This window comes from Gulosibacter hominis (assembly GCF_904842695.1).
Taxonomy (GTDB): domain Bacteria; phylum Actinomycetota; class Actinomycetes; order Actinomycetales; family Microbacteriaceae; genus Gulosibacter; species Gulosibacter hominis.
The window spans coordinates 1-87,424 of sequence record NZ_CAJGWQ010000009.1 but is presented as its reverse complement, the minus strand read 5'-3'; the positions used below and the strand labels follow the sequence as shown (position 1 = coordinate 87,424).

81 protein-coding genes, 7 tRNA genes and 1 pseudogene are annotated in these 87,424 nt (G+C 62.9%); 35 read left to right on the top strand and 54 right to left on the bottom strand.

Annotated features, from left to right (window positions below; genetic code table 11):
* Positions 1–590: 590 nt before the first annotated feature.
* Positions 591–1,064: a hypothetical protein gene (locus tag JMV54_RS07455; RefSeq protein WP_201518279.1), complete on the bottom strand. Its 474-nt coding sequence runs from the start codon at positions 1,062–1,064 to the stop codon at positions 591–593.
* A gap of 151 nt (positions 1,065–1,215) precedes the next feature.
* Here JMV54_RS07455 and JMV54_RS07450 point away from each other — a divergent pair, with 151 nt between their 5' ends.
* The 3 genes from JMV54_RS07450 to JMV54_RS07440 all read left to right on the top strand — a co-directional run bounded on the left by JMV54_RS07450 (position 1,216) and on the right by JMV54_RS07440 (position 4,213).
* The gene (locus JMV54_RS07450) at positions 1,216–1,587 is read left to right on the top strand and encodes a hypothetical protein (RefSeq protein WP_201518278.1); all 372 of its coding nucleotides are present in this window, start codon (positions 1,216–1,218) and stop codon (positions 1,585–1,587) included.
* A 133-nt stretch (positions 1,588–1,720) separates the two neighbouring features.
* Positions 1,721–3,217 (top strand): FtsK/SpoIIIE domain-containing protein, encoded by a 1,497-nt coding sequence (locus JMV54_RS07445; RefSeq protein ID WP_201518277.1) that lies wholly within the window; start codon positions 1,721–1,723, stop codon positions 3,215–3,217.
* A gap of 72 nt (positions 3,218–3,289) precedes the next feature.
* Complete coding sequence (locus JMV54_RS07440) at positions 3,290–4,213, top strand: tyrosine-type recombinase/integrase (protein WP_201518276.1); 924 nt, start codon at positions 3,290–3,292, stop codon at positions 4,211–4,213.
* A 55-nt stretch (positions 4,214–4,268) separates the two neighbouring features.
* On the opposite strand, the gene JMV54_RS07435 is transcribed toward JMV54_RS07440, so the two are convergent.
* The 4 genes from JMV54_RS07435 to JMV54_RS07420 form a co-directional block, all read right to left on the bottom strand.
* Positions 4,269–4,345 (bottom strand) — tRNA-Met (locus tag JMV54_RS07435).
* A gap of 33 nt (positions 4,346–4,378) precedes the next feature.
* Positions 4,379–4,450 (bottom strand) — tRNA-Thr (locus JMV54_RS07430).
* 89 nt (positions 4,451–4,539) lie between these two features.
* Positions 4,540–6,042: a M23 family metallopeptidase gene (locus JMV54_RS07425; RefSeq protein WP_201518275.1), complete on the bottom strand. Its 1,503-nt coding sequence runs from the start codon at positions 6,040–6,042 to the stop codon at positions 4,540–4,542.
* A gap of 91 nt (positions 6,043–6,133) precedes the next feature.
* On the bottom strand, positions 6,134–6,958 hold the full coding sequence (locus JMV54_RS07420) for an inositol monophosphatase family protein (protein WP_201518274.1): 825 nt from the start codon (positions 6,956–6,958) through the stop codon (positions 6,134–6,136).
* Between the two features lie 78 nt (positions 6,959–7,036).
* Here JMV54_RS07420 and JMV54_RS07415 point away from each other — a divergent pair.
* Positions 7,037–7,121, top strand: a tRNA-Tyr gene (locus JMV54_RS07415).
* Between the two features lie 66 nt (positions 7,122–7,187).
* Here the strand turns inward: JMV54_RS07415 and zupT are convergent.
* The gene (zupT, locus tag JMV54_RS07410; RefSeq protein ID WP_201518273.1) at positions 7,188–7,973 is read right to left on the bottom strand and encodes a zinc transporter ZupT; all 786 of its coding nucleotides are present in this window, start codon (positions 7,971–7,973) and stop codon (positions 7,188–7,190) included.
* 94 nt (positions 7,974–8,067) lie between these two features.
* On the opposite strand from zupT, the gene JMV54_RS07405 reads away from it, so the two are divergent.
* Positions 8,068–8,556, top strand: coding sequence for a YajQ family cyclic di-GMP-binding protein (locus tag JMV54_RS07405; protein WP_201518272.1), 489 nt, complete (start codon positions 8,068–8,070; stop codon positions 8,554–8,556).
* Between the two features lie 8 nt (positions 8,557–8,564).
* A complete protein-coding gene (cls, locus tag JMV54_RS07400; protein WP_201518271.1) occupies positions 8,565–10,070 on the top strand; it encodes a cardiolipin synthase in 1,506 nt (501 codons plus the stop codon).
* Positions 10,071–10,095: 25 nt separating this feature from the next.
* Here cls and JMV54_RS07395 read toward each other — a convergent pair whose 3' ends face one another.
* The 3 genes from JMV54_RS07395 to JMV54_RS07385 all read right to left on the bottom strand — a co-directional run bounded on the left by JMV54_RS07395 (position 10,096) and on the right by JMV54_RS07385 (position 13,367).
* Positions 10,096–11,460: an FAD-dependent oxidoreductase gene (locus tag JMV54_RS07395; protein ID WP_201518270.1), complete on the bottom strand. Its 1,365-nt coding sequence runs from the start codon at positions 11,458–11,460 to the stop codon at positions 10,096–10,098.
* A 66-nt stretch (positions 11,461–11,526) separates the two neighbouring features.
* Positions 11,527–12,642 (bottom strand): polyprenyl synthetase family protein, encoded by a 1,116-nt coding sequence (locus tag JMV54_RS07390; RefSeq protein ID WP_201518269.1) that lies wholly within the window; start codon positions 12,640–12,642, stop codon positions 11,527–11,529.
* The gene (locus JMV54_RS07385; protein WP_201518268.1) at positions 12,639–13,367 is read right to left on the bottom strand and encodes a class I SAM-dependent methyltransferase; all 729 of its coding nucleotides are present in this window, start codon (positions 13,365–13,367) and stop codon (positions 12,639–12,641) included. The genes JMV54_RS07390 and JMV54_RS07385 overlap by 4 nt, the downstream gene beginning before the upstream one ends.
* A gap of 104 nt (positions 13,368–13,471) precedes the next feature.
* Here JMV54_RS07385 and JMV54_RS07380 point away from each other — a divergent pair, with 104 nt between their 5' ends.
* Positions 13,472–14,734: an isochorismate synthase gene (locus tag JMV54_RS07380; protein ID WP_201518267.1), complete on the top strand. Its 1,263-nt coding sequence runs from the start codon at positions 13,472–13,474 to the stop codon at positions 14,732–14,734.
* A gap of 23 nt (positions 14,735–14,757) precedes the next feature.
* Here the strand turns inward: JMV54_RS07380 and JMV54_RS07375 are convergent, their stop codons facing one another.
* Together JMV54_RS07375 and JMV54_RS07370 are read right to left on the bottom strand one after the other, a co-directional pair.
* A complete protein-coding gene (locus JMV54_RS07375) occupies positions 14,758–15,618 on the bottom strand; it encodes a PPK2 family polyphosphate kinase (protein WP_201518289.1) in 861 nt (286 codons plus the stop codon).
* A gap of 70 nt (positions 15,619–15,688) precedes the next feature.
* Positions 15,689–16,657 carry an IS481 family transposase gene (locus JMV54_RS07370; RefSeq protein WP_201518266.1) on the bottom strand — a complete coding sequence of 323 codons (969 nt, stop codon included), beginning with the start codon at positions 16,655–16,657 and terminating at the stop codon, positions 15,689–15,691.
* Positions 16,658–16,691: 34 nt separating this feature from the next.
* On the opposite strand from JMV54_RS07370, the gene JMV54_RS07365 reads away from it, so the two are divergent.
* Positions 16,692–17,297 carry a helix-turn-helix domain-containing protein gene (locus JMV54_RS07365; RefSeq protein ID WP_201518288.1) on the top strand — a complete coding sequence of 202 codons (606 nt, stop codon included), beginning with the start codon at positions 16,692–16,694 and terminating at the stop codon, positions 17,295–17,297.
* Here JMV54_RS07365 and JMV54_RS07360 read toward each other — a convergent pair.
* The 3 genes from JMV54_RS07360 to JMV54_RS07350 all read right to left on the bottom strand — a co-directional run bounded on the left by JMV54_RS07360 (position 17,256) and on the right by JMV54_RS07350 (position 20,188).
* On the bottom strand, positions 17,256–17,762 hold the full coding sequence (locus JMV54_RS07360; RefSeq protein WP_201518265.1) for a DUF2938 domain-containing protein: 507 nt from the start codon (positions 17,760–17,762) through the stop codon (positions 17,256–17,258). The two genes, JMV54_RS07365 and JMV54_RS07360, sit on opposite strands and share 42 nt — an antisense overlap.
* Positions 17,763–17,867: 105 nt before the next feature.
* Positions 17,868–19,766 (bottom strand): thiamine pyrophosphate-binding protein, encoded by a 1,899-nt coding sequence (locus JMV54_RS07355; RefSeq protein WP_201518264.1) that lies wholly within the window; start codon positions 19,764–19,766, stop codon positions 17,868–17,870.
* Complete coding sequence (locus JMV54_RS07350) at positions 19,763–20,188, bottom strand: PLD nuclease N-terminal domain-containing protein (protein WP_201518263.1); 426 nt, start codon at positions 20,186–20,188, stop codon at positions 19,763–19,765. The genes JMV54_RS07355 and JMV54_RS07350 overlap by 4 nt, the downstream gene beginning before the upstream one ends.
* A gap of 124 nt (positions 20,189–20,312) precedes the next feature.
* Between JMV54_RS07350 and JMV54_RS07345 the strand changes: the two genes are divergently transcribed.
* Positions 20,313–20,720 carry a DUF4229 domain-containing protein gene (locus JMV54_RS07345; RefSeq protein ID WP_201518262.1) on the top strand — a complete coding sequence of 136 codons (408 nt, stop codon included), beginning with the start codon at positions 20,313–20,315 and terminating at the stop codon, positions 20,718–20,720.
* Here the strand turns inward: JMV54_RS07345 and JMV54_RS07340 are convergent.
* Genes JMV54_RS07340 through JMV54_RS07325 form a run of 4 tightly spaced genes read right to left on the bottom strand, consistent with a single transcriptional unit; the run spans position 20,717 to position 24,352 of the window.
* A complete protein-coding gene (locus tag JMV54_RS07340) occupies positions 20,717–21,700 on the bottom strand; it encodes a 1,4-dihydroxy-2-naphthoate polyprenyltransferase (protein WP_201518261.1) in 984 nt (327 codons plus the stop codon). The genes JMV54_RS07345 and JMV54_RS07340 overlap by 4 nt on opposite strands.
* A 17-nt stretch (positions 21,701–21,717) precedes the next feature.
* On the bottom strand, positions 21,718–22,983 hold the full coding sequence (locus JMV54_RS07335) for an AMP-binding protein (protein WP_230972859.1): 1,266 nt from the start codon (positions 22,981–22,983) through the stop codon (positions 21,718–21,720).
* A complete protein-coding gene (locus JMV54_RS07330) occupies positions 22,983–23,891 on the bottom strand; it encodes a 1,4-dihydroxy-2-naphthoyl-CoA synthase (protein ID WP_201518260.1) in 909 nt (302 codons plus the stop codon). The genes JMV54_RS07335 and JMV54_RS07330 overlap by 1 nt, the downstream gene beginning before the upstream one ends.
* Before the next feature lie 35 nt (positions 23,892–23,926).
* Entirely contained in the window at positions 23,927–24,352 is a 426-nt protein-coding gene (locus JMV54_RS07325; protein ID WP_201518259.1) for a hypothetical protein, read from the bottom strand.
* Between the two features lie 19 nt (positions 24,353–24,371).
* Between JMV54_RS07325 and JMV54_RS07320 the strand changes: the two genes are divergently transcribed.
* Positions 24,372–25,388, top strand: a complete 1,017-nt coding sequence (locus JMV54_RS07320; RefSeq protein ID WP_201518258.1) for an o-succinylbenzoate synthase — start codon at positions 24,372–24,374, stop codon at positions 25,386–25,388.
* Between the two features lie 16 nt (positions 25,389–25,404).
* On the opposite strand, the gene ccsB is transcribed toward JMV54_RS07320, so the two are convergent.
* The 5 genes from ccsB to JMV54_RS07295 are packed head-to-tail and all read right to left on the bottom strand — an operon-like array spanning position 25,405 to position 30,157.
* On the bottom strand, positions 25,405–26,460 hold the full coding sequence (gene ccsB, locus JMV54_RS07315; RefSeq protein WP_420842085.1) for a c-type cytochrome biogenesis protein CcsB: 1,056 nt from the start codon (positions 26,458–26,460) through the stop codon (positions 25,405–25,407).
* On the bottom strand, positions 26,457–28,100 hold the full coding sequence (gene resB / locus JMV54_RS07310) for a cytochrome c biogenesis protein ResB (RefSeq protein ID WP_201518257.1): 1,644 nt from the start codon (positions 28,098–28,100) through the stop codon (positions 26,457–26,459). The genes ccsB and resB overlap by 4 nt, the downstream gene beginning before the upstream one ends.
* Complete coding sequence (locus tag JMV54_RS07305; RefSeq protein WP_201518256.1) at positions 28,084–28,920, bottom strand: cytochrome c biogenesis CcdA family protein; 837 nt, start codon at positions 28,918–28,920, stop codon at positions 28,084–28,086. Before JMV54_RS07305 ends, resB begins: the two co-directional genes overlap by 17 nt.
* A complete protein-coding gene (locus JMV54_RS07300) occupies positions 28,920–29,525 on the bottom strand; it encodes a TlpA family protein disulfide reductase (protein WP_230972858.1) in 606 nt (201 codons plus the stop codon). The genes JMV54_RS07305 and JMV54_RS07300 overlap by 1 nt, the downstream gene beginning before the upstream one ends.
* Positions 29,522–30,157 (bottom strand): histidine phosphatase family protein, encoded by a 636-nt coding sequence (locus JMV54_RS07295; protein WP_201518255.1) that lies wholly within the window; start codon positions 30,155–30,157, stop codon positions 29,522–29,524. Before JMV54_RS07295 ends, JMV54_RS07300 begins: the two co-directional genes overlap by 4 nt.
* Positions 30,158–30,318: 161 nt before the next feature.
* Here JMV54_RS07295 and JMV54_RS07290 point away from each other — a divergent pair, with 161 nt between their 5' ends.
* From JMV54_RS07290 to JMV54_RS07270, 5 genes are all read left to right on the top strand, one after another.
* On the top strand, positions 30,319–32,418 hold the full coding sequence (locus JMV54_RS07290; protein WP_201518254.1) for a pyruvate formate lyase family protein: 2,100 nt from the start codon (positions 30,319–30,321) through the stop codon (positions 32,416–32,418).
* Positions 32,419–32,429: 11 nt separating this feature from the next.
* Positions 32,430–32,681: an autonomous glycyl radical cofactor GrcA2 gene (gene grcA2, locus JMV54_RS07285; protein WP_201518253.1), complete on the top strand. Its 252-nt coding sequence runs from the start codon at positions 32,430–32,432 to the stop codon at positions 32,679–32,681.
* An 11-nt stretch (positions 32,682–32,692) separates the two neighbouring features.
* Positions 32,693–33,535, top strand: coding sequence for a pyruvate formate-lyase-activating protein (gene pflA, locus JMV54_RS07280; protein ID WP_201518252.1), 843 nt, complete (start codon positions 32,693–32,695; stop codon positions 33,533–33,535).
* Between the two features lie 415 nt (positions 33,536–33,950).
* Positions 33,951–35,258, top strand: a complete 1,308-nt coding sequence (gene aspS, locus JMV54_RS07275; protein WP_201518251.1) for an aspartate--tRNA(Asn) ligase — start codon at positions 33,951–33,953, stop codon at positions 35,256–35,258.
* Between the two features lie 26 nt (positions 35,259–35,284).
* Positions 35,285–36,094 (top strand): DUF1345 domain-containing protein, encoded by an 810-nt coding sequence (locus JMV54_RS07270; RefSeq protein ID WP_201518250.1) that lies wholly within the window; start codon positions 35,285–35,287, stop codon positions 36,092–36,094.
* A gap of 5 nt (positions 36,095–36,099) precedes the next feature.
* Here the strand turns inward: JMV54_RS07270 and JMV54_RS07265 are convergent, their stop codons facing one another.
* From JMV54_RS07265 to JMV54_RS07255, 3 genes and pseudogenes are all read right to left on the bottom strand, one after another.
* On the bottom strand, positions 36,100–37,509 hold the full coding sequence (locus tag JMV54_RS07265) for a dihydrolipoamide acetyltransferase family protein (protein WP_201518249.1): 1,410 nt from the start codon (positions 37,507–37,509) through the stop codon (positions 36,100–36,102).
* Between the two features lie 2 nt (positions 37,510–37,511).
* The gene (locus tag JMV54_RS07260) at positions 37,512–38,465 is read right to left on the bottom strand and encodes an alpha-ketoacid dehydrogenase subunit beta (RefSeq protein ID WP_230972860.1); all 954 of its coding nucleotides are present in this window, start codon (positions 38,463–38,465) and stop codon (positions 37,512–37,514) included.
* A gap of 219 nt (positions 38,466–38,684) precedes the next feature.
* Positions 38,685–39,527: pseudogene (locus JMV54_RS07255) on the bottom strand (thiamine pyrophosphate-dependent enzyme); the annotation flags it as partial.
* Positions 39,528–39,737: 210 nt separating this feature from the next.
* On the opposite strand from JMV54_RS07255, the gene JMV54_RS07250 reads away from it, so the two are divergent.
* Entirely contained in the window at positions 39,738–40,907 is a 1,170-nt protein-coding gene (locus tag JMV54_RS07250; RefSeq protein ID WP_201518248.1) for a type IV toxin-antitoxin system AbiEi family antitoxin domain-containing protein, read from the top strand.
* Positions 40,908–40,998: 91 nt separating this feature from the next.
* A complete protein-coding gene (locus JMV54_RS07245) occupies positions 40,999–41,469 on the top strand; it encodes an Lrp/AsnC family transcriptional regulator (RefSeq protein ID WP_201518247.1) in 471 nt (156 codons plus the stop codon).
* On the opposite strand, the gene JMV54_RS07240 is transcribed toward JMV54_RS07245, so the two are convergent.
* From JMV54_RS07240 to JMV54_RS10715, 4 genes are all read right to left on the bottom strand, one after another.
* The gene (locus tag JMV54_RS07240; protein WP_201518246.1) at positions 41,466–41,702 is read right to left on the bottom strand and encodes a glutaredoxin family protein; all 237 of its coding nucleotides are present in this window, start codon (positions 41,700–41,702) and stop codon (positions 41,466–41,468) included. The genes JMV54_RS07245 and JMV54_RS07240 overlap by 4 nt on opposite strands.
* Positions 41,699–42,943, bottom strand: coding sequence for a Na+/H+ antiporter NhaA (gene nhaA / locus JMV54_RS07235; protein ID WP_201518245.1), 1,245 nt, complete (start codon positions 42,941–42,943; stop codon positions 41,699–41,701). The genes JMV54_RS07240 and nhaA overlap by 4 nt, the downstream gene beginning before the upstream one ends.
* 80 nt (positions 42,944–43,023) lie before the next feature.
* Positions 43,024–43,122, bottom strand: a complete 99-nt coding sequence (locus tag JMV54_RS07230; protein WP_005504750.1) for a 30S ribosomal protein bS22 — start codon at positions 43,120–43,122, stop codon at positions 43,024–43,026.
* Between the two features lie 81 nt (positions 43,123–43,203).
* The gene (locus JMV54_RS10715; RefSeq protein ID WP_230972581.1) at positions 43,204–43,419 is read right to left on the bottom strand and encodes a helix-turn-helix domain-containing protein; all 216 of its coding nucleotides are present in this window, start codon (positions 43,417–43,419) and stop codon (positions 43,204–43,206) included.
* Between the two features lie 157 nt (positions 43,420–43,576).
* Between JMV54_RS10715 and JMV54_RS07220 the strand changes: the two genes are divergently transcribed.
* Both JMV54_RS07220 and JMV54_RS07215 read left to right on the top strand, forming a co-directional pair.
* Entirely contained in the window at positions 43,577–44,986 is a 1,410-nt protein-coding gene (locus JMV54_RS07220; protein WP_201518243.1) for a TrkH family potassium uptake protein, read from the top strand.
* On the top strand, positions 44,979–45,647 hold the full coding sequence (locus tag JMV54_RS07215) for a potassium channel family protein (RefSeq protein ID WP_201518242.1): 669 nt from the start codon (positions 44,979–44,981) through the stop codon (positions 45,645–45,647). Before JMV54_RS07220 ends, JMV54_RS07215 begins: the two co-directional genes overlap by 8 nt.
* A 9-nt stretch (positions 45,648–45,656) precedes the next feature.
* Here JMV54_RS07215 and JMV54_RS07210 read toward each other — a convergent pair whose 3' ends face one another.
* Genes JMV54_RS07210 through ftsH form a run of 5 tightly spaced genes read right to left on the bottom strand, consistent with a single transcriptional unit; the run spans position 45,657 to position 50,604 of the window.
* Entirely contained in the window at positions 45,657–46,220 is a 564-nt protein-coding gene (locus JMV54_RS07210) for a DUF3180 domain-containing protein (protein WP_201518241.1), read from the bottom strand.
* Positions 46,217–47,188 (bottom strand): 2-amino-4-hydroxy-6-hydroxymethyldihydropteridine diphosphokinase, encoded by a 972-nt coding sequence (folK, locus tag JMV54_RS07205; RefSeq protein ID WP_230972857.1) that lies wholly within the window; start codon positions 47,186–47,188, stop codon positions 46,217–46,219. Before folK ends, JMV54_RS07210 begins: the two co-directional genes overlap by 4 nt.
* Positions 47,185–48,006, bottom strand: coding sequence for a dihydropteroate synthase (gene folP / locus JMV54_RS07200; RefSeq protein ID WP_230972856.1), 822 nt, complete (start codon positions 48,004–48,006; stop codon positions 47,185–47,187). Before folP ends, folK begins: the two co-directional genes overlap by 4 nt.
* A complete protein-coding gene (gene folE, locus JMV54_RS07195) occupies positions 48,003–48,617 on the bottom strand; it encodes a GTP cyclohydrolase I (RefSeq protein ID WP_201518240.1) in 615 nt (204 codons plus the stop codon). Before folE ends, folP begins: the two co-directional genes overlap by 4 nt.
* Before the next feature lie 7 nt (positions 48,618–48,624).
* Positions 48,625–50,604 (bottom strand): ATP-dependent zinc metalloprotease FtsH, encoded by a 1,980-nt coding sequence (gene ftsH, locus JMV54_RS07190; RefSeq protein ID WP_201518239.1) that lies wholly within the window; start codon positions 50,602–50,604, stop codon positions 48,625–48,627.
* Between the two features lie 461 nt (positions 50,605–51,065).
* Here ftsH and JMV54_RS07185 point away from each other — a divergent pair, with 461 nt between their 5' ends.
* Positions 51,066–51,794 carry a hypothetical protein gene (locus JMV54_RS07185; protein WP_201518238.1) on the top strand — a complete coding sequence of 243 codons (729 nt, stop codon included), beginning with the start codon at positions 51,066–51,068 and terminating at the stop codon, positions 51,792–51,794.
* Between the two features lie 76 nt (positions 51,795–51,870).
* On the opposite strand, the gene hpt is transcribed toward JMV54_RS07185, so the two are convergent.
* Complete coding sequence (hpt, locus tag JMV54_RS07180; RefSeq protein WP_201518237.1) at positions 51,871–52,488, bottom strand: hypoxanthine phosphoribosyltransferase; 618 nt, start codon at positions 52,486–52,488, stop codon at positions 51,871–51,873.
* A 35-nt stretch (positions 52,489–52,523) separates the two neighbouring features.
* Positions 52,524–53,558: a tRNA lysidine(34) synthetase TilS gene (gene tilS / locus JMV54_RS07175; RefSeq protein WP_201518236.1), complete on the bottom strand. Its 1,035-nt coding sequence runs from the start codon at positions 53,556–53,558 to the stop codon at positions 52,524–52,526.
* A 153-nt stretch (positions 53,559–53,711) separates the two neighbouring features.
* Here tilS and ppa point away from each other — a divergent pair, with 153 nt between their 5' ends.
* Positions 53,712–54,200 (top strand): inorganic diphosphatase, encoded by a 489-nt coding sequence (gene ppa, locus JMV54_RS07170; RefSeq protein WP_201518235.1) that lies wholly within the window; start codon positions 53,712–53,714, stop codon positions 54,198–54,200.
* A 169-nt stretch (positions 54,201–54,369) separates the two neighbouring features.
* Here ppa and JMV54_RS07165 read toward each other — a convergent pair whose 3' ends face one another.
* Complete coding sequence (locus JMV54_RS07165) at positions 54,370–55,752, bottom strand: M23 family metallopeptidase (protein ID WP_201518234.1); 1,383 nt, start codon at positions 55,750–55,752, stop codon at positions 54,370–54,372.
* 266 nt (positions 55,753–56,018) lie between these two features.
* Between JMV54_RS07165 and JMV54_RS07160 the strand changes: the two genes are divergently transcribed.
* The 3 genes from JMV54_RS07160 (at position 56,019) to JMV54_RS07150 (ending at position 56,345) form a co-directional block, all read left to right on the top strand.
* A tRNA-Glu gene (locus JMV54_RS07160) sits at positions 56,019–56,091 on the top strand.
* A gap of 56 nt (positions 56,092–56,147) precedes the next feature.
* Positions 56,148–56,221: transfer RNA gene (locus JMV54_RS07155), tRNA-Asp, on the top strand.
* A gap of 51 nt (positions 56,222–56,272) precedes the next feature.
* Positions 56,273–56,345 (top strand) — tRNA-Phe (locus JMV54_RS07150).
* Positions 56,346–56,514: 169 nt separating this feature from the next.
* Here the strand turns inward: JMV54_RS07150 and JMV54_RS07145 are convergent.
* The 4 genes from JMV54_RS07145 to JMV54_RS07130 are packed head-to-tail and all read right to left on the bottom strand — an operon-like array spanning position 56,515 to position 59,977.
* Complete coding sequence (locus JMV54_RS07145; RefSeq protein WP_201518233.1) at positions 56,515–57,714, bottom strand: ABC transporter permease; 1,200 nt, start codon at positions 57,712–57,714, stop codon at positions 56,515–56,517.
* Positions 57,711–58,415, bottom strand: a complete 705-nt coding sequence (locus JMV54_RS07140; protein ID WP_201518232.1) for an ABC transporter ATP-binding protein — start codon at positions 58,413–58,415, stop codon at positions 57,711–57,713. Before JMV54_RS07140 ends, JMV54_RS07145 begins: the two co-directional genes overlap by 4 nt.
* Positions 58,412–59,467, bottom strand: a complete 1,056-nt coding sequence (locus JMV54_RS07135) for a peptidoglycan-binding protein (protein WP_201518231.1) — start codon at positions 59,465–59,467, stop codon at positions 58,412–58,414. Before JMV54_RS07135 ends, JMV54_RS07140 begins: the two co-directional genes overlap by 4 nt.
* A gap of 9 nt (positions 59,468–59,476) precedes the next feature.
* Complete coding sequence (locus tag JMV54_RS07130; RefSeq protein ID WP_201518230.1) at positions 59,477–59,977, bottom strand: hypothetical protein; 501 nt, start codon at positions 59,975–59,977, stop codon at positions 59,477–59,479.
* A 224-nt stretch (positions 59,978–60,201) separates the two neighbouring features.
* On the opposite strand from JMV54_RS07130, the gene JMV54_RS07125 reads away from it, so the two are divergent.
* Positions 60,202–60,873 (top strand): response regulator transcription factor, encoded by a 672-nt coding sequence (locus JMV54_RS07125; RefSeq protein ID WP_201518281.1) that lies wholly within the window; start codon positions 60,202–60,204, stop codon positions 60,871–60,873.
* Positions 60,866–62,041, top strand: a complete 1,176-nt coding sequence (locus tag JMV54_RS07120; protein WP_201518229.1) for a sensor histidine kinase — start codon at positions 60,866–60,868, stop codon at positions 62,039–62,041. The genes JMV54_RS07125 and JMV54_RS07120 overlap by 8 nt, the downstream gene beginning before the upstream one ends.
* Positions 62,042–62,083: 42 nt before the next feature.
* On the opposite strand, the gene JMV54_RS07115 is transcribed toward JMV54_RS07120, so the two are convergent.
* The 7 genes from JMV54_RS07115 to JMV54_RS07085 form a co-directional block, all read right to left on the bottom strand.
* Positions 62,084–62,563, bottom strand: a complete 480-nt coding sequence (locus JMV54_RS07115; RefSeq protein WP_201518228.1) for a hypothetical protein — start codon at positions 62,561–62,563, stop codon at positions 62,084–62,086.
* A gap of 3 nt (positions 62,564–62,566) precedes the next feature.
* A complete protein-coding gene (locus tag JMV54_RS07110) occupies positions 62,567–64,198 on the bottom strand; it encodes an alpha/beta hydrolase (RefSeq protein ID WP_201518227.1) in 1,632 nt (543 codons plus the stop codon).
* A 29-nt stretch (positions 64,199–64,227) separates the two neighbouring features.
* Complete coding sequence (locus JMV54_RS07105) at positions 64,228–64,545, bottom strand: hypothetical protein (RefSeq protein WP_201518226.1); 318 nt, start codon at positions 64,543–64,545, stop codon at positions 64,228–64,230.
* A gap of 58 nt (positions 64,546–64,603) precedes the next feature.
* The gene (locus tag JMV54_RS07100) at positions 64,604–65,668 is read right to left on the bottom strand and encodes an FUSC family protein (protein ID WP_201518225.1); all 1,065 of its coding nucleotides are present in this window, start codon (positions 65,666–65,668) and stop codon (positions 64,604–64,606) included.
* A gap of 87 nt (positions 65,669–65,755) precedes the next feature.
* Complete coding sequence (locus JMV54_RS07095) at positions 65,756–68,347, bottom strand: DUF7937 domain-containing protein (RefSeq protein WP_201518224.1); 2,592 nt, start codon at positions 68,345–68,347, stop codon at positions 65,756–65,758.
* A 117-nt stretch (positions 68,348–68,464) separates the two neighbouring features.
* On the bottom strand, positions 68,465–70,057 hold the full coding sequence (locus JMV54_RS07090; protein ID WP_230972855.1) for a DUF7059 domain-containing protein: 1,593 nt from the start codon (positions 70,055–70,057) through the stop codon (positions 68,465–68,467).
* A 426-nt stretch (positions 70,058–70,483) separates the two neighbouring features.
* Entirely contained in the window at positions 70,484–71,542 is a 1,059-nt protein-coding gene (locus JMV54_RS07085) for an LLM class flavin-dependent oxidoreductase (RefSeq protein ID WP_230972854.1), read from the bottom strand.
* Between the two features lie 67 nt (positions 71,543–71,609).
* On the opposite strand from JMV54_RS07085, the gene JMV54_RS07080 reads away from it, so the two are divergent.
* The 3 genes from JMV54_RS07080 to JMV54_RS07070 are packed head-to-tail and all read left to right on the top strand — an operon-like array spanning position 71,610 to position 74,217.
* A complete protein-coding gene (locus JMV54_RS07080) occupies positions 71,610–72,680 on the top strand; it encodes a trypsin-like serine peptidase (protein WP_201518222.1) in 1,071 nt (356 codons plus the stop codon).
* Entirely contained in the window at positions 72,677–73,606 is a 930-nt protein-coding gene (locus JMV54_RS07075; RefSeq protein WP_201518221.1) for a hypothetical protein, read from the top strand. The genes JMV54_RS07080 and JMV54_RS07075 overlap by 4 nt, the downstream gene beginning before the upstream one ends.
* A 20-nt stretch (positions 73,607–73,626) precedes the next feature.
* Positions 73,627–74,217: a DUF4333 domain-containing protein gene (locus JMV54_RS07070; RefSeq protein WP_201518220.1), complete on the top strand. Its 591-nt coding sequence runs from the start codon at positions 73,627–73,629 to the stop codon at positions 74,215–74,217.
* A gap of 58 nt (positions 74,218–74,275) precedes the next feature.
* Here the strand turns inward: JMV54_RS07070 and JMV54_RS07065 are convergent, their stop codons facing one another.
* The 4 genes from JMV54_RS07065 to JMV54_RS07050 form a co-directional block, all read right to left on the bottom strand.
* Positions 74,276–75,349: a VIT1/CCC1 transporter family protein gene (locus JMV54_RS07065; protein ID WP_201518219.1), complete on the bottom strand. Its 1,074-nt coding sequence runs from the start codon at positions 75,347–75,349 to the stop codon at positions 74,276–74,278.
* 33 nt (positions 75,350–75,382) lie between these two features.
* Complete coding sequence (locus JMV54_RS07060; protein ID WP_201518218.1) at positions 75,383–76,036, bottom strand: NUDIX hydrolase; 654 nt, start codon at positions 76,034–76,036, stop codon at positions 75,383–75,385.
* A 12-nt stretch (positions 76,037–76,048) separates the two neighbouring features.
* Complete coding sequence (gene dcd / locus JMV54_RS07055) at positions 76,049–76,654, bottom strand: dCTP deaminase (RefSeq protein ID WP_201518217.1); 606 nt, start codon at positions 76,652–76,654, stop codon at positions 76,049–76,051.
* Positions 76,655–76,723: 69 nt separating this feature from the next.
* Entirely contained in the window at positions 76,724–77,242 is a 519-nt protein-coding gene (locus JMV54_RS07050) for a ferritin (protein WP_201518216.1), read from the bottom strand.
* Between the two features lie 330 nt (positions 77,243–77,572).
* On the opposite strand from JMV54_RS07050, the gene JMV54_RS07045 reads away from it, so the two are divergent.
* The 4 genes from JMV54_RS07045 (at position 77,573) to JMV54_RS07030 (ending at position 79,823) form a co-directional block, all read left to right on the top strand.
* Positions 77,573–78,109 carry a hypothetical protein gene (locus JMV54_RS07045; RefSeq protein WP_201518215.1) on the top strand — a complete coding sequence of 179 codons (537 nt, stop codon included), beginning with the start codon at positions 77,573–77,575 and terminating at the stop codon, positions 78,107–78,109.
* A 167-nt stretch (positions 78,110–78,276) separates the two neighbouring features.
* Positions 78,277–78,350: transfer RNA gene (locus JMV54_RS07040), tRNA-Gly, on the top strand.
* 270 nt (positions 78,351–78,620) lie between these two features.
* On the top strand, positions 78,621–79,007 hold the full coding sequence (locus tag JMV54_RS07035) for a BlaI/MecI/CopY family transcriptional regulator (protein ID WP_201518214.1): 387 nt from the start codon (positions 78,621–78,623) through the stop codon (positions 79,005–79,007).
* 3 nt (positions 79,008–79,010) lie between these two features.
* On the top strand, positions 79,011–79,823 hold the full coding sequence (locus JMV54_RS07030; RefSeq protein WP_201518213.1) for a M56 family metallopeptidase: 813 nt from the start codon (positions 79,011–79,013) through the stop codon (positions 79,821–79,823).
* A gap of 300 nt (positions 79,824–80,123) precedes the next feature.
* Here the strand turns inward: JMV54_RS07030 and eccCa are convergent, their stop codons facing one another.
* On the bottom strand, positions 80,124–84,143 hold the full coding sequence (gene eccCa, locus JMV54_RS07025) for a type VII secretion protein EccCa (RefSeq protein ID WP_230972853.1): 4,020 nt from the start codon (positions 84,141–84,143) through the stop codon (positions 80,124–80,126).
* Positions 84,144–84,305: 162 nt separating this feature from the next.
* On the opposite strand from eccCa, the gene JMV54_RS07020 reads away from it, so the two are divergent.
* Entirely contained in the window at positions 84,306–85,613 is a 1,308-nt protein-coding gene (locus JMV54_RS07020; protein WP_201518212.1) for a ubiquitin family protein, read from the top strand.
* Between the two features lie 57 nt (positions 85,614–85,670).
* A complete protein-coding gene (locus tag JMV54_RS07015; RefSeq protein WP_201518211.1) occupies positions 85,671–86,918 on the top strand; it encodes an FHA domain-containing protein in 1,248 nt (415 codons plus the stop codon).
* Positions 86,919–87,424: the final 506 nt, after the last annotated feature.

Sequence of the window (87,424 nt, the reverse complement as noted above, 5' to 3'; positions counted from 1 at the left end):
CCCCCACTCCGCCCGGCCACCGTCGGGCCCTTTCGCGTACCCAAAACCACCCCAGCCACCCCGAAAAGCGGCCACGAACACCGAACCCCGCCGGCTTCGAGCACGGCCCGAAGGGCCGCGCGCAGAAACGGACGGGGCCAGGCCGCGCGCAGCGCGGCCCTTGATGGGGTAAAGCAATCCTCAACAACGTGAGGTGTGGGTATGAGGTACCCACCCAGGAAACCGACCACCCCCAGGGAAGGAACGTTGAGTAACTGTTGAGGCCACGGGCAGTGCGGGCAGTGCCGGGGGTGCTACGGTCACGGGCGCACAGGAGGGGCGTAGGAATGGAAGCCCCGGCACGGGTTCCCTGCCGCCGGCACCCGGAACCGGTATGCGCCCGCATCGGTCAACGGAACTTCACGCCCCGCACTGGCCGGAGGCAGGGGCCGGGGCTGGAATGACAGCCGGGCCGCATCGGGCACCGAACCTTCACGTAGTCGCATCACGCGAAGGCCTCGCCCAGCACCGCAGCCCGGCGGTAGCCTCTCCTGTTCGCCCCGCGCCCGGAGTACGCCCGCCACCGGGCACACCGGGCATGGCCTTGGCAGTTACTTGGCGTTCCGCGGTTCCCCAGCATCATCGGGCCGGTAGGTGTCCACGGTAATCGACAACCGGCGACCAGCCACCGGCTCCGGACGATAAGCAGGGTCATTCCGGTTCTCCCACGCCGCAGTGCTGGCCGCAGCAACTTCCGGCAACCCGGGCCATCGACTAATTCGGGAATCTCGGGCTTGTCCTGCTGCGGTAGCAATCTGCCCACCGGAATAGTCGAACGACTGTGCAATACCTCCCTCCCACGATCGCAAGTCGTAGGTTGCATCAATCAGTGCCGCAGCAAGCATCACCCGAACCAGTGGCCGGAAGGCCGGGTCATCAGTTAACGCTTCTGCTTCTGCATGAATAGCAGCCCGCAGACCATTGGCCGTATCCAGCAGCCACGAGTCAATCGCTTCACGGTGGGCAGCTTCCCAAGCACGAATTCTGGTCGGGGTTGGGGGGCGAGTGTCGGGGTAATCAGTCATGCCACCAGCCTATGCGCTGGTGCACCAAAACCCCGGTATCTGAGAAAAACCTGAGAACACCAAAAAGTCGTGCATTCAAACCCCGCTTTTGTGTTAGATTCAAAACGTACACAAAAACCCCGGTGTACTAACCATGGAAAAGGAATTCAAAATGAACTCGCTCACCTTCCCCCTCCCGACCAGCACCCCGACGCAGATCATCCCCGCCACCACCGAAGCCCGCCCCGTAATGAAGTATGTCGATGGTAAGCGCACCGACACCCCCGAAACCAACAGCAAGGGGGAACCGCTCTACGCATTTGATGCGATGCTGCACCACGCCTCACTGCCAGAAGCCATCCCCACCGTCCGCATCAAGACTCCGACCCAGCACCTCCCCAAGGTCGAATTCGGGGGCGTGCTCACGCTCAAGGATGCCGTGCTGACCGTGCGCAACAACAACGGCGGATTCAACCTCGCCGTTTCCGTAGAAGCGACGGCCGTTGTTGGCGGGGCACCGCTCCCCACCCCCAAGAACGACTAACTCACAAATACTTACCAGGCCCCGCGCAGGCGTTCATCCCGCCGGGGGTGGGGCGTTCCTGCGCGGCGGAATGGGTGCCACGCCCCACCCCCACCCCAAATCAAATTCAAATTGAACCGACAAGGAACCCAAAATGCAGTACTACGACACCCCCGCAATCCAACGGGAACAACTTCACGCCCACCACCGGCAACGCCGCAACGAATCATTCGGCATCTGGCTGGCACTACTCCCCGTCAAACTCCTGTGGGCGCTGCGCATCACCGTCGCCTGGTACGCGGTGCTCCTCATTCCTGCCTCCGTGGTTATTTCGTTTACCACGCAAGAAAACAAGGCCGACTTCCTCCCCCACACCCTCGCGGTGGCCCTCGCCTTCCTCATTCCCGTTGCCATCATCGGCATTCACCCGCCACTCGTACGACTCCCCGCCACCTTCTCCAACTGGGCACCGGTCACCGGCGACGTACTCCGCTGGGTAGGTCGCACCCGCGGCGACCGCCTCAACAACTGGCTCCGCGAAATTGGCCTCGTCGCCCCGAACGACCCCACCCGCTACAAGGGCACCCTTAAGACGCTGCGTGGTATCGGCACCGACATTGTGTTCCAATCTCCGCGTTCCCTCTCGCCCGAGCAGGTCGCGGAGATCGTTGAAAACTCCAAGCATCACCTGCGCTGTGAATGGGTCTCTACTGAACCGCTCCCCGGTGGCAAATACCGCGTGCAATACCGCGCCCTCGCCCCCGTTGACCCCCTTGCAGATGGCCGGAACGCCACTCCCGAATCCCTCGCCCACGCTGTCACCGGACGGCGAAGTGATGGCGAAAACCTCACCTTCGATTTCATCGGAGATTCCTGGCACACCGCTATCCAGGGGCAAACTCGCTCTGGCAAGTCAGTAGCGATGTACGCGATTCTCGGTGCCCTCGCCCCGCTCAGCAAACAGGGCCTCGCCATTATCGGCGGAGTTGACCCCACCGGAATTCTCCTCGCCCCCTGGAGTAATCACCCCGGCCAGCAGTACCGCGCCCTCGGCCTCGCCGACAAAGACGCGATTCTCGGAGCCCTTGATAACGCCGTTGCCGAAATGGACCATCGCATTCAGCAGATGATGCATCGCGGCATCGACAAAATCACCCCCTCCGAAGAACTCCCCGCCCTAATCATGGTGATGGAGGAGTACCCCGGCCTGATCGCTGCCCTCGACACCGATGACAAGGCACTCAAGCCCGCCGAACGCCGCCTTCCCCGCGTGAAAAGTGCGGTCCAGCGCCTTATCCAAGAGGGGGCAAAAGCGGGCATCCGCGTCATCCTTATGGCCCAACGGATGGATGCGTCCATCGTTGGCGGCTCCGAGCGCGCGAACCTCGGCACCCGCATTACCCTGCGCGTGGATAACGCCGATGCAGTGCGGATGCTCCATCCGGACTCGACCCCCGAAATTGTCGAGCAAATTCACGCTTTCCCCGCCGGCTACGGCTATTTGGAATGCCCCGCCGAAGCCCCCGTCACCATCCGTTTCGATTATCTCGACTATCCCGACTACCGCGCCCGAGTCATCGCGTTTGGAGGAGGTGAACCCGATGACCACAACCCCCACCCCGCCGCCACAGCCACCGAACCCGTGGGATGACCCTGACCTTTGGGAATCCCCGCCACCAGTGCCCCCGCGTCCCTACGCCCCTTGAAAGGAGGTGAACCCGAAGTGTCCACCCTCGCCGACCTCTACGCTGAGTACCAGGCGCTCCTCTTCGACGGCCTCGCCCTCAACTCACGCGCCGCCTACCAACGAGCGTGGGCACTTCGGGTAGCCCCCACCCTCGGTGATCGGGAAATCACCACCATTACCCCGCTCGACATCATGGCAGCCGCCGCCGAATGGTCAGGCAGCCGCTCCACCCGGCAAGATGCGCTTGCTCTCGTCTCGAAACTCTGCAACCTCGGGGTGCTCTCCGGCCAAATCCCCCACAATCCCGTGCGATCCATGCCACCCCGCCGCACCCCACAAGTCACCGATGTCGCCTCCCGAGCACTGAGCGACGCTGAAGCCGTCCACATGCTTGCGCTCACGGCGCATCATCCCCACGCTCACCGCATCCTTGCAGCGTTGCTCTATACCGGGTGCCGACTTGGGGAAGTAATGGGCCTCGAACGCGGTGACATTGACGGGAACGTGTTGCGCATCCGCCGTTCCCTCTCCCCACAAAACGGGGTAATGACTGTAGGCCCCACCAAAGGCCGGCAAGCACGCGCCGTGCCCATCATCCCCGCCATGCGTGAAGTACTCACCGAAGCGCTCGACAACCCCGCCCATGAGTCCCGCCTGTTCACCGGCGCAAAAGGCGGCCCCATGTCATCCAGCAACCTCACCCGAGCAGTGAACTGGCACCACATCCGCGACCAGATCAAAACGTTTCCCGCTGACCAGCCTGCGCTGCGGTTTCACGACCTCCGGCACACCGCCGCAGTTAACTTCTTCCGCGTCGGCCTCTCAGCACCCGACGTGCAGCGCATCCTTGGGCACAGCTCGCTACAAGTGACCGAACAATACGCCCGATCAACCGATGCCGCCGCCCTCAGAGCCGTAGCAGCGTTTTCCGCTGAGCTCACACCAGGGGTGTCGGCATGAACCGAAACAACCAGAAAACTCCCGATAAAAAGGGCTTGACATTTCGATACATGTGTGGTAGCAGGAGCGGGGCTCGAACCCGCGACCTCACGATTATGAGTCGTGCGCTCTCACCAACTGAGCTACCCTGCCAGGGTTCACAGTCACCGGTCGAGCAACTGAGAGAGCCCCGAGCCAGGATTGAACTGGCGACCCCTTCCTTACCATGGAAGTGCTCTACCACTGAGCTATCGGGGCAAGTCCGCTGCGATTTCTCGCTTGGGCACCAGGAGAGCTTATCACACACTCCCCCGCCGCGCGCAAATCGCAATGTGTTGGATTTTTAATTAGTTACCGAAGGTCTCATCAACGAGCTTGTGGCTCTCTTCAACGCCTCGGCGTTCAGCACCAAGAGCAACACCACCGGTCGGCACTTCTTCTGGAACCTTCACGTCGACACCGGCGACGTTGAGCTTTTTCAAGAAGTACATCGGGTCGACAGTGCCGCCATCGATGAGGGTTTCGAGGTGCAGGTGCGGTCCGGTTGATGCGCCGGTGTTTCCAACCTTTGCAATCTGGTCACCAACCTGCACAACATCTCCGACCTTCACCGAAATCGAGCCCGGCTGCAGGTGCGCGTACTGCGAGGTCACTCGCTCACCATTGATGACGTGCTCCACCTCGACATAAATCCCGTAGGTGGTGCCGCTCTCGCTGATGTAGCTGACGCGGCCATCCGCGATCGATCCGATCGGTGTGCCTTCTCCGGGGGTGAAATCAACGCCACCGTGCCAGCTCGAACCGCCACCAAAGGGCGACACTCGCGGGCCGTAGGGGTCGGTGATCTGAACGCCCTGAGGGAACGGCCACTGCACATTGGCGGTGATGTCATTCGTGTAGGCGTTCGAGTCAGGCAATTTGACCCCAGCCGCAAGGTTGGCGGCGTGCGCGGTACCGATCGAAGTGACTGCGGTCACCTCAGAGCGGCGAGTCGCAGCAACCGAAACCGTCTCTTCTTGCGACACCTTCAGCGTCTGCGGCGCCGGCTGATCGGCATTGGGCTCGCCAACTTCGGCTGCACCCTCATCGGCCGCGGCCGCCGCGCTGATCGCTGCAGCCGAACCGGTACCGAGCGCCACGGTGCCAGCAATGAGCCCGAATGCCACCATCGAACCGCCCACTCGGCTGGCACGTCGGCCGCCATCACTGTGACGCACGCGGCGGGTTGCCTTCAGACTGCCACCAGAAGCGAATGCGGCGGCAAACTCGATCTTCGGTTCGTCAGCCGGGGCGACCGGAATACCTGCCGGTGCCGCCGTGTTGGTGGCAACTACTGCAGCCGGCTGTGCCGACGTTTCAGTAGCGGCCTCGTCAGCGGCGGCGAAAACTGGTGCTGTCGCCGGACGGCTTGCGACGTTCGGGATGGGATTGATCGCGACCCGGTGAATCTGCACCTGGGCGGCAACCGAAGACTTAGTTTTTGCAGCACGATCCGCGAAAAGCTCGGGCGATTGCGTCGCTACCTGCTGGGCAGCAATCTGTGCCTGTTCGGCACGCTGGTTGAACTCAGCGAGTGCTGCGGCCCGCTCTGCTTCGCGACGTTCGCGGCGCGAAGTGAACTGCTGGCCCTGAGCCTTTGCAGCGGCCTGGGTCCTTGCATCGACACTGGCTGTTTCAGCATCCTGAGCAGCCGGCGCTACCGAAGCACTTTCGACCGGGGTTGCACTGTCAGCGGCTGCTGCAGCTCGAGCCGCCTGCTCGGCGGCGATTCGCTGCTGTTCAGCTCGCCGCTCCTGCTCGCGAAGTTCGCGGCGCGTGAGCGGGCGCTGAACGTTTACGCCTTCCGACATGTACACCTCCTCAAAAACTCGAACGGATTCGAGTGTAACGAAGAGATCACGAATTAGCTAGCAAAAATCACAGTTTTATAAATTTCCCTGATCAGAGCAGATGTGCCGGCAGTGATTCCAGCAGCAAATCGTGCAGTTGAGGCATGATCCGGGGATGGCCAGCAACCAGCATAGCCCTACTTTCACGCGAATCGCGTGACACACCCACAACTTCAGCACCCGCCTCACTGGCAATGAGCGCACCGGCAGCCCAATCCCAGGGTTTAAGACCAAATTCGTAATAAACATCCACCTGCCCGGCCGCCACCGCACACAAATCGAGCGAGGCCGCCCCGTTACGGCGCATGTCCCGCACCCGGTCAGCAAGCGCCAGCCACACCTGAGCCTGCAGTTTGCGGCGCTCGGCCCGATATGAGAAGCCGGTAGCAACCAGCGTGCGCGCGATATCTTCCGGACCCGAACCAACCACTATCGGTGCATCATTTCGGGTGGCACCACCACCGCGCATCGCCGCGTACATTTCGCCGAGCGCCGGTGCGAACACCGCACCGGCAAGCATCGTGAACTCCGTCGGGTCGGCAGCCGGGTCACCCTCAACCGCAGCAATTGAAACGGCGTAGTGCGGCAAACCGTACAAATAGTTCACGGTGCCGTCGATGGGGTCAACCACCCAGGTAATCCCCGAACGCGAACGACTCGGATCGCTCTCTTCGCCATAAAAACCGTCATCCGGACGAAGTTCACGGATGCGGTCACGCAGCAATTGCTCACACTCGCGGTCGGCTGCGGTCACCACATCGACCGTGCTCGTTTTTGTGTCGGCGACAGCAACTCCCTGTCGCCGCCGCTCAAAAATCAGTTCGCCAGCTTCGCGTGCCAGTTCAGTAGCCAGGTGCAAGAGTTGCTCATTGCTCATACCGGTGACGCTAGCAGTGCCACATAACGAGCGAATCTGGTGTAAGCTTTGCTGGTGCGCTTTTTAGCGCGCCTGCTCGGCGAGATACCCAAGCGGCCAAAGGGAGCTGACTGTAAATCAGCCTGCATTGCATTCGGGGGTTCGAATCCCTCTCTCGCCACCAGCCGAAGTCCCGGACACTGTCCGGGACTTCTCTCGTTTCCAAGCATCCGAAGCACCGGATGCATCCCTACAGCAACACCAGCGAAATCCCCATCACTGCCATCCCGGCAACCAGACCGTAGATCGCCCAGTGGTGTTCGCCATATTCCTCGGCCGTGGGCAATAGTTCATCGAGCGAGATGAACACCATTACGCCGGCAATCGCCGCAAACACCACGCCGAACAGGCCATCCGAAATAAACGGCATCAACAGCAAATAGCCGACGATCGCGCCAGCGGGCTCGGCAAGACCCGACACGGTCGCCCAGCGCAGCGCCTTGCGCCGCGAACCGGTGGCCTGATACACCGGCACCGCCACTGCCAGTCCCTCGGGAATATTGTGAATGGCGATCGCAACTGCCACCGCCACCCCGATCTCCGGATTTTGTATCGCCGCGATAAAGGTCGCGAACCCCTCCGGGAAGTTGTGCACCCCGAGCGCTATGGCAGTGAGTATCCCGGTTCGCATCAGCGCCCGCTGCCGCGCCCGATCGTCGACCGTACCCGGCTCGTGCGGGTTGATTTCTTCGGGAACCAGCCGGTCGATCAACGCAATTACCGCGATCCCACCAAAAAACGCGAGCAGCACCAGCCACTCGCCGGCCGCATCCCCAAACTCAGAGATAAGTGCCTCGCGCCCCTTCGGCAAAATTTCTACCAGCGAGACATAGATCATCACACCGGCAGAAAAGCCAAGACCCATCGACATCAACCGCCGCGAATCACCGCGACCGGCCACGCCAATCATCCCGCCGATCGAAGTGGCGAGCCCTGCCAGCACAGTCAGCACCAGTGGCACCCAAATATCTGTCATCGCAGCCTTTCTCACCCACCCACGTGGCACTAACAGTAGTCGCATGCTGCGGCTCGCTCGCCGCTGTCAGCCGTTGTCGCCTACGCTTATCACCATGGCTGATTCTTCATTTGACGTGGTAAGCAAGGTCGATCCGATGGAGATCGACAACGCGGTCAACCAGGCCGCGAAAGAAATTTCGCAGCGCTACGACTTCCGAGACACCGGTGCCTCGGTTGAGTTCGCTAACGATCGGTTCATGCTGAAAGCAGTGAGTGAAGATCGCGTCCTCGCGGTGCTCGATGTGCTGCAGTCAAAACTCATCAAGCGCGGCATCTCACTCAAATCAATCGAGACTGGCGACCCGTATGTTTCGGGCAAAGAAACCCGCCTCGAAATCGCCCTGAAGCAGGGCATCGACCAGGCAAACGCCAAGAAGATCTCAAAACTCATCCGCGACGAGGCCCCCAAGTCAGTCAAATCGCAGATTCAGGGCGACGAGCTGCGCGTCAGCTCGAAAAGCCGCGACGATCTACAGGCCACGATCCAGCTGCTCAAGGCGGCTGACTTGGATGTAGACCTGCAGTTCGTCAACTTCCGCTAGTCGCGGAAATGCTCGACATCTTTGGTGAGGGCTGGCTGTACGTCACGGCCGCCGCAATACACGTCATCATCGTCGTTATCGCGGCGTTCACGCTCGGCCACAACCGCCGCCCCACCACCGCCGTCGCCTGGCTGCTCACCATCGGCCTCATCCCCTATATCGGGCTGCTGCTGTTTTGGATGTTCGGCTCAACCCGACTGCCCGAGCATCGCCGCCGCAAACAGGCACAGTTCAATCAACTGCTGCACGAATCCACCGTGCAGCTCGAGCAGCGGGTGGGGTTCACCAAGCTCCCCACCCGCTTCCAACATCTCTCGCAGCTGGCGCGTGAGCTGACGGCCATCCCGCACCTGCCGGGCAACCGCATCCGTATCACCACCAGCTACGACGCGACCATTCGCGAAATGGCCGACGAAATCGACACGGCACAAAACTATGTGCACCTGCTGTTCTACGCGCTGGCTGCCGACGAGGTGACCGAGCCGGTATTCGTTGCCATCGAACGGGCCCTGCAGCGCGGCGTGAAGGTGCGCGTCGCCTACGACCAGTTCGGTTCGATGCGCTACCGCGGTTATCGACACATGAAACGGCGCCTGCAGGCTGCCGGATGCGATTGGCACCAGCTGTATTCGATCTGGCCCTGGCGCAACGGCTGGCAGCGCATCGACCTGCGCAATCACCGCAAGCTGCTCGTGGTTGACGGCCGAGTGGCATGGCTGGGGTCGCAAAACATTATCGAGCGCGGCTACCACCAAAAAGCCGACCGTGACGGCACACGACTGCTGTGGAAAGACCTGATGCTGCGGCTCGAGGGGCCGATGGCGGTGGGTGTCGACGCGGTGTTCCGCAACGACTGGTTCGACGAGACCGGCTACATTCCCCGCGACGGTGGCGACCCATCCGCCGCGCAATTTGAGGCCGAACTCAATGAGGCGCAGCGACTCGCGGTCGATTCGGTACCCACCTACGACTGCCAGCTCGTTCCATCCGGCCCCGGCTACGAACACGAAAACAACCTGCGGCTATTCGTGCAGCTGCTCTATCAGGCTCGCGAGCGCGTGGTGATTTCGTCGCCCTATTTCGCGCCCGACGACTCTATGCTCTACGCCCTCACCACTGCGGCGCAGCGCGGTATCGAGGTGGTGCTGTTTGTCTCCGAACGCGGCAACCATTTCTTTACCCAGCACGCCCAGCAGTCGTACTACGAGGCGCTGCTGCGCTCGGGGGTGCAGATCTGGCTGTACGAACAGCCGTATGTGCTGCACTCGAAATACCTCACCGTCGACGGTGAGGTATCGATGGTGGGGTCGTCAAATATGGACATGCGTTCGTTCACACTGAACGCCGAACTCATGCTGATCGTCTACGGCAAACAATTCGCTAGCGAACTATCGGCGGTCGAGCGGGAATATTTTGCCAAGTCGCGCCAGCTCACCCTCGATGAGTGGCTCACCCGCGGGCGGATGCAGGTGGCGATTGACGATCTGTGCCGGCTCACTTCGGTGGTGCAGTAAGCACCATTCGCCGTAGCGTCCGGCGCTATTCGCCGCGTGAAATGCGGGTCATCTCGTCGCGATCAACCACCTTGATGCGCTCGCGGCCCGCCGCTTCACCGAGCTGACGTTCGTGTGCATCTAGCCGGTGCCAACCGTCGAGATCGGTCACCGGCACATTGCGTTCGGCAAGCAGTTTGACGATCGATTCGGTATCGGTGTCGGCCGGCTGCCACCAGTGTTCGGGGCCACCGAGCAGGTTCGCGATCGTTTCTTTTGCATCCGATTTGGTGTGGCCGATAAGCCCCACCGGGCCGCGCTTGATCCAGCCAGTTGCGTACAGCCCCGGCACTTTTTCGCCGGCCGCGTCGATGACAACGCCGCCCTCGTTGGGGATCACACCGCGGGTCTCGTCGAAGGGAACTTCATCCAGCGGCGAACCAAAGTAGCCGACCGCGCGGTAGATCTGCCCCACGGGCACTTCGGTGAACTCTCCCGAGCCCATGACACCGCCGTCACCGTTGGGGTTGTTGCGCTCTACGCGCAGTGCGCGCACGCGACCGTTTTCATCGGTGAGCACCTCACTGGGTTTGGCCCAAAAATGCAGGTGCAGTCGGCGCGATGCCGTGCGCGGTTCGTTCGCTCGCTCACGCCACTGCCCGAAGATGCGGTTGATCACCAGGCGCTGCTTGTTTTTGAGCGATTCGGCGTCGGCTTCGGGGTCGCGATCAAAATCGGCCTCGTCAATAATCACGTCAACATCGGGCACTTCGCCGAGTTCACGCAGCTCAAGCGGCGTGAACTTCACCTGCAGCGGTCCGCGGCGACCAAAAACGTGCACATCGGTGACCTTGGATGCGCGCAGGCCCGCCTCAACGTTTGCGGGAATTTCGGTGGGCATGAGGTCGTCAGGATGCTTGGCAAGCATGCGAGCCACGTCGAGCGCCACATTGCCGTTACCGATCACGGCCACCGATTCACTGTCGAGCGGCCAATCGCGCGGGTGGTCGGGGTGTGCGTCATACCAGTGCACAAAATCGGCGGCGCCGAATGAACCCTCGGCTTCAATTCCGGGAATATCGAGGTGCGCGTCGCGGCTGGCGCCGGTGGCAAAAATCACCGCGTGGTAGCGGCTGCGCAGATCATCGAGGGTGAGGTCGGTACCAAAATCGACGTTGCCAAAAATCCGGATGCGACCGGTGTCGAGCACCTCGCGCAGCCCGTTCACCACGCCCTTGATACGCGGATGGTCGGGGGCGACACCGTAGCGAACCAGGCCGTAGGGTGCGGGGAGACGGTCGAACAGGTCGATCGATACCTCGTGCTTGCCTTCGGCCTCCTTCAGCAGGATGTCGCTGGCATAAATCCCAGCGGGGCCGGCACCAACTACAGCTACTCGAAGCGTTGCCACTGTCTTTCCCTTTCAGTGCGTTTGTAATTCATGTGGGTCGCATCCCGGGTCTACCGGGGCGACACCCTAAAAGTCTCGTTCGACCAGGCGCCGGGCGAATTCCCGCAGCGCCTCGCGCACCACACCGTCTGGCAGCTGGTCGAGTGCGTCGACCGCGCGGCGCACATATTCGTGTGCGGCCTCGATGGTTTCGGCGGTGACGGCGTGATTGCGCAGTTCGGCGACGATCGCATCCACCTCTGCGGGGTCTGATTCGACGGCGTCGCAGCGCGAGAGCGTCGGGTCGGCGCTTCCGGGCGCGGTGCCGGCGACGCGGGTGCGGATGCGGTGCAGCAGATCGGTTGCCGCTGCATCCCCCGCTTCACTGTATTTTTCAAGCAGCAGTACGGGCAGCGTTTCAACCCCGGCGCGCAGGTCGGTGCCGGCGAGTTTGCCGGTTTTGTCGCTCTCTGGTGACAGGTCGATGACATCATCGACCAGTTGGAAGGCGATGCCCACGCTCTCACCGAAGCTGTGCATCGCTGCCTCGTATTCGCGTGGTGCTCCCGAGAGCATGACGCCCAGGCGTGCCGCCGCCGAGATGAGCGAGCCGGTCTTGTCGGCGAGCACCTGCAGGTAGTGGGCGATGCGATCTTCACCCTCACGCGGACCGATAGTTTCGCGCATCTGCCCGAGCACGAGGCGTTCAAACACCTCTGCCTGCAACTGGACTGCCTCGGTGCCAAGTGTCGAAAAAATTTGTGATGAGCGGGCGAAGAGCAGATCACCGGCGAGAATCGCGGTGGAGTTCGACCAGCGCAGATGCGCGGCGGTCACTCCGCGACGCAGGGTCGCCTCATCCATGACATCGTCGTGATAGAGCGATGCCAGATGCGTGATTTCGATCGCTGCAGCGGCCCGGTCGATTTCCGGGGTGGCCGGTTCTGGCCCCAGTTGTGCGGTAAGCAGTAGCAGCATCGGCCGCAGTCGTTTACCGCCCGCGTTGAGCAAATAGGTGGCGGTTACCTGCGCCACCTCGTCGGCGAACCGCACCTCTTCTTTCAAAACCTGTTCGACGCGTTCCAGCCCGGCATCGAGCGTCGCTTTGAGTCGCCGTTCGGCAGGTTTTGCGAAAAGCTGCTTGGCAAACCCTGCCCCTACGGTGCTGTGTGCGGGACGGCGTGCCGCTGAAGTGTGAGTCACTCGGTGGGCTCCTCGCTGCGGTTGGTGGGCTTCACGCCGCGGTGCAGTGCGGCAATTCCGTAGGCGAGGTTGCGGTGGGCAACTTTTTGGTAGCCAGCTGCTCGCAACCAGCCTGCAAGTTCACGCTGATCGGGCCACGCCTTGATCGAGTCAAAAAGATATTCGTAGGCTTCCGGATCGCTCGAAACGAGGTTCACGACGACGGGGCGCACGGTGGTCATATACCAGTCGTAGAGATTTCCAAAGACCGGATTCGTGGGGGTCGAAAACTCGCAGATGACGATCTTGCCGCCGGGCTTGGTGACCCGGTGCATCTCGGCCAGCGCGCGTTTTGGTTCTTGCACATTGCGCAGCCCGAAGCTCACCGTGGTGGTGTCGAAAGTGTTGTTGTCGAAGGGCAGCTGTGTGGCGTCACCCTGCAAAAATTCAATTAGCGGGTGGCCGCCGTGCCGACGACGTGCCTCGTGGATCATGCCGGCCGAAAAGTCGAGCGCAACCACCGAGGCACCAAAATCGGCGAGGATGCGCGACACAGTGCCCGTTCCCGCGGCAACGTCGAGGATGAGGTCGCCCGGTTTCGGGTCGATCGCTTCGCGGGTGCGGCGCCGCCAATAGGGGGTGACGCCGAGACTGAGCACGTCATTGGTGAGGTCGTATCGAGTCGAGACGCGGTCAAACATCGCCGAGACTTCGTCCGGCCGTTTCTCAAGATCGACGTGATGCATGCTGTCTATCCTACGTGTCCGCGCGGGCGCTTGCCCGGCGTGCAGCTAAGCCGCTTGCGAACCGGGTGCTGAGTGACGGTCGTCCGCCGATACTCTAGAAGGCGATGGATGAGCTACCGCAGCTGCGCGTTGTGTCGCGGCCAATTGATTCGCCGGCCGAGCTCCTGCAATTTGCGGATGCACGGCACCCACTGGTGATGGTGCGGCGCGGCGAGGGGCTGGTGGGCCGCGGCGTTGCGGTGCGCGCCGAGTTTTCATCGAATGGCCAGGTGTCGCAGGCCCGGCAGTGGTTTGCGAAACTCACCGCAGCCGCGAGCGTTGATGATTCGGTGCGGCTGCCCGGTAGCGGCATGGTGGCGTTCGGTTCGTTCAACTTTGACGACCGCGATGCCGCACCATCGCATGTGGTGGTGCCCGAAACCATTGTTGGTCTGCGCGGTGGCCGCGCTTTTATCACGCGGATCAGCACCGCGGGTGCTCCAGCGCACACGATCGCGGCGCCGGCACAGCCGCTCGGCCCCGATCCGCGCTGTGATCTCGTAGCTCCGAGCGGTGAACGCGAACGGCACTACGCCGCGGTTGCCGATGCCATCGCCCGCATCCGCCGCGGCCAGCTGCAAAAGGTGGTGGTGGCACGCCGAGCAACCGGGCGCATCCGCCCCGATGCCGATCTGCGCCACCTGCTCTATCGGCTCGAAAAAAACTACGGCGACACCTGGATTTACGCGGTCGCCGGGATGATTGGCGCCAGCCCCGAAATGCTCGTGCGGGTGCTCGATGGCGAGGTGGCCGCGCGGGTGCTCGCCGGCACCACACCGCGCGGTAGTGACGCGGGTTCGGATGCGGCGGCTCGTGAAGCCCTGCGAGTATCGGCAAAAAACCGTGCCGAACACCGCTTTGCGGTCGAATCGGCACTCGCCTCGCTCGGCCGGCTCGACTCGCATGACGACCCCGCGGGCGGGCTCACCGCATCCCCCGAACCGTTCCTTTTGCAGCTGCCAAATGTGTGGCATCTGGCGAGCGATCTGCGCGGCCGGATGCCCGCGGGCGCGAGCCCGCTCGACCTGGTTGAGGCACTGCATCCCACCGCCGCCGTGGGTGGTACGCCCACCGCCGCGGCCATGGACGCCATCCGGGAACTTGAAGGATGCGACCGCGGCCGCTACGCCGGGCCCACCGGTTGGGTGTCGGCCGCTGGTGACGGCGAGTGGGTGGTGGCGCTACGCGGTGCACAATTTGCCGACGATGGCGAAGTGGTTGCTTTCGCGGGTGGCGGGATTATGGCCGCATCCCAACCCGATGACGAGTGGCTCGAAACCGAGGTAAAACTCGCACCGGTTCGGACTGCGCTCGAAACTGAACGCTAACGCCGGTCACTAGCGGCCGCGGGCTACGACTGCGCCAGCCGCTGCCGCTCAGTTTCTTGGTCGAAGCTCGCTGCGGGCCACTGCGGATCGATTCGGCGCAGCTCGTGCTGCACGATGCTTTTTACCGCCAGGCGCGCGTACCACTTTTTATTGGCCGGAATCACGAACCAGGGCGCAACCGGTGTTGAGGTGCGCTCAAGCGCGATCTGATAGGCCTCGGCGTATTCATCCCAGCGGGCGCGCTCATCAATATCACCCGGGTTGTACTTCCAGTGCTTATCTGGGCGGTCGATACGCTCGAGCATCCGCTCGGCTTGCTCATCCCGGTCGATGTGCAGCATGAATTTGAGCACCCGGGTGCCCGAGTCGACCAGCTCGCGCTCAAATTTCACGATGGCGCCGTAGCGGCGATCGATTTCCTCAGCGGGCGCATACTGGTGCACCCGCTGCACCAGCACATCCTCGTAGTGCGAGCGGTCAAACACCCCGATGCGACCGGGCTTCGGGAGCTGTTTACGGATGCGCCAAAGAAAATCGTGCTGCAGTTCTTCCTCAGTGGGAGCCTTGAACGAGGCGATCTGCAGCCCCTGCGGATCAACCGATCCGAACACGTGCCGCACAATGCCGCCCTTGCCGGCCGCATCCATACCCTGCAACACCACGAGCAGGCTCGGGGCATCGTCAAGCCCCGCACGGGCGCGCGCATACATGCGTTCCTGCAGGTCAGCCATCTCGGCATCCCGGGCGCTGAACAATTGCTGCCCCTCGAGCTTGGCATCGGCCCCGGTGAACCCCGGAGTCGAGTTCGGGTCGATATCGGCCAGACGGAAGCCGGCTCCCACCTCGAGCTCGCGCAGCTGCGAAAGATCGACGGGAACATCCATACCTTTTTTCTTAGCCACCCTGCGATTCTAAATCGCCGGTCACCGGCCAGCCTGGCGACGAAAAGGGTCGCTAGCTGTACTGGCCGGGGACGTTGGTTAATCGTGAGAAGGGCGGCTGGTTGCCGCAGGCTGTGTGTGGCCGGTGGTGGTCGTAGTAGTGCAGCCAGCCGTCGAGTTCTCCGCGGCGTTCGGCCTCGGAGGTGTAGCAGCGGGCATAGGCCCAGCCGTCGGCCAAGGTCCGGTGGAATCTCTCGATCTTGCCGTTGGTCTGCGGCCGATACGGACGGGTGCGCTTGTGCTTGATCCCGAGCTCGGCACAGGTGTCTCGCCACAGGTGTGAGCGGTAGGCGCCACCGTTGTCGGACAGGACGCGCTCGACGGTGATGCCGCGGGCGTTGAACCACTCGACAGCCCGCACCAGGACCGCTGTGGCGGTGATCGAGATTTCGTCGTCGTGGATCTCGGCGTAGGCCACGCGGGAGTGGTCGTCGATGACAGTGTGGACAAAGGCCTTGCCCATCAACGGGTCCCGGTACTTGTTTCTGGGTTTGTCGGGGGTGGCGGCTCGGTTCTTCTCGCCTTGTCGTCGGCCGACGTAGCGCCAGCCTCCGCCGTCGGGGATGTTGCCGAGCTTCTTCACGTCGACATGGAGCATCGCGCCGGGATGGTCGTGCTCGTAGCGACGGACCGGCTCACCGGTGGCGCGATCAACATGGGACAGCCGGTTCAGGTGGGCGTCGGTCAGGATCCGATGAACCGTCGACGGCGCGATCCCCAGCCGACAGGCCAACTGCACGGGACCTTCCCTCAAGCGGAGCCGCAGCTGGATGCAGCGCTTCGTCGTCTTCGTATCGGTCTTGTTGGGCGAGTGGTGTGGGCGCGAGGAACGGTCCTGCATGGACTCGCCGGTGCGGTAGCGCTCTGCCCAGCGCTTCACGGTCGGCCAGGAGACCTCGCTGATGGGCCAGCCCTCGTCGACGACGAGGCGACCGACGATCAGTCGATGCCGTAGGGTGAGTGCGGCGTTGGCGTGTGACACGGTGTCCTCGGGGGAATGAGTAGGAGGTCTGGTGATGGATGAAGTCCTCAAAGGAGTCGGTCCTCGGCTGCGGAGCATCCGCCTGTCGCGTGACCTGACGTTGGGCGACGTGGCCGAGGCAACAGGCTTGTCGGCCTCGACATTGTCACGACTGGAATCAGGGGGCCGGAGACCCACACTGGAGCTGCTGCTCGCGTTGTCCGCCCTGTATGACCTACCCCTGGACGATCTGGTGGGAGCCCCGCCAGTGGGAGATCCACGGGTCTATCCGCGTCCTCTACGGCGCAACGGCATGACGGTGGTGCCTCTGACGCACTTCCCGGGCCCGCAGCAAGCGCTGAAGATGGTGATTCCCAGCACGAAGTCGACGCCCGCCCTTCGCCGACACGATGGCTACGAATGGCTTTACGTTCTGTCTGGCGAACTACGGCTCATAGTCGGGGACCATGACGTGTTACTCACGGTGGGACAGGCAGCTGAGTTCGACACCACCACACCGCACTGGTTCGGTAGCACTGGGACATCGGCCGTGGAGGTCCTCAGCCTGCTGGGACTCCAAGGGCAGAGAATCCACCTCGCTGGCTCGGTGGAGGCCAACTCAGGCACGGCGATGCACAACCGCGTGGACGAGCTGCCCTGACAGCCAGATGCCCACTCCGTAGGAAGTGTGGGCGCGCAGGCTGCCGAGCCGTGCTTGCTTGGGATTGGGGGTCTTGGCCGCCGCCACGCCCATCCCGAAACAAGGCTGCATGAGCAGCCAAGGCGCCCCCAGCGTGGCCAGTCCCCATGCTACCGCGGGTATGAAACGCGGCCGCTCGAGCCAGCCTGGATCAGCGGCGGCCAGCGCAACGGCGAAGCCCGTCCCGATGGCGTAATGGGCCGCCCAGCCCAACTCCTTCTCGTGAGGGACGGGCTCGGCTGCCATGATCGGATCGTGCCGGAAGACACCGGCGGGCATGTGCCCAAGCCATCGACCAACCATCGCGTAGTCCAATGACCTGGAGCCACGAGTACGGCGCAGCATCTCCGCCACCCCGTCCATCACGATGGTTGCTCCCACGCCGACAGCAGCAGCTTGGACAAGTTCTCCGACACCGATACGCATGACCTGCACCTCTCGTAGACAGTTCCATTACCGCACACGACCAAAAGAACCAGCAACTGTTCTTGCTGATTCAGCAAACTTGATCAACGTGCCCGGTCAGTACAGCTAGCGCGGCAGCGGCACGGCGATAATTTTGCGGGCGGAGCGCTGATCGGTCAACGCTGCTTCGAGCGTGCCGCGGGTATCGGCGAATTCGTATTCCCAGCCGTAGGCCCTGGCAACTGCCTCAATATCAAGAGTGAGCGGCGTGAATTGCACCCGCTCGTAGGCCGCGGCCTCGGCAGTTTTATGCACCTCGAGACTGTCGAACAGGCTACCGCCGCCATCAACGCCGACGATGATCTGAATCCGCGGCGCAGGCTCGCCACCCTGACCTATGAGCAGCGACGAAGCGTCGTGGGCAAAGGCGATATCGCCGATCAGCAGCCGAGTGGTGCCGGTCGCAGCGCGTTCGTCGCCACCGAATTGGCTAGCCGTCGCCACCCCGAGCGCGGTGGCAATCGTGCCGTCGATACCGGCGAGCCCGCGATTGGCGTGCACTCGGATGCGCTTACCCGGCACCTGAGCGTCGAGATCGCGAATCAGCCGCGAGGCCGCCACCACCAACCGGTCGTGCGGCCAGGTGACCCGCCACACCGCATCCGCCAGCATCCGGCGGTGCACCGGTTCGCGAGACACCGCGAGCTCGGCACGGCCAAAGCGCGCCCGCTCGCGCGAATCGCTGCTGCGCGAAGCGGCAATATCCGGCGCTTCGGGGTCGGTGTCGCGGGCGAGTTCGAGTTCGCGGGATGCGTGCAGCCAGCCCTGCAGCCACTCATCGGCCTCGGCCCGCAGCTCCATCGCCTCGCCGCGCGAAAGCAACCGGGTTGCCGCGAAGGCGGTTACCCGCAGCAGGTCAATATGTTCTTCACCGCCCGGTCGCAGTGGTGGCACCGCCGGGTCGTCTACCACCACCACGCGCACGCCGGGGCGCTGTACGAGCGCATTGGTTTCGCGGCTGAGAGTGGGATGCCCATAAACGATCACCAGGTCGATGCTGTCGCGCAGCCCCGGAATCGGGCTGTTGGCGCCGAGCAGATCACGGTAGGCAACCACCACGTTGCGACCAAATCGGGCACCGCTCGACACCTCAGCGATGAGCGGCCAGCCGCCCTTGCGGGCAGCCTGTTCGGCTTCGGCACCGGCCCGGTCGCCGGCGATTACGATTGCGCGCGGGTAGTCAACCGGATCAATTTCGAGGATGCGTTCGGGGTCGGGCTGACGTTCAGAGACAGGCTGAGTTTCGGAGGCAGTCGCTGGCGAGCGGTTTGCAGAGCCGTGCGCCAGCTCACGGGTGATGGCAGCGGCCAGTTTGTTGCTGAGCCCGCGCGGCCCGGTGCCAAAGTGGATGCGGCGGTCACCGTCTTCGGGAAGATCGTGCGCGGCCGGTTCGGCGGTGCCACGGAACCGGTTGGGGGTCGACAGCTCGGGAATTGCCCCCGAGAGCGGTTCGCGCATCGCGAGATTGCAGTGCAACGGGATGCGGGTGCTGGCGATTTGTTCGCCCAGCACCCGCCAGTCGGCAAAGTCGTCGGCTGCGTCAGCTTCGCTCGGTGCCGCGAGCGATCGCGTGGGGAGCAGCGGACCAAAAATACCGGGCTGGGTGGTTGTCTGGTTGGCTCCCGTACCGACGAGTTCGGCGGGCCGGTCGGCGGTGATAGCCACCAGCGGCACCCCGGCGTGGTGGGCCTCGAGCATCGCCGGATGCAGATTGGCAACGGCCGTACCAGAGGTGACGATCACCGGCACCGGCCGCTGTGATTCGCGGGCGAGCCCGAGCGCAAAAAACGCCGCCGACCGCTCATCCAGGCGCACGTGCAGGCGGATCGTACCGAGCTGTTCGAGTTTGGCGGCGACCAGCGCAAAAGCCTGTGACCGCGACCCCGGACAGACCACCACATCATGCACCTGATCGGTGGCCGCGGTGAGCAGCGCCACCGCAGCGGCAACGGCAGGAACCGTCATTGGCGTTTGGCCTCGTCACCCGCGTCGCCATGGCCCTCTTCGTCATCGCTGGGCTGCTGATCCATATTTGAGGGGTGATTTTTCATGGTGTCGCGTCGAGCCTGCTCGATTTCGGCGTCGAGCTGGCGCATCTGCTCTTCAAGGTCACGGATACGCGCATCGTGCTCGGTGTCGCGACGCAGCTGGTCGAGATAGGCGATGTCTTCATCCGGCACCACCGGCTGTGCGCCCGTGTCGGCAGACTGTTTACCCATGAACATCCACAGCAGCGCACCCACGACCGGCAAAAACAGGATGACAACCAGCCAGATCGGCTTCTGAAACACCCTGGTGCGACGTGCATCGGTCATGGCGCAGTCGACGATTGAGTACACCGTCAAGACGGTGACCACAACGGCAACCACAATGAGAGCACGAGACATACCGCCAGTCTACGAGCACCCGCCTGGATGCATCCGTCATACCTGCGCCCCGGTCGGCCGTTCATTTGCCAGGCCGGCCGGCCTGGGCGGCCGCGCACTGACCCGGCCGCGTAGACTTGCCGGCATGACCGCGACCCGCGCTTGGATTATCTACACCCTCACCCGACTGGGCAGCTTTGTCGTGCCGTTCGTTGCAATCATGCTCATCCTGCCCGATTGGCAGTGGAACTGGCTGGTCGGCATCGCGGTGGGCGCCGTGGTGAGCGCGAGCATTTCACAGATTTTTTTGTCGAAGCACCGCGCGGTGATGGCCGAGCAGATGGCCGCTCGCCGAGCCGAAAAAGCCGACCACCGGGCACCGATCGATACTGAAGAGGATGCGCTGCTCGATGAGTACGAAGCGGCTCAGGCCGAATCGGCGGCGACCACTCCCCCTGCCGCGGCAGACGAGGGCTCGGCCACCGACGAGGGCCCGACCACCGACGAGACCTCGGCCACCGACGAGGGCCCGGCCACCGATAACGATCGCTAGTACGGCGTCGGCGCGAACTGCATGAACGGCACCACGATGCCGATCGCCATCAGGATCGCCCACACGAGCGACCCCAACGAGGTGAGCTTGAGCGCCAACACGAGCTCGCGCGGCGAGCGACCGGTGAGGCCAATGATGATCGCCGGGATGAGGATCAGCAGCGAAAACAGCGACAGATACACCCGGGGGTAGAGCAGCCCGAACATCACGGTCGCGGCAAACGGCAGCACCGTCAGCACCGCAAAAGTGATGCGCGCCGGAATATCCCCGATTAGCACCGCCAGCGTGCGCTTGCCCGCAACCGCATCCTGCTCAATATCGCGCACATTGTTGATCATCAGCACGGCGCACGAAAAAAAGCCCGCCGCGGCCGCCAAAATCCAGGTGTCTTCGGGCACGACAAGAATCTGCACATAGGTGGTACCGACAGTTGCCACCAGGCCGAAAAAGACAAATACGAACACCTCGCCGAGCCCGTAATAGCCATAGGGATGCTTGCCGCCGGTGTAAAACCAGGCCGCCAGGATGCACACCGCACCCACCGCGAGCAGCCACCACTGCCCGGTCACCACGCACAGGGCGATACCAACCAGCGCGGCTGCCGCGAAGCATCCAAATGCCACATTGCGCACGAGTTTCGGCTCAACGCGCCCCGAACCGGTCAGCCGCGGGGGCCCCTGCCGATAGTCGTCGGTGCCGCGGATACCGTCGGAATAGTCGTTGGCGTAGTTCACCCCAATTTGCAGCAGCAGCGCCACCGCGAGCGCCGCCAGCGCGCGCACCCAGTGATATTCGCCGGGGGCAGCTGCCAGTGCCGCGGCCGTGCCGAGCAGCACGGGCACGGCGGCCAGTGGGAGGGTTCGCAGCCGGGCGCCCTCGATCCAATCGTCGATCGTTACCGGGCCCTGCTCGGCCGCCTTTTCGACGTGGCGTTTGCGCTGGGTGGGATTGTGCTTGTTTTGCTGGCTGCGTTTACTCACGGCAACGATTGTCGCACTCAGTCACAAAAATGGGTGTGCTCGGCTGCGATTTGTTCAAGCGTCCGGCGATCGGGTTTGCCGCTACTCAGCCGCGGCAGCTCGGGTATTTCAACCAGCAACGCTGCTCGCGCGGCCCGCCCGAGCGGCACACAGGCATCCCGCACCGGAGTCGGCACGGATGCGCTCGTTGCCGCAACAGCAGCCGGGTTTGGCACCACAATTGCTACCGACTGGCCCCATTCGGGATGCGGGGCCGGTACCGCAACCGCCTGCTCAAATCCCGGCACGGTCTGCACGGCACGTTCGACCGCGCCGAGATGCACTTTTTCGCCACCCGAAATAATCACCTGGTCGATACGTCCCGTTACCCGCACCCGCTGGCATCCGGATGCATCCCTAACCGTGCCGTGATCGCTCGTGCGGTACCAGCGCACACCGTCGACAGTCACAAAGCTGCGGGCCTGCCGCCCGGGGTCACCGAGATAGCCGAGCGCGAGCTGATCGCCACCGAGCCAAATTTCGCCGTCAACTTCGCGCACCCGCACGCCAGGAAGCGCCTCGCCGTTATAGACACAACCGCCGGCGGTTTCGCTGGCACCGTAGGTGGTCACCACCGGCCAGCCGCGATCACGGGCCGCGACAAGCTGCGCGGGCGGGGTTTGCTGCCCGCCAACGAGCACCGCGCTAAAGCGTTGCATCACCCGGTCGATTTCAGCCGCAAACATCGTGTTGTCGGCAGCTGCGCCGAGTAGCCGCTGCAGCTGCACCGGCACGAGACTCGTATAGCGTGCGGCTGCGGTGAGCCGCTTGGCGGCGGCCACAAATGCGTCGGCGGTGAACCTGCCCTCGAGCACCACGGGCTGCGTTTTGGCGAGGATGGAACGCACCAGCACCTGGGCCCCGGCGATGTAGTGGGTGGGCAGGCACAGCAGCCACTGTCGCGATTCTGGCACCTTGCCTGCGCGCGCATCACACCAGCGATAGGTTGCTGCGGCGCTGGCTCGTAACGCTGCCGCGCTCAGCGCGACGCGCTTGGGTGTGCCGGTTGAGCCACTGGTTTCAATCACCAGGCCAATATCACCGGCGGCCGGATCGGCACTGCTGGCGGATGCATCCGCGCCGGAAGTCACCGCATCGGAAGTCGCCGCGCTCCGGTCGCGTGGCAGCACCGGCGCACCGCCGGCAAGCGCTTCCCGCAGCGCGGCAAACACCGCGGCGACGTCTCGCGAGTCGATTTCGCGTAGCGCCGGCGGCTCGCCGATCATTGCAGATTCGCCGAGCACTAGAAGTGCCAGGGGTACGGCGACCAGTCGGGGTCACGCTTTTCGAGGAACGAGTCGCGCCCCTCCACCGCCTCGTCGGTGCCATAGGCCAGGCGCGTCGCCTCACCGGCAAACACCTGCTGGCCCATCAGCCCGTCATCGGTGAGGTTGAACGCAAATTTCAGCATCCGAATGGCCGTCGGCGACTTGCCCAGGATGGTGTGCGCCATTTTCAATGCCTCGGTTTCGAGCTCGGCATGCGGCACGACCCGGTTGACCGCACCCATCTCGTAGGCACGCTGGGCATCATAGGTTTCGGCCAAGAAAAACGCCTCGCGGGCAAATTTTTGCCCCACCTGCTTGGCAAAATAGGCCGAGCCGTAGCCCGCATCGAACGACCCCACATCGGCGTCTGTCTGCTTAAAACGCGCGTGCTCGCGAGATGCGATGGTCAGATCGGTCACCACATACAGCGAGTGCCCGCCGCCGGCGGCCCATCCGTTCACCACCGAGATGACGACCTTCGGCATCGTGCGAATCAGCCGCTGCACCTCGAGAATGTGGAGGCGCCCCGAGCGGGCGGCATCGATCGAGTCAGCGGTGTCGCCGTCGGCGTAGCGGTAGCCGTCACGGCCGCGGATGCGCTGGTCACCGCCCGAGCAAAACGCGTAACCGCCGTCCTTCGGGCTCGGCCCGTTCCCGGTGAGCAGCACCACACCCACCCGGGGGTTGCAGCGGGCGTCATCGAGGGCCCGGTAGAGCTCATCCACTGTTTGCGGGCGGAACGCATTACGCACCTCGGGCCGGTCAAAAGCGATTCGCACCACCCGACCGGAAGTGTCGAGGTGATAGGTAATGTCGTCAAAATCGAAGCCATCAACCTCGCGCCAGCGGGTCGGGTCAAAAGTATCTGAAACCGGATGCGCCATAGCAACTACCGTAGCGGCAGTCGCCACCGCATCCGCTACCAGTCGATGGGAGCGTACGGCAGCTGGCCGCCGTTAATGATCAGCTGCCAGATGGTGTTGCCGACCAGCCAGGCCGGTGCCGCACCAAAAAAGAAACTCAGCAGGAATGCCGCGATACCGATGCCTCGGCCAGCGTTGAACACCACCGCATACAGCGCCAGCGTGATGGCGGTGAAGCCAAGCAGCCCGGCGACCAGCAGCCACATTGAAATTTCAAACTGGCGCGAGAGCCCAAAAAAGTTGAAGACATACAGCGCCACGATGATGTCGGCGACCATCGTCATCACGCCGAGGAAAAACGCCCAGTGACCGACTCGCCAGCTAAACGGGTTCAGCAGCTGCTCGGCCACCGGCACCGGCACCTCGGTTGCGTGCCGGTACTGTGGGCGCCGCTGGGCAGCTGCCTGGTCGATCGTTGTCATCCTTGAAAGTATAGTTCGCATGCTGATCGACCTGCCAGAGCTGCTCGCCCGCACCCATATTGTTTCGCTACCGCTGCGCACCCGGTTCCGCGGCGTGACGCACCGCGAAGCGGCACTGTTTGCCGGCACCGCCACGGTGGCGGGGCAGCCGGTGTGGTCAGAGTTTTCGCCGTTCCTCGAGTATGAGGTGCCCGAAGCGGCCACCTGGTTGGCGGCGGCGCTCGAATACGGATTTGACCCGGCGCTACAGCGTTTCGAGTCGGGTTCGGTGCTCGTGAATGCCACCGTGCCCGCGGTCACGGCAGCCGAGGTGCCGCGGCTGCTGGCCCGCTTCGGTAGCTGCGAGGTGGTCAAGGTAAAAGTTGCCGAGGCCGGCCAGCAGCTGCGCGACGATCTCGCGCGACTCGAGGCGGTGCAGGATGCGCTGCCCGGCGCTCGCGTACGAATCGATGCGAATTGCGGCTGGTCACTGGATGCGGCAGAGGATGCGCTGGTTGCCATCGCGGCAGCCGGCATCGATCTCGAATATGCCGAACAGCCGGTGGCCACGGTCAGCGAGCTCGCGCAATTGCGCGACCGGCTGTGCCAACGCGGTATCGCAACGCGCATCGCCGCCGACGAGTCGGTACGCAAGGCGAGTGATCCGCTCGCAGTGGCTCGCGCGGGCGCGGCCGATCACGTGGTGGTAAAAGTGCAGCCGCTGGGTGGAATCGCCCGTGCGGCAGAGGTGGTGGCACAAGCCGGGCTCAGCGCCACGGTTTCGAGCGCGCTTGAGACTTCGGTTGGCACGGTGATGGGCGCCCAATTGGCTGCCCGCATGCCCGAACCGCGATTTGCTGCCGGGCTCGGCACCGTGTCGTTATTTGCTGCCGACGTGCTCGAGCATCCCCGCGTACCCAAAAACGGCCGTATTTCGCTCGCGCCTGCCGTGCCCTCCACGGAACTACTGGCCGAGCATGCTGCCGCACCCGAGCGGCAGCAGTGGTGGCGCGAGCGCATCACGCGCTGCTATCAGCATCTCGCCGCGACCGAGTAGCGCGACCGAACGTGATTTAGAGCCCGCTGTAGGCGTGCAGCCCTTTAAAGAACACGTTCACGACTGCAAAATTGAATAGCACCGTGAGGAAGCCCACGATCGACAGCCAGGCAGATGGCTTGCCGCGCCAGCCGTGCGTGGTGCGGGCGTGCAGATAACCGGCGTAGACCACCCAGATGATGAAGGTCCACACCTCCTTGGTGTCCCAGCCCCACGGGCGGCCCCAGGCTCGCTCCGCCCAGATCGCACCGGCCACGAGCGTAAAAGTCCACAGGATGAAGCCGACCACGTTGACGCGGAAGGCCAGGTCTTCGAGCCGCACACTGGTGGGCAGAGCGGTCAGCGGGCCGCCACTGACACGGCCGCTACGCACGCGCGCCTCACGACGATGTTGGAAAAGCTGCAGCGTCGACAGCGAAAACCCAAGCGCCAAAAACCCGGTTGATAGCGTTGCCACAAACACGTGGATGACCAGCCACACCGACTGCAGTGCCGGCTGCAGCGGCGCCACCGGCACATAAAAACTGATGAGCGCGATGCCGAGAGTCAGTGTGGTGAATCCGGTAATGAACGCACCCAAAAACCGCAGGTCTTGCCACAGCTGCACGAGCAGGAACACCGCCACGATCAGCAGGGTCGCGGTGAGCCAAAACTCGTACATATTGGCCCACGGCACTCGTGCGGCGGCAATTCCGCGCAGCACATCGCCCACCAGGTGCAGCACCCAGGCGGCCACGGTGAGCACCATCGCCACCGGCAGCAGCTTGGTCGACTTGGAGTCTTTCCACATTGGTTCAGCGCTGCGATTGGCACTCACACCACTGCTCGCATCGTTACGCTTTGCCACCGTGATACCGGCGTCGCTCGCGGCTGACGAACCGCCGGCAATTGCGGCGCCCACGAGCTCACGCTTGCGGGCCGTGGCACCTGCCGCCGACGACTGCTTCGCAGCGGCTGCGGTCTTCGATCCGCGCATTGCAAAATCGAGCGTGAACGTGACGAACGCCACAGCGTACACCGCCATTGCGATGTAAACGAAAACGTCCGACCAGTCCGACAACACCTGTGTCACTGTGGATCCCTTCGAGAGTCTGCCTTCCAGGATACAAGCACCGCCGTGTGCTCGTCCACGAGTGAGTTGACCGCGCGAGCGAGCTGATGGTCTTCACCACGGGCAAGCCCGGCATATTCGACGAGCACACCACCCTCGTGTTCACGAGCCGCCACCCACACACGGCGACGCGGCACTAGCAGCGAACCGATCAGCCCGAGGATGCTCAACGCCACAAAAATACCGCCGGGAATGCGAGTGTGGTCGCTGTGCACGTCAAATGAGGCATAGCGGTGAATCTCGGCATCCATCGTGATGGTGCCGAGCCCGTTCGGCAGCTCGACCGTCTCACCGGGATGCAATTGCAGCGGCTTCACATCGAGATCGCGCGCGGCAATCGGCGTGAGGTTTTCGGTGTCGAGCGAATACACCGACACCGGCATTCCCGTGTCGAGACCGAGATCACCCGTATAGACATTGAGGGTCAGCAGCGGGTTGCGCAGGTCTTGATGATCGGATGCGAACGCACCCGACTCAAGTTCGTGAGCCGACGGATAAAAAAAGCCGAGCATCCCCACCTGCTCTGAAAGTCCATCCGGCACCTTCACCACACCGGTAGAGGTGAGGAACTGGTCTTGCGGAATGAACACGATCGGGTCGCGAAAAACCACCTCACCGGCAGGGTTGCGCACCGTGATGGTGGGCGCATAACCGTTGGCGAGCAAATAAATATCGTTGCCGTCGATTCGCAGGGGCGAGTTGACCTTGACGTTGTGTTTGCTCGGCTCCTCACCCGGCAGCTGCACCGTGACATGCGCGTCATAGTCAAGCGGTAGACCCAGATGCTCTTGGTCTTGAGTTTCGTAGGTGACGTCAAGTTTTTCGAGACGCAACGAAAAGGGTTTCAGCTGGTCGGGGCTAAAAAAACGATCGGGGCTGAAGGATGAATAGCTCACCAGGCCGTTCACGAACGTTTGTCCCTCAACCAGCACCCGCTGGCCGTGCCAGTTGAACCCAGAAAGCAAGCCGACCGACACGATCAGCCCGAGCATCCCGCCGTGAAACAGCAGGTTGCCGGTCTCGCGCAAATAGCCGCGCTCTGCCGACACCGAAACAGTCCCGCGCGACTCATAGTCGGCAACGCGATAGCGCCGCCGGCCCAATACCTCTTTTGCCGCCGCGACGATCTCGGCCTCGCGCCCGGCCCAGCGCTCATCCAGCCGCACTGTCGCATACGCATCCAGGCGCGATAGCCGTGCCGGGGTGCGCGGCGGAGCCGACCGCAGCGCCTTCCAGTGGTGCACCAGCCGGGGCACGATACAGCCGACCAGCGACACAAAAAGCAGCACGTAGATGGCCGAAAACCACCACGATGTGTAGACGTTGAACAACTGCAATTTGTCGAGCAGCGCTGCGATCTCGGGCTTGTCGTTAAACCAGGTGGTGACACCATTCGGGTCGCTCGAACGCTGCGGCACGAGCGACCCGGGCACCGCCGCAACCGCCAGCATCAGCAGCAAAATGAGTGCCGTGCGCATGCTCGTAAGCCACGCCCAGGCACTGCGCCAGCCGCGCACCAGCGGATTGTTCGTGCGGGATGCTCGCGCAGATTTCGCGGCCGAGCGTTCGACAGCGGGTGCGGAATCAGATTGGTGTGACATAGCCGGGAAGTACTGCTCCGAGTTGCGAGATGAGGGCACTCCAGGCGCCGGTCACCATCAGCAGACCGATGAGCACCAGGATGCTACCCCCGATGATATTGATGATGCGCACATGCCGCTTCAGCCAGCCAAGCCAGCGGGTCGCCGCCTGCCAGCCGAAAGCCGCCAGCACAAAAGGCGCCCCCAAGCCCAGGCAGTAGGCGAAGGCCAGCAGCGCGCCTCGCCACGCAGACGCCTCTTGAAACGACAGCGATTGGATGGCTACGAGCGTCGGTCCCAAACATGGCGCCCAGCCCAGCCCAAACACCATGCCCAATAGCGGCGCTCCCAGCAGCCCCGCGGGGGCGGCGCGCAATCGCAGTGTGCGCTGCAGTGGGGTCACCAGGCCGAGAAATACGACACCCATGAGCATGACGACAACGCCCAGCACCCGGGTAATCGGATCTTGCCAGCGCAAAAACAGCACCCCGAGCTGCCCGAAAGCGGCCCCCGTAATCACGTAGATCACCGAAAAGCCGAGCACAAATAGCAGCGACCCGAGCACCACCCGGCCGCCGTCGCGGCGCTGCTGCGTCACAGCGCTGGCGGCGCTTTTTTTAGCGCCGGTGTTGTCTGCATCCGATGCCGCACGCGCGACCGCGCCCTCGGCGGCCGCACCCTCGGTGGTTGCGCCAATCAGCCCCAGATAGGCCGGCACCACCGGCAGCACGCAGGGGGATGCAAACGAAACCAATCCCGCCAAAAGTGCCAGCGGAAGCGCCACCACAAGCTGCCCGCTGACGATTATTTCGCCGGGCGACGCAGCCAAAACCTCAATCATCAAGCAGCGTTTTCTTCGAGCACCCGATCAATCATCGCCCCGAGCACCGACGGATCGGCAACACCGCGGATCACCGCGGCCACCCGCCCCTCGCGGTCGAGCACGAGGGTTGAGGGGATCGCCTGCGGCGGCACATTATCGGCGAAAGCGAGCCGCACCTCGGCGTCATTGACATCAATGATCGACGGGTAAGTCACACCAAACTCGCTATTAAACGAATTGATGGTTTCGGCCTGGTCGTAGACATTGACCCCAACGAAGTGCACCCGCTGTTCGGCATATTTTTGATGCACCTTCTCGAGATCTTCAGCTTCTGCCCGGCAGGGAGGGCAGGCGGCGTACCAAAAATTGACCACAACCACATCGCCGGCGAGCTCATCGCTCGAGATCGTGGCGCCGTCGGAGGTGGTGCCTCCATACACAACCGGTGCGGCACGCTCGCCGGGAGCAAACTCCTGCCACGAACCGTCGCCGGCCACATATCCCTGCTCTTCCGAAGCAGCGTACTTGTCAGCGAGCGAGTCATTCGTACAGCCAGCGAGCGTTCCCGCGACCAGCAGCAGGGCGGCTGCCGCGCTCATACGGCGGGCGGTGTATCGGTTCACACGGCTCCAAGGTCAGTGGCCCCAACCAGCAGTTCGGCTGCGGGTTCGCAGTAATCGATTTCCTGCAGGTCGGTGGCGGGGTGGTACTGCAGCGTCGTCACGCTCGAAAGCGCGCAGCGGCGGCGACCCGGATGATGTGCCAGCCGCTGCTGTGTTACGGCGCGATGCACCATCCAAATCGGCAGTTGGTGACTAACCACGATAACATCGCGCCCCGCAGCCGCGACGGCCTGATCGCGCAGTGCCGTAAGCATCCGGTCAGCAATGCTGCGAAACGGCTCACCCCAGCTCGGCCGCAGCGGGTTGCGCACCAGTGGCCAATTGCGCGGCGATTTCAGCGCGGTGCTGATGCGAGTACCGGCAAACCGGTTCCACGGTTCAATAACCCGCTCATCTGCTTCAGCGCTCACTCCGAAGGCGCGTTCGATCGGCGCCATTGACTCACGGGTGCGCTGCAGCGGCGACACCACGAGTTTCGGATTCTCGGTGACGCCAGCCAGGTAGTCGGCCGCCAGCTGTGCCATGGCCGCGCCACGATCGCTCAATCCATAGCCGGGTAGCCGCTCGTACAGCACGTGGTCGGGGTTATCGACCTCACCGTGACGCACCAAAAAAATCCGCTGTTCTCGCATACCGATGCAGTCTAGATGTGCCACCGCCGACGCATCCGATGCACACCGCTCGGGGCGCCTTTTTACCAAGGATTTCCGGCCCGTAAGCGCGTAAACTAGAGCCGGAGGGCTTACGAGGCCATCCAGAGCATCCACAACGACGCAACGAGAGTAGTGATGCAATGACTCAGCCGCAGTTTTCTCACCTCGACATCACCACCGAACCAGCCTGGCGAGGCTTCGCCCCGGGCGTTTGGAACGAGTCGATCGACGTGCGCGATTTCATCCAGCGCAACTACACGCCCTACGACGGCGACGCGAGTTTCCTCGAGGGGCCAACCGAAAAGACGCTGCGCGTGTGGGACACGCTCGAGCGCGACTATCTGTCGGTTGAACGCCGCAAGCGCGTTTACGACGTCGACACCGACACCCCTTCGGATATTGATGCGTTCCCCGCTGGCTACATCAGCGAGGACGATGACGTGATCGTCGGTCTGCAAACCGATGTTCCCCTCAAACGCGCCATGATGCCGTTCGGCGGTTGGCGCATGGTTCGCACCGCGATCGAAGAGGCGGGCAAAGAGGTCAATCCCGATGTCGAGCGCATCTTCACCCGGTACCGCAAGACACACAACGATGCCGTTTTTGACATTTACACCCCGCGCATCCGTGCCGCCCGCAGCTCGCACATCATCACCGGCCTGCCCGACGCCTACGGGCGCGGCCGCATCATCGGTGACTATCGCCGCGTAGCGCTCTACGGTGTTGACGCGCTGATCGAAGAAAAACAACACGCCAAAGACGCGGTGGCAGACAAGCCGTTCAGCGAACACTGGGCCCGCTACCGCGAAGAGCACTCCGAGCAGATCAAGGCGCTGAAAAAGCTGCTGCACCTGGGCGAGATGTACGGGCTCGAGCTCGGCCGCCCGGCACGAAACGCTAAAGAAGCGGTGCAGTGGACCTATATGGCCTACCTCGCCGCGGTAAAAAGCCAGGATGGGGCCGCGATGTCGTTCGGCCGCCTCTCGGCATTTTTTGACATCTACTTTGAGCGTGACTTCGCCGAGGGCACCCTCACCGAATCGGAAGCCCAGGAAATCATTGATGCGCTGGTGATCAAGCTGCGCATCGTGCGGTTCCTGCGCACCATTTCGTATGACCAAATCTTTTCGGGCGACCCCTACTGGGCCACCTGGACAGATGCCGGTTTCGGTGAGGACGGCCGCTCGCTGGTCTCCAAGACCTCGTTCCGGCTGCTGCAGACGCTGATGAGCCTCGGCCCGGCACCCGAACCGAACATCACCATCTTCTGGGACCCAGACCTCCCCCAGGGGTACAAGGATTTTTGCTCGAAAGTATCGATCGAAACCTCGTCGCTGCAGTATGAATCCGATCGTCAGATTCGCGAGCAGTGGGGTGACGATGCGGCAATCGCCTGCTGCGTCTCGCCCATGCGTGTGGGCCGCCAGATGCAGTTTTTCGGCGCCCGCGTCAACGCCGCGAAGGCACTGCTGTACGCCATTAACGGCGGTCGCGATGAGATGAGCGGTAAGCAGATCGTCGAGGGCTACGAGCCGGTGCAGGGTGACGGCCCGCTCGACTTTGACGATGTGTGGGAACGCTATGAGCACATGCTCGACTGGGTTATTGGCACCTATGTTGAGGCCCTCAACATCATCCACTACTGCCACGACCGCTACGCCTACGAGGCCATCGAGATGGCGCTGCACGACAGCGAAATCGTGCGCACCATGGGATGCGGTATCGCCGGCCTGTCGATCGTGGCCGACTCGCTCGCGGCAATTAAGTACGCCAAGGTCACCCCCGTGCGTGACGAAACCGGGCTCGTGGTCGACTACATCACTGAGGGAGAGTTCCCGGTGTACGGCAACGATGATGACCGGGCTGACGATATTGCCGCCACTGTCGTGCACACCATCATGAGCAAGCTCAAGGAGGTGCCGATGTACCGCGATGCGATTCCCACGCAGTCGGTGCTGACCATCACCTCGAATGTTGTGTACGGCAAGAACACCGGTTCGTTCCCCTCAGGGCACGTGGCCGGCACCCCGTTCTCGCCGGGCGCCAACCCCGAGAACGCCATGGACACGCACGGCATGGTCGCGTCGATGCTCAGCGTCGGCAAGCTCGACTACAACGATGCCCTCGACGGCATCTCACTCACCAACACCATCACCCCGCAGGGGCTGGGACGCACCCCTGACGAACGCGTACAAAACCTGGTCGGCATCCTCGACGCCGGCTTCGTCATGCAGGATTAGGAGAATCAACAATGTCGGTTAAAAGCTTTGATGAACGACTCGCCTCGATGCGCGCGAACCGCGCTGAAAACAATATGGAGTCGGGTCTCTACCACGCCAATATCAACGTGCTGAACCGCAACACGCTCGAGGACGCCATGGAGAACCCCGAGAAATACCCCAACCTGACGGTGCGCGTTTCGGGTTATGCCGTGAACTTTGTGAAGCTCACTCCCGAGCAGCAGCGCGACGTGCTCAACCGCACCTTCCACCAGCACGCCTAATCGGTTCGCTCGTGGCCATCAACATCACTGAATTGCCGCAGGGCCCGCGTCGCGTTGGCGCGGGCCTTGACGGCGTTGACGACCTCGATCTTGAACGGCATGAGCGGCTGTCAACGATCCGCGCTGGTGAGCTCGGGTCGGTTCACTCGTGGGAGCTGGTCACCGCGGTAGATGGGCCGGGAACTCGGCTCACGATCTTTTTCGCGGGATGTCCGCTGCGCTGTCTCTATTGCCACAACCCCGACACGCTGTACGCGAAAGACGGGCAGGATGTGGCGCTGGGTGAGCTGGTAAGCCTGGTCAAACGCTACCGCACCGTGTTCAATGCCACCGGCGGCGGGATCACGCTCTCGGGTGGTGAGGTGCTGCAGCAGCCGCAGTTTGCGGCTCGACTGCTGCGCGAGGCAAAAGCGCTCGGAGTGCACACCACCATTGATACATCCGGGTTTTTGGGGCGCAATGTCACCGATGAGATGCTCGCAGACATCGACCTGGTGCTGCTCGACGTGAAGTCGGGGGATGAAGCCACTTACGAGCGCATCACCTCACGCCAGCTAGCGCCCACCATCGAGTTTGGTGACCGGCTCGCGGCGAGCGGCACCGAGATCTGGGGCCGATTCGTGCTGGTTCCTGGCTACACGGATGCGTTCGACAACGTTGAGCGTGTGGCCGACATCATGGCGCGCTGGTCGACGCTTTCGCGTGCCGAGGTGCTGCCGTTTCACCAGATGGGTGCGGACAAGTGGAAGCGGCTCGGCCGCAAATACCAGCTCGAGGGTGTTGAGCCGCCCTCGCTTGAGCTGCTCGAGCGGGTGCGCGGGCAGTTCCGCGAGCGCGGCCTCACCGTTTACTAGCGGCATTTCGGCATTTCGGCATTTCGGCATTTCGGCATTTCGCCGCTTCGCGCAGCCCCGCGCGCATCCCACTCGCGCTTTTCCCGCTAGTGCCCGCACTCTGCAACCTTTCTGCCACTGCGGTACACCCAAAACACGCAGAGACACCGCCACTGCGGTGTACCCGAACATCCGCGGTGTACCCGAGCGTCGCGCTGCATCCCCCGCGCATCCCGCTGGTGGCCGCGCGTTAGCGCCCGCCCACGCGCACCCGTTCCGCCTGAGGTACACCAAAAAGACTCAGAGACACCGCTATTGCGGTGTACCCGAGCATCCGCGGTGTACCCGAGCGTCACGCGCGGTGCCATTTCCCGCACCCGCGCGGCGCCGCCAGCTTTTGTGCTCACGGCAAGATGCAACCACTAGGCTTAGGTGCGTGACTGAACGTACCGTGATTTCGGCGCTTGCCGCCCTCGAAGAAGGCCCAGTAAAGGTTCAGGGATGGGTTGACACCGTCCGCGACCAGAAAAAAGTGCAGTTCATTGTGCTGCACGACGAGACCGGCGCATGCCAGCTCGTCAACCCGCGCACTGAAGATCGCGAGCACATTAGCGAGGTCATCTCGCCGCTCGCCAAGGGCACCATGCTCACCATCGAGGGCGATCTCAAGCACGATGAGCGCGTGAAGCTCGGCGGCCTCGAGGTCAAGATCTCGTCGATCACGGTTGAGTCGGCGGCACTCCCCGAAACCCCGATCGCCGACGATTCCGCCATCGATGTGCGTCTCGACTGGCGCTTCCTCGACCTGCGCACCGAGCGCAATAACCTCATGTTCCGCGTCCAGACCACGTTCGTTAACGCGATGCGCCAGTACTGGATCGAGAACGACTACATCGAAATTTTCACCCCGAAACTCATGGCCTCGGCATCCGAAACCAAGGCCGAGCTATTCGAGGTCGGCTACTTCGACCGCAAGGCCTACCTCGCGCAATCACCGCAGTTTTTCAAGCAGATGGCGCAGTCGGCCGGCTTCGGGCGAATCTTCGAAATTGGTCCTGTGTTCCGCGCCGACCCGTCGTTCACTTCACGTCACGCCACTGAGTTCACCGGCGTCGATGCCGAGGTCTCGTGGATCAACTCGCACGAAGACGTGATGCAGATGCAGGAAGAGCTCCTGCGCACCGCCCTCACCGCAGTCAAAGAAAAGCACGGCGATGATATCGAGCGCGTGTTCGGTGTCGAGATCAAGGTTCCCGGCCCCATCCCGCGGGTGCCGCTGCTCGAAGCCCGCAAAATTGTCGAATCGCGCGGCCACAAGTTTGAACGCCAAGACCTCGACATGGATCCCGAGGGCGAGCGCGAAATCGGCCGCTGGGCACTCGAAGAGCATGACTCCGAGTTCGTGTTCCTCACCGACTACCCCGCCTCGATCCGGCCGTTCTACCACATGCGCCATGACTACGATGCATCCCTGACGAAGTCGTACGACCTCATCTGGAACGGCGTCGAAATCTCCACCGGTGCGCAGCGTGAGCACCGCATCGATGTGCTCGAGCAGCAGGTTGTCGAAAAGGGGATGGATGCAGACGAGCTCGGCTTCTACCTCGACTTTTTCCGCTACGGCGCACCCCCGCACGGTGGTTTCGGTATGGGACTTGCCCGCATGATGATGCTCATGCTCCACCAGCCCAACCTGCGCGAGGTCACCTACCTGTTCCGCGGCCCGAACCGCCTCCAGCCGTAGACATCCGAACCGGCAAGATGAGTGCGTTGGCTGCCGAGTCTGATAGCAACGGGCCCACGCATCGTGTCCGCCGTCCCCACCACAGGGCGACGGCGGACACGGGCGGGCAGCTAACCGGCAGCAGCCAGAGCGTTAAACCGCGCTGGCTCGCGAAAGAAACTCCCCGGCAATATCTCAGCTCTGCCGCCGCGGTGCTCGCGATCGTGCCACTGGCGGTATTTACGGGCATCCGTTTCGATATCGCCGAGGGGATGCCCCGCTACCTTACGCAGCTCATCTACATTTACGCGGTCATCATGATCGTGTCGACGCTGGTGTATGTGCCGCTCACGCTGTTCGCTTTTCGAAAACTTTCGGGGTCGGCGCTGAGCCAAGTGGCCGCGTGGTCGTCACCTCGATCGGAAGCCGAACTGGCCAACCAGCGACGCCGAGGGACCGGCGAGGTGGCCCAGGCAGTCGGTTCAGCTTTTGTTTCGCTCGCAATCGTGGTGATGCTACTGAGCTCGACACAGCTGCGTGGCGACCTGCTGCTCTCGGTAGCGGCCCTCGCCGGGGTTGCCTGCTCTTGGGTGCTCATCCTCGTCTCGTTTGCGGTGCGCTATCTGCGCGAATGGGCCCTCGGCAGGCTCCACTACGACTTCGGCGAAGAACCACCGGTGTTCTCCGACATGGTGTTTCTCTCGCTGCAAATGTCGACCGCCTACAACCTCGCCGGCGCCCAGCTCCGCACAGCGGCACTGCGACGAGTCGCCACCGCGCACAATCTCTTGGCGTTCGTGTTCAACACCGTGATTCTTGCGCTGCTCATCTCGGTGGCGCTCCCGTCGCTCGTGTAGCGCGCCTACAGGTCGGCGTGCAGCAGCACCGGGTTTTCGATGCGGTCGGTCACATAGGTCAAAAACGCACTGGCCGTATCCCCGTCGCACACCCGGTGGTCGAACACAAAACTCACCGTCATCACCCGGCGCACCGTGAGTTCACCATCCACCACCCACGGGCGTTCTTTCAGCCGACCGAGCCCGAGCATCGCGGTCTGTGGCAGGTTGATGATCGGCGAGGCACCATCCACACCGAACCCGCCGTAGTTATTCAGCGTAAAAGTGCCGCCGCTAAGCTGCGCAGGCGAAAAATTGCCGCGCTTCGATTCGGCAACCAACTCGCCCACTGCATCCCGTAGCTCGCGCAGCGTGTGCCCTTCGACCCCGTGCAAAACCGGCACCATCAAGCCTCGCGGGGTCTGCGCGGCCAGCCCCAGGTTGATCGCGCTGTGCTCCACTATGACGCCCTCGCGCGGGTCAAACGACGAGTTCAGTCGGGGATGCTCGCGCAACGCCGCCACCACGATACGGGCGATCAGCGTGGTGAGGCTGAACCGCTCATCGGTGGCGGTCTGCAGCTGCTGCCGCAGCTCGAGCAGCGGGGTTGCATCCACATCCAGCCAGATGGTCGCCTTGGGTACGGTCGTGTGTGATTCGACCATGTGGTCGGCGACCAGCTGCCGCATCCCATCAAGGGGGATGCGCCGATCACCGGCACCGGTCGCGCAGCTTTCGCCGCTGCCGCGCTGGTCGCAGGCAGGCACCGCCGTTGCGGTGTCGCCGAGCTGCTCGATTGCCGCCCGCACATCCGCGCGCAGCACCAGCCCGCCGCGGCCCGAACCGGCGAGGTGACGGGCATCAAACCCGGCGGCTTTTGCCTCGCGACGCACCAGCGGCGACATAACCGGTGAGTTTCGGGTCGGATCCAGCAGCTTCGATGCACCCTGGGGCATCCTGGCCGCTAAATCTTCCGCTGAACTCACCGTCGCCGCGGCGCCGCGGTTCCGGAACCGCCCGCCTTCGGGCCGCCGCAGCCGCGCCTTCGATTCGTGCAGCCCGTAGCCGGTGAGCACGGCACCCGAATATTCCGACGACTCGGCATCGGCGGGATCAGCATCCGCAAGGTGCTCGGCCACCTCGCGACCCGCATCTGGCTGGGTCGCTGGTAGCTCAGCCTCGCGGCCGTCGGGGGAAATCTGACGCACCCGCACCAGCACATCGCCCAGCTCAATGGTGTCGCCGGGTTCGCCGCACAGCGACTCGATGATGCCCGCAAACGGCACCGGCAGCTCCACAACCGCCTTCGCCGACTCAACATCGACGATCGGCTGGTCAATCTCTACCGCATCCCCGACGCCGATTTTCCACTCGACGATTTTTGCCTCGGTCAGTCCCTCGCCGAGGTCCGGCAACAAAAACTCACGAACCAGCACGGTTACCACTCCCAGGTGTCGAGGGCGGCGAGCACCCGCTCGGCCGTCGGCAGGTAAAACTCTTCAAGCTTGGGTGACGGATACGGCACGTCAAACCCGGTGATGCGCAGCACCGGCGCATCCAGCCAATAAAAACAGCGCTCGCTCACGCGCGCGGCCACCTCGGCGCCATAACCGCCGAACTGGGCTGCCTCGTGGATCACCGCGGCGCGCGAGGTCTTTTTAACCGATGCGGCCACGGTGTCATCGTCAAACGGCGAGAGCGTGCGCAGGTCAATCACCTCAATCGACAGCCCCTCGGCAGCGCCCGATTCGGCGGCCGCGAGCGCCGTGCGCACCGTCGCACCGTAGGCGATGAGCGTCACATCCGTGCCCTCACGCACCACTTTGGCGCCGTGCGCGCTACCTTCGCGGCGCACTTCGCCACGCATCCAGTAGCGGCTCTTCGGTTCCATAAAAATCACCGGGTCGGGTGAGGCGATCGCCTGCCGCAGCATCGTGTATGCATCCTGCGGTGTGGCCGGCTGCATCACGGTCAACCCGGGCGTTGCCGCCCAATAGGCCTCGGATGAGTCGCTGTGGTGTTCTACCCCGCCGATTGCACCGGCGGTTGGAATGCGAATCACCATTGGCAGCGCAACGTTGCCGCGGGTGCGGTTGCGCATTTTGGCGACATGCGACACCACCTGCTCGAACGATGGATACGAGAAGGCGTCGAACTGCATTTCGACCACTGGCCGCATCCCCGCCATGGCCATACCGATGGCGGTGCCCACGATGCCCGATTCGGCAAGCGGCGAGTCCCACACCCGATCGGGCCCAAACTCGGCGGCGAGTTTGTCGGTGACTCGGAACACGCCACCGAGGGCGCCAACATCCTCGCCGTATACGACCACGCTGTCGTCAGCTGTAAGGCTGTCGGCCAGGGCCGCGTTCAGGGCACCTGCCATGGTCATAGTTTCGACGGGCGCCGGTGCGGTTTCGGATGCATCGACAGTTGCGGTTGGCGGTGCCGGCTGGTCGTCGAGGGCAGCGCGGGCCGCGTCACGCAGCTCGTCGCTAAGGTCTTCACGCTCGACCATCTCGGCCGCGAGTGCTCGGCGCTGTTCTTGCAAGGCAGCACGGGGTTCGGCATAGACGTGGTCGAACAGCTCGAGCGGGTTGAGCTCGGGCTCGTCGTTCATGACGTCGCGGGTGGCGGCGGCCAGCGCCTCGGCCTCGGCGGTGAGTTCGGTTTCGATCTCATCGGTGAGCACGCCCCGGGCGCGCAAATAGGTGGCCAGGCGGCTGATGGGGCAGAACTTCTCCCAGGCAGCCTGTTCGTCGGCGGTGCGATAGCGGCCGGGATCGTCGCTATTGGTGTGGGCTTCGAGACGGTAAGTGCGCGCCTCAATGAGAGTCGGGCCCTCACCCCGGCGGGCGCGGGCGACGGCCTCACCGACCACGGCAAGCACCGCGGCCACATCATTGCCGTCGACCCATTCGCCCGGCATTCCGAGCCCCGCGGCACGGTCGGCAATTGAGCGCGAGCGGGTTTGCTGCTCGATGGGTACCGAGATGGCGTACTGGTTGTTTTGTACGAAAAACACGGTGGGGGTTTGCCAGGTGGCGGCGAAATTGAGGGCTTCAAATGCGTCGCCCTCGCTGGCGGCGCCGTCGCCCAGGTAGGTGAGTGCCACGGTGTCGCGGCCGCGCAGCCGCTCGGCGTGTGCAAACCCAACCGCGTGCAGGGTTTGGGTGGCGAGTGGCGTGGCCTGGTTCGACACATTGTGGTCGTAGGGGTTGTAGGCCACATGCCAGTCGCCACGGAAAAAGGGCAGCAGCTCGCCGGGTTCGATGCCGCGGGTGAGTAGGGCGAGTGAGTCGCGGTAGGTGGGGAACATCCAGTCGTGCTCTTCGATTGCGAGCACCGACCCGATTTCGCTTGCTTCTTGGCCGAGCCCGGAGGGGAAGGTCGCGAGCCTCCCCTGCCGGGTGAGCTTGGTGACCTGAGTGTCCCAGCGTCGGGCGATCACCATGCGGCGGTAGGCGTGCAGCAGGGTGTCGTCATCGGGCAGATCAAGCCCGCCGGCGAGTTCTGGGTCGGCCAGGGTGCCGTCGGGCGCGATGAGCTGTGTGGGTTGCGCTCCTGGCAGCTGCGCCAGCATCATCTCGTGGGCGGCGCTGGCACTCGTCTCGTCAAGCTCGGGAGCACGTCGAGCGACTTCGTTGTCGTTCATGTGTCGATAGTGACGCGCCGGGCGGTATCGGCGCCAGATGCTGCGAGCAACTCCGGTCAACCGGCGCCAATTGTCCACATTTTGCAGACATTTGGCCTACTTTCCCTGCCGGATGCAGCCATTTGGCTGCCGGTTTTGGGGCGCCGTGAGTTCAGCGGAAGATTTCGACCCCAGGATGCGCTGAGCAACATCCTGCACCCAAATTGTTCCGCTGAACTCACCCTGAAACATTTATCAACAGGTCGACCAAAGACGAACTATCCACAGATACCTCACCGACGCCAGCAGTGCACGGCGAAAGCAACCACTGTGCTACGCATGAAGTTATTTGAACTTTTTCATCGCCACTCGGGCGTAGTGAGCACGATCCAGTTCGCCCAGGCCGGGATCCCGGCCAATGCGCTTACCCGCCTAGTAAAAGTGGGCACAATTCGCCGCGTGAGACGTGGCCTGTACACCTGCCCAGAAATACCGATCGGCCAAACCGGCCGCGCTCGACTACTCGGAGGCGCCATCAGCTGTATCACTGCGCTCAAAGAGCACGGCTTCTGGACGCCACCCAGCCGGGCCACACATCTCCGTCTCCCCGCAAAACGCTTCACAGCTCATCAGCGGAACCAGGTGACGGCAAAGCTGTTCGCTTCGGCGGTCACGCACCCGACCACCACCGAGATCACTGCCAGCTATGACGGCTGGCAAGATGCACTCCAATGCGCCTCACAGTGCTGCTCGCGGGATGAACTCGTGGCGATCATCGACTCTGCTCGACGACACCAGATTGCTGCCACCGGCGACATCATTGCGGCATGCAGCGGCAGCAGCGCGCTGCTTACCGCCTGGGAGCTGAGTGACGCCCGTTCAGACTCGGGCATTGAAACACTGGTGCGGTTGCGGCTGCGCAAGTTGAAGCTGCGCTTTTCAATTCAACACCAGATTGGCCGCTGGCGTGTGGATTTCCTCATCGGAAACTGCCTCGTTGTTGAGATTGACGGATTCGCTTACCACTCCGACGTCGAAGCATTTGCCCGCGACCGCGAAAAAGACCGCTACCTACAAGAGCGCGGCTACACCGTGCTGCGCTTCACCTATTGGGATGTTATGCACCACTGGCGCAGCTGCGAGGAGCAGATTCTGGGGTTCGTCCGCGCGAATCGGCACCGTTCGCAACCGCGGCAGTGAGTTCAACGGAACATTTCGATCCCAGGATGCGCTGAGCAACATCCTGCCCCCAAAATGTTCCGCTGAACTCACGGTGACCTACGCTAAACCCATGCGAGAACTCGACGAGATCGACCTGGCGATCGTGCGCGAGCTGCACAATGATGCGCGGCTCTCGGTGCGGGCGCTCGCCGAACGCGTGCACATCTCCCGGTCGAGCGCGCATGCACGGGTGCAATTGCTCGAGGATGCGGGTGTCATCACCGGCTACCGCGCCCAGGTTGATCTCGCCAAAGTCGGCCGCCCGGTGCGCGCGATCCTGGTGATCGACACCGGCGCCTCCCCCGCCGGCAGCGAACTCGCCACCGATCTCGCGGGCGTGCCCCATGTGGTGCGCACGCTCACCATCGCCGGCGATATCGACTACGTGGTTGAGGTGGCCGCACCCTCACACGCCGATCTCAGCGCCACCGTGCTGGAGGGCGTGCTGAAACTTCCCGGCGTGGTATCGGTGCGCACGCACCTCATTATTGGCGAGCACCGGGGCGAACCGGATGCATCCCAACCGACCACAACCGGCTAATGGATGAGCGCCGCCCGCAATCGCCCGGCGTCAACAAACCACTGCGAGTGCTGCTCACCGTCAAGTTCAACCACCGGCACCAGCTCGCCGTACCGTGCCTGCAGTTCGGGGCTCGCGTCAATATCGTGGCGCACCACTTCGGCACCGGCGGCAGCAGCCTCGGCCAGCACCACTTTGAGCGCGTCGTCGCAGAGGTGGCAGCCCTGGCGTTCATAAAAATCGATGCGGGTCATGGCAGGAATGCCTCGTCTTCATCAAGCTGCTCATTAACGGCCGCCTTTGCTCGCAACCGCAGCGTCACCGCGGCGATGGCTGCCGCCGCGATCGATCCGAACAGCACGCCGAGGTGCGCGTAGTCAGTGAATTGTTCCTGGCTGCGGAATGCAAGCTCGCCGATGAGCAGCGACACGGTGAACCCGATGCCCGCCAGACCGCCGAGCGCGGCCACATCTGCGAGGTGCATATTGTTGTCGAGTTTGAACATCGGCAACCGGTGCAGCAGCAGCACGGTGAAAAAGATGCCGATGGGTTTGCCGATGAGCAGCCCCAGGAAGGTGCCGAGAAATACCGGATGCTGCAGCGCATCCAGCATGGTGCCGCTGCCGACCGCCACCGGCACACCGGCCGCGAAAAACGCGAACACCGGCAGCGCAAAACCCTGCGAGAGCGCGTTCCAGTCGTGTTCCATATCTTCGGCAAACGAAATCTCTTGGCCGCGTTTCGGAAGTGCCGGCACGACAAGCCCCAGCAGCACGCCAGCGATCGTGGCGTGCACACCCGAGCAGAGCATGAAGTACCACGCCAGCACGCCCAGCGGAATCAGCACCACCGCGAGGTTGATGCCGCTGTTCACCACCAGCGCGTAGACCATGATCGCTGCGATCGCTGCCAGCAGCCACCAGAAGTTGAGGTGCTGCGTGAAAAAAATGGCGATCACGAGGATGCCGAGCAGGTCATCCATCACCGCCAGGGTGAGCAAAAACACGCGGAATGGTGATGGCAGCCCCTTGCCGAATACGGCGAGCACGCTCAGCGCGAACGCAATATCGGTGGCCACCGGCACCGCCCAGCCCTGCATCGCATCCACGCCGCTTGTCGCAACGACAATGGCATACACGGCTGCGGGCGCCACCATGCCGCCCACCGCGGCAGCGATGGGGAGCGCCGCTTTGCGGGGGTCGCGCAGTTGTCCGGTGACGAATTCGCGTTTGAGTTCGAGCCCCACCACAAAGAAGAAGATGGCCAGGATGCCGTCGCTGGCCCAGCGAGCGATCGGCATGTCATCGATGCCGAGGAATGGGATTGGCAGGTTGAAATTTTTCACCGCCGTGTACGACGGCTCGAGTGGCGAGTTTGCGAAAATAAATGCCAGCAGTGCGGCGAGCAACAGCAGCACCCCACCCACTTTGCGGGAGCCGAGTCGTTCTTTCAGCGAGAACGTGTCGTCCGGGGGTCGATTTCGCAGCACTGCCATGCGGTACATGGTACGCCGCTGCAAAAATCCTGGGAAAACGGCGATGCCCCGCCGATAAGCGGGGCATCTGCATAGCAGCGCTACTTCTTGTTGCGGCGCTGGTGGCGAGTCTTACGAAGCAGCTTGCGGTGCTTCTTCTTCGACATGCGCTTGCGGCGCTTCTTGATCACTGAACCCATGGGCTCTCCCAACTATCTGGAAAATGTTGACGAACTCACCGATGAAGCGCATCGGCGAAAATTTGCGCTCATACGAGCTTACTACGCACTACGCGTTCCGGTCGCACCCGAGATCGCTTCTTGCACCGACGATTCCGGCACTCGGAACGAACGACCAAATTTCACGGCGGGTAGCTCGCCCGCATGAATCATGCGGTACACGGTCATCTTCGAAACACGCATTAGCTGCGCGACCTCGGCCACAGTCAGGAAACGAACGTCTTGCAGGTCGTTCGCTGCGCGCTGTTCTGGCGTCACCGCAGGCTCACTTTCTGTGGCAGATGTAAACACGTGATAGCTAAACCCTAGAGTGTCGCCGCCAATTCTCCAAGTGCTGGCACTAAGGTTCGCCCGCGAACGAAGCAAATCGCACCGCCGGTGGGCGTGCTTCTCAAACGCGAGTAGCATCGTAGATATGCCGTTGCTTCAGCGTTGGCGCCAGGCAATCTCGAGAATAAGTTCGGCTTCGCCGAGTCGGTTTGCGGTGCTGGTGTTCACTTCGATCATTTTTTTGTGGTCGTTGTTGCTCACGCTACCTATTTCTTCGGCCGACGGTACCCCCACGAGATATTTGGATGCGCTGTTCACCGCGGTCTCAACGATCTGCGTGACGGGCCTGTCCACGGTGGATATGGGCACGCACTGGTCGCCCTTCGGCAATGTGGTGATCTTCCTCGGCATTGAGGTTGGCGCCATCGGTGTGTTGACACTGGCATCCATTCTCGGCAGCGTGGTGACCCGCAAACTCGGGCTGCGACAGCGGCTTATCGCCGCCTCAGACGGCAACGCCCTGCGATTGCATCGCGGTGCGGTCTCCGAAAGTCAGGCCGTTCGCCTGGGTGAGATTGGTGGGATGCTCGCCACAGTGGCGCTGTCGCTCGTCATTATCGAGACGATTATTGCGCTGTTCATCCTGCCGGTTTTTTGGGCTTCCGACCTGGTGACCCACTGGTGGGATGCTGTTAGCTATTCGTTCTATTACTCGGCCAGTGCCTTCACCAACACCGGTTTTGCACCGAATCCCGGTGGGGTTGCCGAGTTCGCTGATAATCGCTGGTTTTTAGGATGCTTGGCTGCGGCAACATTTCTCGGCTCGCTCGGTTTTCCGGTGCTGTTCGCACTGGTTCGCTGGGCGCGCGACCGCTCCAAGCGTCCCGGTGTGCATGTGAAGCTGACGCTGGCGGCAACGCTGGTGCTGTTTGTGCTCGGCGCGCTCACGCTGTGGCTGCTCGAAAGTGGGAACAGTGACACTTTCGGTACACGATCTCCGATCGAGGGGCTGCTGGGTGGCTCGTTCCTGTCGGTAATGGCCCGCTCGGGTGGTTTTTCGACAATCGACATTAATGCGATGAACGACTCGTCACTGCTGGTGCTGGACGCCCTCATGTTTGTGGGTGGCGGTTCGGCCTCAACCGCCGGCGGCATTAAAGTGACGACTCTGGCGGTGCTTTTCCTGGCGGCGGTTGCTGAAGCCCGCGGCAGCTCGGATCTGCAATTGTTCCGCCGCCGCATCCCGCACGATGTGTTGCGCCTGGCCATTGCGGTGGCGCTTTGGGGTGCCATGGTGGTGGGGCTCAGCTCCATCCTGGTGATGTCACTGAGCGGCGCCGGGATGCGCGAGGCAATATTCGACACCATCAGCGCGTTCGCTACCGTTGGCCTATCGACCGGGCTGACCGAGTCGACCACCCCGGCGGCGCAGCTGGTGCTTGCGGTGACCATGTGGCTTGGACGCGTGGGGACTGTGACGATGGCAGCGGCAGTTGCTTCGAGCGAACGAAAACAGCTGTATCGACTTCCTGAAGAGAGGATCATCGTTGGTTGACGCGAACAGCAAAAATTCACCGGTGCTGGTGATCGGCCTGGGCCGATTCGGTGCCGCTACCGCCGGACAGCTGCAGCGGCAGGGCCGCGAGGTGCTCGCCGTAGACACCGACCCCGATCTGGTGCAGAAGTGGGCCGAGCGGGTCACTCACGCCGTGCAGCTGGATGCGCGCAATATTGAGGCGTTGCGACAGATCGGTGCGCAGGAGTTTTCGGTGGCGGTGGTTGCCGTGGGCACCTCGATTGAGGCGAGCGTGCTCGTGACCGCAAACCTGGCGGATCTAAAAATCAACCAGATTTGGGCCAAGGCCATGTCGTCCACGCACGGCCGCATCCTCAAACGTATCGGTGCACACCACGTGATCTACCCCGAAGCCGAGGCCGGTGAGCGCGTGGCGCACCTGCTCGGTGGCAAGATGCTCGACTTCATCGAGTTCGACGACGAATTTGTGATGGCGAAGATGTATCCGCCGAAGTCGATCCGCGGCAAGTCGCTGCGTGATTCACAGGTCCGCTCGAAGTACAGCGTGACTGTGGTGGGTGTGAAATCTCCCGGCCAGGAATTTACCTACGCCACGGCCGACACCGTCATCACCAACTACGACGTAATTATTGTGGCGGGCACAAGCGATAGCGTCGAGGCCTTTTCGGTCGTGACGTAGGCGCCGCTTTTAGCTTGTTTCAGCGCTAACCCCGGCGGTGTCCTGTGGCGGCAGTCGGCACCACGATTCAGCGATCAGGCCGGCAACCAGCAGCACGAGCGCACCGCCGCTCGAAAAAAGCGTGAGCAGCGCACCCGAATTGACGACAGTCCGCGAAATCAGCCACAGCAGCGTGCCCCCGGTGAAGCCCAAAAAGAGCGTGCCAACCAGACTTGCAGCCTTGGCGAGGGCGAGCGCAAACACCGCTCGGAACGGGTTCACCCGGTGCGCGGTGGCCTGCTTTTCGGCTGCTGCGGCTGCGTGCTCAGCCGCCGTGTGCCCGGCCGTGCCGGCCACGGCATCGGATGCCTGCTGGCGACGGCGCACGGCTTCACGCAGCCGTGAGGTGTATCCGCGCACCGGCCACGCCACAGCCAACACCGCCAAACCGATCACCGCGAGAGTGATACCCAGCAGCGGCGACGGGATGAACGCTGCCGAACCGGTGCTCACCAGCCACAGTTCAAAGGCCCAACCGACCACGCCACCGGCGATGACCGCGAGCACCAGAGTGAGCGGATTCGTTGGTGTCACCCTCGATACCTCCGCACCTCATCCGTGGTTTGAGTGAGTAGCGCGGCGATTGCGCCACGGCCGGGGATTGTGGCGGTGGGCTCAATTTCAGCCCACGGCGCCAGCACAAATGCGCGCTCAAAGGCGCGCGGATGCGGCAGCTCAAGGGTTTCGTCGGCAAATTCGAGCCCGCCGTGTTCGATGAGGTCGAGATCGAGAGTGCGACTCCCCCAGCGTTCGGCGCGCACTCGGCCGTGCTGGTCTTCGATGCGCAACAGTTCACGCAGCAGCGCGTGGGGTTCGAGATCGGTGTGCACGGTCATGACGGCGTTGAGGTAGCTCGGTTCGCTGTCATCCACTCCGTGCGTGGTCAGCGCCGGGGTTTCGTAGAGTCGTGAGCGGCGGTGCGGCCACACGCCCGGCAGCGCTTCGATTTCATCCATTGCCTGTCGGATTGCCGCTTCACGATCGCCGAGATTGGCGCCGAGCGCGATCACGGCGCGAGCGGTGGGGCGCCGCAGCGCCGTCGGTTCGGGGCCCTCCGGGCGGTAGCGCAACACGCTCACCGACACATCCTCAAAGCGCAGTTTTACGGGCGCCTGCGGTTTGTGCACAGTGATGCGCACCGCCTGCGGGCCGGCAAACGCGAACGTGACCGCGGCGAGGCGTTCGGCGAGGGTTTCAAGCAGGTCGACCGGCTCATGGAGCGCCACCTCGTAGAGTGCCCGCATGAGATGACCGTAGTGCAGGGTGTCGACAATATCGTCGCTATCGGCTGCCGCGCGGGTGTCGAGCCACACCTCGGCATCGATGTAAAAATCTTGACCGTTTGCGCGCTCGTGCGCAAACACTCCGTGCCGGCCGTGCACGTGCAATCGTTCAATATGGATGCGGTCGAGCTCGGGAGACGGTAGTGCCGGATGCGCTTCGGGGCCGGGTCGATTGGGCATCAATTCGAGTGCCCGAGCAACCGGATGCTGCCGGGTCATTGCTGCTTCCCTGCCCGCCACGACCGCGCCACCGCTATTGCGGTGGCGCTGGCCGCGACATTGTGCACCCGCACGCCCCACACGTCCCGCTCGGCGCACAGGGCCGATACCACTGCCGTGGGCAGATCGCGTTCAAGTATGGGCGCGGTTTCAGGCAGCAGCGCGCCCATGAAGCGCTTGCGACTGACGCCGATCAGCAGCGGGTGGCCGAGCGTGAGGAAGTCGTCGAGACGCTGCAGTACCGCCCAGTTATCATCGTGGTCTTTTGCGAAGCCAAGCCCGGGATCAAGAATGATCTGTTCGGCGTTCAGCCCGGCCGCCAGCGCGCGGTCACGCATCCCAATCAATTCGGCAAGGATTTCGCTACCGGGGTCGTCGTAGTCGGCGAGGTCGTTCATCACCACCGAGTGGCCGCGCCAGTGGCTGAGCACATAGGTGGCGCCGGTTCGGGCCACAAGTGGCAACATTTCGGGGTCGGCACGCCCGCCCGAAACATCGTTGATGATGACGTCGCCAAGTTCGAGGCAGGTGGCTGCGGTGGCAGCGTTCATCGTGTCGAGCGAGACCCGGATGCCGCGGGCCAGCAGCTGCTCAACCACCGGCGCGACACGCTCCAGCTCTTCGGCCTGTGGGATGCGCTGGGCACCCGGCCGGGTGGATTCGCCCCCGACATCGATGATGGTGGCGCCTTCGGCCACCATGCGTTCGGCGGCAGCGACGGCACTCGCGCAGCGCTGTTGCGGTTCGGTGGCCTCGTGTGTGCCGCCATCAGAAAATGAGTCGGGGGTGACGTTGAGCACGCCCATGATTTCAGTCACAGCATCTCCTCGCGCTGGTCGTCAGCGCCGTGCTCAGCGCCGTGTTCAGCAGCGCCGAGGGCGATGAGCCGGAACACTTCGGCTCGCGCTTCACCGGCCACCAGCGTGCCGCGCGCAGCCACCGAAACCGAATCGGAATCGCGCTGTTTGGGGCCGCGGGCGGCGACGCAATCCTGCCGAGCTTCAACCACCGCGAGCGCCCCGCGGGCGTCGAGCCCGGTGATCAGCGCATCAACGAGCTGTTCGCCGATGCGTTCTTGCAGTGCCAGGCGGGCGGTGCAGGTGGCGACCAGGTCGTGGATGCGACCGAAACCGGTGATCCAGTCGCCGGGCAGGTAGGCCACGTGAATCCAGCCGTCGAATGGCAGCAGGTGGTGTTCGCATATCGAGCTGAAGCGAATATTGCGCACCAGCACGAGGTCGTCATCAGCTGCCGGGATGCGGCCCTCACGCAGAGCCGGTACTGGGTCGACTCCTTCGCCGGCCAGGAGCTCGGCTGAGGCGTCAGCCACCCGGTCGGCGGTGCGCTCCACGCGCGGGTCGCCGGCCAGCCCCCAGGCGTCGATGAGTTCGACAATCGCTGCCCGGGTTCGTTCGCGGTCTACGGTCATGACGCGCCTATTCCGCGACGTTCGGGTTGGTGTTGGGGCCGCCGTGCGCGGTGCCCGGTCCCGAGCCGTCCATCTCATCGGCGCGCAGGTGTGGTTTGAGTTCAACCGGCGGCTGGTTTGAAATCGGACGGCTTGGGCTCGAAAGCCACTGTTCGCGTGGCGGCAGTTTGGTGATGTTGGCGAACATTTCGTCGAGTCGCTCGTGGCCGAGGGTCTCGTGTTCGAGCAGTTCTGCGGCGAGCTGGTCGAGAATCTCGCGGTTGGCGGTGAGCACCTCGTAGGCCTCCTGCTGCGCGTTTTCGAGCAGTGCTTGCACTTCGGCATCAATCTGCGCGGCAACCGCTTCACCGTAGGGTGCACCCTGGCTCTGCGCGTAGGGCGAGTCACCCTCGCTATCGCCAAATTTCACGGCGCCGAGCCGGTTCGACATACCGTATTCGGTGACCATCCGGCGTGCGGTCTTAGTGGCCTTTTCGATGTCGTTCGAGGCGCCGGTGGTGGGGTCGTGGAACACGATCTCTTCGGCGATTCGGCCACCCATCGCGTAGGTGAGCTGGTCGAGAAGCTCATTGCGGGTGATCGAATATTTGTCTTCGAGCGGCACCACCATGGTGTAACCGAGCGCGCGGCCGCGAGGCAGGATGGTGATCTTGGTCACGGGGTCGGTGTGGTTGAGCGCGGCTGCAGCGATCGCGTGGCCACCCTCGTGGTAGGCGGTAATGAGCTTTTCTTGGTCGTTCATCACACGGCTGCGGCGCTGCGGGCCGGCAATAACGCGGTCGATCGCTTCGTCGATGGCACGGGCGTCAATGATTTGCGCACCCATTCGAGCGGTCAGCAGCGCCGCCTCATTGAGCACATTGGCAAGGTCGGCACCGGTAAAGCCCGGGGTCTTGCGGGCAACGACAGCGAGATCAACATCGGATGCGATGGGCTTGCCTTTGGCGTGCACCTCAAGAATCTGCCGGCGACCCTCCATATCGGGTGCGTCGACACCGATCTGGCGGTCGAATCGACCGGGGCGTAGCAGTGCGGGGTCGAGCACATCCGGCCGGTTCGTGGCGGCAATCAGCAGCACGTTCGTGTTGTTATCGAAACCGTCCATTTCAACCAGCAGCTGGTTGAGGGTCTGCTCTCGCTCGTCGTTACCGCCGCCGAGGCCGACGCCACGCTGGCGACCAACCGCGTCGATCTCATCGATGAAGATGATGGCTGGCGCGTTTTGCTTGGCCTGCTCAAACAGGTCGCGCACGCGCGAGGCACCCACACCGACGAACATCTCAACGAAGTCAGAACCCGAAATCGAATAGAACGGCACCTGTGCTTCACCAGCAACGGCTCGAGCCAATAGTGTCTTACCGGTTCCGGGAGGGCCGTACAGCAGCACACCCTTGGGCACCTTGGCACCCACAGCCTGGAATTTTTGCGGCTGTTTCAAGAACTCCTTGATTTCGCCGAGTTCTTCGAGTGCTTCGTTAGCACCGGCAACATCGGCGAAGGTGACCTTTGGGTCTTCTTTGCTGACGAGTTTGGCGCGTGATTTACCGAAGCGCATCACTCCGCCGGCACCGCCCTGGGCGCTCGAGAGCATCAGCCACACAAAAAACCCGATCAGCACCAGCGGCAGCAGTAGTGATAGTGCGGTGCTCAGCCAGTTGGGCCCGGGAACCTCGTCGTTATAGCCGCCGGCAGGCTCGGCCTTGTTCACCGCATCCACGACCGCATCGGCGCGCGCGGTGACGAAGTAGAACTGTACCTGCTTGCCGAATTTTTCGTCGGGCTTGGTGAGTTCGACATCGACACGGTTTTCGCCGTCGACGATTTTCACCTTCTCGGCCCTGCCTGATTTGATCAGCTCGATACCCTCTTGCGTGGTCACCTCACGGCTGCCCTGCATGTTGATGAGGCTGAAACCAACCCCGATGAGGATGACAGCGATGAGCACGATGGCGATCGGGCTCTTAAGGAATTTTTTCAGGCTCTTCATGTTGACTATTGGGAACTTTCGGTTCGACTTTGTCACTCACCGGCAGGCGGCGGCGACAAAATTGCTGGCGCTCGCTGACTGAACTCTACCCGTGCCGGATAGTGTTCAGCCGTGAGTGGGCCGCTTGATCGCCGAGCGCGTATTTGCGTACGCAGCTCGCCAACGCACACCCGTAAGTAAGACATCCGGAAGTTCTGGCAGCAGCCACAAAACTGCTCCGTCAGCCGGCAACTCGCCCCCCCACCGAGCCGTGCCTTGCAGTTACACATAGTTACAAGCTTCGTGCGCTTAGATTGAAGTTCATTTATTCTTCACTAAGATTGACCCGCACTGCATACGACCCCAGATGGATTTTTGGGTCGCCAGGCGAAGAATATTGGTGAACACCGACTAGGATTGGTATAATTTTGCCCCGCATTTCCGAAGCTCAAGCCCAAAGCGGTACCGGGCCTGCTTCTAAAATGGTCCGCCTCACACTGTCAGCCAACCTACTCGACCGGTTTCTCGACCTCGCAGATCGTCTGCAGCTCGAACGGACCGACCTCATCGACCTGTTGGTGATGCGCGGCTGGCCGACTGAACTTGAATCGGGGGCGCTGCAAGAAGCCGACACCCGGCGCGCCGAGCTCGCCACCGAGCTGCTCGAGGGTTTTGCCAATGGCAAAGCACTCAGCCGATTCGATGTTGAATCCCGCATTGAATCACCCGTCAACGTCACCGCGCTGCGCATGGCCGCACGCCGTGAAATCGATCCGAACGAGGTCGATCCCGGCCAGGGCTTCACCCGCACCCACATGGGAATGGACCTGCTTGACAGCCCCGAAGAGGTCTGGTCGCAGGCACGCGGATACTGGACAGCCCAGCCCGACGCTGAGTACCTCATCCCAGTTCGCCTCGGCTACGCCCCCTACGTTTTCCGCACCAATCGCTGGCAGCGCACCGAGGGCAGCGTGCGCCGTGTCTGGGCAACCAGCGGACACTTCATCGACCTTGAAAAACAACTGGCGGTGCCACTGGTCGACACTCCAAACTTCGACGCCCCAGCAAAACTCGATTATTCGTCGGCAGCCCCGGCCAGCGAGCTCGACCTCCAGGTCGCCAACGCACTTGCCGGCCACATGATTGCATTCACCGTTGGTGCCTCAAACCCGGTGGTGCGACTGCGCCAACGCGGCCACAGCCTGAGCTAGCTGTATCACGTAATGGCCGGGCATCCCCGATCGGATGCCCGGCCATTACGCGCTAAAACTTCAGCTGCGGCAAAAGCTACGGTGTCGGCAGCCCCGGGTTGACCACTCGGCGGGCGGGTTCCACCGGCGCATCAATCGTCTCGCCACCAAACACCTCCGGCCGCAGCACCACAACATCACGCAGATTGCGGTATCGCTCGTCATAGTCGAGCCCGTACCCCACCACAAATTCGTTCGGCACATCGAAGCCGATGTATTTGACGAACACATCCGACTTCAACCGCGTCGGCTTCCGCAGCAGTGTGCAGATCTCTACCGAAGCAGCCCCGCGCGAGCGCAGGTTTTCACTCAGCCAGGTCAGCGTCAGACCCGAGTCAATAATGTCTTCAACAATGAGCACATCGCGCCCCGACACATCCGTATCGAGGTCTTTCAGAATGCGCACCACGCCCGACGACTCGGTGCCCGAACCGTACGACGACACCGCCATCCAGTCCATCTCGAGATCGATGTTCATAGCCCGCGAAAGATCACTCATCACGTACACCGCACCCTTGAGCACACCAACAAGTAGCGGATTACGACCGCGATAGTCACTGTCGATCTCACGGGCAAGCTCGGCCAACCGGCCGCGAATCTCGTCTTCGGTAATCAGAATTTCACGGATCTGATCGTGAATCTGTTCGGCGCGCATGCCTGACCTTTCTCAGTCGCTTCGGTGGTGATGGCTCAATTCTCGGTTTCGGATGCCTCGTGGTCGGCGCCGTCAGAGCGCACGGCCCCAAAAAAGAGCTGTCCGGCCGAGCGCTCAACGCGAATGCCCGGCAGATCGATCGGCCCCTGCCCGCGCCACTCGGTGGCAAGCGCAGCCACAGCCATCGTGTGCGCCCGGCTCAGCGACACGCCAAAGCCCTGCTCGGCAACCAGTCGGCAAATACGTTGCCGCAGCGCGGCCGGTTGGGTTACCAGACCGCCGACGTCGAGCGTAATCCGCCCCTCAGCATCCACATCAACGATTTCCCGCGCCCACTCGGCTGCCAGTGCATCCAGAGTTTCGGCATCCTCTCGCAGCGTCGTCGCGGTACGCGCGAGCGCCTCGGCAATTCCCGGACCCAGCTCGGCCTCGAGCATCGGCATCACGGTTTTACGAATCCGCACCCGCCGGAATCGCTCATCGTCATTCTGCGGATCCTGCCACGGCTCCAGTCCCTGATCCGCGCAGGCCTGCTCGGTTTCGCTGCGGCGCATCCCGAGCAGCGGCCGCACAAGATTGCCATTCACCGCTGCCATGCCGTGCAGTGATTTACCGCCCGAGCCTCGAGCCAGGCCAAGGAGCACGGTTTCGGCCTGATCGTCGAGCGTGTGGCCAAGCAGCACATACTTTGCATCCACCCGCTTACAAACTCGCTCAATCGCGCCATAACGCGCCGCGCGAGCCGACGCTTCGGGCCCCGCCCCGTCATCAACGACCTCGACCCGCTCAATAATTACTGGGTCAAGCCCGAGTTCACGCGACTGCTGGGCGGCGCGTTCAGCCTGCTCGGCCGAACCCTCCTGCAGCTGGTGGTCAACGATCACACTCCCCACCCGCAAACCGGCTCGCGGACATTCGAACGCTGCCGCAGCGGCAAGCGCGAGCGAATCGGCGCCACCTGATAGCGCAACAAGCACGAGATCGCCCTCGCTGGCGACGCCCCGCAGCGCATTACGAACCGCGCGGCGAGCATCCGCTACTGGAGGGGTGAGACGGGGACGAACTGACACGCTGCCAGCCTACTGTGCCCGCGTTGGACATGCAGTATCTATTGCAGGATGGATCGCCGAGTTTTTGCGCAGTTCGGGTAGCCACTGCAGCCACCCGGCAATTGCGCGCGGTAGCCTAAACGCAAGCATTCGTTCTATTTCCAAGGAGTACCGATGGGCGCATACGACGTTGTCATTGAAATCCCCCGCGGCAGCCACAACAAATATGAGGTCGACCACGAAACCGGTCGGGTCTACCTCGACCGCGTACTGTTCACGCCGTTTGTTTATCCCGTCGACTACGGGTACTTCGAAAACACTCTCGCCGACGATGGCGACCCGCTCGACGCCCTCGTGATCCTCGAATACCCGGTGTTCCCCGGGGTTGGTCTAAAGGTGCGCCCGGTCGGGGTGCTCCACATGTCAGACGAGGCTGGCGGCGACGACAAGGTGCTGTGCGTGCCCGCCAAAGATCCGCGTTTTGCCCACATCCAAGACCTCGAGGATGCACCGGAAGACATCCGCAACCAGCTCAAGCACTTCTTCGAGCACTACAAAGACCTTGAGCCCGGCAAGTGGGTCAAGGTCGACTCGTGGGGCAACGCCGCCGAAGCCGAGCAGATCATTGAAAAGTCGCTCGCCGCGTACCAGCCCGCCAAATAACGCAGCTTCGGCAGTGATCCAATGACTGCCTGACGCACTGAGGGCCGAGCACCATTACGGTGACTCGGCCCTCAGCGTCTCAACACCGGGAGCGGAGTTTTTGCACCCGCCTGCGCCGCAACGCATCCTGTCGCGAGGCACCGCAGGCGCAGGTGCCCAGTAGTAGTAACTAGTAGTAGTAGATTCCGCGAGCGGCAAACCAGGGCTGTGGATCAACCAGGTTCCCGTACTCGGTGATCTCGATGTGCAGGTGGCAGCCTGTTGACGGCCCGGTCGTACCCGCATAGGCGATGACCTGACCGGTCGAGACGTGCTCGCCCCAGCCGACCGCAATACCGCCCGGCATGATGTGTGCGTAGCGGAAGGTGTTAACGCCATCATCCGAGGTGAAGTCGACCATGTTTCCATAGCCGTCGGTCCATCCCGCGTAGGTTACGGTGCCCGAGGTGACGGCGTAGAGCGGCGTACCGCAGGTACCGTTCACCACGAGGTCAAGCCCCGCGTGCAGTCGCCAGGTGCCATAGACCGGATGCAGGCGGTAACCGAACGGGTCGCTCACCCAGGCGCCGGCACCGATCGGGCCGCTGATGCCTGATGACGACTGTGCTCCGCCGCCGCCACCACCGCCACCGCTCGGCGCACTGGGAGCCGGGCTACTCGCGGCAGCTGCGGCCGCAGCCGCGCGCTCTTCCTCTGCCCGCCGGCGACGCTCTTCCTCTTCACGACGACGCTGCTCTTCGATGCGTTTACGCTCAATTTCGCGCAGTCGCTCACCCTCGCGATAGTCGGCTTCTACGACATCACGGCGCTCTTCAAGCGGCGCCAGCATCGCCTCGAGCTCGGCACCGCGCTCGAGGGCGTGGTCGCGTGCCTTCTGCGCCTCAGCCTGCGCCTGCTGTGCCTCGCGGTATGCGGTCTGCGCCTCGGACTCAAGCCGCTGACGCTCTTCAAGCGCCACCTTCGCCTGCTCGTTCAGCTGGTCGGCATTATTGCGCTCGATCACGGCCGATTCATAAACGGTGCCGCTGTGGCTGCCGAGCTTTGACAGCGTCGACATGCTCTTCAAAAAATCATCAGCTTGTTCGGGCTGGGCAAGCAATTGCAGGGTGGGATCGTTTGAAACCCGGTTTGCCATTGCGGCCGTCATCGAGCCCGCTTCAGTTTCAGCCTCGGATGCTCGATTTGCGGCATCATTCGCTTGTTGCTCGAGCGTGTACTGCTGCCCCGCCGCTTCGTTGGCGGCCTGCTGCGCCTGACTGTAGAGGTTGCCTTTCTCTTGGGCCACCTGCTCAGCCTCGGCCACCTGACCCTTGAGCTCCTTGATTTCGACGTGGATCTCATCGATGAGCTTGTTTTGCCGGTCGACATCACCCTGTGCGGCGACGACGTCATCCCAGGTTGCGTACTCGTCGAGCGATTTGGCGAGCGCGCTGGGACTCGAACCAAAGTGCATCCCGGCCAGCACGAGCGCGCCGGTCATCGCCGCTGCGGCGAACGTTCGACGGAATGTCGCGGCGTACTTGGCGCGCATGCGTTCCTTTCGGTTCTTCAACTTCGGATCCAAGCCTCGGGTCCCAAGCCTCGGGTCGAAGCCCGGGGTCGAGGCCATCTTTAGTAGTTCACATTCGACACATCTGCCACGTGTTGCACAAATGTAACAAATGCCACACTGGCCACAGTAGTGTTCCTGCGCGCCGAATGTAACCCCTGCGATGCAGGTAATTAGCCATGACGCGCCGTACCGACACGACTCGACTTGCACAATGTGCTGAATGTGTTCTAAGCTCTTACCTCGGCGGTCCGCATGGACAGGGCCTCGGCCCCATCGTCTAGTGGCCTAGGACACTGGCCTTTCACGCCGGCAACACGGGTTCGAATCCCGTTGGGGTCACCGCGACAGCTGTCGCAAGACCTGTTATGCTAGACCGTCAGTAAAAATAAATATGAGGCCCTGTAGCGCAGTTGGTTAGCGTGCCGCCCTGTCACGGCGGAGGTCGCGGGTTCAAGTCCCGTCAGGGTCGCGAGTGACGCCCTCTTCGGAGGGCGTTCCACTTGAGACACGCAAGTGCCTCGGCTCTGTAGCTCAGTTGGTAGAGCGTTCGACTGAAAATCGAAAGGTCACCGGATCGACGCCGGTCGGAGCCACTGAAACCCCCGGAGATCCGGGGGTTTTGAGTTTTCCGAGCCGCCACCGCACTGCCACCGTGAGTTCAGCGGAAGATTTCGTGCCTTCGATGCGCGCTCAGCCATCCTGGGCCGGAAATCTTCCGCTGAACTCACCACCGCTCACGTGCGAGGCAAGCATTCGCAGGCACTAAGCAGCAAGCGCCTCAGTCGGCGACACCTGCGCCGCCTTCATCGCGGGGAGCATCCCGGCAACAGCACCCACAACGATGGTCACCGCCACACCCAGCAGCGCAATCAACGGCGGCACAGTGGGCGTCCAACCGTTGAGCAACGACACCGCGACAGTACAGCCCACACCCAGCACGAGCCCGGCAAGCCCGCCATAGGTCGCGAGCATCACCGCCTCAACCAAAAACTGCTTGCGCACATGCGCGCGCGTCGCCCCCAGTGCCCGGCGCAAACCGATTTCACGCCGCCGCTCAAGCACGGTAATCACCATGGTGTTTGCCACGCCGATACCGCCCACCAGCAACGCAATCGACCCCACACCCACCAGCAGCCCGGTGAAGGCCGTGTCAATGGCGTGCTGTGCCGCGAGCGTGTCGGATGGCCGGCTGACACTCACCTCGTTGGGTGATTTCGGATTAATAGTTGCCGGGATGAGTTCCCGCACCGACTCAACCGACGCATCCGTCGAACGCTCGTAGAGCGTGGTTGGCGACCCGGTGAATCCGAGGCGCTCAGTGGCATGCGACGCACCAACCAGCACCGAAGTATCAAGCTGTGGCGCGAGTGCCGAAGGTTTCAGGATGCCCAGCACCGTGTGGTTCTGGCCGTCAATATTCACCATCGAACCGGGCGAAACAATGCCCAGCCGCTTGGCTGCGGTTGCCCCGAGCACCGTGGTCGGATACTGCTCGGTCGCGTCGTTGAACCAACTGCCGGTTTGCAGCTCGCTTGACGTTGCCGAAAGCAGCCCGGTGTCGGTTGCTGCCACCGTCAAGCTGTTGGTGGCTGCCGGGTCGATATAGCTGCTGCGATAGGCAGCAACACCAGACAGGTTCGCCACCCAACCGACCTGCTCCACACCCTCGATGCGGTGGAGCCGCTCGGCCGAGTCGGCCGGCAACCTGGTCGATTCGCCACTGAACGTCTTGCCCGCCGTTACGGTCAGCAGGTTCGTGCCCAGCGATGCCAGTCGCTCCTGAATTTTTGCCTGGCTCGACAGCGAGATGCCGATCACGGCAATCATCGCGGCAATACCGATCGCAATTCCGAGCGCCGATAGCGTTGCCCGCACGGGATGCGCGCGCAACCCCTGCCAGCCCAGGCGCAGTAGATCATCCTGGCGAAGGTGTGAGCGAGATTCTTCCCGATCGAATGTCATGCGACTCCTTCCTCCTGCTGGCGGATATCAGACTCGAGCACACCGTCGCGGATACTGATCTGTCGCCGAAACCCGGCCGCCAGTTCGCGGTCGTGAGTGATCACCAACACCGTCGTGCCGGTGCGGTTGAGGTCTTTCAAAATCTCAACCACCTGGGCACCAGAGCGGGTGTCGAGCGCGCCGGTGGGTTCATCGGCGAGCAGCAGCGGCGGGTCACCCACAACGGCGCGAGCAATCGCCACGCGCTGTCGCTGCCCACCCGAAAGCTGTCGCGGAGTGTGGTCGGCACGGTCACCCAGGCCCACTCGTTCCAGCGCTTTGCGCGCGCGTTCACGGCGCTCTTTTAGCGGCATACCCGTGTAGAGCAGACCCGTGGCCACGTTATCGGTGGCGGTCTGCGCATCCTCGAGATGATATTGCTGAAAAACAAAACCGATCAGGTGCGCCCGCAGCGCCGAAAGTTTTGCATCGCTCGCTTCCGAAACAAGGTGGCCGGCGATGGTGATCTCGCCCTCGCTGGCCCGGTCGAGTGTGCCGATGAGGTTCAGCAGCGTTGATTTACCAGAACCACTCGGCCCGGTGATCGCCACCATTTCACCGGCATCGACGGTGAAACTCACGTCGACGAGCGCCGTTGTTGGTGGCGAGCCGTATTTTCGCGACACCCCGCTCAGCGTCAAAAGTGGGTCGGTGGGGCTCATTCGCCCACCACCACTTTGTCGCCCTCGTGCAGATCGCCGCTGGTGATCTCAACAAGGTCGTCGGCAAACGCACCGAGCTCTACCTGCACGCGGGTGGGCACGCCGTTTTTGATCACCTCGACAGCGTATTTACCGCCGGGTTCGGCAAGCAGCGCCCGCACCGGCACCGCAAGCACGCCGGTGGCGATAGTGCGGGTGGTCGCCACATTGACAGTCACATCAGCGTAGGCCTCGGCGGCAGCCGGGTCGGTGAGCGAAAGCTGCACCGGCACCTTCACAGTTTTTTGCCCCGATTTGTCTTCTTGTTCAACCGGCGGATCAACCGATTCCACAACCGCCTGGGTGGTTGTGGAATCGGGCAGTTTCACATCAACCTTGGCTCCCACCGGCAGCAGACTGCGCATGTTCGAAGGCACTTCGGCGGTCACCACCTTTGACGTGCCCGTAACTTCCAGCACCGAGGTGCTTGCCGCGTCACCGACCTTGGCCTGCTGTGCGCTCACCTGCACATCACCGGGGACAAACACGACCCGGCCAAGTTCGAGCGTGGTGCTCCATTCGAATCCGTTGTCTTTTTGCCACTGGGCGACGGCGGATGCGGTTGCCCAGCCATAGTGCTCATCGGGTTCGTCTTCGAAGTAGCCGAGCGCCTGCAGGTTCTGTTCAAGCTGCATCACATCGTGACCGTCTGACATTCCCTCTTCAAAGTTCCGCCAGGCGGGCACCTTGCCGTGCATCGTGAACACGGGACGCTCATTCACACGCATCATCTCGGTGCCGACCGATAGTTTGGTTCCGGGCGCGGCTAGCGAAGTGATGGTGCCCGTCAACTGGGTGCCGTAGGTGGCCGCTTTGCCGTGATTGAGGGTGCCTTTTGTTTCGACCCGTTCAACGAGGTCGGTTTTGGTAACGGTGGCGGTTTCGGCGGCCGGTGAAACGGTGTTTGTTGATTCGTCGGTGTTGGCGTTGTTCATCAGGGTGAAGCCGGTGACACCGAGCGCAATCGCAACTACCGCTGCGGTTGCGGCGATAACAATTCGCTTTTTTGGCATCAACAGCCCCTACTCGCCCTGGCTGATGAGACCAGCCTGCTGGCTGCAGCGCTCAACATCAGCCGGGTCGGCTTCGGGGCCGCCGTTCTGCTGCACGACGAAACCGTTTGCATCCGCCTGCGGGTCGGGTACGTCATAGCCGGCTTCACGCATGCACTTCGCGTAGGCGAGCAGCTGCTCGTTCAGCTGCTCATCGGTCACCGAGTCGGCGCTCTGCGGAGCCGGCCCCACCTGGTCGGCGCAGTTCTGCAGCACCGCCGCTACGTCGACGCCGTCCTCGTTCGTTTCGATGGGCGAGCCATCGGGGTTGACCGGAATGCCGGCGTTCGCCGAGTCGAGACCGTTCTCTTTCAGGCAGCGGTCGAAGTCGTGCTGCCACTGCTCCATGCTCGCGGCCTCATTCTGCTGCAGCTCGGGTTCGTTTGCCGAACATCCGGTGAGCGCGAGCATTGCGCTCGCACCGATCATGAGCGCGGTGACAGCAGTGCGTGAAGTGCGTGTGCGGAACATAGTGAGATACCCTTCGATTTCTGAATTATGTTGTGGGCGTCAAGATGACGGCCCGTTCAGGACATGTCCCAGTTCACGCGGGTGAGGGTTGCGGCAGCGTAAAAGAAAACACTTACGTTTCTTTTACCCACTGCGTGCCAAACTGAGGCTGTCAGCGACCGCTGGGGCTGCTAGCGACCACTGGCCACAATCTGAGCGGCCCGCAGCCAGCCCCGGGAGGAATCATTCGCGTACTCATCGTTGAAGACGAACCGTACCTCGCCGAGGCAATTCACGACGGACTCGCACTGCACTCCATTTCGGCCGACACTGTCGCCGATGGCCGGGATGCACTTGCCGCCATCGATGTCAACGACTACGAGGTCGTGTTGCTCGACCGCGATATTCCCGGGATGAGCGGCGATGAGGTTTGCCGGCTCTTGAATCTGCGCGAACAGCGACCGGCGATTTTGATGGTCACGGCTGCCCGACGCACCCAGGAAAAAGTCGACGGGTTCCAGCTCGGCGCGGATGATTACCTGGCGAAGCCCTTTGAGTTTGCCGAGCTCGTGGCTCGGGTGCGGGCGCTCGCTCGGCGCCAGTTCACGACTCGACCAACCCGTTATGAAGCCGCCGGTGTCACGCTCGACCCGTTTCGCCACGAGGTCACTCGTGACGGCCGCTATATTCGCCTCAGCCGCAAGGAGTTCGCGGTGCTCGAGTCGCTGATGCGTGAACCTGGCCGCGTGGTCAGTGCCGAAACGCTCCTCGAAGAGGCGTGGGATGAAAACGCCAACCCGTTTACGCAGTCGGTGAAGGTCACCATCAGCTCGCTACGCCGCAAACTTGGCGAGCCGTGGGTGATTCGCACCAAACCCGGTGTCGGCTACACGATCGAAGCGGCCGACGATGATTAAGTCGCTTTCATCGCTCGGCCACCGCCAGCAGCGCTTCACCGCCCGCACTCGTTTGGCGTTTTGGTATGCGCTGCTGATGATTCTGTGCGGTGGTGTACTGCTGACGCTGATCATGCTTTTTATCGGCTATGTGCCCGACTACGGGTTCAATTCTGGCACTGTCGACAGCACCCAGGGGCCGCTGGTGATTGCCGTCGATGACCCGGAAATTGTTACCGGCGATGTCAAAATCGCGGTCAAGAGTCAGGCCGATTTGCTGACGCTTTTGCTGCAGGTGTCGATCATTGCGTTGATCGGCTTGGTCGTGCTGAGTTCGGTGGCTGCGTGGCTTTTGGCGGGCCGGATGCTGAAACCGCTCGCGGCCGTGAACGAGGCCGCCAAACTGGCCGCGGATGGGCGACTCGACCATCGCATCGGGCTCACCGGCCCGCACGATGAGATCACCGAGCTGGCACAAACCTTTGACGAGATGCTCGAAAATCTTGAGCGTTCCACTGCCGCGCAGCGCCGCTTCACGGCGAACGCCTCACACGAACTGCGCACACCACTTGCCACGACGCGGGCGATTCTCGATGTGCAGCTGTCGAAACCCGGTGCGGTCGACCGTGAGGTGTTGCAGAAGTTGCAGCGGGTAAACGAGCGCAGCATCCGCACCGTTGAATCGTTGCTCGATCTCGCTGAGCTTGAGGTGGGCAGGGTCGAACCAACCGAGTGTGATCTTTCAAGCGCGGTTGCCGCTGTACTGCGTGAGTGTCAGCCGGAGTTTGCCGAACGCGAGCTGACTGTCGAGCGTGAGCTGGCACCGACGACCGCGTTCGGTGACGAGCGATTGTTTCACCAGCTCGCGCAAAACCTGATTCAGAATGCGATTCAGCACAATATTGATGGTGGCAGCGTGACGGTGAGCACCCGGATGCGTGATGGCGGTACCCGCGCCGAGCTCACGGTGCAAAATACCGGCGAAAAAACTGATGCGGCACAGCTGGGCCAGTTGACCGAGCCGTTCAAAACCACGAAGGGCCGCACCGGTGGCACGAACCGCGGTCTCGGGCTATCGATTGTTTCGGCAATCGTTGAGCGCTCGAACGGTTCGCTCGACCTGGCCGCGAACGACGGCGGCGGTTTGCGCGTCACGGTGACGCTGCCGAGCCAAGCACCCGCGGCCTAAGGGGCCTGGCCGCGGCGATATCAGCGCGCCGCAGCCGACGTCCTAGCCCTCGTGCCCGGTCTGTTCGCGCGGCAGCAGCGGTGCCGAGCTCGCGGTGATACCGGTGTGGCTATCCGCCTTCACCGTGGCCCACACATAGCCGCCGTTGCGTTCATCCACCCACACGGCACGTTCAATATCACCGACACCGAACCCGCTGCGCTGCGCCCGCGAAAAACCGAGCGGCGGGAAGATTCGGTTACCGATTTGAATGATCGTCTCGATCGGCATTGGTTGGCCACGCACGGGGCTCGTGTGCACCACCACCGCCATGCGCCCATCCTCAACTCGCGTGGGGGTCAGGTATTGCGGCGGTTGGGTGATATCACGCAGCCACTCGCCCGCACCGCTGGCACTCACGCGCTTTTGGAAGCTCTCGATGCGGGGCACAATCTGCTCGAAATACTCCTCAGCGCACTGCCGATTGGCGAGATCAATATCGTCGCCAAAGTCACCAAAAAGATCGTTGTGAAGAGTTGACATCGCCTATTTATTCCCTGCAATCACGGCTGCGAAGTCTGACAGGATGCCCGTGGAATCTTGCCCCTCGGGAACCCTCAAGTAGGTGGAGTGGCGTGAAAACGGGTTGAGCGACCAGTGGTTACGGATCCCGTCATCATTCGACAGATGCTCAATCCCATCAACCTTTGTCGGGTTTTTCCCGAATGTGGCGTCGGGCCCAACTCCCTGAACCCAGTCGTGGCTGTCAACGGCCGACACATAGGTCTGACCGGCAACGTTATATTCGCGCACATCCTGCACGCCCGACCCCGGCGACCCGAACATCACCAGATCGTCCACGACCCCGACATTGACGTCACGCATCCCCATACCCGCGGTGGTCGAGCCATATGAGTGCCCGAAAACGGTCATCCGGGGATCGCCGTGGTCTCCATAGGCGCGAGAGGCGTGCATTCCCTCAACGAACCGGTTCAGGTTTCCGGCGCCGTCGTGGGCCCGGCCGGTGAAGGCGACCTCCCCTAGCGTCTGGGGTGCGTCATAACCGATCCACGAGACCATCGCGATGTCTTCGGTGGGGATGCCCTGTTCGATCGAGGTGATGTTTCGCAGGCGCGTCGTATCAGACACCATCCCCGCCATTGAATCGTGAACGTTTGTTGTCATCCCCGGCACGAGCGTGGCCACATATTTGGCCGAATCGACGTCGCCGGTGGCGATCGCCGCACGCACACCTTCGGGGCCCGAGGCGTCAAGCAGCAGCAATTGCCCGCCCGCCGCGCGCGTATCCCGAATTGTGTAGAGATCGTTGAGCCGGTCCTGAGCGTCCTGAACCGCACTGTTTGCGGCCGCTAGCCCCGGATACGCGACGCTCCGCCCCTTTTTCGCCTCGGCCAGCTCTTTTTCGGCCTCTTCGATCAGTTTCGGTAGCCGGTTCATATTGGCTTTGTCGCGCGAACGACCATCAATACCGTCGAGGTTGCCGATGGCATCGGGATGCTTGTCAATGATCTGCTGCTGCTCTTCGACCGTGAGCGAGTTCCACCAGGCCGCAACCTCCCGGTCGCTCCACCCCGGCTGCGGTAGATCGGGCAGCCCCTGCGCAAACGCATCGGCGCGCTCGGCCGTCACATCGCCGCGTTCAACCGCCGAGAGCCGGCCGTGGTAGGTGTTGTCCACTTCGACGGCACGGCGAACCGAGTCGGTTACCTCGCCGCTGAGATGGTCGCGATCACGTATGGCCTGGTTCTGCATCACGAACCCGGCCGTCGCGTCAATCCGGAACATCTCGTTGATTCGCTGCTGGCGAGGGGCCGCGATCGAGACGATTCCGGCCGTGTGAATCACCAGCTCCTTGATCGCTTCCAGGCTCTTGCACTCGTGCACGCGGGTTTCGACATCTGCGACTCCGCTGGATGCCTGGGCCGTTGCCATACTCAACTCGCTCAGCAGCGACACCGAAACGTTGGTATCGGCCGAGTTTTTTTCGGTTGCCCGCTGCGCTGCGCTCACCGTTTCACCGCGCGACTGCAGCGCGGTGCGGGCATCGTCGAGGTGATCGGCCGCGTCACGCAAGCCGTTGCCGCGCTCATTGAGATCGCCGACGGTTGTGTCGAGGGCGGCGGGATGCCATCCAAGAATGTCGTGCCAGCTGACCATCGCTATGTCTCCGAGTTCTGATGTCCGCGCTAGTACTGGTAACCGGGTGCCGTGCACACGGCGGCAAATTTGCCACCAAACGCTTCGTCAGCCGTGGTGAAATCGCTGTCGGCAGCCCGACACGAGACGCCGTCGTTGCTGAGCCGGTCTGCAATAGCCTCGCAGCGGTCATCCACCGATCTTCCGGCAGCTACTGCTTTGCTGCCAGATTTTGCACCCGGCATGGCGGTGGCTACCGATCCGAGCAGCGTGGCAGCGTCGGCCGCTTTGCGGATCGCCGCGCTCGCTGAGTCAAGCTGGCCGGCAAGCCGGGGCAACTCGCCCGCAATAATTTCGACATCCGCCATTTGCTTTCTCCTTCTCGGCACTGCGGCGAGATTATAGCCCTAACGCTTAGCGCGGCCGTTACAGCTGTTCACCGAGCAAAATTTCGCGGATGCGACGCTGGTCTTCCATGAGCGAACCGATCAGGATCCAGTTTTCTGATTTCGGTGGCCGGATTTGCAGGGGCGCGGTGAGGGCCGGGATGGCAGAGGTAATCGGCTCGGGGTTCACATCCGCTTCAAACACGGCCAGGCGTACGTCGTGTGCTTGCCGGCGCAACTGCTCGGCGATCTGCGCGGAAGCGGGTTCGTCGATGAGCGAATCACTGTAGTGGTCGAACACCGCGCGGGTCATTCCCACCACGCGGTTCACGATGGGGCTGAGCTGATCGTTGAGCAGCTCGCGCATCTGCTTGAGGTCGCGGTGGTGTTTGGAGCGGCGCGGGTTCATGGTGAGCGACTCATCAGCATCCGCGATACGTTCGATGGCGTTGTCGCGCATCGGCCGCAAGAGTCGCGCCTCAATCATGAGCCGCTGCAGCTGCGCTTGGCTCTGTTCGGCGGTGAGCGCATCTGCCAGACGGTTGAGTGCCTGGGCAACTTCGCCGCCGAGTATTCGCAATTGGTCGCGCGCGGCTTCGGTCTGCAGCGGCGGCACCAGGAGCGCGTTGATCGCCAGCCCGATGATGGCACCGAGCACGGTTTCGAGGATGCGGTCGAGCGCGTAGTTTGCGCTGGTTGCGCCGAGTGCCAGCACCAGCAGGGCACTGATCGCGATCTGGTTGCTCGTGGGTGGGGTGGCGCGAATCGCCCAACCCACACACAGCGCCAGCACACAGGCCGCGAGAATGGTGATGCCGCTCACACCGAACACCGCACCCAACACGCTCGAGATCAGCACCCCGAGCACCACTCCAATAGTGCGCTCGATGCCTCTGGTGAGCGACTGGTTGACGCTCGGGGCCACAATCAGCATCGCGGCGATGGCTGCGAACACCGGTGTGTCGGTGCCCACCAGCCACTGTGCCACATACCAGGCGGCGATTACCGCGATCGCGGTTTTCAGCACCTGAAGCAGCGGGCCGCGACGTTTGACACGCAAGGCAGTGGCCAGTTGCTGACTGCGTCGCTTATTGGTGGCTGACATTGTTTCTACTGTAGCGATGCCCGCCGGAAAGCGAGCTCGGGCCCAGCTCCGGTTGGAGGCTGGGCCCGAGCCGCGTGTTACCGGCTTTTATTGCTGGTTTTTACGAGCGTCGAGGTACTGCTTGACCGTCGGGTCACCGGTCTGCTCGAGCCAGGCGAGCAGTTCAGGCGAAGCCGAGGGAGCTGCAGCCAGGTAGGGCCACAGTTCACGGTGGTTTGCCATCGGGTGCAGCTCTGCCGCGGGCGTGTTCGGGTCGAGTGCGCGCCGAGCCATCGCGGCAAGATCAACATTGCCGTTCGACTGGGCAGCGGGCTGTGCCTCGGCTTCCGGCTGTGCAGCCGAAGTCACCGATTCGGATGCAGCGGGCTCTGGCCGCTGCGAAGCATCCTGTTCTGCGGCGCTACCGCCGGCGGCCGGCTGCTGAGCTTCGCTATCGCTCGGGCTAGCACCTTGTTCAGCGGGCTGCTGTTCGGCAGGCTGCTGATCGCCCGGGTTCGACTGGGTGTAGCCAGTCGACTGCTGGGTCGAGTCGCCGTTGCCGTACTGGCTGTCCTGGCCGTACTGGTGCTGCTGGTTCTGCTGGCCCGCATCCTGCTGACCATACTGCTGCGAGCTCTGCTGACCCCAGCCCTGCTGATCAGCCGCCTGCTGACCGTACTGGTTCTGCTGCTGACCGAAGTTAGCCTGCGCAGACTGGTGCTGCTGGCCGTACTGCTGAGCCGCATCCTGCTGGCCGTGCTGGTTCTGCTGGGCCGCATCCTGCTGACCGTACTGCTGCGAGCTCTGCTGGCCCCAACCCTGCTGATCGGCCGCCTGCTGGCCCTGCTGGCCGTAGCCCGGCTGCTGACCGTACTGGCTCTGCTGACCGTACTGGTTCTGCTGATCGGGCGCGCCGTACTGCTGCGAGTTTGACTGGCCCCAGTTCTGCTGGCCGGAAGCCGACTGGCCCTGCTGGCCATAGTCCTGCTGCTGACCAAACTGGTTCTGCTGGTGGCCATAGTCACCCTGCCCGTACTGGCCCTGCTGCTGGCCGAACTGACCGGGCTGACCCTGCTGGCCGAAGTTGCCCTGACCGAACTGGCCCTGCTGCTGACCACCGGCGTTCTGCAGCTGCAGTGCCAGGCCACGCGACTGGAAGAACTCCTTCATCTGCGGCTGGAAAAACACACCAGCCAGCACCACCAGCGGCAGCAGCACGAGTGCTGCGAGCAGGTGCACCGGAGCCGCTGCAGGGGTACCGAACATCAGCCCCTGGAAGTCGTGAAGCTGGATGGTACCGATAATGACCGCCACCAGACCGAGCACGGCGGTGGCGCCGAGCACAATGAGCAGCATCATCTGCTTGGTGCTTTCACGGCGCTGCCCCAGCAAAATGTTGCCGAACACTGCAGCACCACCCGCGAGCAACGCGAATACCAGCAGCACAATCATGAGCGCCGGCTCGTTAGCGCCCGAAGTCAAAAAGCCGACTGCCGAGAGCAACACCGACGCGGCCACACCGGCACCGGCGAGCAGCGCGAGGCTAGCACCCGAGAACCAGCGAGCGGTCTGGTCCATCGGTTTACGAGTGGCGATGGTCGCGGGACTAATCGCAATTGCACCAGCAACCGCGGCCATAGTGAGCGAGTAGCCCGAGTTCAGCACCGAATCAATACCGTCGGACGAGAACAGCAGACCGAAGGTACCGTCGAGCAGCAGTGCCACACCGGCAGCTGCACCGACCGAGAGCATGGCGAGACGACCGGCTTCGGATCCCATCACCATCAGAATCAGCGGGAACCCGACAACAGCCACCACCAGCACCACGCCGGCAATCAGGTTGAAAAGCAAGTAGCCGGTAGCGCTATCGGCGTAAGGGGTGGTGGCGTTCATCAGGATGACATTCACCACGATGCTCAGTAGAACACCCAGGCCGGTCACAGCCACTACGGCATAAGTGCCAATTTTGTTCACCAGGCGGTGCAGGCTTGCCGCCGGCGACTGAATACCACCCAGCGCAAGCATTTCGTAGTCACGCGACTGGATGATGAGCGCACTACCGGCCAAACCGATCGCCATACCCGCACCGATACCCAGTTGGCCCGGGCCAGCGCTGTTGCCGCCGCTAACAATAAACGCGGTGACGATTTCAAGAATCATGTAAACAAGCGCCGCGATGATGAACGGCGCCTGCGAGGCCAGTCGAATCAGATGCGCAAGCTTCGGCGCCACCGGCACCATGCCGAAACGCACGAGCATCATGAAACCGCCACCGGCCGCTGCCACAATCGCGGTGAGCACACCGGCGATCGAAGTGGCCGTGAGCACCACGCCATAGCGGCTCGCACTGACGTTCCACACCATGACGAGCGCGATCAGCAGTAGCGCCGGACCGCCAATGTCACGCACCCAGTCAAGCCAGGTTGCACCCTGCATCGGCTGCGCCGGCGGGCGCTGCGGCGCCTGCTGACCGTACTGCTGCTGACCATACTGCTGCTGACCATACTGCTGCTGACCATACTGCTGCTGACCGTACTGCTGCTGGTCAGGGCCCGCCTGCTGCGGCTGCTGGCCGTAGCCGGGGTACTGGCCGTCGCCACCGCCCTGGCCCGCAAATTGCGGCTGCTGGCCGTAGCCAGGCTGCGGCTGTTGACCATAGGGCGGCTGGCCCTGCTGGTAATTCGGGAAATCATTTGACACGGCTGAGTCTCCTTCGCGCTATTGGCAGCCCTGTTGAGGGAGTCAGTTGGAGCCTACCGGTTGGGATATAAACAAACCGAAACTCAGCCGAGATTTACAACGATGGATGCATCCCAATTACCAATACAGCGGGGTGAGGAACCCAAACGCCACCAGCTCGCGGATATTGCCATCCAGCTGATCGCGCAGCTGCGCATCCGAGATCTCAAGCAGCCCCGACAGCGCAGCAACAATCTGTGCACCGGTCAATTCGCCGTCACACACCGAAACAAACGCGGCCAGTTCGGTTGACAGCGGATAGGTGCGCCGAAATGATCCGCCCTGCCGCAGCAACATGGCATTGGGATGCTCAGAATCGGGCAGGCGGTGCCGTTCTTCGGTCACATCGGCCGCCACCACAAAAGTTTCGTCAAACAGGTCCTGTTGATCGCGCTGCCGCAACCAATCATCGGCAGTGAACGCCACCCGCACGCTCGGGCCAAGCGGCTGCGCCAGCTGATGTTCAAGCGTCTCAAAGCGGCGCACCGGCTCGGTAACCGCCGCGTCCGGTCGATGCAGCATGAGCATCCCCATCCCCACCGATTCAACCTCGCGCGCCGCAAAATCATCGAGGTAGCGCAAAAACTGCTCGCGCCACGATTTCAATTCGCGATTTTCTTGCGCATCCTTGAGCCACATATCGGCATACTCAATGCCGGTGGCGCGCTCACGCTGCACCACCCAGCAGTCGATATCGGCGGGCAGCCAACTCTCGATCCGCGAATGCCAGGTGTCATCACCGCGATGAATTTCCCAATTGCCGAGCATCACCGCAATACCGCCCGGGCGCAGTTGCGCGCCGAGACCACGCATCAACTCTTCAACGAGCCGGTCGCCGGGACGGCCACCATCGCGATAGGTGTACTGGTCGTGATGCTGTTCGCCATCGGTGCGCGGCGTGATGACAAACGGCGGATTCGACACCACCAGGTCAAAAGTTTCACCCTTTACCGGCTCAAGCAGGTCGCCGATGCGCAGCTCTACCCGATCTTCGAGCCGCTCGGGGTCAATGCCGAGCGTGTGCGCATTGAACAGCAGATTGAACCGCGCGAACGCAATCGCGCGTTCGGAAATATCGGTGGCCACGACACGGCGGGCGTGACCCAGCAGGTGGAGGGTCTGCACGCCCATCCCCACGCCAAGATCCAGCGCTTTTTCGACCGGCTCTCGCGGTGTGATCTGTGCCAGGTTCGTGGTTGCGGGGCCGATACCAACAACATGGTCGCGACGCAGGGCCCGGTCGGCAGCAATCTGCAGGCCGCCCAGATCAGATGCAACCCACAGGTTGATATCGCCTTCGGTGCCCGCAACCGCGTAGGGGCGAATATCAATGCGCGCCCGCACCCGGCCGTCGGCTGCGGGTTCAAGCAGCCCGGCCGCGAGCTGATCTGCAGCAGCCGGCATCTGGTCGGCTGGCACCGACTGCGCCAGCAGATAAACGCGGATCAGCGCCGCGAGCGCATCCGCCGGGCCGCGATCAACCGCGACTTCGGCGGGCACCAGCAGGTCGCGGTGGAGTGCCGCGGTGGGTTCTTCGCCGAGACGCTCACGCACCCCGTCGACGGTGTATCCCGCCTCTTGCAGCGCGCTGTGGATGCGGGCCAGCCGGTCGAGGTCGCTGGCGTCGGGAGCGTCGTTGGGATCGTCAAACATGTTGGTTGTTTCGGTCACCCTGCCATTCTGGCAGCCCGCCGCATCCCGCTCACCTGGTCCTGCCAGGCCGAGATGCGCTGCCAGGCCAAGCCCTTCCCCGCCGTGCCTTGCCCGGTCGCACCCCGCCACCTTGAAGATTTTTGTTTCCTGGCTGCATCCGCCTTGCTGAAAATTGTTTCCTGACTGCATCCCGTGTCTGAAAATTGTTTCCTGGCTGCAGATCGGCCGGATGCACGCCAATTTCAGCCAAAAACAGCCAAAAATCAGCAGGATGCAGCCAGGAAACAAAAATCAGGAAACAAAATTTTGAGGCCAGGAAACAAAAATCTGCACGGCACTGCACGCTGCGGCAGCACAGCAGGGATGCAGTGCAGGACCCGGTCAGCGGCGCGGCAGGCGTGCGGCGCAGCAGGGATGCAGCGCGGGCGGCAGGCCGCAGCCTGGCTACTGCTGCAGCGGCGCGAGCGCCGACAGGGTTTCGAGCCGGTCGACAAGCGAGTAGGCGTTAATCGCCAGCAGCAGCTCATCCGCACCGGTGCGCTCAACGAGTTCGTCGAGCCCGCGGCGCACAGTTTCGGCGGTGCCGACATACTGGTTCCCCTTCGAGCGCTGCCACAGCTCGGTGTGCTCGACCTCGGTGGCAAACTCGGCAGCGGCCTCAGGCGAAAGCAGCTTGTCAAGCTTGCCGGCAAGCAGTTGAAAACGAGACACCCGCTGGGTCATGTCGAGACGCTGCGCCTCAGCTTCAGTGCCCGCAACCACCACCGATGCACTCACCATGAACTGCGGCTGCTCGTACCGTGCCGAGGCACGGAAATGCCGGCGGTAGTGGTTGGCGGCACTCATCGCATCCCCTCCCATATTGAAATGGTTGGCGTACGCATACGGCAGCCCCATCATCCCGGCCAGCTCCGCCGAATAGAGGCTCGAACCGAGCAGCCAAAACTCAGGCGCGTGGGGAATATCGGCAGCCGCGCGCAAGCGGTGGCGTGAGTTCGCCGTCACCGTGCTGTTAGCCGGGTCGAGATAGTGCATGATTTCGACCACATCGCTCGGGTAGCGCTCCACGGCCTCCTGCGAAGTGTCACGGCGAAGCGCAGCCGCGGTAACCGGGTCGGTGCCGGGCGCGCGCCCCAAGCCCAGATCAATTCGGTCGGGATACATCGCCTCAAGCAGCGCGAATTGCTCAGCCACCACAAACGGGGCATGGTTCGGCAACATCACCCCACCCGAGCCGAGGCGGATGCGCTCGGTATCGGCACCGAGCCAGGCAAGCGTCACCGCGGGCGAGGTTGAGGCAATCGCCCGTGTGTTGTGGTGTTCGGCAACCCAGTACCGGTGATATCCCAGCCGATCAGCGGCAAGTACCAGTTCACGCGCGTCGCGTAGCGCGTCGTGCGGGGTTTGGTCTTGTGTCAGCGGGATGAGGTCAAGCAGTGAGATTCGAGGCATGCTTGAGAGCACATCACGAATTGCTGATTGCATCTCGAGATCGATGCGCAACCTAACGCGCCTACGATGGAGTAGTGAAGCGGGGATACCGCCCCGTGAATAGGTTTTCGGAGGATGTATGGGCGCTCGCCACCTGCGCACCGCGCTTGCCGCCGTAGCTTCGCTCGTGGCCCTAACCCTTACCGGCTGCTCCACCAGTTTTTCGGTGCAGGCCTCACCGGGTGGCTATCAGCCGTTCTTGCCGGTGCCGAAGAGCACCGATTCGGGTCTGCGTGAAGAGTTCAAACTGTCGCCACAGGAATCGCACGAGTTTTGGAGCGACCCGAACAAGCTTCGCGATGCCGAGGGGATGGACTTCCAGGCTCCCGATAACGGTTTGCCTTCGGGCCCCGGCGATCCGGCAACCGGTGCGAGCCGTGCCGCGACCTCGCCGATGCCAGCCTCACCGAAGGGACTGGGAGTGATTTCGGATGCAGAAATTTACGACCGCGCGGGGCTCGGTGCGAGTGCTTTCGGGCGCCTCTACTTTTCGTTTGACGGTGTCGGCCTGAACGTCTGCTCTGCCACCGTCGTGAACTCTGACTCGGGCGACATCGTCGTCACCGCCGCGCACTGTGTGGTGTCGACCGACGGCAAGGGCACGCTCGCCGAGTCAATGATTTTTGTGCCCGGAGATCGCAATAACGCTCAGGAAGCTCCCTACGGCAAGTGGGCCGCAGTGAGTGTCTCGGTGCCGCAGGAGTTTGTCGACAAGGCAATCACCGACGATAGCGGCGTGCTGACTTCAGAAGAGGGCTGGAACTACGACTTCGCGTTCCTCAAAATGGAGAAACAGGATGGCCGCTCAATCCAAGAAGTGACCGGTGCGCAGGGCATCGCCTTCGGCATCCCCACCGACACCCTGACGCAGGTGGGATACCCGTCGGCACCCCCATTTGACGGGCTCGATGAGTACGTCTGCGCTTCGACCGATTACGCGTCGAACTGGCAGGGCGGTTATGCGCACACCTGCGATATGACGCAGGGGTCATCGGGTGGCGGTTGGCTCACCAAGTACGATGCCGAATCGGGCACGGGCTATGTGGTGGGCGTCACCTCAACCGTGACGCTCAACAACTCCACCGCTAATGCTTCGGTGCTGGGGCAGACCGCATTGAATCTCTACCGCGACCTGGATGGCCAATCATGATGCGCGCATCCTGGCGTCGCGGCACCGTGACCGCGCTCAGTTCGGTACTGGCCGCATCCCTCTTGACTGGTTGCACCCCGGAATTTGAAATCAAACCGTGGGCGGTAGCTGATCACGACGAAAAGGTCGCCTATCACGCGGATGCAGGTGAAAAGCTCCTCAACCTGGATGCCACCGCCAGCCTCACCAAGATTGAATCGTTCCAGGCCACCGGCTACATGCATCTCGAATCTGATTCGAATGGTTCGGCACACTTCGAATACGTCACCTCGGTTGAGGGCGAAAGCTATGTTTCGCGTCGCGTTTCGTCGATCGAGGGCGACTCGTTCGACCAGTCGCATCAGGCCGGATCGGCGTACACCTACTTCTTGCTTGGCGACCGCTACAAAAAACAGGTTTCCGAGGGTAAAACCTGGGTGCAGCTGCCGATGGGTGATCTCGACCGGATGCGCAATCCAGAGTCGAATTGCACGCTCTACTCGGTGGCCTATATGTGTTACCTGGTTGATGCGTGGAACAACACCAGAGAGCAAGACGAAAACGTTCCGGTGCAGCTGTCACGCAGCGCCAGCGGCGATCAGCACTTCACCACAGCGGTGAGCTATCAGTCGCTGTCAGATGTGGGGCTGATTCCCGCCGACGGAAAGTTCGACGGCTTTCTCACCGACACGGCCCGCGCCAAAAAACTGCCGCTGCACCTGTGGGTGAATGGTGATGGCGCCGTCACCAAAATCGAAGTGAACGGCACGCTCACCGGCGATGACGATCACTCCCTGCGACTGCAGATCGGTTTCGAGATGACCGCAACGGCGCCCTCGGGCTCGATGAAGCCGGTGACCGACGATGCCATCCCCGGCAATGATGTACTGCGAATTACCAATCGGCAGCAGCTCGATGACTTCCTGCGCCGGCTCAACTCGATGTGATGGTTTGAGAGGAAAAACCGATGACCACTCCCCCAAATCAGCCGCAGGACCCGCGCTTTGGGCAACGCCCCCCGCAGCAGCCGCAGGGCAACGCATCCCCGCAGTCGTACGGCGGCACACACCAACCGGCGCCGCGCTGGCAGCCGGTGCCCAAGGCATCGTCGAACACTCCCCCCGCCGCCCCCGCACCGCTGAGTTCGTACACCACCGGCCAGGCGAACTACGGCACCCCCGCCCCGATGAAATGGGAAGAACCCAAAAACCGTGGTCGCCGCAAGAATCACAAGCCCGGACGCGGCGCCCGCCGTACCGTCGCGGTGCTCTCGCTGCTGCTGCCGTTGGGCATCGTCGGTGGCGCCGCAGCCGGTTTTTTCTTCGCCAACCAGGTGTTCAGCTACAACGAAAACAAGCTCGAATCAGAGGTCGCGAATGTGTTGCGTGATGATTTCGGGCTCACCGATGTTGACCGCGTGAACTGCCCGGCCTGGGTGAAGGTGGAGCAGGGCAATTCATTCCAGTGCGAGTTTGAATACAACGAGGGCACCCAAACCGTGACCGTCACGCAATCGTCCCAGTCTGGGCAGCTCATCGTCGGCGCACCGGAACACTAGCGGCCGGCTCACCGGCACGCTCAGTTAGCTGGCGCGGCCAGCTAACCGGGAAGCTCTGTTAGCCGGCAACTACACCGCCGAACGCCAGCCCCAGCAGGTACGTGACCGCGGCTGCGCCATATCCGATCAGCAGCTGCCGAAGCGCCCGTTTCCAGGGCGAGGCCCCCGACAGCACGCCCACCACACCGCCGGTGAGTAGCAACGCTGCGCCCACGACAACCGCAGCCACCAGCACCGCCGGCACCCCGTGCATCCCGAACAACCATGGCAGCACCGGGATGATGGCGCCGGCTGCGAAAAACAGGAAACTCGAGATCGCGGCGCCCCACGGCGTACCAATCTCCTCATGCGTGTCGGTGTGCTCGCTCAGTCGCTCAGCCGCATCCAGGCGAGCGAACATGTTTTTGGCGCGTGCGGCCGCTTCCTCACGGCTCATACCGCGAGCGCGATACACGAGCTCGAGTTCGTTGGCATCCACATCCAGCAGCGGAATCTGGTCGGCCGTGCCGGCACGAGGGGCGGATGCGGCCAGCAGTTCGCGCTGTGACGAAACCGACACGAATTCACCGGCACCCATCGAAAGCGCGCCAGCCAGCAATCCCGCGATACCGGTTGCCAGCACGAGTGGCGCCGGGGCGCCCGTCGCACCAATACCGAGCACCAGCGCCAGGTTTGACACCAGGCCGTCGTTGAGCCCGAATACTGCGGCGCGGAAGGTACCGCTCATCCGGGCCCGTGACCGGGTAGCGAGCGAGCGCACCACCTCTTCATGGATGCGTTCGTCTGCCGCCATCTGCGCGGTGGCGTCGGGGTCGGCTGAATAGGGTGAGCGCGCCTCGGCGTTCTGCATCAGCGCGAGTGTGAACACCGACCCAAACCGGCGGCTAAAGCGGGCAAATAGGCGGGTTGCCAGGTCTGCTTTTGGTGGCCGCGGTTTGGTTGCGTGTTCGCCGAGTAGCGCCATCCAATGCGCTTCGTGTCGGCCCTCGGCTTCTGCCAGCTCGAGCAAAATTTCGCGTTCTTCGCCGGTGCGTCGCTCGGCGAGCGCGCGATACGTGGCGGCCTCAGCGCGTTCGTTGGCGAGGTACCGGCGCCAGCACCGAATCTGCTGGGGTGAGGGGGCGGTCGACATGCGAACCTTTCACGAGGGCGGTCAACAACCTCTCTAGCCTAGGCCCTGCACTGGTGGTCGAACCGGAATTATTTTGTCGCCATCGCGCAGCTCACACAGCGGATCAGATGCGATCGCCGCCCGGATTGCATCCCGATGCACCTGACGCATCGGCGGCAGCAAATTGCTCGGCCACCAGCGCACCTGTCGCGATTCGTCATCCCCCACCCCGGCGATGCCGCCAAGATAGCGGCACCGAAACACCAGGCCGGTGTACTGCGCGATATCGCCGTTGGCGTGTGTGACCTGATCGGTGACGTGCACCTGCGCGAGCCGCTCAATTTTTGCATCCACGCGGGTTTCTTCGAAGGTTTCACGAACGGCCGCGGTCGCCGGATGCTCGCCGGGATCGACCACTCCGGTCACGGGCGCCCACAGACCGTCGTCGGCGCGCTGCACCAGCAGCACGTCTTCGGTGCCGTCACCCGCCGACCACCGCTGCCGGTCGACGGCTCGCAATCCCCGACCGACGCGCGGCGCCTGTGCGGCGTTCACTGTGCCGGTTGATCGTTCGGCGGTTTCAGCATCGGCGAGCGTTGCGGCATCTTTTGCATGGGGACGCAGCACCACTGCCGTGCAACCGATCAGCCACAGTGGTGCGTGGCCGATTTTGGCGCGCAGCTCAACAATGAATTCGGGGATGGGCATGGTGGCGAGCTACTAGGCGCCGCGGGCACCATCGGTGCGCTGCGAAACATCGACGGTGCTGAAATTTTGAAACGATCGGGATGCGGTCGGGCCACGCTGGCCAAAATACCGCGACTGGTACTGCTTTGATCCGTACGGCACTTCGGCATCCGACGAGAGCTGGAAAAAGCACAGCTGCCCGATCTTCATACCGGGCCACAGTTTGATCGGTAGCGTTGCCACGTTCGAAAGTTCGAGGGTCACGTGCCCCTGAAAACCGGGGTCGATGAAGCCGGCCGTTGAGTGTGTCAGCAGACCGAGCCGCCCCAGCGATGATTTTCCTTCGAGGCGCGCGGCGATACCGTTGCCGAGCGTGACCTGCTCGTAGGTGGCGGCGAGCACGAATTCGCCCGGATGCAGGATGAATGCCTCGTCGGGCGCGGTTTCGATGAGATGCGTGAGTTCAGGTTGTTCTTGCGACGGGTCGATCGACGGATACCGATGGTTGTCGAACAGTCGGAAGTATCGGTCGAGCCGAACGTCGACGCTCGCGGGCTGCACCATTTGTGGGTCCCACGGGTCGAGCACGATGGTGCCGGCATCGATGCCGGCGCGGATGTCACGGTCGCTGAGCAGCATAACGCCAGCGTAGTCACATCCGTGCCGGGATGCGCGAGCTATTCAGTTCTTATTCGGTCTCGGCGGGGACTATTCGGCTTCTGCGAGATTGGTGCCGCCCGGGCGCGAGCCAAGTTCTTGGTCGAGTTTGAGCAGGCCCGCGCCGTCGTCGCCGATGAGTTTCACGCGGCCGATGATTTCGCTGACGCTGGCCTCTTCTTCAAGCTGTTCGTCAATGAACCAGTGCAGTAGCGGCAGCGAATCGATATCGCCCTCGGCAGTGGCGATGCGGTAGAGGTCGCGGATGGCGTCCGAGACGCGCTTTTCCTGCGCGAGTGACGCCTCGAATGCTTCGAGCACCGTTTCGGCTTGCTCGGTCATCGCGTCAATTTGTTCGAGCTGGGGTCGACCGCCGCGGTCGAGCAGGTGCTGCGCAAATTTGGCTGCGTGCACGCGCTCTTCCTCCGCTTGGGCTCGGAACCAGCTGGCAATCCCCGGAAGATCCAGCGCTTCCATGTCGTACGAGAGCTGCTCATAGGCGAGTGCGGAATGCTGCTCGAGAGTGATCTGGGTGTTGATTGCGGATGCGAGCTTGCCTTTAATTTCCATGGTTGCAAGCTATTTCTTTGAGTTGTGAATCCGCTGAGTGTCCCGGTATCCGTCTGTAGTTGCATCCGGGTCGTTGCGTTTTGATCACAAGTTTTCGGGTCTTGCGCTCTCTACCTGGATCGGTAGCGTGGGCCGCGCAATTGATGCAAGCACGTCCCCAGGGAGATGTTAATCATGCGAACCCTCACAACTAAAGGCGCAGCCACAGCCTTCGGCCTGCTATGCGTTTCAGGACTTGCGCTGACCGGCTGCAGCAGTGACGCTGACGCTCAGAACACCGACCCGCAGACGGTCCCCTCTCAAGGTCAAACCGCCGACGCGGTGAACACCATGGAATCTGGTAGCGAAAATGGCTCGTCGGCCGTGAACCTGCCCGAATGCGATGCGATGAACGCATCGGCTCAGCAAGAGCACGAGGATTTTGGTCCCGACCAATTCACGTATGAGGCCGGCGAAGTCGAGCTACCGGAACTGTCGGAGCGAGTGTCGACCGACACGATGGAACCGCTCAACAAATACCAGCCCTTTTACAACAAGGCGAGCTCATCCCGCATCTGCTTCTGGCCCGTCAATTTTGAGGGCCACGTCGTAGAGAACGTTTCGGAAGTTGATGCGCGGGTGCGCGACGAAGCGATCGACCAGATGCGTAAAGACGAGCTGGCTGAGTCGAAGCTCGGCAATGTAACCGTGTTCCGCGAACTCGTGGTACCCGAAGATAGCAAGTCGGACACCAAGACCCACGTGTACTACATGTTCGTCGACGATGTGTGGATCACCGTTATTAACCACGGCGGTGGCGGCGAGTACAACTTCTCGGCACTCGACGGTGTTGTTGCTGCAAACCCTGAACTCGTTCAGCTGCCATAGCGGCGGTTGTTTGTCCGGCTGGGCCCCGCGGCCTCCGGTGCCAAGCGCGCCGGGGTGACCTCGGGGCCCGGTGCTGTGCATCCGGCATGGCACGGCAGCGGCGGTAGCGCGCCGGGATGCCGGTGAGGCCCGGTGCTATACTTGCCTTTTGCTGCGATGCAGCGTTCGGGGCTGTAGTTCAATGGCAGAACTTCTGCTTCCCAAGCAGACGGCGCGGGTTCGATTCCCGTCAGCCCCTCCACTCTTCGCACACGGCACGCTGCCGTCTCGCGAACACCGCCCCTCGCGCACCCGCGGGGTCACTTTCCGCACCGCACTCCCTGCATCGCCCCGCACTGCACTTCCGGCATCACCCCGCACTGCACACTCGGGATTCGTGTGTGTTCGCGTTAATTGTGCGTGCTCTGCCACATACAAATGACACGAAGGCACACAGAAGGCAAATATAGGCGCGGATGCGGCGGGGCGCTCTACATCATGTAGAGTCGTTGTAGATCTTTTGGGAGGCATCATGGCTGGCGACCGCACCCGCGAACGCGGTGAACTCGAGGGCGAGGTCATGCAGATTCTCTGGGCCACCGACGAACCAATCAGCGCCCGCGATATCCAAGACCGCTTCAGCGGCCACACCCCCGCCTACACGACGCTCATGACCGCGCTCGACCGACTCGAACGCAAGGGACAGGTGCAGCGGCAGGCCGAGTCACCCCGAAAAGTGCGTTTCACCCCCACCCACAGCGCGGGTGAACACGCCGGCGAGCGGATGCTCACCGCACTCAACAACACCGGCGACCGCGAAGCCGCGCTGCTGCAATTCGCGGGAAATCTCGATGACGCCGATATCGACCTGCTGATGACCGCTTTCAACCAGTCGACCCGAAAGCGCAAGCGCCGCTAACCAATGATTCCCGCAGCGATTTCGCTCGCATTCGCACTCGTCTGCATCCTGGCAGTGCCCCCATTGCTGAGTCGCGCAACCTGGACGGTCCACCGTCCGAAACTCGCGCTCTCAATGTGGTTCGCCACGTTTTTCACCGGTTGCGCACTCGTGCTCAACGCACTGTTCGCGCTCATCCTGCCAAGCCTCGACACCGCAAACATGTCGACGGTAACCGAGTCGCTCATCCTCACCGGGGCAGCGTGGGGCGCCCTGGCAATTGTCGGCGGCGCGATCGCGATCGTCGCGCAGATCGACGAGCCGCTCCAGCGCGCCCAAGACCGCGAGCGCATCGCGCTGGCCCGCACCGCGCTCGAGCTTGAGGAGCGCCGCGGGTTCACCCTGGCACGAATCGCCAGCGACTCGCCTTTTGCCTGCGCAGTTCCGGGCCGGGGCGCCCAAATCATGTATTCGACGGCCCTCGAAGCGCTGCTCAGCCCGGCCGAACTACAGGCGGTGGTCGCGCACGAATACGCGCACCTGCGCGGTTCGCATCCACGCCTGATGCGAATCGCTTCGGTGTCAGCACGCTTGCTTCCGAATTGGTTGCCCGCCGGCCGCGAGTTTAAACGCGCCACCGCGCTGTTGATTGAGCTGATCGCCGACGATACGGCCGGCAAGCAGGCCGGCGCCGCGAATCTCGCCAATGCGCTCGTCAAAATGGGGAATGCGACCGGGGATGCGTCACTTGAGGCGCGCGCCATGCGGCTGACGCTGCGCATCTGGCCAATGGGCCGTAAGCGGCACCTACCCGACCCCATCCGACTACAGCAATAGCAGGCGGCCGCCCTCGGAAAAGCACCCGGGGCCGACGATCTGGCGCTGCTGCCGCTCGATCAATCGGCCCCCTACGGCGTTGCATCCGGTAGTTATCGACTCTGGTAGCGGCGGGCTCCACTTCGCCGCCACCACGGTCTGCTGCAACCGCGGTGCTGCAATTTCAACGGGTCACTCAGCCATTGATTTTGCAGCGATCGGCAACTACTACATGCGGTAGTAGATTAACGGCACGGATGCATCCTGGTCAACGACAAGATGTAGACCTCCAGCAAATTGCCAGGCGAACGGCGCCGCACATCACTCATCGGCCAGCTGTGGCTCGACATACGCCACCTGAATCAACTGCCGACCGTTTGCCCGCGAGATCAGCTGGCCGCGACCCGCTGGCCCGGGCTGGAACTTAATCTTGCCGATAACCGGCCCCTCCTCGGGGCTACCGGGCAGCAGCAGCCCGGTGGCGCCCAGGTCGGTGAGCGCGCGAATCGCGGGATCGAACAGCGCCCGCGAAACACCACCCGAGCGGCGCGTAATGAATAGGTGCAGACCCACATCCCGCGCCTGCGGCAACAATTCAACGATCGGCGCCAGCGGATTACCCTGCGAAGTGTTCACGAGGTCGAGGTCATCAACCATGATGTAAAACTCCGGTCCCTGCCACCATGACCGGTCACGCAGCTGCTGCGGCGTCACATCCTTACCCGGCAGTCGCTGCTTCAGCAGCCCGGCAATTTCGGCCATCGCGGCGGTGGTCACCTGGTGGTTCGTGTAGTAGCCGGCGAGATACACATCCGGGATCTCCTGCAACATACTGCGACGGAAATCGACCAGGAAAAACTGCGCCTGTGGCGGCCGGTTCAGGCGCATCACCTCGTGCGCAATCAATCGCAGCACGCCCGTCTTACCCGTCTGCGAATCACCAAAGACAAACAGATGCGGCGAAGCTACCGGGTCAAAACCAATCGGTTCGAGGCGGGCCTCGTCAATGCCGAGCAGCACCCCGCCGGCAACCTCCGGTTTCGCCGCGGCACGCACCCGCTCAAGCGGCAGCAATTCGGGCAGCATCTTGAGCTTCGGACCCGGCTCACCCTGCCAAGCTGAACCGATCGCGTTCCAGGCATGGGCGACGCCATCGGCGAGAGTTTCGGTCTCATTTTTGCCATCGATACGCGGTAGGCCAGCCAACACGTGATGCTCCGAGGGAGCCAAACCGCGGCCCGGAGTCCCCTCGGGCACCAGTGCCGCCTTTTTGGCGTTGATGGTCGAGTCGCGCACCTCACCAAGCCGCAGCTCAAACACCGAACCGAACGCGCCCTGCAGCGCCTGACGCATATCGGCCTGCCGAGCCGTGGCAACCACCAGGTGCACACCCAGTGCCAGCGCGCGACCGGCAAGGTCTTGGATAGTGCGGTCGAGGTCGACAAAATCGGCCTTCATGTTGTTCCAGCCGTCAATCACCAGGAAAACATCGCCATAACCGTCGTCGTAACGGCCCGCATCCCGACCGCGCCGATAGGTGCCGATCGAATCAATACCGTGCTCGCGGAAATACGCCTCACGGTCGGCCATAATCGCCGTGATCTCGGCAATGACGCGCGCCACCACATCGGGACGGTCGCGGCTTCCCACCGCGGCCACATGCGGTGCGTTGCGGAAACCGGCAAAGGTACCGCCACCAAAATCAAGGATGTAAAACTGTGCCTCTCGCGGCGTATTGACGAGCGACAGCGCCATCACGAGCGTACGCAGCACCGTCGACTTACCCGACTGGGCGCCACCGTAAACCACGACGTTACCGGCACCGCCGGTGAGCTCGAGCACCATGTGTTCACGGCGCTGTTCACGCGGCACATCCTTAATGCCGATGGGCACGGTGAGCCGACCCTTCGCCCGCCAGCTGGGCGAATGCAGCCCGTAATCACGGTTGATCGCCAGGTCACCAAAGAGCTGATCGAGCGTGTCGGGAAGATCAAGCGGCGGCAGCCACACCTGATGCGCCTTCGGCTGCATCGGGAGCAGTTTTTGGATGGCAATATCGGCAATCGACATCCCCTCCCAGCGCTCGTCGCCCTCTTTCACCACGGTCTCGGGCTCGGCAGGTTCGAGGGTTGCCGGGTCGGGTTCACGTTCCAGCACCGGCGCCGCCGTAAATGGCAGGATGCGCGCCGCACTCGAGCGTTTCGGGGCGGCGGTTACCGATTCAGCGCGGCGCGGTTTCGGCGGCGCACCCACATAGGATGCACGGAATTGCGTCATTCCCTCACCGGCGGTTTTCAAAAACCCGACACCGGGCACCGCCGGGAGCTCGTATGCATCCGGTGTACCGATCACCGCACGCGAGTCTTGCGCCGAGAAGGTGCGCAAACCCACCCGGTATGACAAGTGCGATTCCAAACCGCGCAGCTTCGATTCCTCCAGTCGCTGGGTTGCCAGCAGCAGGTGGATCTCGAGCGAACGACCCAGTCGACCAATTGCCACAAAGGTGTCAATAAAGGCCGGTTTGGCACTCAACAGCTCAGAAAATTCATCCAGGATGATGAACAGTGCCGGCATCGGCGGATAGTTGTGCTTCCCCTCGCGGCGTGCCTGCTCGTACTCCCGCACGTTTGGATAGTTACCGGCCGCGCGCAACACCTCCTGCCGGCGCACCATCTCACCGTGCAGGGCCTCCTCCATGCGGTCAACCAGCGACAGCTCGCTCTCGAGGTTCGTGATCGTGGCCGACACGTGCGGCATCTCAGCCATCCCGGCAAATGTCGCGCCACCCTTGAAGTCGACCAGCACGAAGTTGAGCTGTTCGGGGCTGTGGGTGAGCGCCATCGCCGCAACGATGGTGCGCAACACCTCCGATTTACCCGAACCGGTCGCACCAATCAGCAGACCGTGCGGCCCCATACCCTGCTGCGCGTTCTCTTTAATGTCGAGCTTCACGGGCACACCCTCGGGCGTCACCCCGAACGGTACATTGAGCCGGTCACGCCCCTGGCGCATGACAATGTCAACATTCGGGTCAAAGTCGCGAATATCGCCCAGGTGCAAGAGTTCGAGAAGGTCGCGCTGACGAGTCGGGTCGCTGGTACCCCGCGGCGCGGCCGACTCGGCCAGCTCGTCAGCACCCGCCCCGCCGTAGCGAGCGAGCCTGCGCGCAACCGTCAACGCCAGCGCCCGAGACATCGCATCGGCGGTGAGCGTATTCGAACCATCCGCCAGCGTCGCAACCGTCAGCTCGCGAGTGCCGTCAGTGCGCGGCGTCACCACCAAACGCAGCGTCGTGTAGTCATCGAGCTTGCCCCACTCCTCGAGCAACTCGACCACGCAAATCCCCTGGCGCAGCAGCGCATCCCGTTCGTGAATCGAAAGCTGCACGCCATCAACAATGATGACCACCTGCGGCAACGCCACATCCGTCGCGCCACCGGGAACCATCCGTGCCCGTTCAAAAATGTCGTCGGGCAGCAGATCACGCACCTCGGCAAACGAGCCACCCATCATGCGCATCCCGCCCAGCGCATCCGTCTGCTGACTGCGAACGTGCGGCAGCCACTTGAGCCAGTCCCACTCTTGCAGGCCATCCTCATCGGCGATCAGCGCCACCTGAAGCAGTTCCGGACTCACCAGGGTGGCCAGCGAAGTAACCATCGAGCGCGCCAAATCACGAGCGTGCTCACGCTGCCCGGCCACCTCAATACGACCGTAGTGGGCGACACTCAACCCCACCGGCAGATCGTCAATGTGATCAAAAGTCGACACAAAACGCGTCACCGCCGAAAGACAAACCGGATCGGAGGTCGAAAGCGGCGACAGCTCCGGCTCACGCAGATCGAGCACGAGCCGCTGCGTCGAGGTGCCGATGCGGGCAGTAAACGTGTCGGCCACGGGCTCAGACCGCTCCCAGAGCCGCTCGCGCTGCTGCACAATCATCGGCAGCGCTTCAGGATTCGGCAGATTCCAGGTAGCGAAGGCCCGCTGATCGACCACCGCGCGGCGCACATCCCTGCGCAAGTCTCCCAAATAGGCCAGATATTCCCGCCGCTGATTGGTCACCTTTGTGCGGTGCTGCGAAATCTGACGCGCAACAGTGAACGCCACCATCGCGATCATCAACACCACCATCGTGCCGCCCATCAACAGCATGCGCGGATTCGCGTTGGCCGAAAAGGCCATGAACACCATGATGCCCATCGACCCAAACATCGGCACGACCATCGCCAAAATATTGCCGGGGCCAGCCCCCTCAACAACATCGGGCGGCGGCTGAATCGTAATGGTTCCCTTCGGAAGCCTCGGCCGCTCGACATTGCCTGATCGTGGAGTCGGCACTCGCACCCCCGGGAGTTGACTTAAGTTGGCCTGATCGCCGTTTTGCTGCCCTAGACTATAGCCCGTCAAAGCGGCGGGCAGATTGCCTGAACCGCAAGGTGTAACCCGCTGCGACCGCTAAAAATCCGTTCGAATCCGCCGGGCCGAAACGAGGTGCAGGGCGTGCCCGATAGCCAGACCACCGCAACTCTGTACCGGGGCGACCAGGTGCTCGATATTGCGGTGCCCGCACGCTCAACCGTCGCCGGTGTGCTCGCACAGGTGAGCACCGCATCCGACCCCGTGGATGCATTCGACGAACTTGGCCGCAAACTCGCCGAAACCGAGGTGTTCGGCACCACTATCCCTGCCGGCGCAACCATCTTCTTGCGCAGCAAACATGAGGCCAGCTCGGCCGAACGCACCGGCGCCGCGAAGGTCGCCGAACAGGTGGAGCAGCGTACTTCGCTGGCACCGCTAGCTGCGATCTGCATCCTGGCCGCCCTGAGCCCAATCATCAGCCTGCTGCTGAGCGATAACTGGCCACTACGGATCACCCTCGCCGCAATACTCGCCGCGGCCGCAGTATCGCTACTGTGGCGACTCACCACACAGCCAATCTGGCACGGCCTAGTTGCCCCGGTCACCGCCGCAGCCACCGCAGCCGCGCTGGTGCCGCATCCCACCATCGCCGCCGGCTGGTCGTACGCGCTTGTTTTTACCTGGGCCGGCGCGCTCGCGGCCATGCTGGTGCCAACACTGCACCGGCACGAACACTACGAGTCGGCAGTCCGGCTGTGGTTCATCCCCGCCGTCGGGCTCTCGATTATCAGCATCGCGCAAACCGATAACGCAGTTGCTGCCCCGCTGGGGGTGGCCGCGGCCGTGGCGATGCTCGGCCTCGCACCGTCGCTTTCGGTGCGGGTTCCCGACGAACAACTCATCGACATGCCCGCGGTAATGAGCACCGCTCCCTCGGTGCACGCACCCGAGACACACTCGCCATCCCGCATCACCTCGGCGCGCGTACGTCACACGCTGCGGCTGGCGAGCGGCCTCCACACCGTCGCCATCAGCACCGCCTGCATCGTGCTCATCGCCTCGGCGCCGGGTGTGATGGCCTACATCGGTGAGCCAACCATCGAGGGTTGGGCCGCGCTCGCGCTGGTCTGCATCGCCTTCGCGCACTTTTTGCTGCAGCCGCGCGATTCACGCACCGCCTTTGCGCGCTGGACCCCGCGCATGGTCGTGGTGGCGCTGCTGTGCAGCTTTCTTTTGCTGCGGCCGCCGGGCGATGAGCTGGTGTGGATCACCGGCGCGGCACTGGGCGCTGCAGGCTGCTGCGCGGTGGGAATTTGGATCAAAAAAGGCATGTATGCGCCGCTCATTACCCGCATGGCGGATGTGTTTGAGCGGGTGGCGCTCGGGCTGGCAATACCCGCCGCCATCGTCACCTGCGGCCTTTTTAGTGCGATTCGAGCCTCGGTATGATGCCCGCCGGAACGGTCGCATTTTTTGCGCCATACGAATACGAGAGGACCAGCCACCGTGGCAACACCGTCTGCTGATGCGCTCGAAACAACCGGGTCGGCACAGCGCCCATCGGGCCGCAGGCCTTGGCTGGGGATGCTCGTCGACCTCGTTTTTATTGGCGCAGCGGCAGGATGCTGCTGGTGGCTCAGCCGCGAATCGTGGCCGCTCACCATCATCGTCGGTGGGCAGCTGCTCGTGGTGTGGTGGTTCATCTGGCGCATTACTGGCGCTACCCCGGGCACCTGGATTTTGACATCGGTGTTCGGGATTGGCAGCACCCGTGACTCGAATGCGAGGCAGACGAGCGCGGAAGTACAGCAGGCGATCGAAGACCACGGGTTCGGCGCGTATCAATCGGTTCAGCCGTGGCATGAGACCGGCGCTGCCCAGCCGACACCGGCATCCCGGGATGCGGCCGGGGTGCGGCCGGATATTCCTGCGGGGGCTGCGGATGCGGTGCCCGCTGAGCGCGCCCGCGCCGGTATGGGTGCCGGCACTGGTGTTGGTGCCCGCGCCGGTGTCGTTGGGCCGGGAATTGCCGGCCCGGCCCCGGATGCATCCGTAGCTTCCCGGCCCACCGCTGCGGCGCAATCATCCGCGCGGCCAGTTGCTGCTCGTCCAGCATCCCCGCCGGTTGCTCAGCCAACATCCTCGACACAAGTTGCTCGGTCGGCATCAGCGCCGCCGGTGACCGAGGTGCCGCAGCGCCCGCAATCACGGCACGCATATCCGGTAGCACACCAGCCGGCACCGGTGCTGCCACCGAGTTCAATGCATCCCGGACCGGCGCTACCAAAGGGCCCGGTGCATCCCGGCCCGTCAGTCCAAGTTCCGGCCGCTCACGATCCGTCGCCAACCGCGTTTCAGCATCCCGAGCCAGAGTCTGTGCCCGAGTCCGAGCCCGAGTCGATCGATGACACGCACATCGCCGAAAAGGCTGAGGTGCCCGCTGCGCCGACGCAGCTGCTACTGCCGGATGGCCGTCGCGAGCAACTGGCAGGCCGGATGCTCGTGGGACGCAAGCCGTCACTCGATAACGGTGAGCAGGCCGTGACGATCGCGGATGAGCAACGTTCAATCTCGCGCACGCACTTTGCTATTGATGTGATTGAGCGCGCGGTGTTGCTCACAGATCTCGGGTCGGCGAACGGCACTCGCCTGCACCGAGACGGGCATGAGCTGACGCTGAGTGCCGATTCGCCGGTCGCGCTGCTGCCGGGCGATGAGATCCGCATCGGCCGCTTCACGCTCGAGCTGCGCTAGCCGCGCTGCCTCGGCGCTGCCCTGCGCTGCCCCTGCGCTGTCCCTGCGCTGTCCCTGCCTCCCGACAACCCACGGCCCCCGCGCCACCCCCGCGACAGGAAATGACCCTGTTAGTCACCAACTGACCCTCCTACAACAGGGTCACTTAACAGTTACAGGGTCATTTGGTGTTGAGATGGGCGTGGAGAGCCGGGGTGTGGGCGCTCGGCGCGGCAGAGATAGCTACAGGGTCACTTAGCAGTCGGAGTGAGCGACGAAGGCGAGCCACTACATCACGAGACGAGCGTGCCTCACACACGCGACCGCGGTTCGCACCCACCGCCCTCCATTTTGTCTTCACGCATCACACCCCCGCCACTCTCCCTCTGCACTGCCCCGCCACCGCGCTGCCCCGCCTCCCGACGCGAAGTGACCCTGTTAGCCACCAACTGACCCTCCTACAGCAGGGTCAGTTAACAGTTACAGGGTCACTTGCTGTGGAAAGGGGTGGGTGCAGGGAGGTGGGG

Coding starts and splice junctions, on each gene's coding strand:
- JMV54_RS07455 (WP_201518279.1), bottom strand. CDS start 1,064: ATGACTGATTACCCCGACACTCGCCCCCCAACCCCGACCAGAATTCGT.
- JMV54_RS07450 (WP_201518278.1), top strand. CDS start 1,216: ATGAACTCGCTCACCTTCCCCCTCCCGACCAGCACCCCGACGCAGATC.
- JMV54_RS07445 (WP_201518277.1), top strand. CDS start 1,721: ATGCAGTACTACGACACCCCCGCAATCCAACGGGAACAACTTCACGCC.
- JMV54_RS07425 (WP_201518275.1), bottom strand. CDS start 6,042: ATGTCGGAAGGCGTAAACGTTCAGCGCCCGCTCACGCGCCGCGAACTT.
- JMV54_RS07420 (WP_201518274.1), bottom strand. CDS start 6,958: ATGAGCAATGAGCAACTCTTGCACCTGGCTACTGAACTGGCACGCGAA.
- zupT (WP_201518273.1), bottom strand. CDS start 7,973: ATGACAGATATTTGGGTGCCACTGGTGCTGACTGTGCTGGCAGGGCTC.
- JMV54_RS07405 (WP_201518272.1), top strand. CDS start 8,068: ATGGCTGATTCTTCATTTGACGTGGTAAGCAAGGTCGATCCGATGGAG.
- cls (WP_201518271.1), top strand. CDS start 8,565: ATGCTCGACATCTTTGGTGAGGGCTGGCTGTACGTCACGGCCGCCGCA.
- JMV54_RS07385 (WP_201518268.1), bottom strand. CDS start 13,367: ATGCATCACGTCGATCTTGAGAAACGGCCGGACGAAGTCTCGGCGATG.
- JMV54_RS07380 (WP_201518267.1), top strand. CDS start 13,472: ATGGATGAGCTACCGCAGCTGCGCGTTGTGTCGCGGCCAATTGATTCG.
- JMV54_RS07375 (WP_201518289.1), bottom strand. CDS start 15,618: ATGGATGTTCCCGTCGATCTTTCGCAGCTGCGCGAGCTCGAGGTGGGA.
- JMV54_RS07365 (WP_201518288.1), top strand. CDS start 16,692: ATGGATGAAGTCCTCAAAGGAGTCGGTCCTCGGCTGCGGAGCATCCGC.
- JMV54_RS07360 (WP_201518265.1), bottom strand. CDS start 17,762: ATGCGTATCGGTGTCGGAGAACTTGTCCAAGCTGCTGCTGTCGGCGTG.
- JMV54_RS07355 (WP_201518264.1), bottom strand. CDS start 19,766: ATGACGGTTCCTGCCGTTGCCGCTGCGGTGGCGCTGCTCACCGCGGCC.
- JMV54_RS07350 (WP_201518263.1), bottom strand. CDS start 20,188: ATGTCTCGTGCTCTCATTGTGGTTGCCGTTGTGGTCACCGTCTTGACG.
- JMV54_RS07345 (WP_201518262.1), top strand. CDS start 20,313: ATGACCGCGACCCGCGCTTGGATTATCTACACCCTCACCCGACTGGGC.
- JMV54_RS07330 (WP_201518260.1), bottom strand. CDS start 23,891: ATGGCGCATCCGGTTTCAGATACTTTTGACCCGACCCGCTGGCGCGAG.
- JMV54_RS07325 (WP_201518259.1), bottom strand. CDS start 24,352: ATGACAACGATCGACCAGGCAGCTGCCCAGCGGCGCCCACAGTACCGG.
- JMV54_RS07320 (WP_201518258.1), top strand. CDS start 24,372: ATGCTGATCGACCTGCCAGAGCTGCTCGCCCGCACCCATATTGTTTCG.
- resB (WP_201518257.1), bottom strand. CDS start 28,100: ATGTCACACCAATCTGATTCCGCACCCGCTGTCGAACGCTCGGCCGCG.
- JMV54_RS07305 (WP_201518256.1), bottom strand. CDS start 28,920: ATGATTGAGGTTTTGGCTGCGTCGCCCGGCGAAATAATCGTCAGCGGG.
- JMV54_RS07295 (WP_201518255.1), bottom strand. CDS start 30,157: ATGCGAGAACAGCGGATTTTTTTGGTGCGTCACGGTGAGGTCGATAAC.
- JMV54_RS07290 (WP_201518254.1), top strand. CDS start 30,319: ATGACTCAGCCGCAGTTTTCTCACCTCGACATCACCACCGAACCAGCC.
- grcA2 (WP_201518253.1), top strand. CDS start 32,430: ATGTCGGTTAAAAGCTTTGATGAACGACTCGCCTCGATGCGCGCGAAC.
- JMV54_RS07260 (WP_230972860.1), bottom strand. CDS start 38,465: ATGACCATGGCAGGTGCCCTGAACGCGGCCCTGGCCGACAGCCTTACA.
- JMV54_RS07245 (WP_201518247.1), top strand. CDS start 40,999: ATGCGAGAACTCGACGAGATCGACCTGGCGATCGTGCGCGAGCTGCAC.
- JMV54_RS07240 (WP_201518246.1), bottom strand. CDS start 41,702: ATGACCCGCATCGATTTTTATGAACGCCAGGGCTGCCACCTCTGCGAC.
- nhaA (WP_201518245.1), bottom strand. CDS start 42,943: ATGGCAGTGCTGCGAAATCGACCCCCGGACGACACGTTCTCGCTGAAA.
- JMV54_RS07230 (WP_005504750.1), bottom strand. CDS start 43,122: ATGGGTTCAGTGATCAAGAAGCGCCGCAAGCGCATGTCGAAGAAGAAG.
- JMV54_RS07220 (WP_201518243.1), top strand. CDS start 43,577: ATGCCGTTGCTTCAGCGTTGGCGCCAGGCAATCTCGAGAATAAGTTCG.
- folK (WP_230972857.1), bottom strand. CDS start 47,188: ATGACCCGGCAGCATCCGGTTGCTCGGGCACTCGAATTGATGCCCAAT.
- folE (WP_201518240.1), bottom strand. CDS start 48,617: ATGACCGTAGACCGCGAACGAACCCGGGCAGCGATTGTCGAACTCATC.
- ftsH (WP_201518239.1), bottom strand. CDS start 50,604: ATGAAGAGCCTGAAAAAATTCCTTAAGAGCCCGATCGCCATCGTGCTC.
- JMV54_RS07185 (WP_201518238.1), top strand. CDS start 51,066: ATGGTCCGCCTCACACTGTCAGCCAACCTACTCGACCGGTTTCTCGAC.
- hpt (WP_201518237.1), bottom strand. CDS start 52,488: ATGCGCGCCGAACAGATTCACGATCAGATCCGTGAAATTCTGATTACC.
- ppa (WP_201518235.1), top strand. CDS start 53,712: ATGGGCGCATACGACGTTGTCATTGAAATCCCCCGCGGCAGCCACAAC.
- JMV54_RS07145 (WP_201518233.1), bottom strand. CDS start 57,714: ATGACATTCGATCGGGAAGAATCTCGCTCACACCTTCGCCAGGATGAT.
- JMV54_RS07140 (WP_201518232.1), bottom strand. CDS start 58,415: ATGAGCCCCACCGACCCACTTTTGACGCTGAGCGGGGTGTCGCGAAAA.
- JMV54_RS07135 (WP_201518231.1), bottom strand. CDS start 59,467: ATGCCAAAAAAGCGAATTGTTATCGCCGCAACCGCAGCGGTAGTTGCG.
- JMV54_RS07130 (WP_201518230.1), bottom strand. CDS start 59,977: ATGTTCCGCACACGCACTTCACGCACTGCTGTCACCGCGCTCATGATC.
- JMV54_RS07120 (WP_201518229.1), top strand. CDS start 60,866: ATGATTAAGTCGCTTTCATCGCTCGGCCACCGCCAGCAGCGCTTCACC.
- JMV54_RS07115 (WP_201518228.1), bottom strand. CDS start 62,563: ATGTCAACTCTTCACAACGATCTTTTTGGTGACTTTGGCGACGATATT.
- JMV54_RS07110 (WP_201518227.1), bottom strand. CDS start 64,198: ATGGTCAGCTGGCACGACATTCTTGGATGGCATCCCGCCGCCCTCGAC.
- JMV54_RS07105 (WP_201518226.1), bottom strand. CDS start 64,545: ATGGCGGATGTCGAAATTATTGCGGGCGAGTTGCCCCGGCTTGCCGGC.
- JMV54_RS07100 (WP_201518225.1), bottom strand. CDS start 65,668: ATGTCAGCCACCAATAAGCGACGCAGTCAGCAACTGGCCACTGCCTTG.
- JMV54_RS07080 (WP_201518222.1), top strand. CDS start 71,610: ATGGGCGCTCGCCACCTGCGCACCGCGCTTGCCGCCGTAGCTTCGCTC.
- JMV54_RS07075 (WP_201518221.1), top strand. CDS start 72,677: ATGATGCGCGCATCCTGGCGTCGCGGCACCGTGACCGCGCTCAGTTCG.
- JMV54_RS07070 (WP_201518220.1), top strand. CDS start 73,627: ATGACCACTCCCCCAAATCAGCCGCAGGACCCGCGCTTTGGGCAACGC.
- JMV54_RS07065 (WP_201518219.1), bottom strand. CDS start 75,349: ATGTCGACCGCCCCCTCACCCCAGCAGATTCGGTGCTGGCGCCGGTAC.
- JMV54_RS07060 (WP_201518218.1), bottom strand. CDS start 76,036: ATGCCCATCCCCGAATTCATTGTTGAGCTGCGCGCCAAAATCGGCCAC.
- dcd (WP_201518217.1), bottom strand. CDS start 76,654: ATGCTGCTCAGCGACCGTGACATCCGCGCCGGCATCGATGCCGGCACC.
- JMV54_RS07050 (WP_201518216.1), bottom strand. CDS start 77,242: ATGGAAATTAAAGGCAAGCTCGCATCCGCAATCAACACCCAGATCACT.
- JMV54_RS07045 (WP_201518215.1), top strand. CDS start 77,573: ATGGAATCTGGTAGCGAAAATGGCTCGTCGGCCGTGAACCTGCCCGAA.
- JMV54_RS07035 (WP_201518214.1), top strand. CDS start 78,621: ATGGCTGGCGACCGCACCCGCGAACGCGGTGAACTCGAGGGCGAGGTC.
- JMV54_RS07030 (WP_201518213.1), top strand. CDS start 79,011: ATGATTCCCGCAGCGATTTCGCTCGCATTCGCACTCGTCTGCATCCTG.